Origin of the sequence: Arthrobacter sp. MYb229, assembly GCF_002975405.1 — a bacterium.
In the GTDB taxonomy this organism is placed as follows: Bacteria; Actinomycetota; Actinomycetes; order Actinomycetales; family Micrococcaceae; genus Glutamicibacter.
This window is the reverse complement of record NZ_PCPS01000010.1, coordinates 1-90,068: the sequence shown is the minus strand read 5'-3', so window position 1 is coordinate 90,068 and position 90,068 is coordinate 1. Positions and strand designations below refer to the sequence as shown.

Genomic DNA, 90,068 nt, shown 5'->3' with positions numbered 1-90,068 from the left:
GCTGATGGTAATGCTGGTGTGTTGCCGGAGTTGAAGCAGCGTGTGCTGGATCTGGCGCAGGCTCACCCGCTCTACCCAAACCTGCAGAAGATTGGAGCATAATCATGGCTGACCTGCTTCCCGAGCACCCAGAATTTCTCTGGAATAACCCGGACCCGAAAAAGTCCTACGATGCGGTGATCGTCGGCGGCGGCGGGCACGGACTGGCGACCGCCTACTACCTGGCCAAGAACCACGGCATGACAAATATCGCCGTCCTTGAAAAGGGCTGGCTGGCCGGCGGAAATATGGCCCGCAACACCACCATCATCCGTTCGAACTACCTGTGGGACGAATCCGCAGGCATCTACGAGCACTCCCTGAAGCTCTGGGAGCAGCTGCCCGAGGAACTGGAATACGACTTCCTCTTCTCCCAGCGCGGAGTGATGAACCTGGCCCACACCCTGGGAGATGTGCGCGAATCGGTACGCCGCGTGGAGGCGAATAAGCTCAACGGAGTGGACGCCGAATGGCTGAGCCCGGAACAGGTCAAGGAAGCCTGCCCGATCATCAACATTTCCGACGACATCCGCTACCCGATCATGGGCGCCACCTACCAGCCCCGTGCCGGCATCGCCAAGCATGACCACGTTGCCTGGGCCTTCGCCCGCAAGTGCAACGAGCTGGGCGTGGACCTGATCCAGAACTGCGAAGTCACCGGAATCCTCAAGGACGGCAACAAGGTCACCGGAGTGAAGACCAACCGCGGCACCATTCTCGCCGGCAAGGTCGCCCTCGCGGGCGCCGGCCACTCCTCGGTGCTGGCCGAAATGGCCGGCGTCGACCTGCCGATCCAGTCCCACCCGCTGCAGGCACTGGTCTCCGAACTCTTCGAACCGGTGCACCCGACGGTGGTCATGTCCAACCACATCCACGTCTACGTCTCGCAGGCGCATAAGGGCGAACTGGTGATGGGCGCGGGCATCGACTCCTACAACGGCTACGGCCAGCGCGGTGCCTTCCACGTGATCCAGGAGCAGATGGCGGCCTCCGTGGAGCTCTTCCCGATCTTCGCCCGAGCCCACGTGCTGCGCACCTGGGGCGGCATTGTGGACACCACCATGGATGCCTCGCCGATCATCTCCAAGACCCAGGTCGAGAACCTCTACGTCAACTGCGGCTGGGGAACCGGCGGCTTCAAGGGCACCCCGGGTGCCGGCTGGACCTTCGCGCACACCATCGCCAACGACGAGCCGCACAAGCTGAACAAGCCGTTCGCGCTGGAACGCTTCGAAACCGGCTACCTCATCGACGAACACGGCGCCGCAGCCGTGGCCCACTAAGAAAGGGAACCAACTCATGATGCTGATTGACTGCCCGAACTGCGGGCCACGCAACGAAACCGAATTCAAATTCGGCGGCCAGGCGCACGTCGCCTACCCGGACGACCCGCAGGCGCTGAGCGATAAGGAATGGGCGCAGTACCTGTTCTACCGCAAGAATCCCCGAGGCATCAACGCCGAACGCTGGGTGCACGCCGCCGGGTGCCGCAAATGGTTCAACGCCCTGCGCGACACCGTCACATACGAATTCAAGGCAATCTACGGCGCCGGCGAAGCCCGCCCGGAACTGCAAAACACCGAGGGAGGCACCCGATGAGCACCACCGATTCATACCGTCTGGACGCTGCGCAGGCAGTCGACGCCCGGGTGGACTACGCGCAGCCGCTCGACGTGAAGCTGAACGGCCAGCCGCTGTCCGCGTTGCGCGGGGATACCCTGGCCAGCGCGATGCTGGCCTCCGGCATCCGCCGGGTGGGCGACTCGCTGTACCTGAATCGCCCGCGCGGCATCTTCGCCGCCGGGGTGGAGGAGCCCAACGCGCTGGTCCACATCCACGCGCGGCACAGCGACGACGTGGACGAGTCGATGCTCGCCGCCCCGGTGGTTCCCGCCGCCCAGGGGCTGTCCGCCCGCACCCTGTCGGGCCTGGGCACCATGGACCCGCGCAAGGACGAGGCCTACTACGACCACGCGCATGTGCACACCGACGTGCTGGTGGTCGGCTCCGGTCCGGCAGGCCTGGCCGCCGCCCGCGAGGCCGCCCGCAGCGGGGCGCGGGTGATGCTGCTCGATGAGCGCGCCGAAGCCGGCGGACGGCTGCTCGACGCGCCGGACGAACAGATCGACGGGATCGACTCCTGCCAGTGGATCGCCCAGGTCACCGCCGAGCTTGAGGCCGCAGAGGAGACCACCCACCTGCAGCACACCACGGCGCTGGGCAGCTACGACTCGAACTACGTGATCGCCGTGCAGCGCCGCACCGCGCATCTGGACGATGCGCCGGCTCCGGGGGTTTCGCGCGAACGCGTCTGGCATATCCGTGCCGGGCAGGTGGTGCTCGCCACCGGCGCCCACGAGCGTCCGCTGGTCTTCGAGAACAACGACCGCCCGGGCATTATGCTCGCCGGCGCCGTGCGCTCCTACCTGAACCGCTACGGGGTGCGCGCCGGCGCGCAGATCCTCGTGGCCACCACCAACGACTCGGTCTACCCGCTGGTCACCGAGCTGGCCGCCAGCGGCGGGGTCGTCGCGGTCGTCGACGCCCGCGAAAACGTCTCGGTGGCTGCCGCCGAGGCGGTCGGCGCCGGGGTGCACGTGATCACCGGCTCGGTGGTCGTGGATACCGAGGCGGGCGCCAACGGCGAGCTGTCGGCCGTCTGGGTCGCCAGCCTGGATGCGCAGAACAACATCGGCGCCGCGCAGCGCCTGGCCGCGGACACGCTGGCCATCTCCGGCGGCTTCAACCCGGTGGTGCACCTGCACTCCCAGCGCCAGGGCAAGCTCGCCTGGGATTCCACCGTGCACGCGTTCCTGCCCGCGGCACCCGTCGCCAACCAGCACCTCGCCGGTTCGCTCACCGGCCGCTTCGACACCGCCGGCGCGCTGGCCGGGGGCGCCGCCGCAGGTGCCGCGGCGGCCACCGCCGCCGGCTTCGCGACGATCGCCCGCGTGCCCGAAGCCATCGAGGTGGCCCTGGGCGAAACCCGCCCGGTCTGGCTGATCCCCTCGCGCCAGGGCGAGGACGCGGTGCACTACAAGCACCACTTCGTGGACCTGCAGCGCGACCAGACCGTGGCCGAGGTGCTGCGCTCCACCGGAGCGGGCATGCGCTCGGTGGAACATGTGAAGCGCTACACCTCGATCTCCACCGCCAACGACCAGGGCAAGACCTCCGGGGTGGCAGCCATCGGCGTGATCGCCGCGGTGCTGGGCATCGAAAACCCGGCCGAGATCGGCACCACCACCTTCCGCGCCCCCTACACCCCGGTCTCCTTTGTCGCCCTCGCCGGGCGGAACCGCGGCCAGCTGCTGGACCCGGCCCGCATCACCGCCATGCACCCCTGGCACCTGGCCCAAGGCGCCGCGTTCGAGGACGTCGGGCAGTGGAAGCGCCCCTGGTACTACCCGCAGGCGGGCGAGGACATGGACGCGGCGGTCTACCGCGAATGCGCCGCGGTGCGCGACTCGGTGGGCATGCTGGACGCCAGCACGCTGGGCAAGATCGAGATCCGCGGGGCGGACGCGGCCGAATTCCTGAACCGCATCTACACCAACGGCTACACCAAGCTGAAGGTCGGCATGGGCCGCTACGGGGTCATGTGCCACGCGGACGGGATGATCTTCGACGACGGGGTGACCCTGCGCCTGGCCGAGGACCGCTTCCTGATGCACACCACCACCGGCGGCGCCGCGGAGGTGCTGGACTGGCTGGAGGAGTGGCTGCAGACCGAATGGCCGGAGCTGGATGTCGTGTGCACCTCGGTCACCGAGCAGCTGGCCACCGTCGCGGTGGTCGGGCCGAAGTCCCGCGCGGTGATCTCCAAGCTCGCCCCGGAACTGGACGTGTCCAACGAGGCGTTCAAGTTCATGGCCTTCGTGGACACCACGCTGGAAAACGGCACCCCGGCACGGATCAGCAGGATCTCCTTCTCCGGGGAACTCGCCTTCGAGATCGCGGTGCCGAGCTGGTACGGGCTGGGCACCTGGGAGGCCGTCTACGCGGCCGGCGAGGAATACAACATCACCCCGTACGGCACCGAAACCATGCACGTGCTGCGCGCCGAAAAGGGCTTCATCATCGTCGGGCAGGACACCGACGGCACGGTGACCCCGCAGGATGCGGCCATGGGCTGGGTGGTCTCGAAGCTGAAGGATTTCGTGGGAAACCGCTCCTTCAACCGCGATGACAACCAGCGCGCGGACCGCAAGCAGCTGGTCTCCGTGCTGCCGGTGGACAAGACCCTGCGCCTGCCCGAAGGCACCGCGCTGGTCGGAGCCGGAACCCCGGTCACCCCGGCCGACGGCCCGGTCCCGATGGAAGGCTGGGTCACCAGCTCCTACAACTCGCCCGCGCTGGGCCGAACCTTCGGCCTGGCCCTGATCAAGAACGGCTTCAACCGCATCGGTGAAGTCCTCAAGGCCCCCGTCGGCGACCAGCTGGTCGACGTCGAGGTCTGCGAAACCGTACTCTACGACCCGGAAGGCAGCCGCCGAGATGGCTAAGCACAGCGTGATCGAACCAACCACCGACCTGCGCCGCTCCCCGGCCGCGCACCTGGCCGAGGCGATGGCCCAGGCCTCCGTCGCCGGGACGCGCGCCGTCGCATTGCGCGAGATTGCGCTGGCCAGCGCGGTGTCGCTGCGCGCGGTTCCCGGCAGCGCCGGGCATCAGGCGCTCGCCGAGGCCACCGGCGTGGGCTTGCCGACCGGCGTCGGCGAGGTCGCCGGGAGCGTAGCCGGCACCGCGGTGCTCTGGCTCGGGCCGGACGAATTCATGGCCTTCAACGCCGCCGGACAGGAGCTCACCGAGCCGCTGGACTCCGCCCTGGGTCAGGCGCCGGGCCAGGTGATCGACCTTTCGGCGAACCGTGCGGTGCTGGAGCTGCGCGGTGCCGGGGCCACCTTGGTGCTGCGCAAGAGCTGCCCGGCCGATCTGCATCCGCGGGCCTTCGCGGTCAACCAGGCGATCACCACCACGGTAGCGAATGTGCCGATCCTGCTCTGGCGCACCGCGGAGAACAGCTGGTATGTCATGCCGCGCGCCTCGTTCACCGAACATGTGGTGCACTGGATGATCGACGCGATGGCCGAGTTCGCCGCGGACCCGGTCAGCTAGGCACAGCACGTTCGACAGCAGCAGGGCACCTGGCGGGCCGGTCCATTTTCGGGCCGGCCCGCCGGTGTCCGGCGGCAAAAATTTGCGGACAAGACTCCGGCGCGCTGGCATACTGGGATTAGCGACGCAATCTCGTTGCGGCGGATGGGAATCCGCACTCGGCACGATCCGTGGGAGTCATGATGACCGAGCGTATTTTGTTAGTTGGGGTTGAACCGGGACAGTCGCCGACGGTCCTCGAAGCCGTCATCGAGCTGGCCGAGGCCACGGGCGCGAAGATCATGTGCCTCTATGCGGACTCCGGTCGTTTTGTCACCGAACGCCTGCCCACCGGGGAAATTGTCGAAGACACCACCTTCGATGGGGATGAGCAGTTCCAGCAGGATTTCTCCGCGGCGCTCGCCGAACAGCTTTCGCAGGCCTTCGCCGGGACGAAGGTCAGCTGGGCGGCGCGCACCGTCGCCGGCGATCCGGCCAAGGCGTTGATGCGGGTGGCCGATGAGCTCAACGCGCAGCTGATCGCCATCGGCACCCGGCGTCCGGGGCTGCGCAGCCGGATGGAAGAACTCATGGACGGATCGATCGCCGTCGCGCTGGCCCATCGCCAGTCCCGTCCGGTGCTCGTCGTCCCGCAGGTTCCCGGATTCTTCGAGGCGCAGTCCGCGAGGTCATGAAGCTTCGCCCGGAGGCGAAAATAGCTCTGCGGAACCGCCGCTGGCCTACGATGAAGCCATGACTCGGCGCAACGTAGATCTCGCAATCATTGGCTCAGGTTCCGGCAACTCGCTGATTACCGACTACTGGGACGACAAGCAGGTAGCCATCGCCGAGGGGTCGACCTTCGGCGGCACCTGCCTGAACGTGGGCTGCATCCCGACGAAGATGTTCGTCCGCCCCGCCCATCTGGCCCGCGGCATCGAAGAGGCGGCCCGGCTCGGGATGCAGCTGGCCGTGGAGAAGATCGACTGGCTCGCCATCCGCGATCGGATCTTCGGGCGCATCGACCCGATCTCCGCCGGCGGGGAGGACTACCGCAAGCGGCTGGAGCACGTCGAGCTCATCTCCCAGTTCGTCACGCTGCGCGAGGGCAAGACCCTGCGGGCCGAAGACGGCACCGAGATCACCGCCGAGCAGCTAGTCATCGCCGCCGGATCCCGCCCCACCCTGCCCGCGCTGGAAGGCATCAACCTGGACGGGGTGCACACCTCGGACACCATCATGCGCCTGGCGCAGCTTCCCGAACGGCTGGTGATCATCGGCGGCGGCTACATCGCCTGCGAGTTCGCCGCCATCTTCTCCGCCCTGGGCTCCGAGGTCATCCAGCTGGTGCGCTCCGGGGCGCTGATGCGCCACCTGGATGCCGAGATCAGCGAGGCCTACAACGCGGAGGCGACCGCGCACTGGCAGGTGCGCTATCACACCGAAGCCCGCGCGCTGCGCCCGGCCGACTCCGGGCTGGACGTGGAGCTCGGGGGAGAAACGCTGCGTGCCGATGCGGTGCTCGTGGCCATCGGCCGCACCCCGAATACGGATCTGATCGGCGCGCGGGAAGCCGGCCTGGATCTGCACGAGGACGGCCGGCTGCAGGTGGATGAATACCAGCGGGTGCTGCGCGGCGGGCAGCCGGTGGTTGGCACCTACGCGCTGGGGGACATCAGCTCCGAAACGCAGCTGAAGCATGTGGCGAACTACGAGGCGCGGCTCGTCGCCCACAACCTGGAGCATCCCGGAGAGCTGCGCAAGAACTCCGACCGCGCGGTCCCGGCGGCGGTGTTCACCCACCCGGAACTTGCCACCATCGGGCTCACCGAGCAAGAAGCGCGCGCGCAGCTCGGCGCGGAGCACCTCACCGTGAAGACGCAGAAATTCGGGGACACCGCCTATGGCTGGGCGATGGAGGACCGCACCGGACTATTCAAGGTGCTCGCCGACAAGCGCACCGGCAAGCTGGTCGGTGCCCACGCCATGGGGCCGGAGGCCTCGAACCTCATCCAGCCGGTGATTATGGCGATGAACCTGGGCATCGATGCGCACACCGCGGCCACCGGCCAGTACTGGATCCATCCGGCGCTGATGGAGGTCGTGGAAAATGCCCTGCTCGGATTGGACGTCCCGGACTCGGGGCTGCTCTAGACCTCGAAATACAGTTCCAGGTGCAGCTTGCACCCGGGGTTGAAGAGCGCGGCGCAGGCGGGGCAGGTACTCGCGCCCAAATATTGCGTGATGCTCAGCTGGGCCTTGCAGACCCCGCAGAGCACCGCCGGTTCGCCGAAGCGCTCGGCCGGCCAGAGCCGTACCTGGTGCCCGGCAACTTCCGCGTGGCACAGGTGGCACGGATAGTACTGTCCGCAGCAGAAGTGCTTGATGGCGATGACATCGAAGTCCTGATGGTAGTGGGCGCAGCGCGTTTGCGGGTCGACCTCGACCCCGAGGACTGCGGGTGTATCGCTCATTTGTGCTCCTTATCCATCACGTAGCCTACTCATCGACGAACACCGTGACCCAAATTTTGGAGTCCTTCTCGGCGGTAATTTCTATTCGTTGCTCCGTGGGCCGGGCGCCTACCGGTGCGCTCATGCTGCTTGCGCCCTGGGTGGTGCACCCTCCGGTGGCCGAGCTACTGCCGTGGTTCGTGAGCTGCAACTCCCAATCACCGCTTCCGGTGCAGAGCACCGCAGCGCCTAGCTGCGTGTGCTCATCGGGAAGAGAAGCAACGTCGACAGTGATGCTTCCGCTGCCGGTGGCTTGGGCAATGATCGCTGCCTTCGGATTGGTTGAGGATAACGCAGCTTGCTGTTGGCCGAACATTGCGCCATCGCTCTCATCGCTGCCTACGGGCTGGTCAGCGGAAGCTTCTGGTGTCGGGTCGATCTCTGATGCATCCCCGGTGCAACTAGCCAATGAGAAAGCCAGTGCCGCTAGCAGGGTGACGACAGGCAAAGTTTTTATCATCCTCATGGGAAAATCATAGGTCTCTTCGACTGTCTGCGCTACAGCGGCGCTGGAACTGCTCGGCGCGGCAAACAGCCGGCGCTCGCCGGCAGATCGCGGCACCGCATCCCCGCCCGACCCGAAGCCGTTGTGCATTGATGCACGCTCAATGTGCGAAAGAGGAGCCCGTATTGGCGTGCTGACACCTACCTTCCAAGTGTGATCTAGGACATACTCGTGATTGATCATCACAGGTGGGGTTCGAAATCGAATCTCTTGGCTGGAAGGAAAACCATTGGTATCCGAAACCTCAACCAAGGCCGAACGCAAGGGGCTGCGCCGCGTCGTCTCCGCTTCCATGGCCGGCACCGTCGTGGAATGGTACGAATTCTTCCTTTATGCCACCGCCGCGACGCTGGTCTTCAACAAGGTCTTTTTCCCCGAATCGGCCAACGAGCTGGATAACATCATCAAGGCGTTTCTGACCTACGCGGTCGGTTTTGTCGCCCGCCCGATCGGCGGCATCGTCTTCGGCCACTTCGGCGACAAGTACGGACGAAAGCACCTCTTGCAGATCGCGATTGTGCTGGTCGGCGCGACTACCTTCCTCATGGGTTGCCTGCCGACCTTCGACGCGATCGGCTACGCGGCACCGATCCTGCTGATCGTGCTGCGCTTCCTGCAGGGCTTCGCCGTCGGCGGCGAGTGGGGCGGCGCGGTCTTGCTGGTGGCCGAACATGCGCCGAACAAGGAGCGCGGCTTCTGGTCCTCATGGCCGCAGGCGGCGGTGCCGATCGGCAACCTGCTGGCCACCATCGTGCTGCTGGTGCTCTCCTCCACACTCAGTGAGGAAGCCTTCCTCGCCTGGGGTTGGCGTGTGGGCTTCTGGCTTTCGGTAGTGATCGTGGTCGTCGGCTACTACATCCGCACCCGTGTCTCGGACGCCCCGATCTTCCAGGAGGCCAAGGCCGAGCTGGAACAGAACGCGGCAGCCGGATACGGCGTCAAAGAGGTCTTCCGCCGCTACCCGCGTGGGGTGTTCACGGCCATGGGCCTGCGCTTCGGGGAGAACATCATGTACTACATGGTGGTGACCTTCTCCATCACCTACATGGCCACCCAACTGAAGATGGATACCTCCACGATTCTCGGGTTGATGCTGCTCGCGCACATCTTCCATGCGGTCCTAGTGCCGCTGGTCGGCAGGATGACCGACACCCGTGGGCGCCGACCGGTCTATGCCACCGGGGTGATCCTGATGGCCTTCTGGGGCGTGATCGCCTTCCCGCTGTTCAATACCGCAAACGACTTCGTGATCCTGTTGACCATCACCGGTGGCTTGGCCGTGCACGCATTGATGTATGCCGGTCAGCCGGCGATCATGGCAGAAATGTTCCCCACCCGCATGCGCTACTCCGGTGTCTCGCTGGGCTATCAGGTCACCTCGATCGTCGCCGGGTCGATGGCGCCGATTATCGCCACCTTCCTGCTGAAGGTCTATGGTTCTTGGGTGCCGGTGGCCGGTTACATCGTCTTCGCCGCGCTTGTCACCATGGTGGCCGTCTACTTCATGAAGGAGACGAAGGGGATTAGCCTGGCCGCTATCGACGAGCAGGACCGCATCGACACCGGGCTGCTCAACGAGGCGGTAAAGGTCAAAAAATAGGCAGAAGAACGCGGCCGGCTCCGCGCAGGGGCCGGCCGTTGCCATGCCACGATGAGGTTCTAGCAATCGTTGCCGCATCGCAGAGCAGCATCGGAAGTGAACCTGATTCGCCACTCAATACTTTTCCACATTGGGCTAAAACCCCGCTCAAACAGTCCGTAGCCCGCGAGATCATTGAACATGGGACTACAAGAGATATTTCAGAGCGACGATGATACCCATCGTCTCCCGCTGAACCCGCCAGGACACCGGGTTGCTTCCCATCCTGACGGGTTGTTGACCTCCTTGGTTGAGCATGAGAAGTATTTCAGCCAGATCGCGGCGCTGGCCGCCGAACTCTACAACCTGCCGCCGTTGCAGGATCCGGGCTCAGGGCTGGTGCGGCTGCAGAAGCTCGCGAGGCTGCGGCGCATGCTCGACGCGGCCGAGGCGGTGACTCTTTCGGACTCGGTGGAACTGGTCGCCCAGGTCGTGGCCGAAAACAGCAGTGCGGATCCGAAGACGGAAACCGAGCAGCAACGCCGTGAGCGGATCAGCGCGAACTACTACGGCGTGGACCCGGCCGCCGAGCAGATCATCCGTTCGAACTTCATCGCCGAAGCCGCCGTGGCGTTGCGTGAGTCCGAGGAGAAGGTCCGCGGGAAGCTGTTCATTGCCGACGGGCTGCGCCATTTGTGCACGGACACGCTGGATGCTTTGGCTGCCGGGGAGATCACCACGAAGGCGGCGGGGGATATCGTGAAGCAGGCTCAGGATTTGGGGTCCGCCGATATCCGGCGGATGGAGCATGTGCTGTTGCCGATGGCGAAAACCGCGTCGGATGCGGCCGTGAGCCAGCGTGCTCGGCGGATGCATGACCGGATGAACCCCGAATCGGCGCAGGAGCGCCATGAGGCGGCGAAGGAGTCCCGGGCGTTGACGCATTGGAGTGAAGCGGACGGGATGGCGGCGTTGAAGTTGCGTGCTCCGGCGGCGGATATTATTTCCATGGTCAACACGGTGAAGTATTTCGCGAGGCATGATGTGGATCCTGACGATTCCCGTACCCAGGGGCAGCGGGAGGCTGATATTTTCCGTGATGCCCTGCTCGATGGGTGGCCGGCAACGGGTGGGACGCCGTTGAAAACGCGGGTGGCGTTGACTATCCCGGCGGTGGAGACCTTGGCGGATCCCAAGCGGGCGTTGGCGGATTTGGAAGGGTATGGGCCGATCCCGGTGGGCACGGCCTTGGCGTTGGCGAAGGACGCTCCGTCGATGCTGCGGGTGCTGACCGATCCGTGGACCGGGGCCGCGATCGATGTGGGGCGGCAGAAGTATCGTCCTTCGCAGGCGTTGAAGGATTTGTTGCGGGTGCGGGAGGTGCATTGCTGCTTCCCGGGGTGCCGGCGTACCGCGGAGACTTCGGAGATTGATCATGTGGAGGATTGGGCCAAGGGCGGGCACACGGATCGGAGTAATACGAAGTTGCTCTGCAAGCGGCATCAGATGTTGAAACACGCGTTGGGGTGGCAGTCGATTTACCGCCCTGATGGGTCGGTGGGTTGGCGGACTCCTCATGGGTTGGTCTGTCTGGAGTTGCCGGGCAGCGTTCAGGTGGTGCAGAACTTCGATCACGTTCATGACCGGACTCCGGTGCGGGAGGTGGGGCTGACTGATCGGGTGCGTCGGGTGTTGGGTTGGGTTGATCCGCCGGATCGGATTGCTAGCTAGTTGCGTTGCTGGGTTGTTGGGTGAGTGATTTTTTCATTCACCGCCGCTAGATCACATTACCTATCTGATACTTGTTTACCGGTTGCCGGGGGCGCGGTGTTCTTGGTGCCGGCTACTGGTCTGCGTGGCGTGTGTCTTGGTGGCTGGTTGGTGGTCGGGTTTGGTGGCTGAGTGAAGAATATTCTCAGTCAGTCGGTGCCCTGGTTCGTGCGGCGCGAGGCAGATTTGCTGATCGAGTGGGCTGGCCGTGCGTGGGTGACTGAAAAATTTATTCATCTGTGTTCGGGCGCCAAGTTCGTGGATGGTGGTCCGGTTGCCGCGAAACGGCAGCCCGGTCTGCGGGTGCTCGGACCGCTGTTCGGCAGAGGAGAGAAACCGTCAGTTGCTCCTCTGCCTCACATTGCTCGATGCCCGATCTGGCAGGGGGCGCAGCTCGGCGCTCAGCGGCGTTGGTACGAGGTTCGTTTGGTTCTGGATGTCGACTCGCCGCACTCCACATTCAATGCAACGCACGTAGATGACATAGCCGATCGAAGTAGGGTGCTTGGACTCGCTGATCCAGCTGTGCTCGTGGGTGCCGACGAGCGACGTGTTTTGCTGAGTTTTGATGTTCTGTTCAATGTGCATACTACTACCATGATGTAATGGTCTTATGCATCTCAACCCTTACGGAGAATATGCGGTTCTGCTAGCTGCCTCGCTCGCCTCGTCCTGGCCGGAAGACCGTGCCGGAATCGTCTCTCGCGCACGGGAATTCGGAATGACAGTTCCCTTTCCCGAGGAAAGGGGGGACTACAATGCGGTTCGCCGTGTCATCGACGACTGGCTGACCGTGGTGGATGCACCAGACCCGCAAGAGCGTGCGCGCATCCTCAATGAGCACATGGCCACCGCCTCTGCGTATCCGCGGCTTACCGACCACGATGATGAAGGGTGGCATCTGCACTATCGGGATGCCGACGCGCGCGCCTTGCCCCACGTGCTCTCGGCTGTTTTCAGCGTGGGCACCGCCTTGCATCTCACGACCCGTGGGATGCATCGCCTGCACCGCTGCGCTGCGGGATCGACGCCGGGGGATCCCTGCACGGCGGTAGTGGCCGATGTGACGCGCAACGGCAGGCAGCAGTATTGCTCGGTGCGCTGCGCGAACCGGGCGGCTGTCCGCAGACACCGTGCCCGAGCAACGGCGGGCAGCGACTAGTGCGGACTGGCAGCAAGCGAGGGGCGACGGGTTCGCGGCCGCCCTCCGCCTAGGCAGTGCACCGGTTCAGCAGGGGAAGGGCGGGATGAACCAGGTGCCATGTGCGGCGGCATCGTTCAGCGCACGCACCGTCGCCTGAACCGCCTTGTTGCGCAGCGCCTCCTCGCGGCCCACCAGCCAGTATTCCGAGGTGTAGGAGAACCGATCGTGCAGCACCGGCACCAGGTTCGGGTACTGCTCGGAGAGGAAGACCGGCAGCAGGCCGAGTCCGGCGTGGTTCATCGTCGCGGCGAATTGCACGGCGATGCTGGTGGAGGACACCGAACGGCGCATCGGGGGAAATAGGCTGGTCGCGTCGTCGAGCTTGTCCACGGTCAGCGCGGTGTCGATGTAGTAGTTCAGGTAGTGCTCGCGCAGATCTTCCAATGCGGTGGGGGTGCCGCGGCGCTCCAGATATTCGGCGGTGGCGTAGAGCCGCAGTTCATAGTCCATCAGCTTCGAGGACACCGCGCGGCGCACATGCGGTTCGCCGATGACGATCTCCAGGTCCATGCCGGTGCGTGTCTGCCGCGCCCGGGTGGTTTCCGAAACGATCTCGAATACCAGCTGCGGGTGCTCTTCGTGGAGCCTGGCCAGCGCCGGGGCGGCCAGGTGGGCGCTGAACGCGTCGGGCGCGGCGACCCGCACATGCCCGGTGAGCTGTCCGGTGTCCTCCTCGGTGCCAATCGCCGCCACCGCCTGTTCGATGGCCTCGGCGGAAATCATTGCGCGCCGGCCCAGATCGGTCAGCTCCCAGCCGTTCGGCGTGCGGGTGAGCAGCTGTCCGCCCATGGCTTTCTGCAGCGCGGCGATGCGCCGGGAGATCGTCGAATGGTTGACCCCGAGCACGCTCGCGGCAGCGGTGTAGCGGCCCAGGCGCGCCACCGTCAAGAAGGCGATCAGGGATTCGAGGTGGCGGTAATCGATCTGGCGGTCCATCCATACAGTGTGCACCAGCGCACAGCAGTGTTGCAATAATGACCTTTCCTTGTGCGTTGAGGTTGTGATCCGCCGCATCTACGCTGGGAATTAGTTAGGTCAACAAGGCTACGGAGGGTACGGCAATGAGCGTTTACGCATGGATCGGCTTGGGCAATATGGGTGCTCCGATGAGCGGGAACCTGGTGCGTGCAGGGCATACGGTGCGCGGTTATGACCTGAACGCCGAGGCCTGTGCCGCGGCCGAGGCGGCCGGCGTGCAGATCGCGGCCAGCATCGCTGAGGCGATGACCGGCGCCGACGCGGTATTCACCATGCTGCCCAAGGGCGAGCATGTCCGTGCGGTGTACGAGGCGCCCGAGGGGGTGTGGGCCAACGCCACGAGCGATATGCTGCTGCTCGATTCCTCCACCGTGGATATCGAATCCTCCCGAGCGCTGCACGAGGGCAGCGCGCAACGCGGCCTGGACTTCGTCGATGCGCCGGTCTCCGGCGGGATCTCCGGGGCGGCGGCCGGCACGCTCGCCTTCATGCTCGGCGGCCGGGCCGAACTGATGGACCGGGCGGTGCAGCTGATCTCCCCGATGTCGGCCAAGACCATCGTCGCCGGCGGACCGACCTCCGGGATCGCGGCGAAAATCTGCAATAACATGATGCTGTTCATCGACCTGATGGCCAGCGCCGAAGGCTCCCAGCTGGCCGAGCGCCTGGGGCTTGATGCGAAGGTGTTCTGGGAGATTGCCTCGGTCTCCTCGGGGCGTTCCTGGGCGCAGCAGACCTGGTACCCGGTGCCCGAAGTGATCGACACGGCGGCGGCGAACAACAATTTCGAGGCGACGTTCCGCGTGGATCTGGCCCGCAAGGACGTGGGCCTGGCGCTGGACGCCGGGGCGCTGACCGGGATCGACCTGCCGGCCGCCACACTGGCCCGGGAGCACTTCGACAGGCTCATCGCCGAAGGCCTGGCGGACAAGGACTGCTCGCTGATCGTGAAGAATCTGGTGCCCGACGGAGTGGTGCGCGGCTACACCCCGCAGGTCAGCGTGGGGCGGTAACGCAATGCGCAGCATCCGGGCCGCCGTCCTTCAGCAGTCGGGGGCCGCACGCCCCTACGCGCAGAGCAAGCCGCTGCGGGTTACCGAGGTGCAGCTGGCCGAGCCCGGGCCCGGCGAGGTGCTGGTGCGCATCGAGGCTGCCGGGTTATGCCATTCGGACCTGTCGGTGATCGACGGCAACCGGCCCCGCCCGCTGCCGATGGTGCTCGGCCATGAGAGCGCCGGACTGATCGAGGCGCTCGGCGCGGGAGTCAGCGACCTGCACGTAGGCCAGCGGGTGGTCTCGGTCTTCCTGCCGCGCTGCGAAAACTGCGCCGCCTGCGCCACCGGCGGCAAGCTGCCCTGCACGGCCGGCAGTGCGAGCAATGCCTCCGGCACCTTGCTCAGCGGTGCGCGCAGGCTCGCGGCCGAGGGCCAACCGCTGCACCATCACCTGGGCGTTTCGGCCTTCGCCAGCCACGCGGTGCTGGACCGCCGCTCGGTGGTGCCGGTCGGCGCAGACGTGCCGCCGGCGGTGGCGGCGGTGCTCGGCTGCGCGGTGCTCACCGGGGGAGGCGCGGTACTCAACGCGGGCCGGCCGGTGCAGGGCCAATCCCTGATGGTGCTGGGCCTGGGCGGAGTGGGCATGGCGGCGCTGCTGGTAGCCATCGCCCATACCGCCGGCTGGACCCGCCCGGCCCGGCTGATCGCGGTGGACATGAACCGCGATAAGCTCCAGCGCGCCCTGGAGCTCGGGGCCACCGAGGCGCTCACCCCGGATCAGGCCGCGGATAGGGGGATCACCGCAGACGTGGTGATCGAGGCCGCTGGCCACCCAAAGGCGTTTGAATCCGCGGTACGCGCCACGTCAATCGGCGGCACGCTGGTGACCGTGGGGCTCCCGGCTCCCGGAGCGCTTGCCGAAATCGAACCGCTCGCGCTGACCAGCGGCGCGCGCACCCTCATCGGTTCCTACCTCGGCTCGGCCATCCCCGCCCGGGATATTCCCTACTATGAACAGCTCTGGCGCGACGGGCTGCTGCCGGTCGAGGAACTGCTCACCGGCCAGCGCCCGCTGAGCGAAATCAATTTGGCCTTCGACGAGCTCGCCGATGGGAGCACCATCCGCCAGCTGATCGCCTTCGACTGACCGCGTCGGACGAGGTCGCCAGCCGTGATAGTTTAGCGATTATGTCCGTGAAGAATGACCCGCCCGCCTTGCCGAACCTGCGTGAGGCCGGTGGGATTCCCGCCGCCGGGGGAAGCATCCGGTCCGGGCTGCTTTTCCGCCGCGCCGCCTCCCTCGGCGATTACCTGCTCGCCCACGGCTTGAGCGTCCGGCAATTTGAACGGCTCGGGGCTCGGCTGGTGGGCAGCCGGTGAGCACCTCCGCGCCAAGCACCGGACCGCGCGCCCTGGCCACGCTGACCGATAGGCAGATCTTCGATTATCTGTGCCTGCACCAGCCCGCCACGCGCACCGACATGTCCGATTCCTTGGGCCTGTCCAAACCCACCGCTTCCCAGGGGATCTTGCGCCTCCAGGAGAACGGCCTGGTCAGCTCCGTAGCGGCCGAATACGATCCGAAGGCCGCGGTCCGGCGCGGACGCGCCCCGGAGAGCTACGGAATCAACCAGGATTTTGGCCATCTGCTCGGGCTGAGTCTGGAAGCCGGCACGCTGCTGGGCCGCACCACCGATCTGTCCGGCCGGACCGTGGCCGACGCACACCTTGCGGTACCCATCGAGGCCAGCGCCGAGGCGGTGCAGCAGCTGGCCGCGGGCATGGTGCACGAACTATGCGACGCCAGCCCCGGGAAAACCCTTCGCGCGGCACTGTCGCAAAGTTCGCCGGTGCAGCGCGCCGGAGAGCGGAGCACGGCGCTGCCCACCCCGGTTTTCGCCGGTTCCTCGGCCTCTTTGGCGCCGGTGGTGCACGAGCTGACCGGGGCCCCGACCAGCTTGGACAATGACGTGAACTGGATGGCGCAGGCGCAGATCGCACTCGATGCGGGCCGTGCTGCCCAATCCTTCGTGCTGCTCTACGTGGGTCCCGGTATCGGCACGGCCTTGGTGATCGACTCCAAGGTGCATCGCGGCGCCAGCGGCACCGCCGGCGAGCTGAGCGGGCAGCGCTTCGCGGAACACACGTTCCTGGAGCGCTTGAGCCATGCCGGGCTGACCGAGGCGGACAGCTCCCGGGTGGATTGCGCCCGGCTGCTGCGGGCGCTGCGTGGGGAAGAGCCGGCCGATGATCTGGTCGCCGGGCTCACCGAGCTGCTGGCCGAGGTGCTGGGCAATCTGCTGGCATTTTTCGATCCGCACCGCTTTGTGCTCTGCGGTCCGCTGGCCCCCTTCGAGTCCTTCACCTTTGCGCTGCAAAGCGCATTGGCGCGTAGGATGGGGCCGGGGAGAACCGTGTTTGAGATCAGCACGCTGGGCGAGGATGCGGCACTGCACGGGGCTTTGCATGGGGCGAGGTCCAGGTATCTGGCGCAGCTTTGGTCAAGTTACCGGGCAGAAGGCGTCTAGGCGTTGACTGCGAAGCTCGCCGCTAGCTATTGTAAAGAGTCCTTAATATAGTTTCTGGTTTGCTTGCCGTGCGATACCCCACGGCCTGAACCTCTTGCAGGGGAGTACCTGATGGCAACATCTGACGCATCGGCAGCTGAGTCGCAGTACGCTGCCATCGGCCTTGACATGGGCGGCTCATCGATCAAATACGCCTTGGTCGACGCCGCCGGAAAGCTCGTGGAGAGCACCTTCGGCCAGGCCACCACGCCGGACGGCGCCCACCCGGACGCCGTGGCCCAGGTGATGTCGGAGATTATCGGCGAGCTGCAGCGGCTCACCGGCGAAGAGCTGGACGGTATTCCCGCCGGCGTCACCGTGCCCGGCGTGGTGATCGACGGGGTAGTGCATACCGCCGCGAATATCGACGAGGCCTGGATCGGGCTGGACGCCACGTCGATGCTGAGCCAGGTGCTGGGCCGCGAAGTTTCCGTGCTCAACGACGCGGACGCGGCGGGCATGGCCGAGGTGTACGCCGGCGCCGGCTCCCAGGACGGCCGGCCGATCAAGGGCAGCACCCTATTGCTGACCTTGGGCACCGGCATCGGATCGGCGTTCTTCCGCGACGGGGTGCTCTTCCCGAACGTGGAGTTCGGGCACCTGGAGATCGACGGATTCAACGCGGAGAGCAAGGCCGCCGCCCGGGTGATGCGCGAAGAGAACCTCAATTGGGAGCAGTACATCGCGCGCCTGCAGCGCTACCTGTCCCACGTCGAATTCCTCTGCAGCCCGGATTTGATCGTCATCGGCGGCGCGATCTCCGAAGACCATGAGCAGTTCTTGCCGCAACTGAAGCTGCGGGCCAAACTCGTGCCGGCAGAATACAACAACGCCGCCGGGGTGCTGGGCGCCGCGCATCGCGCTTTGCACTCGGGCACTTAGGAACCTATGCATACCATTGACCCGAACGCCCAAATCAAGCTCGTCGCCGTTGACATGGACGGCACCTTCTTGGACGGTGAGGGGCAAATCCCCGAGGCGGCCTGGGCCGTGATCGACGAACTGCAGGTGCAGGGCATCAGCTTTGTCCCGGCCTCCGGGCGGCAGTTCGCCACGCTGCGCGAACAGTTCGCGCAATTGGGCGAAATCGCCATCATCGCCGAGAACGGCACCGTGGTGATGCACGGCGAGAACGAGATCTACTCGAACATCATCGCCGGAACATCGGTCGCCGCGGTGATCGCCGCGGTCCGCGCCCAGGAACAGCTGGATGCCGGACTGGTGCTCTGCGGCCGGCGCACCGCCTATGTGGAACGCAGCGACGCGGCCTTCACCGCCGCGATCGCCCCGTACTACCGTGCGGTGCAGGTCGTCGAGGACCTGACTCAGGTGCAGGACGAGATCATCAAGATGGCGGTGAACGTGGGCACCGGTGCGGTGCAGGAGATGGCCGCGGCCCTGGAAGTTCCGCTGCAGGTGGTGATCTCCGGAAGCCATTGGGTCGATGCCATGAACCATGGGGTGCACAAGGGCCTTGCGCTCAATGCGCTGCAGGAAAAACTCGGCGTCGGGGCCGATGAAACGGCCGTCTTCGGCGACTACCCGAACGATCTGGAAATGATCAAGGCCGCCACCTATTCCTTCGCCATGGCCAACGCCCACCCGGTGGTGGCCGCCGCGGCGAACTTCACCGCCCCGGCGAATACCGAGCACGGGGTGCTGCAGGTTCTGCGCGCCTACCTGCAAGGGCGCAGCGAGCTCTGAAACGCTAGGGCGTGTCTTATAAAGGTTGAGCGGTCTGGCTGAGACTCTGGAGGGGTGTCGCGCTTCCAGCTCCTCTCCGATGATCAGTGGGCGTTGATCGCGCCGGTCCTTCCGTCCCGAACGGGCCGCCAGGGCCGCCCGTTCTCGGACGCGCGGGCGATCGTGGAGGGCATCATCTACCGATACCGGTGCGGGATTGCGTGGCGCGACCTGCCGCGAGAGTTCGGCCCATGGCAGACCGTGTGGCGGTGGCACCGCAACCTCGCCGGCGACGGCACCTGGGACCAGATCCATCAGGGGCTGCTGGCCGCCGCTGATCGGGACGGGAAGATCGGCTGGACGGTGTCGGTGGACTCGTCGATTGCCCGTGCGCATCAGCACGCGACCAATGTCACGCGCCCCACAGGGGCTGGATTGAATTACACGGATCCGGCCGTCGAGCAGCCTGATCACGCGGTCGGACGCTCCCGCGGCGGGCTGTCGACGAAGATCCACCAGCTTGTCGACGACCATGGGCTCCCGATGGTGGTCGCCGTTGCGCCCGGCCAGTCCGGCGATGCGCCCGCGTTACTGCCACTGCTATCCAGGCTCCGTGTCGCGCGCCCACTCGGGCGTCCCCGCACGCGTCCCGACGCGGTCCGTGGAGACAAGGCGTACTCCTCCCGCGCAATCCGCGCCCACCTGCGCGATCGCGGGATCCGCGCCGTGATCCCGCAACCGCGCGATCAGCAGGCTCACCGCAAACGACGCGGGTCGCGCGGCGGGCGCCCTCTTGGCTTCGACGCAGTCGAATACAAGGGGCGCAACGTCGTGGAGCGGCGCTTCAGTGATGTGAAGCAGTGGCGTGGGCTCGCGACGCGCTACGACAAGCTCGCGATCGTGTTCCGCGCCGCCGTGGTGCTCAACGCGGTGATCGCCTGGACCCAGCGATGTTTACAAGCCATGTCCTAGAGAGCGCGATCGACCACTGAGCTTCACATTGGAACGACGACCCCCAACCGTTCATGTGGACTGAGACCGTCGAGGACATCATGATCAAGATCACACGAGCACGAGCCACCCCCCAGCGATGCATCACACCACTTGAATGCTTCATGCGCGTGAACTACTATGGAGACAACTACTCGGGAGGATGACGGAAATGGATACACCTGAAGCATGCTTGGACCGCATCCGCGATGCATGGAACAACGCAGATGCCGAGGCGTACGGTGCCGAGTTCGAAGAGGATGCGACTTACGTGGCCTGGTCCGGCGAGCTGCAGCACGGCCGCCAGCGAATCGTCGAGGGCCACGCGGAGATTTTCTCGAAGTGGCTCGATGGAAAGAAGATGCGGGTGACGCCGATCCGGAAGGTGCAGCTTTCGGAGACCTCGGCAGTGTTCACCACCGTCGGCGGCTTAGGTGCCGAGGATACGCCTCACGACAAGTTTCAGACGTTCACGTTCGTACGTCGTGGACAGCGGTGGTTCTGTACCGCCTACCAGAACACCAAGATGGATGAGTCGGCAAAGGTAATGTTCAACGCTCCGCACCTATGACCGACGACGCAAATCTCGCTGCGCTGTTCGTGCAAGTCTCGGACCGGGTGCGCAGCGTTCGCCGCGGTGATCTGGCGGTCCTCGACGCAGCGTCGGTGACGGCAACCCAGGCGATCCTGCTTGATCGAGTGGCGCGCGGCGCGGCATCGACTCCCTCGACGATCGCTTTCTCGCTCGGGCTGTCACAACCTTCTGCGACGCAGATGATCGATCGTCTGGAAACTGCGGGCTACCTACGCCGTACTAAGAGTCCCGTCGACCGGCGGAGCAAGACGATCACTGTCACTGCGAAGACCAGAGCCCTGTTGGAGCGGCTCGCGCGCGCGCGCTACAACGATGCCGAGGCTGAGATGACCGCACTGTCGCCGGCGACCCGCCAGGCGTTGGCTCATGCGCTCAGCGCGGCACTCGATGAGCTCGCCTTGCGGTGAGAACCGAGAACCAGCCTTCGAACATGTTCAGTCACGACGCGAACTGAATCGCTCTGAGTTTCGTCCCTATCGGGTTCCCTATCCAGCGAGCGTTCGCTGGGCTGATTCGGTCGCGGCGCTCATACCGAGCAGGCCGAGGCGGCATGCCGCACCGCGGACATCAGGTTCGGTCGACCGCCGCTCGCGCGCGCTTCATCGAGCATCCGGAGGGCGCGCTCGCGCATCTCGGGAGAGCATCTCTGGTTCGGTTCCATCCTTGCATGAAGAACGGAACGAAACCCAGGGCGGTTCACTCCGACAAGCTCGCGATCGTGTTCCGCGCCGCGGTGGTGCTCAACGCGGTCATCGCCTGGTCCCAGCAATGTTTGTGAGACACGCCCTAGCTGCCTGAGTAGCGGGAATCCCCCGGGGGCGAAGCCTGAACTAACAGTCCCCGGGGGATTCCGGACGATCCCTATCTGGCCAGGTAATGACCAATCCCAGCCGTTGCCGCACGTACGCCGGTTGCCAGCGTTGGTTCGTAGTCCGGTAGGAAATACGGCGAGTGGTTGACTGGAAAATCGCCTGTGCGCGGCAAAAATCCGCCGAAAAACCAATATACGTACGGAACGGCTATTTCATCCCCTAGCGCGCCGAAATCTTCCGATCCCATAGCCGGGGGCAGCTCTGCTACTTGGTCGGCACCCAACTCTGCAGTCAGTGCCTGCTTGATTCGTTCGGTGTGTTCCGGATCGTTGTGAAGTTTCGGGAATGAATTGAGCTTCACGATTTCAGGAATTGGTGCATTGGAAGCGGCGGCTTCGGACTCGACTATTCGTTTTACTCCGCTGAGGATCTTGGAGCGTGCGCTGTCGTCGAGGGTGCGGATATTCAGCGTGAATTCGGCGTGATCGGGAATGATATTTTCCTTCAGACCCGCGTGGAAGGTGCCGCAGGTAACTACGGCGGGCGTTTGTGGATGCAGCTCTCGGGATACTAGACCCTGCAAGCGCGTGATCGTATGCGCTCCAAGCAGGATCGGATCAATAGAGTCCTGCGGCATAGAACCGTGTGACTGCTTACCGCGCAAGGTAACTTTTAGCGAATCAGCCATGGCCATGGCCGGTCCGCTAGTGATTCCAATGGAACCGGCGGCAAACGGAAAGACGTGCTGGCCCAGTATTACGTCTGGTCGCGGTGCCTTGTCCCAAAGTCCGTCGTCCAGCATGGCTCGGGCTCCGGCGCTTGTTTCCTCACCGGGCTGGAAGATCCAGACGATGGTACCGCTCCAAGCGTCGGTCTGTTCGGACAACAGAGCAGCTGACGTCAGAGCGGCAGTCACATGCGTGTCATGTCCGCAGCCATGCATAACAGGGACTTCGGTGCCGTCTGCCAACGTGCCGCGAACACCGGAAGCGTAGTCGGCGCCGGTATCCTCCGCGATAGGAAGGCCGTCGGTATCGGCCCGGAACCCGATGACAGGCCCCTCGCCATTGCGCTGGATCCCGACTACACCGGTTCCACCGCACGCGAAGTTCTCGATACCTAGTGCATCGAGCTGTTGCGAGATGTAGGCTGCCGTCCGATGTTCCTGCATGGAGAGTTCCGGGTTGGCATGCAGATGACGATACATCTCGTGCATGGCCGAGGTTTGCTCGCTATCTAGAGTTGTGCTGAGCGAGGCGGTAATTTCGTGGTTCATGGGGGATCCTTTTAGTCTTCGGGGCTTGCATGGACAGTCCGGCGATTCCGGAAAATCCAGGAAAATATGATGGAAGATACTACAACCAGAGCGGTAGCGAACAGCGCCAGCGAAGGCACCAGAGGAATGACAGCGAAATACATGATTAGTGAAAGCAGGATTGCGATCAGGGTTGGTCGTGGTTGCTTCATTGCAACTATCGCTTGAACTAGGACTGCACCCATCAGCGACGGCAGGATGTAGATGCGGGCAACTTCGATCATTTCGGTTGGAATGACCGAAATCATCCAAGAACCGAAGAAGCCGACAAAGACCAGCAAGCTGGTCAGATGGACAGTGGCAGCCCCGCAAATCGCCATGACGGCGGCCAAATCCCCACGCCGTGTTCCTGGCTTGGCATCGATTGAGGATTGGGCCACAATGGCCGCCGGCAGCAGCTTGTTGGAGATGTTGCCAATCATGAAAGCTTGATACATAGCAGCTGAGCCGAGGATGGGGAAGTAGGTCAGCGGCTCCACAAACCAGAAGACCCCGAAGGTGGCGGCCACAGCCGCGAATGCCACCCAGATCATTGCTGGGCTGATCTCAAGATCGGTGAACAGCACGAGATAGGCCGGGCCCAGCAGCGAGAAGAGCAATCCAGCCGTCATGGTGATAGAGCCATAACGTGTGGTTTGCTTCTCGAAACGGGCCATCGAGGCATCAGCGTTAGTTAAAGTCGGTGTGCTCATCACTTAATTCCTTTCACATTTCCTATGCGGTGTGCATCAGGTAGCCGGCGGTGATCGAGATGAGGATCGCAAAACCCAAAGACCATTCCTTGAGCCACTTGGCATTCAGTGTTTTGGCGAGGAAGAGGAATAGGGCCATTGATGTCGCGGAGATTAGGACCAGCATCATATGGATATTGGATTTGGGGATTTCGGCGATGGTAAGCATGCTGAAGGCGCCGAGTAGTGCGGCGCTGGGAATCAACGCCATGGCAGCGGGATTGCGTTTTGCCAGGGACTTTCCACCACGCTTCAGTATCGGGGTGAGCAGCAGAGTGCATAGCATCCACATGCCACCAGACAAGCTCATGGCTATAAAGGCGACGGCAAAAACCTGTTGGGTATACGTATCGCCGCCCAGCATCGACCCCATGGACTGCGCAGCGAGGTTGGCGCTCGCCGTTTCAGTTGATGCCGAACCGATTAGCCCAATGCGTACCAGTACGGCAGGCGTTCCGAACAGGGCTAGTAGAGCGATGGCGACCAGCACAACCGAAAGCGATGGGCCTATGGATGCGACAGCGCCAGCGCGGAAGGCCTCTTTAACTTCGCGCAGCGGCATGTCGACATGTGGAGCAGCCGCTTTGGTGGCTTTGACGTAGAGAATCGTCTGAATAAAGATAACGGCGAAGACACCCAGAGCGCATATCCATAGAAAAGGGATATTGGCTATGGCCCAGATGTCGGTCGAACCTGGATTTCCTGCTGAAAGTGGTAGGCCCATGGGACTCTCCTAAATTTCGCATCAACTTTGTGATGTGGATCTCATGAAATAAATAGTGCCCTGCGCGTCTGGTTGCGGCAAGGAACTGGAGAAATCGCCAAATAAGTGGCCGGATCCTGCAAAACTCACTATTTTGAGCACCCCTATTCCCCATGTCGCCACTAGCGAGTGAGGATTGTGGCATACGTCGCACGACTGTTGATGTCTGAAAGGTTTGTCATGAATGAGATCCAGCGGCTCAGCGCTGTAGAGCTGACCAATAAAATTCGAAGCCGAGAATTATCTGCCCGCGAGGCCCTTCAAAGCCATATCCAGGCAATCGAAGCTGTCAACGCACAGGTCAATGCCGTTGTCACCACTGACTTCGATCGCGCGTCGACCTTGGCTGCTACCGCCGACGAGATTACCGCTCGCAATGGGGAAGTTGGTGTGCTGCATGGCTTGCCGATGACGCATAAGGATACGTTCAATACGGCAGGATTGGTCTCCACTCAGGGTTCATTGGCACTGCAGCACTACGTTCCAGAACATGATGACTTGCAGATCGCCAGGCTGGCTGGGGCCGGAGCCATCCGAACTGGCAAAACCAATGTTCCAGAATTTGGAGCCGGTTCGCACACTTTTAATGAAGTTTTCGGTACGACCACTAATCCGTTTGCCCCGGATCGATCCGCTGGCGGTTCATCCGGCGGCGTGGCAGCAGCGGTTGCGGCTCGCATCCAGCCACTTGGCGACGGATCCGACATGGGCGGTTCACTGCGCATTCCAGCTAGCTTCTGCAATGTTGTTGGGTTCCGGCCCTCGTACGGTGTGATTCCAATGGAATCGCCGTCCAACGCATACTCGTGGCTAGCTCGCTCAGGACCGATCGCGCGCACTGTGGAAGATATCGCGCTATTTATGCGCGCTAGCGCGGGGGACACCGCACTTCCTACGCCAAATACGCTCAAGGCAGAGGATTTTGTTGCCCCAACGCCAAATTTGCGTGGGGTGCGCATTGGATACAGCTTCGATTTTGGTATCGGAGTGCCAGTTGAGCCAGAAATCATCGAAGTCCTTAGATCCCAGTTATCCGTATTCGAAGCCGCTGGTGCCATCGTGGAACAAGGGTGCATAGATTTCACGGATGCCGATGAGGTCTTCGGAAATACCCGAGCGTTTGATTTCGCGACGAACCTAGGTGAACTCGTACGCAGCAAGGAATCACTTATCAAGCCAGAAGTGATCTGGAATGTGCGAAAAGGGTGGGCGCTGGACGGCGAATCAATGATTTCCACGGTTGCTGCGCGTACGCGGCTGGAACAAGCCGTCCAGGCTTATTTCTCCAGATATGACCTGTTCCTTTCACCTGCCGCGCAGGTCCTGCCGTTTGATGCCGCTATCCGCTGGCCTGAACAAATTGCGGGAACTCAGGCTGAAACTTATCTTGATTGGATGCGCTCCGCCTGCTTGCTCTCGGCCACCGGGCTTCCGGTGATTTCGATGCCTGGAGGATTCACTAAATCCGGGCTTCCAGTCGGCTGGCAACTGGCTGCCAATCACTATCAAGACGTCAACTTGCTTAATTGGGCCGCCGGATATGAAGAACAAGCGCCCTTCGCAGCAACGGCGCCCCTGCTTGCGACCAACCCGCAATCTGTGTTGGCCAATCCGGTCCGAACGATCAGCGCATAGTTGGAAAGGTAGCGAAAACAATGAGCTTCGATGCTAATGCCCAAGAAAACGGCCCCTTGGCCGGGTACACGGTAATAGACCTGTCTCGTGCTCTGGCGGGGCCGCACGCGACAATGATGTTAGGGGATCTGGGTGCCCAAATCATCAAAGTCGAGAGCACCAACGGCGGGGATGACACTCGGGGGTGGGGTCCACCTTTTGTTGGACCGGAGGAGGACCGGCAATCCACCTACTTCCTGTCCTGCAATCGCAATAAGCGTTCTATTGTTTTGAATCTGAAGAGCGCCGATGGCTTCGAGACGCTGCGTTCAATGATCAAAAAGGCCGATGTCCTCGTGGAGAACTTCCGTCCCGGTGTCATGGACCGGTTGGGACTCACCACGCAATTGCTGCATGAGATCAACCCGAAACTGGTGATGCTCTCGATTTCAGGTTTCGGGCATGACGGTCCGGAAGCGGCGCGTAGCGGCTATGACCAAATACTTCAGGGTGAAGCTGGACTCATGTCCTTGACTGGCCCCTCTGCCGATGACCCGCAAAAAGTTGGGGTGCCCATAGGTGACCTGCTGGCGGGCATGTACGGAGCCTATGGTGTCTTGGCCGCTCTGCTGGAACGTGAGCGTACCGGACTCGGTCAGCAGGTCCGTACCTCGTTGCTGGCCGCAATTGTCGGCGTTCATGCGTTTCAGGGAACTCGCAATACCGTTGCGGGGCAGGTTCCCAAAGCCCAGGGAAACCATCACCCTTCCATTGCACCATACGGTTTATTCCGTTCCGCCGACGGTTTCGTGCAGATCAGCGTCGGCAGCCCAAAGCTGTGGCAAGCGCTGGTTGAGAAATTCCAGTTGCCCACAGCCGGCTTCGAATCGAATGCGCAAAGAGTTGAACGCCGTGAGGAGCTAATTGCGATCATTGAAAAGGTATTCATGCAGATCCCCACCCAGCCATTGCTCAAGCAGCTAGGGGAAGCCGGAATTCCAGCGGGTATCGTTCGTACCCTCGATGAGGTATATGAGTGGGACCAGGTTCGTTCGCAAGGCCTCGTGCTACAGGTCCAGCACCCTGTGCTGGGCCAGGTGGAGCTCCCTGGCGCACCTTTGAGGTTCTTTGACGGCAAGCACGAAGTAACTCGAAAAGAACATACTGCACCCCCGTTGCTTAACCAGCACGAGCAGGAAATCCGCGAATGGCTTGGGCAAGACGCAGCGCAGGTAGCAACATGAGCAGTGATCCGGCGCGCGTCGAACGAATCACTACCAGAGCAATCATCGAGCAGGTACTGGACCCCGGAAGCTTCACCAGCTGGGATGAGCCGGTAGACTATTCCTTCGCTGCGGACGCCTACCGAGAACAACTCGAGCAGGCAGCACTCCGTTCCGGATCGGATGAAGCAGTAATTACGGGGTTCGGCACGGTTAAGGGTCAAGAAGTTGCTGTGGTGCTTTCCGAATTCGATTTTCTGGCCGGGTCGATTGGGCGCAATGCTGCGCAACGAATCGTCGCGGCCTTCGAACGAGCAACTGCACGGGGCTTGCCGGTGCTCGCCTCTCCAGCTTCCGGCGGAACCAGAATGCAGGAAGGTACTCCGGCATTTGTGTCGATGGTGCATATCACTGCAGCGGTGCGTGCCCACAGGGAGGCCTCTCTTCCATATCTGGTGTATCTGCGTCACCCAACGACAGGCGGAGTGATGGCTTCATGGGGGTCAGCGGGCCATATAACCATTTCGCAGCCGGGAGCTCTTCTGGGATTTCTCGGACCCCGGGTATATGAAACTATCTACCAGCATCCTTTCCCGGAAGGAGTCCAAGTTGCTGAGAACCTCAAGCGACATGGACTTATCGACGCGGTGGTCCCTCTGGAAGAACTCGCAAGCATCGTCAACCGGGCCTTGAGAATTCTTCGTCCCAGTGATGGCCTTTCAGTTGCGGCTGAGTTCCCAACAGTGGCAGATCGTCGGTTGGGCGAGCACCAGGTCTGGCAGGCAATCCTGGCAACTCGAAAAGCGCGCCGTCCATCGGTGCGCCATGTAGTTAAATATGCGTCGAGCGATGCAATGCAACTTTCGGGGAGCAACGAGGGCGATAGGGATCCCAGAATGTATCTGGCTATCGCCCGAATTGGTGGACATCCAGTCGTGCTCGTTGGCCAAGACCGCTCTGGCCTGAATGGTTCGGGGTCCACTGAGCCAATGGGGCCAGCGTTCCTTCGCGAGGCGCGCCGGGGCGCGCAGCTAGCGGAGAACCTGGGAATCTCGTTGGTTACGGTGATTGATACAGAAGGCGCAGCGTTGAGCCAAAGCGCGGAAGAAGGCGGCATGGCCGGACAAATTTCCCGGTCGTTGAGTGCTTTGGTTGGACTTAACGTGCCAAGCGTATCGCTGCTACTCGGCCAAGGGACTGGGGGAGGAGCTTTGGCGCTGCTGCCTGCTGACATTTCCATTGCAGCCGCAAATTCCTGGCTCTCCCCGCTGCCTCCCGAAGGGGCGAGCGCCATTATCTATCGAGACACCGAGCATGCGTCTACGCTGGCGCATGCCCAGCAAACTGATGCTTTCTCTCTGAAACGTGCGGGGATTGTGCAAGCGATTGTGCCCGAGGAGTACGATGTGTGCAAAGCGCCTAGGCGCTTTGCACAAGAAATCGGACAGATAATATCTATTGCACTGACCAAGCTGGCGAAAGAGGACATTGCCGGATTGAGAAGACAACGCGCATTGAAATATGCATCGATTGGTAAGCAAGCACTACTGGGCTAAGCGGTGAGGTTCGACCTTGCACGACCGAGAAACAGGAAGATATGACAGAGCTCAGTACCACGCAACGGCGAATAATTGCGGCGCTTCAAGTTGATGGCCGGGCTACTTGGCGCAAGATTGCCACGGTACTAGACATACCGGAACGCTCGGTTGCGCGCCACGGCGCGTGGCTATTGGAGAGCGGAGTTGTCACAGTGGCTGCAGTCAGGCACCGAGAGCACTCGCTGCTGATAGCTTGCACCTGTGCTCCGGGAACCGGCCGGCTCGCAAGCGAAGCGCTGTCTTCCCGTTCAGACACCAGCTTTTCGTATCAGGTCACAGGGCGTGAGGATCTCGTCGTGGAAATGCACTACGACGGGGACCTCACCGATGTTCTCTCATTGGAGCTTCCAGCCACGCCCGGAGTCTCATCTGTCGTGGCCTATCCTGTGCTCAAGTATTTCAAGACGGTTCGCGGCTGGCGGCTTGGCTCGCTAAATGCGGCCGAAGAAAATTCTCTGCGCAAGCACCCCGATGTCACCAGTTGGAAGGCCAAACCCGATTTGGTCCCTAAAGATCAACTGATCATCAGCTCCTTGCGCGAAGATGGCCGGGCCAGTATCGAGTCAATCGCACGACGTGTGGCGATGAGCGAGACTTCTGTTGCACGCCGAATCGACTGGCTGCTGGCCAGCGGGCAGATAGCCATTCGGGCACTGGTCGAACCGTCTGCTGTGGGACTTCCTACCGAAGCATTGCTGTGGGTGTCAACTTCTCCCATTCAAGTTGAGCAATTAGGCCAACGGTTGGCGAGGCGCCCCGAGGTGCGCTACGCAGCGGCCGTGGCGGGAGACTGCCAGCTCGTCGTTAACGTGACAGTGGCTAGCCAAACGGAACTCTATGATTTCATCTCGAATAGCGCTTGGGGAGATTCAATGCTTCAAGTCAAAACCTCGTTTGTCGTCAAGGCGCGCAAACGCGGCGGAAGGCTGATCAGTATCTAGCGCGGACTCATGAAGGTTTTCCCGGCATAGCGATACCGGCTAGGCAGCTTTCGGAGCGGCAACGGCAATACCGCGCACAGCAGCTTGTCTGCCTCTGGAGAAACGTCGAAGCGCGAGCCGCTCATTTTCGGTTTCTTGCGGCTGCCGCCTGTTATCAGCCGTGCTGTGCCCGGGGTATTGATCTCGGCGCCAGTATTTGAAGCCCGAGGCAGTCCAGCCAGGTCAACCGCTCCCGCTGTACTTCGGTTCGGCTGATCGGCCGGTCGTCCGGCACCAGCGGATCGTCGCTGCCGCACCGGGACGAGGCGCTGGCAGCGGATGCCAACACGTGACCTGCCGGTCTTATTGAACGGTCCCGGCCCCGGCACGCGGTCCCGAAGCCGCGGCGCGGTCAGTGGATGGCCGCGAGGCCGAAAGCCTAGAGGCTGTCCTGTTCGGCCAAATGATTGGCGATCGCATCGAAGGCGCGGATTGTCGGGAAGAGCTTGGAGGCATCCTGCGGCAGCGGCCAGCTGGAGAGCTTCACGCAGACCATCTTCGTGGCGGGATTCATGTAGATCATCTGCCCGTGGATGCCCAGCGCCAGGGCGACATTCGACTTGGGGTAGGGGAACCAGATCTGGTTGCGGTAGTGCCCGCCGGGCATCATATTGTCGCCCGGTGAGTCGGCGAAGGCCTTGAGCTGGTCCTCGGTGGCGGTGAAGGTGTCCCGAATCCAGTCCGGATCGAAAACCTTCTGCCCGGTCAGCGCCACCCCGTCGTTGACGTACAGGTGGCCGAGGCGCGCCAGGTCGCGCAGCGTCGCATTAAAACCGCCGTCGTACATGCCGGTGCCGAACTGGTCGGTGCCCATCACCAGATCCTGCTGCGCGCCGATCTTCGCCCAGACATATTCGGAGAGCAGCTGCGCCATGCGCGCGCCGCCGGCGGCCTCCAGCACCCAGCCGAGCACGTCGGTCTCGCAGGAACGGTACTCGAACGGACCGCCGTGCTCGCCCTTGGACTTCAGCGTCAGCAGGTAGTCGTACATTCCGATCGGGCCGATCGCGCCGCTGGGTTCGGTCCAGCCGATGGCCTCCTCCAGCAGGCGCACCTCGGCCTTCGGGTCCAGGTACTCCTCGGAGAACTGGATGCCCGAACGCATGTCCAGGAGGTGGCGGACCGTCGCCCCGGCATAGCCCGAGCGTTCCAGAGCCGGCACGTAGTCGGTGACCAGCGCGTCCACGTCCAACTTTCCCGCGCCTGCCAGCGCGCCTGCCACGGTGCCCACGACGGTCTTGCTCATCGACATCAACAGGTGGTCGGTCAGCGAGGTCATGGTGTTGTAGTACTTCTCCACCAGCACCCGGCCATTGCGCATCACCAGCAGGCCATCGGTGTTCGTCGAGTTAATGACCCCGCGCACGGTCATCGACGGGTCGGACGCGGAGACCTTGGCTACCTCAAGCTCGCCGATCTCCATTTCGGTGAACGGCAGTTTCGCGATCGCGTCATCGCCGCGGGAGACCTTGGTGGTAGGCAAGAACTCGGCGAGGTTCTGGAAGGATACCTGGATGTTTTCCGGATACTGCCAGTTGGCGATCGTTAACTCGGATATCGCTAGGCCGCTGGTCATCTGCTGGTCCGTCTTCTCTTGGGAACGCTGTTGTGCTCTGTGTTTCGGAGCCTACCACCAGCGGTTGAACGGGAGAGTGATGCTGGGTTAGCGGTTTTCGGACGGCGGAACGTCGATGCCCTTGTACTGTGCGCGGATCGAGGAGATGAAGTGCTTCGCGTCGATGGTCAACTTCGTCTTCTTCTTCCCCTCATACTGCAGCTTCGCCTTGGTCACCAATACGCCCAAGTCAGCGCCTTTCCAGCGGTAATCTTCGGCACCGTAGATGCGCAGGAAGAACGCTTCCTTGTGGTTCTGCAGCTGGTGCCAGTCCAGCGCGCTGCGCGAGAACTGCAGCTTGCCCTTGGAGTCCAGGAAGTACTTGCCGGTGCGCGGGGCATGGGTGATGTACTGCACGATGTCATCGGTTTCCTTGATGATCATGTGGCTCCACACGTCCGCCCCGGAGAGCTCCTCCCAGCGCGCGTTGATCTCATCGACGTCCAGTTCGAAGTCCACGTCGAGGTATTCGAGCAAGTGGAAGAGGAACAGCGGGACATCCGCGTAGGCGCCGGCGGTCACGTTGGTGATCGCGCTCGCCCCGGAGATGCGTGGGTTCAATTCGCCCAGATATACCTCGTCGGTGTCGGTATCGACCAGCACATCGACCTCGAAGAAGCCGCGGTACCCGGTGGATTCAAGCCCCGCCCCGACCTTGCGGACCAGTTCGATGGCGCGGGCGCGCTGCCCGTCGGTGACCACATCGGGGTGCATCTCGTTGCCGCACCAGCCGCCCTTGTACGGGGTCAGCTCCTTGTATCCGGCCAGCTCGGTGAGGATCGGGCCGACGACGGTGCCGCAGCGGGTGAGCACCGCTTCCACGGCTACCGGCTGGTTGTTGATCCGCTTCATGACCTTGAGCTGCTCGCCGATGATGTGCTTGGAGTACTGGTTCCAATCATCCTCGCTGGTGATGAAGAACGTGGTCTTGCCCGAATCGCCGTATGGGGTCTGCACGACCAGGTCATCGCCGAGCTTCGCCCCGCGGGAAAGCTTCTGCAGCTGCGCATAGGAGTCGGCGGTGCCCAGCACATTCGGCACCGAGTGGGCGCCGGCGGCGTTGCCCAGTTCGGTGGTGACGATCTTCGAATCCAGATGGGTGCGCAGCTCGTGCGAAGGCAGGATCAGGTCGTAGCCCAGCTCCTCGCAGATCGCCTCGGTCTCCTCGTCGAAGAACACCATCGCGATCTTCGGGCGCTGGCCACCGGCTGCGCGGTGGGTATCGATGTATTCGCGCACCTCGGGGTTTTCCAGCAGCCAGTTGTTGATCTCTTCGGAGCTCTGAAAGTCCACATGCGGCTTCTCGCTCGGGGTAAAGACCCGCGGGTGGTGCCCGTCCCAGCCGTCGTAGTAGGTGATGTAGCTGAATTTGCGCACCCAGCGGTCTAGGCCCAGCAGGTTCACCGGGGTGGCGCCGATGAAATAGATCGGAGTCTGGTTGGTGCGGAAGAAATGGCGCACCTCGCTCATATTCTTCAGCGTGCGGCCAAAATTCACGACGCGTGGAGCCTCCACGATGCTCTCGTCGTCGTTATAGGCGGCATCCACGGCAACATTGGCAGTCATCTCGTCCAAAACGCTTTCCTGCGACTGCGCTTTGCCGACCTGCTTGCGTAAATTGGCCAGATCGCTTGGTTTGGGCATCTGCGGTCGTGCAGAGCCTTCGCTCGCCTCAAGAAAATTTGCCATGGGATGTCGTTCCTTCGAAGTGGTAGACCTAGTAATTCTTCACGTGCCCGACGCTGGACACGCTGTGGACCGGTTGCTCTATCCATGTTTGGGGGTGCGAGTAAGGCGAGAGCAACGGTGAGGTAAAGCTGCGGTGAATAGTGAGTTTTGGGGCGCTTTGGCGTTGAGCAATAGCCTAGACGCGCGAAAGTCCTAACGTGAATTTAATGACACGTTAGGACTTTCTCTGTCATGTGACGATGTCAGCTAGCCGAGCCGACGTAATACCCGATGGCTGCCAGGGCTGCCCGTACCCCGGTATCCAGGGCTGGCACATAGTCGGGCAGGAAATGCGGGGAGTGGTTTACCGGGGCGGGACCAGCAGTGGTGTCGAAGCCGCCGAACATCCAGAACACATTCGGTACGCCCAGCGCATCGGCCAACGCCCCGAAGTCCTCCGAGCCCATCGCCGGGGGCACGAAGCGCACCTGCTCGGCACCGAATTCGGTGCCGAAGGCCGAAGCCACGGACTGGGTCTGCTGCGGGTCGTTGTAGAGCCGCGGGAAGTTGTAGAGCGGCTCGATCAGCGGCGCCGGCGCATTGCCGGCCACTGCTTCGGCCTCGATGATGCGGGTGACCGCGCTGAGCACCTGCGCGCGAACCTCTTCGGTGAGCGTGCGGATATTCAGCGTGAACTCCGCGCGATCCGGAATGATGTTCTCCTTCAACCCCGCATGGAAGGTGCCGCAGGTGATCACCGCCGGGCTCAGCGGATGCAGCTCGCGCGAAACGATGCTCTGCAAGCGGGTGATGATATGCGCGCCGAGCACGATCGGGTCGATGGAATCCTGGGGTTGCGAGCCGTGGGACTGCTTGCCGAAGAGCGTCACCTTCAGCGAGTCGGCCAGCGCCATCGCGCTGCCCTCGGTGACCGCGATGGACCCGGTCTGGAAGGGGAAGACATGCTGGCCGAGCACCACCTGCGGGTGCGGGACCTTGTCCCACAGGCCGTCCGCAAGCATCGCCTGCGCGCCGGCCGCGGTTTCCTCGCCCGGCTGGAAGATCCACAGCACCGTGCCGGACCAGCTGTCGGTGCTTCGGGCCAGCACCTGCGCCGCGGCCAGCGCGGAGGCCACATGGGTGTCGTGGCCGCAACCGTGCATTACCGGCACCTCGGTGCCGTCGGCCAGTACCCCGGTGGCCACCGAGGCGTAGTCCGCGCCGGTGTCTTCCTTGATCGGCAGCCCGTCGGAATCCGCGCGGAAGGCGATCACCGGGCCGGGGCCATTGGCATGGATCCCGACCACCCCGGTGCCTCCGCAGCGGAAGTTCTCGATGCCCAGATCGCTCAGCCGGCCCTGGATATAGTCCGCGGTGGCGTGCTCTTGCATCGATAGTTCGGGGTGTGCGTGCAGGTGCAGGTAGCTTTCGTGCAGCGCACGGGTCTCCTGGAGGTTCAACGCGATCTCGTTCATGGTCTTCCTTTGCTTGGTGGTGCTTAGTCTTCGGTGGTCGCCGAGAACTGGGTGCGGTCCCGGACCAGCCAGGAAACGAGGATGGAGGCGATGACCACCAGCGCGGTGGCGAACATCGCCAGCGCGGGAGCCGCCGGCAGGATCACGAAGTTCATCAGCAGCGCGAGCGTGATGGCCACCAGCGTGGGGCGCAGCGACTTCATCGCGACGATGGACTGCACAAGCACCGCACCCATCAGCGAGGGCAGGATGTAGAGGCGGGCAACCTCGATCACCTCGGCGGGAACCATGGACACCAGCCAGGTGCCCAGCAGCCCGACGAAAAGCAGCAGGCTGGTCAGGTGGACCGTGGCCGCGCCGCAGATGGCCATCACCGCGGCCAGGTCTCCGCGTTTGCTGCCCGGCTTCGCGCCGATGGAGGCCTGGGCGACGATCGCGGCCGGAAGCAGCTTATTGGAGATGTTGCCGATCATGAACGCCTGGTACATGGCGGCCGAGCCGAGGATCGGGAAGTAGGTGGCCGGTTCGACGATCCACAGCACCCCGAAGGTCGCCGCGACCGCGAGGAAAGCCACCCAGATCATCGACGGGGCGATGTCCAGGTCGCTGAAGAAGACCAGGTAGATCGGGCCGAGCAGGGAGAAGATCAGGCCGGCGGACATGGTCAGCGAGCCGTAGCGGGTGGTTTGCTTTTCGAAGCGCGCCATCGAGGCGTCGGCGCCGGTCAGTTGTGCTGCTGAGGTGCTCATGTGGTGCTCCTGGTCTTAGGCTGCGGTGTGCAGGAAGTAGCCGGCGGTGATGGCAACGACGATGGAGATGCCCAACGCCCATTCCTTCAACCATTTCGCGTTCAGCGCCTTGGCCAGGAAGAGGCACAGCGCCATGGTGGTCGCGGACACCGCGACCAGGATCAGGTGGACGTTCGACTTCGGCAGTTCGGCGATGGTCAGCGCGGAGAACGCGCCGAGCAGGGCCGCGGTGGGGATCAGCGCCATCACCGCGGGATTGCGCTTGGCCAGCGATTTGCCGCCCTTTTTCATGATCGGGGTGAGGATCAGCGTGGCGAGCATCCACATGGCCCCGGACAGGCTCATCGCCATGAACGCGACCGCGAAGACCTGCTGGGTGTAGTCCGCCCCGCCCAGCGAGGCGCCCATGGTGACCGCGGAGATGGTCGCCGAACCGGTTTCCGCCGAGACCGAACCGATCAGTCCGATGCGCACCAGCACCGCGGGGGTGCCGAACAGGGCCAGCAGCGCGATGGCGACGAAGACGACCGCCAGCGAGGGGCCGACGGAGGCGACCGCACCGGCGCGGAAGGACTCCTTCAGCTCGCGCGCCGGCATGTCCACATGCGGCGCGGCGACCTTGGCCGCCCGCGAGTAGAGGACCGTCTGGATGAAGATGACTGCGAATACGCCCAGGGCGCAGAACCACAGGAAGGGGGTGTTGGCGATGGCCCAGATGTTCGTTGAACTCGGGTCGCCAGCGGCCAGAACGAGCTGTGGCTGCATGGTGGGCTCCTGATAAGGGTAGGTAACTAAGCGTGATGTGATGTGGATCGCATCTAGTTATAACCTTGCTAGCTTCCGTCAATAACGGCAATAATTGGCACGTATTGCCAAGTTTTTGTCGTTTTCCGCCAAATCTGTGATGGACTTGCCCGGTAGATGCAGGATTTAGTCACCGAGGGGAAGCCGCATGGCGCAGCACGAAGTTTTCAACGAACTGGAACGCCGCATCGTCATCGCGATGCAGATCGATGGGCGGGCCACCTGGCGGAAGATCGCCAGGGTGCTGCACGAGCCGGAACGGACCGTCGCGCGCTATGGCCAGGCGCTGCTGGAGAGTGGGAGAGTTTCGGTGGCGGCGATCGCGCACCGTTCCGGGTCGCTGGTCGCCTCCTTCACCTGTGCGCCGGGGACCGTGCGGGTGGCCTGCGAGGCGCTGGCCCAACGTCCGGATACCAGCTTCAGCTATATGGTCACCGGGCAGAGCGACGTGGTCACCGAGCTGCATTACGACGGGGACCTGGCCGAAATCCTCACCATGCAGCTGCCGGCCACCCCCGGGGTGAATGCGCTGGCCGTCTATCCGATCCTGAAGTACTTCAAGACCATTCGCGCCTGGCGCGCCGAACCGGTCAGCGAGGCCCAGGAGCGTGCGCTGACCCCGGCCACCGGCGGGGAGCTGACCGAATGGAATCCGGCCCCCGGGCTCACCGAAAACGATTCGATGATCATCGAGGTATTGCGCAAAGACGGCCGGGCGAGCATCGATGCGATCTCCCGGCAGGTGAAAATGAGCGAATCCTCGGTCTCCCGCCGGGTGGACTGGCTGCTGCGCGGCGAGCAGATCAGCATCCGCACGCTGGTGGAACCGGCGCTGCTCGGCTTCCCCGTGGAGGCGCTGCTGTGGGTGCAGACCTCCCCGCACAGCGTCGAGGCCCTCGGCCAGCGCCTGCGGCTGCTGCCCGAGGTGCGCTACGCGGCGGCCGTTGCCGGGGACGCCCAGCTGATCGTCGACGTCACCGTGCGCACGCAGAAGGACCTGTACCGGTTCATCTCGGACACCGAATGGGGCGAGATGGTGCAGATCAAGACCGCGATGGTGCTTTCGGCACGCAAGCGCGGAGGGCGGCTATTCGCCGTGTAGCGTGGCGGCGAAGTCGTTCTGCGCGAAGTCGAATCCAGCGTCGGCCAGCACCCGGCTGGTGACCTTGCGCCCGGTCAGCGCTACCCGGGCGTTGGAACCCAGCGCCGCGGCGCCCAGCTTGGGCAGCAGCGAACCGGTGGGCAGCCCGGGCAGCCCGGCGATCGAGCGCAGCGCGGCCATCACCTCGTGGTTGCGCAGCGGGTGCGGGTTCGCCGCGTGCACAACGCCCGCGGGGATCGGCGGAGTTTCCAGGCCCAGCAGATTGCGCACCAGGCGCAGCCAGTCCTCCATCCCGATCCAGCTGAACCACTGCTTGCCGCTGCCCAGCGGACCGCCCATGCCGGTGTGCACCAGCAGGCTCAGCGGCTTGAGCAGCGGGGCATCGGGATGCATCACCAACGAGGTGCGCAGCACGTAGCTGCGCGCCGCGTTGACCTGCGCGTCGTTGAAGGCCTGCTCCCAGGCCGAGGCCACGCCGGTCATTTCCGGCAGCGCCCGTGCGCCTTCGGGCAGCGGGCTGTCCTCGGTGAATTCGGTTTCCCCGCCATCGCCGAAGATCGCCGTGGTGCTGGACTGGATCCAGCTGGCCAGCGGGGTCTCCAGCGCCGCCGCGGCCTCGGCCAGGGTCGCGGTGCTCTGCACGCGCGAGGCGGTCAGCTTGGCGATGTTCTCGGCCGTATTGCGCTTGTCCACGCGCTCGCCGGCCAAGTTGATCAGGTGCACCGGATACTTTTCGTGAGTCAGCGCGCTGGCCCAGGCCCCCTGATGGCGCCCGTCCCAGGGGTATTGCTCGGCCGGGAAGTCCGGTTCCGCGTTCCGGGTGAGCACCGCGACCGAGGCGCCGCGGCAGACCAGCTCGGCGACCAGATTGCGGCCCAGGAAGCCGCGGCCCCCGGAGATGACCACATGGGCCGGTACGGTGCGGTGCGCGGCCGGTGGAATGACCTTGAACAGGCGGGCGGCCGCCAGCGCGAAGTCGGCGCACAGCGCATTGGCGACGCTGAATTTGAAGGCGGCGGTGCCGATCCCGCGCAGCGCAACCGTGAAGCGCAGCAGCGCGCCGCTGCCCGCGGAGTCGACCTGCCAGCGCAAGACCATGTCCCCGCCGGGCTGCGGCTGGGTGAACTCCACCATGCGCTGGGCCGGATTGCGGCGGGTGATCGAACCGGATGGGGCGGTGGCGCGGTGCAGCGGGCCGAACAGCTTGCCCGGCGGGCGCAGGTCAACCTTGGTGCCTACCCCGCGCTGGTCATCGTGCACCACGAAGCCGTCGAAGCTTTTCATCCAGCTGCCGGTCTGCGCCAGGTTGCCGACGATGGAATACACGGCCTCGGGGTCCGCGGCGAGGTACTGCGATTCGCTGCGCTGCCAGCGGGTGAACTTATTGAGCATCTGCGCCATTCTCGGATCATCCTTCGAGTTGATCAGAAACTTCGGACTTCTCCAAGGCTACTTCGGTTTGCTGTGCCGGGGCGTGATGCGCGCCCGGAGCTGCCCTGCAGTGTCGCGCCGGCCCCGGAGGCGACGCGGTGATTAAAGGAGAAAACCGGCGCCCGCCGAGTGCCGTTGGGCAGTCGGCGGGCGCCGGTTTCGTGAAGAAGAGCGAGGTGCGCGCTAGGCGGTAACCTTCGCGCCGAGTTCTTCTTCCATGGCGGTGAATTCCGCGTCGATCTCCGCGTTCGGCTTGAAGGTCGCCCGCGAAACAAGCCACGCGACAACCAGCGAGACGATGAAGCCCGGCACGATCTCGTACATGTTGCTGGCAAGCACGTCGATGTTGCCCCAGATGTAGACGACCGCGGCACCGGAAACCATACCCGCGAAGCCGCCCAAAGCGGTCAGCTTGCGCCAGTACAGGGCCAGCAGCACGATCGGGCCGAAGGAGCCGCCGAAACCGGCCCAGGCGAAGGAGACCAGGTCCAGGATCGAGGAACTCGGGCTCAGCGCCAGCAGCGTGGCGATCACCGCCACGATCAGCACGCCGGTGCGTCCGAGCATCACCAGTGCCTTAGGCGAGGCCTTGCGTCCGGTGATGTTGTAGAGATCTTCGACCAACGCCGAGGAGCAGACGATCAGCTGCGAGGACATCGTCGACATGATGGCTGCCAGTACGGCCGCCAGCACCAAGCCGGCGATCAGCGGGTGGAAGAAGATCTGGCTGAGCAGCAGGAACACGGTCTCGCTGCTGGCATCGGTCAACGGTTCGTCGGCGAAGTAGGCGACGCCCACCAGTGCGGTGGCGATGGCGCCTGCCGAAGCCAGGAACATCCAGCCGATGCCGATGCGGCGTGCCGTCTTGGCCTCGCCCGGGCTGCGCAGCGCCATGAAGCGCACGATGATGTGCGGCTGGCCGAAGTAGCCCAGTCCCCAGGCGGCGGTGGAGAAAATCGCCACGACCGCGAGGAACCAGTTGCTGCCCGAGAAGGAGGAGAACAGGTTGAAGGCTTCCGGGTTCACCTCGGTGATCTTCGAGGCCAGCGAGCCGAAGTCGCCCATCTGGATGACGGCGACGATCGGCACCGCGATCAGCGCGGTGAACATCAGCAGGCCCTGGGCCACGTCGGTGAGCGAGGCTCCGAGGAAGCCGCCGAACAGCGTGTAGAGCAAGGTGATGACGGCAACGAAGATCATGCCGTTCAAATAAGGCCAGCCGAAGGAAGCTTCGAAGAACTTGCCGGCGGCGACCATGCCCGAGGACACGTAGAAGGTGAAGAACACGAGAATGATGACCGCCGAGGCGATGCGCAGCAGGTGCTTGCGATCCTTCAGGCGCTTCTCGAAGAAGCTCGGAATGGTGATCGCGTTCTGTGAGATGGCGGTGTAGGAACGCAGACGCGGGGCGACGAACTTCCAGTTCGCCCAGGCACCGATCAGCAGGCCGATGGCGATCCAGGCTTCGTGCAGGCCGCCAAGGTAGATGGCGCCGGGCAGGCCCATCAACAGCCAGCCCGACATGTCACTTGCACCTGCGGATAGCGCTGCCACCCACGGCTTCAGGCCACGGCCTGCGAGCATGTAATCGTCGATATTCGATGTTCGCCTGAAAGCTACATAGCCGATGCCAAGCATCACGGCCATGTAAAAAGCGATTGCGATGATCTGATAAGTCTGGTCAGACATTTTTCCTCATTGCCGTTTTTTGTTCACCGGCGCGTGTTATCGCCCGGCGAACCGCGGATCTAGTGGTGCGAGTCACCACTATTGCACTTATTTTTCTATTTGTCTTGGCTACCTTCCCTGCTCGTTATGGATTTGTAACTTAAAAGACCGTATCGAACTAGTGCGCAGAATCAGAATCGAGTTCCGCGGTTTCGTGTTGAATTGCCAGCTGTTCGTGCACCAGCGTGCGCACCGCCTGGATCGCCGGGGACCGGGCCGAAGAGTGCCGCATCGCGGTGAAAATGGTGCGCACCGGGGCGTTGTGCAGGTCCACGAAACGCAGTTGCCGCTCGAACTGGGTCCACACCAGATCCGGCAGCAGTGCCACCGCGGTGCCGGTCTCGACCAGGGTGACATGTGCCTGAAGATCGGCCGTTTCGTAACGTACGTCCGGCTCGAATCCGGCCATGCGGCATGACTGCTCCGCCCAGTGCCGGCTTGCCGCGCCCGGCGGTTCCATCACCCACGGCAGGGAGGCGGCATCGGCCAGCGAAGTGGTCCGGTCGAATTCGGCGTTGCCCTCGCCGCCGGGCAGCGGAAGCGCCAGGCGGATCGGGTCGTGCGCGAGGTGGCGGCGATCGAGGGTTTCGAAGATCGGTGCCGCGTGCCCCTGATACTGTTCGGCGATCACCAGATCGAAGTTGCGGGCGCTGGTTTCGTGCAGCGCTTCCTCGGGTTCGTGCTGGGTCATCTCCACGCGCAGATGCGGATGCATGGAGTGCAGCTTGCGCAAGACCGACGGCATGATGGCGAGCATCGCGGTCTGGAAAACCGCCAGGCGCACGGTGCCCGAGACGTTGGACATGGTCGCCGCCAGGTCCGCTTCGGCGCGTTCCATGGAGCCGAGCAATTCCTCGGTATGGGCGACGAGAACCTGGGCCTGCGGAGTCAGCTGGAGCTTGCGTCCATTGCGTCGCAAAAGCTCGACGCCGGCTTCGTCTTCGAGCTGGCTGAGCTGCTGCGAAACCGAGGACGGGGAGTAGCGGAGCACATCCGCAACCTCGGCGATCGTTCCCCGGATGCTTAGTTCTCTTAAAAGACGTAATCGTCGCAGTTCAAGCACTGATTCATATCCTATTCACGCGGATGTTAAGTGAAGTTATGCCCGGGCGTTTCGTGCACCCATTTATACATTAGCAAACCCGAACGAAGCTCTTCGGGTTTGTTCACTTTTGCTTAATCAAAGTTGGGGTCATACTCGATCTTGCACACAGCATTTTCGCGGCCAACTATCCGGTGATTCCGTAAGCTCGTCAGCCACAACGAAATTCGCGATCGGTGTATCAATATAAGGACGAACTGCATCGAAGGGAACGGCAAATATGTCATCCTCTATCACCTCACAGCGAACCGTCGCTCCGGCGGTTGACGCAACAGGCAAGCCACTGACCCACCCCACAGAACTTGCCGATGAGACCATCGCCTTGGTCCGCCACTGGCTGACCGAAGCCGCCACATTCCCGGTCGACGCCTCTGCGGCGCGCCTCGCGGGAGTACTGAAAGATCCCAAGGGCCTGGACTTCACCGTGGGATTCGTCGACGGCGTGATCCGCCCCGAGGATCCAAAGGTCGCGGCCAGCAACCTGAAGCGGCTGGCCCCGATGGTGCCGGCCTTCCTGCCGTGGTATCTGCGCAAGGCCGTCGCCCTGGGCGGCACCATGGCTCCGCTGCTGCCGGGAATCGTCGTGCCCGTGGCCCGCAAGGTGCTGCGTGAAATGGTCGGCCACCTGATCATCGACGCCTCGGATAGCAAGCTGGGCGGCGCGATCTCCAAGATCAAGCGCGAAGGCGTGAACCTGAACGTGAACCTGCTCGGCGAGGCGATCCTCGGCGAGGGCGAAGCGAACCGCCGGCTGGAGGGCACCTCCAAGCTGTTGGCCCGCGACGACGTGAACTACGTCTCGATCAAGGTGTCCTCCACCGTGGCCCCGCATAACCACTGGGCCTTCGACGAGGCCGTGGAGCACATCGTGGCCAAGCTGCGCCCGCTCTACGAGCTGGCCAACAACGCGAGCGCGAAGAAGTTCATCAACCTGGACATGGAAGAGTTCAAGGACCTGGAACTGACCATCGCGGTCTTCACCAAGCTCCTGTCGCTGCCGGAGTTCAAGGACCTCTCGGCCGGAATCGTGCTGCAGGCCTACCTGCCCGACGCCCTGGGCGCGATGATCGAGCTGCAGGAATTCTCCGCCGCGCGCGTGGCCGCCGGCGGCGCGCCGATCAAGGTGCGCGTGGTCAAGGGCGCGAACCTGCCGATGGAAATCATGGAAGCCGATATCCACGGTTGGCCGCTGGCCACCTGCCACTCCAAGCAGGACACCGACACCAGCTACAAGTCGGTGCTCGAATACGCGCTGCGCCCGGAACATGTGCAGAACGTGCGCATCGGCATCGCCGGGCACAACCTCTTCGACGTGGCGCTGGGCTGGCTGCTGGCCAAGGCCCGCGGCGTGCAGCACGGCATCGAGTTCGAGATGCTGCTGGGCATGGCTACCGGCCAGGCCGAAGCGGTGCGCCGCGACGTGGGCGAGCTATTGCTCTACACCCCGGTGGTGCACCCGGCCGAATTCGACGTGGCCATCGCCTACCTGATCCGCCGCCTCGAAGAAGGCGCCAGCCAGGAAAACTTCATGTCCGCGGTCTTCGAACTGGAGCAGAACGAGGAATTGTTCGAGCGTGAGACCAACCGCTTCCTCGCCTCGCTGGAAAACCTGACCGACGTGGTGCCCGCAACGTACCGCGTGCAGAACCGCCAGCTGCCCGACGCCTCGCTGACCGAGGTGGTGGCCGGATTCGCCGATGGAACCACCGAATTCTTCAACACCCCGGACACCGACCCGAACCTGGGCGCCAACCGCGCCTGGGGCCGGGAGATCCTGTCCAAAATGCGCGATTCGAACCTCGGCAAGGACCTGGTCGCCGCCCATACCCTGTCCTCGACCGCGCAAATGGATGAGGCCATCGCCATGGGCGTGGGCGCCTCGGCCAGCTGGCAGGCGCTCGGCGCGGCCGGCCGCGCGGAGATCCTGCACCGTGCCGGGCTGCTCTTCGAAGAGCGCCGCGCGATGCTGCTGGAGGTGCTCGGCTCCGAATGCGGGAAGAACATCGACCAGGGCGACGTGGAGATCTCCGAGGCGATCGACTTCGCCCACTACTACGCGCAGCGCGGCCTGGATCTGGAAAACGTCGACGGGGCAAGCTTTGTGCCCTCGAAGCTGACCGTGGTCACCCCGCCGTGGAACTTCCCGATGGCGATCCCCGCCGGGTCTACCATGTCGGCGCTGGCCGCCGGGTCCGCGGTGATCATCAAGCCGGCCACGCTGGCCGCACGCATCGGCTCGGTGATGGTGCAGACCCTGTGGGATGCGGGAGTGCCCCAGGACGTCTTGCAGCTGGTCTTCGCCGGCGAGCGGAAGCTCGGCACGCAGCTGGTTTCCGACGAGCGCGTTGACCGCCTGATCCTCACCGGCGGCTACGAGACCGCGCAGCTGTTCCGCTCCTTCCGCAAGGATCTGCCCTTGCTGGCCGAAACCTCGGGGAAGAACGCGGTCATCGTCACCCCGCATGCGGACCTGGACTTGGCCGCCCGCGATGTGGTGGCCTCGGCCTTCGGGCACGCCGGGCAGAAGTGCTCGGCCGCCTCGCTGGTGGTGCTGGTCGGCTCGGTGGCCGAATCGCGCCGCTTCAACAGCCAGCTGATCGACGCGGTGAAATCGCTGACCGTCGGCTACCCGTGGAACCCGGAATCCCAGATGGGACCGCTGATCGACGTGCCGGGGGAGAAGCTCGCGCGCGGCTTGACCACCCTGGGCGAAGGGGAGCGCTGGGCCATCGAGCCGAAGCAGCTCGACGAGTCGGGCAAGCTCTACTCCCCGGGCGTGCGCTACGGGGTGCAGCGCGGCAGCGAATACCACCAGACCGAGTACTTCGGTCCGATCCTGGGCGTGATGACCGCGCAGAGCCTTGAAGAAGCGGTCGAAATAGTCAACGACATCGACTTCGGGCTCACCTCCGGGCTGCACTCGCTGGATTCGGAGGAGATGGCCTACTGGCTGGAGAACATCCAGGCCGGCAACATCTACGTGAACCGCGGCATCACCGGTGCCATCGTGCAGCGCCAGCCCTTCGGCGGCTGGAAGCGCTCGGCGATCGGCGCGGGCACCAAGGCCGGCGGCCCGAACTACCTGGTCGGCATGGGCAGCTGGCGCGATGCACCGGTGACCGAAACGGCCACCTTGTCGGCCTTCGACGAGCGGCTGCTGAACGCCGCGGAGCTATCGGGCGAAGACGCCGACTGGTTGCGCGGTGCGCTGGGCAGCGACAAGCTGTGGTGGCACCAGGAGTTCAACGCGGCCAAGGACCGTTCGGGACTGGCCGCCGAGCGCAATATCTTCCGCTACAAGCCGGTGGATGTCACCGTGCGCTTCGAAGCCGCCTCCAGCGGGCACGGCATCACCGAGGCCTTGCGCGTGGTGGCCGCCGGGGTGACCGCCGGTTCCCGGGTGATCTTCTCCGCGGATGCGGACCTGCCACGCGGGGTGCGCAACCTGTTCGCCGAGCACTCGGTGACGGTGGTCCGCGAAGATGCAGAGGCGTTCGCCGCCCGGGCCGCGCGCCTGGCCGCGAAAGAGGGGCCGACCGCGGCCTCGCGCATCCGCTTGATCGGCGGTTCGGCCAAGGCCGTTGCCGAGGCCACCGACGGCAAGCCCGATGTGGCGATCTACGCCTCGCCGGTCACCGGTGCCGGACGAGTGGAGTTGCTGCCGTTCCTGCACGAGCAGGCGGTATCGATCACCGCGCACCGGTTCGGTACGCCGAACCACCTCAGCGACGGGCTGATCTAGTCCGCTAGAGCTCGGCGCGCAGCACTCAGGCCGGTCCGCTTTCCTTCCGGGGAGCGGGCCGGCCTGTGCCGTTGGCGCACGAAGTGCGGCGCGGCAGAATATCAGGGCTCGACCAAACCGGTCCGGTACGCCAGCACGGTGACCTGGGTCCGATCGCGTGAGCCGGTCTTGGCCAGCAGCGAGGAAACATGGGACCGCACCGTTTCAATTCCGAGCACCAAATCCGCTGCGATCTCCGCGTTGGTCATGCCCCGGGCGATGCGGGCAAGCATCTGGCTCTCACGCGTGGTGAGCGGGGGCCCGGTGTAGTCCGTGCTCCGGGCCCGGGGCCGGAGCAATTCGCGGACGGCCTCGGGAAAAAGCAGGCTGGATCCGTGGGCGACGGTGCGCACCGCCTGCACCAGCTCTTCGGCGGTGGCGCGCTTGAGCAGGAATCCCGAAGCCCCGGCCGCCAGTGCCCCGCGCACGTAGTCGTCGTGCTCGAAGGTGGTCACCACCAGCACCTTCGGCGGATCGGGCAACGCCAGGATCAGCTCGGTGGCGCGAATGCCATCAACATCGGGCATCCGCACGTCCAGGCACACCACATCGGGATTCGAGCGCCGCACCAGATCCACGGCCTGCGCGCCGTCCGAGGCCTCCCCGACGATCTCCAGGTCCTCCTCGGACTCCATGATCAGCCGGAACCCCTGGCGCACCAGAGGTTCGTCGTCAACGAGCAGTACGCGCACGCCGTGCGCGCCGGGCGGGGTCGCGCCAGCGTTCATGAACCGTGTCCTTTCCTCAGCAGCGGCAACTCGATGCGTGCCGTCCAGCGATTCTCGTGCAGCCCGATGTCCGCGGTGCCGCCGCAGATCGCCACCCGTTCGCGCACCCCGAGCAGACCCCGCCCACCGCCGGGGCGGCCGCCTCCGGCTCCCGGTGCGTTCTCGACACGCAGCTCCAGGGATTTGCCGGTATGCCGAACCAGCAGCCGAACCTCCCCGCCGGCGCCGTGGCGCCGCGCGTTGCTCAGCAGCTCGGCCACGATGCCGGCCAGCTGCTGGCCGAGCATCTCGGGGAGATCCTCGGGCAGCTCGATGGCCGCCCGGAGCTCCATGCCGTTGCGCCGGTGAGTCTCGACCAGGCTTCCGAGGTCGGTGTGGGAGGGCGCCGCGGCACCGCCCCGAAGCACGGCCAGCATCGCATCGAGCTCGGCCATGGCCGAACGGGCCGTGGATTCGATGGTGTCGAATCGCTCCGCCGCCATCTCCGGGTCGCGCCGTGCCAGCCGGCGGCCGGCGGCCGCTTGAATGCCGACGATGCTCAGCGCATGCCCGATGCCATCGTGCAGCTCTCGGGCGATGCGGTTGTGCTCGGCCTCCCTATCGGCCCGGACCAGGGCCAGCTGGAGGCGGTCATGGGTGGTGGGTCCGAGGAATCTGCCGACCAGCCGGGCGGCGAGCAGCCCGAGCGGCCACCAGGACAGCAGCGCGGCCAACGCGATCAGCGCCGCCAGCATGGCTCCGAGCCATCGGCCGGGTCCGGCCGACGGAGCAGCGAGCCCCAGCGGCAGGGGGCGAGCGGTCAACAGGTCGAAGGCCGCCGAGCCGGCCAGCGGCAGAACGATCAACAGGCAGCTGGCCACGAAGAGGCCGCCCGCCAGGTGGAACAAGACCCAGAGGACCGTCTGGATCCGGTGTGCGGGGCGCACTGTCAGCGGCGCGACCAGCTCCTGGCGGCTGGAGAGCATGGTTCGCGCTGCGCTGACCTCCACCTCGCGAACACCGGGCACCAAGCCCAGGGCCGCGCCGAGCAGAATCGACCCGGCGGCGATCGCACCGAGCAGCCGCGGCTGCATTGCCCCCTGGCTGGCCGGTGCTTCGGCGACCGTGTACACCAGGACCATGACCACCATGATCGTTGCCGTGGCGATTGCGGCGCCGGACATCAACCAGGCGAACTGCCGGAGCAATCGGGATACGGTGGTCATGGCTCTATCCTTGCCTATGAGCCGCTGTGCGGGCTAGGGGCCGGAGTCCGGATAATCCCCGAGGGGCCGGTGATCCGGCGGTGCCCGACGTAGCCCCAGGCGGCCAGCGCCAGCGCCGGTCCCCAGAGCCAGCAGGGGAACACCAGAGCCATGAGAAAGCTTCTCTCGGACGCTGCCGCCTGCACCAGCAGCGGAACCGCGGTGAAGCAGAGCATCGCGGCAACCGCCCCGGCCGGCAGTGCCGCGGCCATGACGGGTACGGGACGTCCGGCCAGCCAGGGCACCCAGCGCGGGAAGTTCTCGCCCCAGGGGCGGAGCAAACCCACGGTCAGCACCGCGCCGAGCCACGCGCCGGAGGATAGCGTGATGCCCCAGATGCGGGTCGCGGGGTCGGCCGCCGCGTCCCCGCCGAATATCGGCCAGGGGGTGAACCAGGTCAGCCGGGCCAATGCGTAGGGCAGCGGCCCGCAGGCGGCGATGATGGTGAACACGCGCCGGTGCCGGGTGACCCAGCTGGTGGCCCGGGCGACGAATTCGGTGCCCCGGGCACAGCGGATGGTCACTGCGGCCCATAGGAGCGCGAGCAGCAGCAGCAGCAACGGTCCGAACAAGTTCGCGCCCTGGCCGGCCAGCTGCGCCACGAAGGTGGTGGCCAGGTTGCCCAGCGCCTCGCGGCCCAGCACCGCCGCACCGGCCAGGAGCACAAGCGCCGGCACGCCAAACGTCCAGCGGGCCGCGGGGTAGCGGCGAATCACCTGGACAAGCAGCCCGACGAGCAGCAACGGCATGCACAGCGCGAGCAGGTAACCGGCACTGGTCAGCGTCGCGCTGCTGCCGAAACCCGCACCCAGCACCAGGGTCAGCAGCGCCGCGCAGGCCATCGTGCCCCGACGGCCCAGTGCGCCGCAGAGTGACGCGGCACCGGCGGCCAGCGCGCCCAGGGCGGTGATCAGGAAGACCCGCGTAGCGGTGTCGCCGGAGGTCAGCGCCGCGATGAGGGTGGCGGTCTGCTTCGCATGAAAAAATGAGTCGGCCGGGTGCAGCAGCCAGGCCGCGCCGAGGACCGAGGCGAAAAACGATGCGGCGGTGGCCGCCAGCAGCAATCGGGGGAGTGTGTATGTGCTCATAGTCCGATTCTTCTCCGAGCCGCTGCCGAGCGCTTCACCCGCGCGGGGGAACTGCATCCCCCGCGCGAGCGATTTTGATGCTGGCCGCGGGCAACTGCCGCAGGCTTGTACGCGGCCCCCGGTGCGCAGCACGAGGGGGCTGCCGGTCCCATTCGAACTTGCCGTGCCGATGGCGGTGAGAAAGGCAGCGACCCCGAACTCCGCGGTATTTCAATCTATCGAATTGTGCAGAGCTTGGAATATCGGGCTACTTCTTCCGGAACTTCCTCCCGACGCAAAGGGCTGCGACCCGATTGCTATGACGCGAACAACTGGTCGATGAGCTTGGTAATTGCTCCTCGCTAGCTAGGTAATCTGGCGCTATTCGGACTGAAATTGATGCCGCCACTGGCCAGCAGGCAGTCTCAAGCCAAAATGCTGAGCCGCGGATGTCGGGAACTCAAGGTCCGTTGCTGGCTGCGCTAGGTGCCGGGTGGGTCATGGGCCTTTTTGTAGACTCTGCCAATAAGCCACTGGCACTACGAGGTCGAGGACCTTATACGTGCAAGTAACAAGCAACTAATTAAAATGCGGCATTCATCGAGCCCTTCTACATCTCATCCGTCGAATCATTCGGACTCAGGAGCCTTGCGAACCAGTTGAAGCCGGACCGCGTGCGTCATGTACGTTGCGATACTCGACTCTCATGCGTACTGATCTTCTCGGCGGTGAAGTCTTAATGAAGACGACAAGCGTCCGGGGCTCTGGGCAGGGATAAGATTTCACCCATGGCGCGTACTTTTACACTCATCCAATTGCGGTACTTCATGGAAATCGCGCGATTGGAAAATATGCGTGCGGCAGCCGCGGAGCTTAATGTTACCCAATCAACTTTGTCGGCTTCCTTGAGCCAACTTGAACGCGACCTTGGAGTCCAACTCTTTCAACGGCTACCGAACCGTGCTCTGCGTTTAACCCAGGACGGCAAGCGGATGGTCGCCGGGTCGCGCATGCTACTCGAAGATGCCGATGGCCTTTATGCCTCCATTAGTGGAGAAAGCCAGCGTTTATCCGGAATCTTGCGCGTTGGGCTCTTTGCGCCGTTGGCACCATTCATTGCACCAAAACTGCTAAAGGAATTCAGTTTGATGCACCCTGGAATCACCATATATTTCGTCGAAGGTGACCAGCAAAGAATTCTTGATGCCCTACGCCATGGTGAGTGCGAGATTGCATTAATGTATGACTTAGGTGTCGGGACAGAGTTCTCAATGGAACCGGTTGATCAGCTCGGCGCGCACTTGATCGTCAGTGAAGAGCACCATCTGGCGGTTGAACGACAACCGGTGCATCTGGCGCAAGTCGTCGAAGAGCCGATGGTACTACTCGATCAAGAACACTCTCGCGAGTATTTCCTTCGACTATTTTCGAGCCTGGGTCTTGAACCCAATATTGGCCATTGGGTTTCGGGCTATGAAACTGTGCGTTCGTATGTGGCCATGGGTCTTGGATACTCGATATTGAATCGGAAATTGTCCCACGATAAGACATACACCGGTCGGTCGGTAGTTCCGATCGAAATCGCCGACCCAGTATTGCCCATCGCAATGGTGGTTGTTTACCCCAAGGATTTGCCGGTCAGCCGCAAAGCTCGGGCCTTCGCCGACTTTAGTGCACGAAATATGAGCGCGTAACCTCACTTCTGATCAATTTTTCCGATCAGGGTAACTAATCTTTTGCGTTGGATAATGTCGCTCACGTCACACATTCTTGATAACTAAGAGACCGAGCATCGAAGCTCGCTCCTTCCCAAACACCACCAGCAATATTCACCGCTGGTCCCTGTAACGAAAGAAGGCAGCATCGTGACAGTGAGTAGCAGCACCCCGACAACTACGGATGCCATAGATCAACGGCAACAACAAAAGATGAAGAGGCGTGTGCTCGCCGGAGGAAGCATTGGCCAATTCATCGAATTCTACGATTTCACGCTGTATGGGCTGTCCGCGGTCACCTTGTCTGCTTTGTTCTTCCCATCCCAGAGCCCACTCGCAGGGCTGTTGGCCACCTTCGCAACATTCGGAGTCGCCTTCTTCGTTCGACCGCTGGGTGGATTGTTCTTCGGAGCATTAGGTGACAAGATCGGTCGGCGCAAAGTCTTGTTCGTGACTCTGATGACTATCGGATTGGCCACCTTCGGGATTGGCTTGTTGCCTACTTACGCGCAGATCGGCGCGCTAGCTCCAGCGCTGCTGGTGTTGTGTCGGTTGGTTCAAGGATTTTCCGCTGGCGGCGAGTCCGTAGGCGCTCCTGCCTTCGTCTTCGAACACGCTCCGATCAACCGGCGCGGGTTTTGGCTAAACATCACCCTCGCCGCCACAGCGCTTCCCTCCGTTATAGGCGGCACGTTGATACTCGTGTTATCAACGACGATGGATCCAGCGAACTTCCAATCTTATGGTTGGCGAATTCCTTTCTTGCTCGCACTGCCGTTGGCGCTCTTTGGGCTTTGGATTCGCGCAAAGACGGAGGAATCGGAAGAATTTAAAGCCGTTCTGGCGAAGAATGAGCACAAGGAATATAGTCCGCTGCGCCAAACGTTCGCCGAGAACAAACTACGCATGCTGCAGGTAGTCTTCGTGATGGCGCTGACCGCGATGGGCTTCTACTTCCTCTCCGGGTATTTCGTATCCTATGTGCAAGTTTCTGGAAACCTCAGTCTGGAAATGTCGTTGCTTGCCAACGCCGTCGCGATGGCTTGTTATGCCCTGTTGCTACCTCTCGGTGGCATGTTGGGCGACAAATTTGGCCGAAAACCGATGCTCATTGTCGGCTCTGCTTCTTTGCTGCTTCTTAGCGTTCCCTGCTTCTGGCTCGTCACGAGTGGATCTTTGTCCTTGGCGATAGCTGGCCAACTGCTCTTTGTGATCCCAATGTGCATCTACGGAGGCGGCTGCTACACGTTCTTCGTTGAAATTTTCACCACCAAAACTAGATTTACCTCCTCTGCAATCAGCTACAACGTCGCGTATGCGCTATTCGGCGGGACGGCCCCCTTCATCGGAACGTGGCTTGTTTCGATGACTGGAGTCTCAATGATGCCAGGTGTCTATATGGCCGCAGGGGCACTGATAGTGCTTTGCCTGTTGCTGTTTACCCCGGTACCGGAAACACACCCACTGTTCAGCAAACCGGAAACGCCCCTAACCAACTAGCTAGACGAATGCCGATTCAATTTTGAAAGGTACGAATAATGCATCACGAGTTCCTGACCGATTTTCACCATGTCGCTACATTCGGCGCTACTGCTAGCTTAGGCGTTGACCGTCAAGCTGCAACGCCGGAGGACAAATTGAGCCGAGACTGGTTTGCCGCGTTCACCGCCGAAAAGGGGTGGGAATTGCGCGTAGATGGGATCGGGAACATGTTCGCGCTGATCGAATTCAACCCAGGTGCGCCCTACATTCTGCTGGGCTCACATCTGGATTCCCAACCTTTGGGTGGACGCTTTGACGGCGCCTATGGCGTCATTGCCGGGTTGCACGCCGCCCAACAGATTGTGGAGCGGCAACGAATAGAGGGCGAATTGCCGCAGTTCAATTTAGGCGTTGTGAACTGGTTCAATGAAGAAGGTGGTCGTTTTGCACCATCTATCATGGGTTCTTCGGTATTTGTGGGGTCCATGGACGAGGAAGAAATGCTGAAGGTTACCGATTTGCAAGGCATCAGCGTTGCCCGGGCTCTCGAAGCAATTGGATATCTGGGCAAGGACCCTCGCCCCAACGTCGCGGGATACGCGGAAATCCATATCGAGCAGGGTCGGGTTCTGGAACGGGAATCAGTATCCATCGGTGCCGTGGACTATTCGTGGCATACGCAAAAACTGGATGTCGAAGTGCTAGGCGAACAGTCCCACACCGGGGCTACCGCCATGGCTGATCGCCATGACGCATTGGTTGCCGCAAGCAAAGTGATCTTGAAGGTGCATGACGTCGTCGAGCGCTTTAGCGAGGGGAATATCGTCTCCTCAGTGGGTCGTATGACGCTCGAGCCCAATTCGCCCATCGTGGTCGCTCGACGTGTGCATTTGGTCGCCGATTTGCGCGCGGTGGATAAAGACTTAGTTCTCGAAGCACGGCGTCTCCTTGTCGGAGAAATCGCGGAGATCGCTAGGGAGCATGACATCAAGATTAACGTCAACGATTTCGACGTGCGCGGAATCCAGTATTATCCAGAATCCGGTTTGCAATTGGTGGAAAAGGTTTCGGCAAATCTTGGCCAGAGCGTTCGCCGGATCCGTACCATGGCAGGGCATGATTCAGTTGCGATGAACAAGATCGTGCCGACGGTGATGATGTTCATTCCTTCCATCGATGGCGTCAGCCATTGCGAACGAGAATTTTCTACAGACGAAGACATGTCCACCGGCTTGAACGTCCTCGCCGAGACTGCCTGGCAGATGATATTCGGAGCGTTGGATCCAGATTGCCAGCACTCGGATCTCGTTTCTGACTCGGTGGGGCGGATTTCGTGAATTACGCAGATTTGGCATTTCTGTCAGCGGTCGAACAGAAGCAGGCATTTGTCGAGGGGCATACCTCGCCAAGCGAAGTCCTAGAAGCGCAACTTAGTAGGGTTGATTCCTTCAACTACGGTGAAGAGATAGGAGTCAATGCCTTCACCGAAGTCATGCAGAATGAAGCACGAGAATCCGCACGAGCGGCCAGCGATAGGTATGCAAGGAATCGACACAGCAGTAAGCGTAGTCTTCCTACTCTCCTTGGCATCACGGTAGCGACCAAAGAAAAACACGCCTTGGCAGGGAAAGCACATACTCAGGGGCTGATGGCCCAGCGCGGCACTTCGGCTGGGGTGGATCATCCCGTTGTCGCACGACTGCGTGCCGCGGGAGCGATCATTCATGCGCGTACGACGAGCCCAGAATTCAGTTGTGCAACTGTCACACATTCGCCGATGTGGGGAACGACGCGAAATCCTTGGAACTTGCGGATGTCGCCCGGTGGATCCTCCGGCGGTGCAGGCGCAGCCTTGGCAGCGGGGTTCACGACGTTGGCGACGGCTTCTGATATCGCAGGATCTACGCGCATACCCGCTGCCTTTACCGGAACTGTGGGTTACAAGGCGCCATACGGTCGAGTACCGGGGGCTGGGTTCTTAGCCGTCGATTGGTACCGTGGCGATGGTCCGATGGGACGCACCGTCGAGGATGTCGCGCTCATGTCATCTGTTATAAGTGGCAAACATTCGTCGGATGCGAATTCGTGGGGTGCTCCAGGAAAGGAATTGCTTGGCGAGAGAAAGCCACTCGATCAAGTGCATATCGGGGTAAGTCTTGATCTGGGGGATTACCCTGTATCAGCGGACGTAGCACGATGCTTCACAGATGCAGTCAACCTATTTCGTGCGTCCGGTGCCAAAATTTCAGAAATTAAGATTCCTTGGTCGACGGAGCAAATCAGAAAGACAATCTTTGCTCATTTTGGACAGATTCTCGCCCCGGCAATGGCTGAAATAATTGGAAACTCCACCGAACCAAGGGCGGCATACACCGACCAGTTCATCAGGGATTCTCTGGAGCAGGCAAGAACGGTTTCACTGATCGAATCATTACAGATGGATGTGCTAGTGAACGCCCAATTGGCAGCTGCGACTGCGGAGGTAGATGTATTGATATGTCCAACTAACGCGATGGACTGGCTGCTTGCTGATGGCAACTATCTCGATGGGTTACAAATTGGCGATCGGTCTCTGGCTCACTATTGGGAAGGGCATATGACTAGCCCTTTCAATGTCGCTAATCAGCGCCCAGTTCTTAGCATTCCGTGCGGAATCGGCGCCAACAACGTTCCCGTGGGCTTGCAGGTAGTGGGGCAAACCTGGGACGAATCATCGACCTTTGGAATTGCCGCCGAACTCGAACGGGTCCTTGAATTCAGCAATCGAGCCGAGTTGAATGATTCGCCCGTATTTGTAGAAGGTTAAATTTCAGGTGGAGGCCAAAGGGCTCCAGCTGCAGTTACTCCGCGGTACTTGACCCGGATCCAGACAGTGGGGCAGGACCGTCCAGAGCAGCCCGTCCTGGACGGTCGCTTCGATCCGGCCAAGCTCGATCGTCGGGTGACGGTTGAGGCAGGATAATGCCAGAATTGCCAGTCTCGTTTCGCCGCCGTCCAGCCAGACGCGGGCGCAAACCGGCAGTTCTCCGCTGCCGCCGGAATTGGCCGAGAGTTCAAACAGCGGGTGCAGCGCGTTGAGCTTGTCGGCCGGGGCGGGTGCTCAGGATTTTGCGGATAACTGGCCCCGGTAGCGCGCGGCCAGCGCATCGGCGGCCACGGAGAGCAGCGCGGGAAGGATATAGCGGGCGAGCGTGGCCAGCACGAAGAGGGGCAGCGATCCCTCGGGGGCCTGCGCGGCGGCCAGCGCCAGGAAGCCAAAGCCGAGCCCGCTGGCCAGGCCCACGATCCAGCCGGCGGCACCGCGCGGGCGCAGGATGAACCAGCCGGTGAGGGCCACCAGCGGAAGGATCAGGCCCAAGGTGTGGAAGTAGCCGGTGTAGGCGCCGGTCAGATCGAGCGCGGAGACGAAGAACCAGTCGCCGTATTCCACGCTGCCCAGCACCGGGAGCTTGAGCAGCAGATCGAGCAGGAAGCTAAGCATGATGATTCCGATGCCGAAGATTTTTGCCGCACGGGTGATTGGCAACAACCAAAAAGTGGCTAGTACCAGGCAGCGCAGCACCCAGAGGCTGACTACTACCAAGGCGTTCGAACCTAAGACCAGATGGGTCATGGCTAGCGCGGTGTTGCCGGCCAGTCCGAGGATCACCGCGAACCAGATGAAGATGGACAGGGCTGAAAGCTGCATGCGGGGTTTGTTCTCGGTCACCGAATCAAGTGTAGTCAGCGCGGCTGTGTACTGGCTATATTGGCGGTTTAGAGTTCCAGTTTGAGCGCCTTGCGCAGGGTCAGCGCCCCGCCGGTGTGCATCACCGCACGGCGGTAGATCCGTTCGGCGAACAAGATAGTGAACCAGCAGGTAGCCAGCGTAAGGGCCAGTGAGATGAGCGGTTCAACCAGTGAGACTTCACCGCCGAGCAGGCGGATTGGCATCGCGACGGAGGAAACAATTGGCACATAGGAGGCGATGACCAAAAATCCGTCCTTGGCGTAGATTCCGATGAACAGCACCGCCATCAACACACCGACTACCGGCCCAGAGGATTGTTGGAGGTCTTCGGTACGGCTGGCTAGTGCTCCCAGCGTCGCCCAGATTCCGGCGAGGACCAGGAACCCGACGAGGAAGAAGGCCACAAACCAGCCGGCTACTTGCGAGACGACTCCAAGGAACGGGATCTGAACTGGTGATAGATAGGCGGCGAACAGGCCCACGGAGAGGAAGAGCAGCAGCTGGGCCAGCGCGAGAATCACGTTACCCAAGATTTTGCCCGCAAGCAGCTGACGCAGATTGATCGCGCCGGCGAGGATCTCCACTACCCGGTTTTGTTTTTCTTCGATCACCGAGTTGGCTATCGGCATGCCGAAGATGAGTGCTGACATATAGAACAAGAAGGAGAAGAGGAACGCCATAGCCTTGATCATGGAGGCACGTTCGGCGTCCCCATGCATTTGGGTGACCGTTAGTGCACCGTCGCCCGGTAGCTGATCTGCGTTCAGCCCGGCCGAAGTGAGCAGTCGCGCGGTCAACACCTTCTCGGTGGCTTCGCGCAGCGCCCCATGGAGTTTGTCCGGGACTTCATCGGATCCGGTGAGCGTAAATTTATTTGCTGGGCCCTGGCTCAGCGTGGCATCAAGCTCCCCAACATCAAGTTGCGCGGTGGCATCATCGGCCGGTAGCTGTTCGACGTTGATTTTCAGCTGGTCTTCGGCGTCCGAGGCCGCTTGGTTGAGGACGGTGAGACTGGCCTGATCGGTGGCCGCCACCGAAAACTGCGTGGTGCGTGTGGCGAGAAATCCGGTAACGGCGATCGAACCGATGATCAGCAACAGCGTGACCAGGGTGGAGATGATGAAGGCCTTGTCGCGCAGCTTCGTTTCGACTTCGCGCAGGGTGACGATCAGCCAGGCGGGGGTGGCAAGGGTGTTCATGCGATGATCTCCCGGTAGATATCCGCCAGCGCGGGGCGGTGCAGGGCGAATTGTGTGACCGTGCCGCGGGAGAGCGCGTGGGCCAGCACGCGTTGCCCGTCCGCTGGCGTCCCGAAGCTGACCAGCGCGTGCTCCCCGGAGAGGTCGATCACCTCGACCCCCGGCTCGGTGCGCAGCCAGCCGGCATCGGCGCCCAGGGCCAGGCGGTGCCTGCTGGCTTGGGCGGTGCGCAGCTCGCTGGCCGGGGCGTTGGCCAGGATCTTGCCCTCCTGGATGATGACCAGGTGGTCAACCAGGGTATCGAGCAGATCCAACTGGTGCGAGGAGAAGAGCACCGGGACGCCGCGGGCCGCGTAGTCGCGCAGGATGGAGCTCATCGCGTCCACCGCCAACGGGTCCAGCCCGCTGAAGGGTTCGTCGAGCACCAGCACGTCGGGTTCGTGCAGCAGCGCGGCGGCCACCTGCACGCGCTGCTGGTTGCCCAGCGAAAGGGCCTCCAGCCTGGATTTGGCCCGGTCCGCCAGGCCGAAGCGGGCCAGCAGGTCCATCGCGCGGGTGCGTGCGGTGCCGCGGGCCAGCCCGTGGAGCTGACCGAGGTAGATCAGCTGGTCGATCACCGGCTGCTTGGGATACAGCCCGCGTTCCTCCGGCATGTAGCCGAAGTTGGGGCGGGTGGGCGCGTCCAGGGCGGCCCCGTCCAGGGTGAGCCGGCCGCCGTGGGCGTTGAGCAGTCCCATGATGATGCGCATGGTGGTGGTCTTCCCGGCGCCGTTGGCGCCGACGAAGCCGGTCAGCGCCCCGCGCGGCACGGTGAAGCTCACCTCGTCCAGGACCTTGGTTCCGGCAAAGGACCGGGTGATCTGCTGAAGTTCGAGCATGCTCGGTCTTTCTGGCTTGGGAATCTCTTCGCTTGCCTTCCAGCTTAGGAAGGCCGGGGCGGATCCGCCTGATGCTTGGGGATGAAACTATTGGATGAGCCCGGCGCGGTGGGCGTAGAGGGCCGCCTGGACGCGGTCGCGCAGGTGGAGCTTAGCCAAGAGATTCGACAGGTGGGTTTTCACTGTCGCCTCGGACAGGGCCAGCAGGGCGGCGATCTCCTGGTTGTTCTTGCCGCTGGCCAGCGCGGTGAGCACCTGGCGTTCGCGGGCGGTCAGCGCGTGCAGCGCCGCGCTCTCTGCGCCCGGTGCCGAGGTGCCGGGGCGCGCGCTGGTCTTGCGGGCGATGAGCTTGAGCGTGGCCTCCGGGGAGAGCAGCGCGTATCCGGCGTGGATCTGGTGGACCGCGTTGAGCAACAATTCCGGTTCGGCGTTTTTCAGCAGGAAGCCGCTGGCCCCGGCATCGAGCGCGTCGAAGAGGTAGTCCTCGCGGTCGAAGGTGGTCAGCACGATGATCTTGGTGTCCACGGTGCCCGCGAGCCGCGCGGTGGCCGCGATGCCGTCCAATGCGGGCATCTGGATGTCCATCAGCGCGACATCCGGGGTGCGGGTGCTGATCAGCTCCACGGCTTCGGCGCCGTTGGCGGCGGTGCCGATGACCAGCAGCTGCGGATCGGTTTCCAGGATGAGCTTCAGCGAGGAGCGGATCAGTGGCTGGTCATCGCAGATCACGACGGTAATTTGGCTCATGGGCTTAGCCTAGTTCCCTTCGGGGGATCCGGGCAGGCGCAGCCGGGCGCGGGTGCGCCAGCCGCGCGGGGTGCGCGGGCCGATCTCCACCAGCCCGTGATGCAGCGCGGCGCGTTCGCGGATGCCGCGCAGCCCGAAGCCGCTGCCGGCGCTGTCCGGGCGGGGGGCTCCCTCGTCGGTGACTTCCACCTCCACCCAGGATCCCTGCGCGTCGGTTCCGGAGCGCAGCGCGAGCGTGGCGGCGCGGGCGGTGGAGTGGCGCCGCACATTGGCCAGCGCCTCCCCGCAGATGCGGTAGAGGGCCAGCGAGAGGCCGGGGGCCAAGGAGGCGAAGAAGCCCGGGGCGTGCTCGTCCTCGGAGAGCTGCACGTGCAGCCCGTGCGCGGCGTTCTGCTCTAGCAGCCCGGGCAGCGCCGCCAGCGAGGGCTCCGGGGCGCGGGCGGCGGAATTGCCGGTCTCGGGATCCTGCGGGGACTGCTCGCGCAGCACGCCGAGTAGCGAACGAGTTTCGGCCACCGCGCTGCGTGCTGAGGACTCGATGCCGCGCATCAGTTCGATGGCCTGGGCCGGATCGCGGTCCTGGACCAGCCGGGCGGCGGAGGCCTGGACTCCGACGGAGGCGATGTGGTGGGCGATGACGTCGTGCAGCTCGCGGGCAATGCGCAGGCGTTCGGCGTTGACCGCGCGCGCCGCGAGCTCTTCGGCCTGCGCGGCGATGCGCGCGGCCTGGACGAGCACCAGGGATTTGGCGTAGGAATTCGACCAGCTGGTCAGCCCCAGGAAGATCGCCCCGCCGAAGAAGAGCACGTTGATCAGGAAGCTGTACAGCGGCAAGGCCAGCTCTTCGGGGATCGAGCCCATCGGGTTTTCGACCAGCAGCTGGTTCGCGGCCGAATACAGGTCGCTGGTGAAGAAGGAGAGGACCAGCCACACCGCCATGCTCAGCAGCACCAGGGCCATCGCGGTCCACAGCCCGCGGCGGTTGCGGGCCCAAGCCACGGCCGTGTACAGGCCCAGGAAGTAGGCCAGCTGGGCGCAGAACTGCATGACGACGGTGGCCGTGGCGGGGGAGCTGCCGATCAGGAAGGCGGCCGAAGAGATGAGCATCATCGTGATCGGCCAGCGGCGGCGGAACATCAGCGGCAGGATCAGGGCCGCAAGCAAGGCGAAGGCCAGCGGGCGCTCGGCGCTCTTGCCCGTCTCGGTCAGCGAGAGCACCAGTTCCAGCATGAGCAGCGCCAGCAGGTAGAAGCCCAGCGCCACCGCGATGTCGCGGCGCAACGCGGTTGCCGACGGTGCCGCGCGTTCCCAGTCGGCCGGCGGCAGCGAGGGGACCTGGCGGTGCAGCAGCTGCGAAAGGCGGTGCATAGTTCTTCCTGTTCGGTGCATTCGTTGCGGATGCGAGGGCTCTTCCGCACTGGACTTTACCCGCCGACCGGGCCCGGGTGAATGCGCCTTGGGGATTACGCCATTTGTCGCGGTGGGCGGCGGCGGGCTTGGCCACATAAGTTACTAAGCGGTAATGTGATCTCATGCACATGATTTTTCGCATCCTGCTGATGCTGCTCCAAGGCAAAAAAGCCCCGAGGCTGTCCATGCTCGACTCCGGAACCCTGTCCATGCGCGCGACGCTGACCGATATCGACTTCGCCGGGCATATCAACAACGGCATGTACTTCTCGATCTTCGATCTGGGCCGCTTCGATCTGATGTTCCGCTCCGGGGCCTGGGCGGTGCTGCGCAAGAACAAGTGGAGCCCGGTGGTACAGGCCGAAACCATGACCTTCAGGAAGTCGGTGAAGCTCGGGGTGAAGTTCACCCAGGAGACCCGGGTGCTGGGCATGGATGAGCGCTGCATCTACTTCGAGCAGCGCATCGTGGTGGCCGGCGAAATCTATGCCCGCGGCTATATCGCCACGCGCATGACCTCGAAAACCGGGCCGGTGCCCAACGAGCGGATCCTTGCCGCGCTCGGGCTGAGCATGCCCGAAGACCGCGTGCTCCCCGAATGGGTCGCCCGCTGGCGTGCCGAAAGCGCCCTGCCCGGCGCGCGCAAGCCCGCTCCGCACTCCTGGATCGGCTAGGCGCCGCGGCGCGCGGCGTCCAGGAACCGGGCGATCAGCTCCGGGTCCTTGACTCCGCGAGCGGACTCGACCCCGGAGGAGACATCCGCGCCGCTGGCCGCGGACTCGGCGAGTGCCGCGGCCACATTCTCCGCGGACAAGCCGCCGGCCACCAGCCAGTTGCGCCCGGCCGCGAGGGTGCGCACCTTTGCGTAGTCCCAGCTTTCCCCGCTGCCGGGGACCGCGGCGTCGATCAGCAAGAAGTCCTCTCCCCAGTCCTCGAATGCCTCGGGCTGCGCGTCCATGCGCACCGCGCGGATCACCCGGAATCCGGCCGCGCGCACCGCTTGCACCTCTGCGCGGCGCCGTTCCCCGTGCAGCTGGATCCAGCCGAGCCCGGCGGCGGAGGTGCGCGCGATGGCCGTTGCGGTGTCCTCATCGCGGAACACCGCCACGGTGGCCACCTTGCTGGGGACTTGCGCGGCGAGTGCTGCCGCCAGTTCCGGGGAGACCTGACGCGGCGAGGCGGTCAGCACGAAGCCCAGCGCGTCCGCCCCGTGCTCCAGCGCGATCGCCACGTCATGCTCCGTGGCCAGGCCGCAGATCTTCACAAACGGGCGGGCGCTCATCGAGTGGCCTCCGCGCTGGCCTGCGGGTCGCTCAGATGCGTGGGGGTGTAGCCGCCGGGCGCGTTGGCGCGGATCTCAAGCAGTTCGCGGGCGTGCTCCCAGAGCCGGGAGTCCTCCGCGCTGACCGGCACCCAGGTTGGCACCGGCACCGCCGTGCCGGTGTCGTCGCGGGCGACCAGCACGGTCAGGCAGTAGGTGGTCAGCTCCATCTGGTTGGTTTTCGGATCCCCGGAGCGCACGTGCACCGCGATGTGCATGCCCTTGGAGCCGGTATAGACCAGCCGGGCCTCGACCTCGACCAGATGGCCGATGAGTAGCGGGCGGTAGAAGCGCACGCCGCCGGAGAACACCGCGACGGTGTCCCGCCCGGCGTAGCGGCTGGCGCACAGGGCGGCCGCCTCGTCGATCCACTTCATCACGATGCCGCCGTGCACCTTGCCGCCCCAGTTCACGTCGGTGGGCGCGGCGAGGAAGCGCAGGGTCACCCGCGGCGCGGTGCCGGCGTCGGTATAGGACTGGTCGTTCATCGACTCGACGATGCGTTCGCGGATCTCGATGCGCGCCAACGCATTCTGCCGCAGCTGCAGCTCGCGCGGGGTGCCCGGGGTGAAGGAGGGCACTTCGGTCGGTTTGCCCCGCTCATCCACCGCCACGAAGATCACCAGGCAGGTGGAGGAGGTGACCGGGCGCAGCTCGCGCGGATCGGAGAAGGACACCTCGGTGCGGATATGCATGGAGCTGGTGCCGGTGTAGACCACCGAGGCGGTGACCTCCACCAGGTCCCCGGAATGGATCGGGTCCGCGAAGTGGATATTTCCCACGTAGGCGGTCACGCAGTAGCTGGCGGACCAGCCCACCGCCGCGGCGTAGGCGGCCTTGTCCACCCATTCGAGCACGGTGCCGGCGGCCACCGTTCCGGTGATCCCCACATCCGTGGGCGCTGCGAGGAAGCGAAGGGTCACCGAATGCGGCCGGCTGGCCGTTTGCAGAGCAGTCATTTGTCTAGTTTCCCCCGCGCGGGCGCCGGTTGCCAACCTATGACGCCGGGCTTTCGACTTAGGATGGAGGGGTGCGTAGGGTCTTTGGAATTTTTTCGGCATCCACCGCGGCGGTGGTCTGCCTCGGGTTGCTCTCGGCCATCGGTGCCATCGGGCTGGCGGTGCTCATCGGGCGCGCCATCGATTCGCTGCGCGCGGATCAGCCCTTGGACGTCGGCTGGTATGTGGCGGTGGGGTACGAACTGCTGCTGGTGGCCGCCGCGGCGCTGCTTACCCCGGTGCTCATCGCCCGCTCCGGGCGCAAGCTCGGAGCGCTGCAGCGCCACCAGCTGGTACGCCACTATTTGGCCATCGGCCCGTTGGCGGTGCGCCGGCTCGGCGAGGGCGAACTGGTCGATGCCGCCATGGACGCGGTCGATCGCTCGGTGCGCTTCCGCACCAGCTTCATGGGTCCGGCCATCTGCGCGGTGGCCACCCCGGTGCTGGTGCTGCTCGGCATCGTGTTTTTCATCGATCCGCTCAGCGCCCTGATGCTGCTGCTGCCCACCATGCTGGTCCCGGTGCTGGTCATCGGCTTCCAAAGGCTCTTCCGCGGCTCATCGGGGGAATACCGCCGGGCCCAAGGGCTGCTCTCGGCCACCTTCCTCGACGGGTTGCGGGCGCTGACCATGCTCAAGCTCAACGGCGGGGCATCCTGGATGGGGCAGCGCATCGCGGTGGCCAGCGAAAGGGTGCGCCAGCAGGTGATGAAGCTGCTGGCGCGGAACCAGCTGGTGCTGCTGGTGATCGACGCGAGCTTCGCGGTGCTGCTGCTGGCCACCGCCGCGCTGCTTGCCTGGTGGCGGGTGGGCAGCCTGGCGATCACCCCCGGGGAGGGGGCCGCCCTGGTGCTGCTCAGCTTCCTGATGCTCGCCCCGGTGAACTACGTGGGCAGCTTCTTCTACATCGGGATGACCGGCAAGGCGGCCGAGCAGAAAATTGAGAGCTTCATGGACACCGAGCGGCACCGTGCGGCGGCGAATCCGCTGCGCGTCGACCTGCGCGCCGACGCCTTGCAGCTGCTGGACCTCGGGGCCGGATACGAGGGGCACCCCGCGGCGCTGGAGCAGCTGAACTTCAGTTTCCCCGCCGGCTCGAAGACCGCGGTGATCGGGGCCTCGGGCAGCGGCAAAACCACCTTGCTGCGCGTGCTGCAGGGGCAGCTGGAGACCACCGCCGGAATCATCCACGACGGGCACCAGGCTTTGGGCCCGGCCACGCTGCGCTCGAATACGGCGGTGGTGGAACAGGGCACAACGCTCTTCGGGATCAGCCTGCGCGAGAACCTGCTGCTTGCCGCGCCGCAGGCCAGCGACGAAAAGCTGCGCGCGATGCTGCGCCGCGCCGGGTTGGCGCCGTGGTTCGCGCAGCAGGAAGCGGGGCTGGACACGGTGCTTGGCGAGGGCGGCGCAACGCTCTCCGGGGGCCAGGCCCAACGCCTGGCCATCGCCCGCGCGCTGCTGGCCGAGCGGCCCATCCTGCTGCTCGACGAGCCGACCAGCTCGCTGGATGTGCAGACCGAAGCCGAGGTGCTGGACACCCTGCGCGAGGTGGCGGCGGGGCTCACGGTCATCACCGTGACCCACCGCTTGGGGCTGCTCGCCGACTACGACCAGGTGCTGGTCCTGGATCGGGGGCGGATCGTGCAAGCCGGGTCCCGGGAGGAACTGCTGGGCACCGAGGGGTACCTGAGAACGGCGATGGAGAATTTCGGCCAGCGCGTCGCAGCGCTGGGCAGCCAACGCGGGAACGGGGCGAAATGATGAAACCGCACGGCCAGCAGCCAAGCAGCCTCGCCAGCGCCCGGTGGCTGATCGCCCAAACCCGGGACCTGCTGCCGCCGGTGCTGCTTGCCTGCCTGCTCGCCTGCCTCACCCGACTGGTCGCCTTGGCCATCTATCTCTTTGCCGGGCTGGGGCTGGTGGCGGCCATCGGCCTTCAGCTGCCCGCCGGGCTGCCGCGGCTTCCCTTCGGCCTGCTGGTGGCGGCGATTATCCTCGCCGGCCTGTGCAAGGGAGGGCTGCGCTATGCCGAACAGTATGTGGGCCACAAGGTCGCCTTCCTGGCCCTGGCCAGGCTGCGTTCAACCATGTACGAGGCCTACCAGCGGCAGGCGCCCTTCGCGGCGGCCAGCAAGAATTCCGGATCCATGCTGGCCAAGGCCACCCGCGATATCGACAAGGTGGAGGTATTCTTCGCGCATACCCTGCCGCCGGCCGCGGCAGCGCTGCTGGTCAGCGGCGCGGTGCTGGGCTGCGTCTACCAGGTCTTTGGCGGCACCGCGACGCTGATCCTCGCCGGCGGCTATCTGCTGGTCGGACTGCTGCTGCCGCTGCTCGGGGTCGGCGCGCTGCGCCAGGCGGCTGGCAGCGCCGCACAGGTGCGCGGCAGCCAGAACCGGATCATCATCGAATCCCTGGCGGGCATCGAAGTGCTCCACGCCTTCGGCGCCGGTGGGCGCATGCTCAAGCGCATGGATGAGGCCGGAGCGGCGGATACCCGGGAAGCCCACCGGGCCAGCTGGGTGACCGGGCTGCGCGCGGCGCTGAGCCAGATCGTCATCTGGGGCAGCGCGTTGGCCCTGCTGCTCACCGATTCCGCCCAAGGCACGGCGGCCACGATCATCCTGGTGGTGATCGCGGTCCCTTCCTTCGAGCCGGTGCGCGCCGTGGACGGGTTCGTGCTGGGGCTGCAGGACTCCCTGGCGAGCGCTCGCCGATTGTTCGCCACCGCCAGCGCGCCACCGGCCGTGGCCGAGCCGAGCGAGGCGGGGGACCTGCCGGATACCGGGACGCTGAACGTCCAAGACCTCACCGTGCGGCACGGGCAGCGCGAAGTGGTGCAGCAGGTGGACTTCACGGTGGAGCCCGGGGAACTGGTGGCGCTGGTGGGCGCCTCGGGCTCCGGGAAATCCTCCATCGCCGCCGCGCTGGTCCGGGCGCTGCCGGCCGGCGGAAGGCTCAGCTTTGGCGGGGCGGCCCTGGATGCGCTACCGCTCCAGGCGCTGCGTTCGCGCATCGTGGTGGTCTCCCAGGAGGCGGTGATGGTCCGCGGCACGGTCCGCGAAAATCTGCTCTTGGGCACCACCGGAACTAGCGACGAGGAGCTCCGCGCGGTGCTTGAGGAGCTGGGCCTGGGCGAATGGCTGGAGCAGCAGCCGCAGGGCCTGGACACCCGGCTGGCGGATCGTTCCACCAGGCTTTCCGGCGGCCAGCGCCAGCGCTTGGCCCTGGCGCGCGCCCTGCTGCGGCACCCGGCGCTGCTGGTTATGGACGAATCGACCAGCGCACTGGATGCCGCGAGCGAAGCACTGGTGCTGAAGGCGATAAATGAGCGCCGCGGATACGGGATGGGGGTGCTGATGATCAGCCACCGCCTTTCCATCGTGCAAGAGGCCAGCGAGGTGCTGGTGCTGCGCGAGGGGCGGGTGGTCGAAACCGGTTCCCCCCAACAGCTGCTGGCCGATGGCACCAGCGAGTTCTACCAGATGGTGCTGCGCGAAAACGATCGGATCAATACCGGGGCCTAATCCCTGACAAGTCCCGGTGCAGGCAGTAGGGTCGAAAACATGATGCGAATAGTAGTGATTCTGTTCCTGTTCGTGCTCGCCGCCGGGTTTGTGCTCACGGCGCTGCTGGCGGGAACTTCCGGCAACTGGGTGTGGTGGATCCTGGTGGCGCTCACCGCGGTGCTGGTGGCCGTGGGGATCCGGGATATGACACAGAAACGGCATGCGATCCTGCGCAACTTCCCCATTCTGGGACATGCCCGCTACCTGTTCGAATTCATCCGCCCGGAGATCCAGCAGTACTTCATCGAGCGGAACACCGACGGCACGCCCTTTGACCGCGACACCCGCTCGATGATCTACGCCCGGGCCAAAGGCGCCGACAGCCACAAGGCTTTCGGCACCGAGCTGAAAGTGAACGAGGTCGGCCACGAATACCTGCTGCATTCAAGCGCGCCGGTGGCTCCGAGCAAGGAGCAGCACCGGGTGGAAATCGGTTCGAGCCAGTGCGCTCAGCCCTATGAGATGTCGCTGCTGAACATCTCCTCGATGAGCTTCGGGTCGCTCTCGGCCAACGCGGTGCTGGCGATGAACAAGGGCGCGGCCATGGGGGATTTTGTCCACGAGACCGGCGAGGGCGGGCTGACCAAATACCATCTGGAGCACGGTGCGGACCTCTTCTGGGAGATCGGTTCGGGCTACTTCGGCTGCCGCACCCCCGAAGGCCGGTTCAACCCCGAGACCTTTGCGCAGAAGGCCAACCTCCCGCAGGTCAAGGGCATCACCATCAAGATGTCGCAGGGTGCAAAGCCCGGACTCGGCGGGGTGCTTCCGGCGGCGAAGGTGACCGCGGAAATCTCCGAGGCCCGCGAGGTGCCGATGGGCCAGGACTGCATTTCCCCGGCGAGCCACGCCGAATTCTCTACCCCGCGCGAACTGCTGGCCTTCGTTTCAAAGCTGCGCAAGCTCTCCGGCGGCAAACCGGTGGGAATCAAATTCTGCGTCGGTTCACGCACCGATGTGATGGCGATCTGCAAGGCCATGATCGAAACCGGGGTGCTGGTTGACTTCATCACCGTGGACGGTGCCGAAGGCGGCACCGGCGCCGCACCGCTGGAGTACGAAGACCATGTGGGGACACCCCTGACCGAGGGGCTGATGCTGGTCCACAACGTGTTGATGGGCGCCGGGCTGCGCCACGAAATCCGCCTGGCGGCGGCAGGGAAGATCGCCAACGGCTCGGATATCGTCAAGCGCCTGATCCAGGGCGCGGACTTCGCCTTTTCCGCCCGGCCGATGATGATGGCCACCGGCTGCATCCAGGCGCAGAAGTGCCATACGAACCACTGCCCGGTTGGCGTAGCGACGCAGAACAAGCGGCTCATGCGCGCCTTGGACGTCGAGGACAAGGGCCACCGGGTGTACAACTACCACCGGCTGACGGTCACCGAGGCGGGACAGATCATGGCGTCCATGGGCCTGCACGGTCCGGACCAGCTGAACACCCGGATGCTGCGGCGCCGGGTGAATCTCCAGTCGACCCGCTCCTACGCCTCGCTGTTCCACTGGCTGCAGCCCGGCGAGCTGCTGGAGAATCCTCCGGCCTCGTGGCGGGATGACTGGCAGGAGGCGGACGCGGATCACTTCGGCGAACACGCCCCGGTGCATTTCGGCCTCCCGAGCAGTGTGGCGCTGGCCCCGGCCCGCCGGCTCAGTGAACCCGGCGAAGCGGTGAAGGCCACGCGCGTGGAGCCGCGCGATTCGCAGAAGGTCCATCCGGTGCCCAGCGATGTCACCCGGCCCGAAGGCCAGCCAGGGTCCTGAACCGAAGCTACTCGCCCATGAGCGCCAGCAGCGCCGCGGCGTTGACCTCGCCCGGCGCTGCGGGTTGCCAGCTGGGATTCCGGTCCTTGTCGATGACCTGGGCGCGGATGCCTTCGGCCAGGTCGGGCTGGTGCATCAGGTGCGCCGCCAGGCGCAGCTCCCGGTCCAGGGCGCCGCGCAGGTTCTGCTCGGCGCGGGCCGCACGCACCGCATGGAACGCCGCGGCCACGCTCGTCGGGGAGTTCGCAGATATCATCTCGGCCGCGCGCCGCGCGCCGGGGTGGACCATGGACTGCAAACGCTCCAGGACCGCGTCCGGGCTCTCGGCGCCGAAGGCGTAATCGATCCAGCCCTGTTCGATTTCCAGCCGGCGGGATTCGGGAACCGCGTGGAGCACCTCGAAGGCCGCGGCGATCTCTGCGGCGCCCAGGCCGATCAGGTCATCGAGCTCATCAACTATGGACGCGGCGAGGGATTCGCTAATGACCGCGTCGGCGAAACCCAGGAAGACCGCGTCCGCGCCGCTGAAGGAAGTGGCCGTCATGGCGAAGTATTCGCCGAAGTGCCCCGGCGCGTTGGCCAGCAGGTGGCTTCCGCCAACATCCGGGGTGTAGCCGATGCGCGCTTCGGGCATGGCCAGCTTCGCGTCGGCGGTGACCAGACGCACCGGTGCGTGGCTGGCCAGGCCGATGCCGCCGCCCATGGTGATCCCGTGGGCCAGCGTAATCAGCGGCTTGGGGTAGACCGAAATCAAGTGGTCGGTGCGGAACTCCAGGGCGAGCAGTTCCAGGAAGTCCGCGTGCCGGCCACCGGTGATCGCGGCATGGAAGTCGGCGATATCTCCTCCGGCGCAGAACCCCCGCTCGCCGCGTCCGGTGAGCAAAACGAGCCCGATCTTCGGGTCCTCGGCCCACAGGTGCAGGACCCGGTGCAGCTCCTGGAGCATGGGCAAGGTCAAGGCGTTGAGTTTGCCCGGACGGTTCAGTTCAAGATGACCTACCGGTCCGTGCACGGACGCTACGACAAGTTCTTCCACGATCGCCCTTTCCGAGGCTGCCTACCGATGACCGCTTTCCAGCCTAGTCGGAAAGGATCTGCGTGAGCCGGTCCAAAACGAGGGCAACCTTGGGCTTCTTCGAATTCTCTGGCTTCAAGGCGAAAATCGAGCGGGCGAGCCGGATTTCCGGTGCGTCGACAATACGCAGGCCCGCGGGGGCCTGGGTCATGGCCAGATCCGGCACCAAGGCGGCGCCGAGGCCCGAGGAGACCAGATTCAGCGAAGCGTTAAAATCGTCGCAGTAGGCCGCAACCTGCGGGTGGATGTTGTACGAGGCGAAGAGCCGGGAGATCAAGGTGGCATCCGAGGTGCCCGGGTGGTGGAAGATCCACGGCCATTCGGCGAGCTGGTCCACGGTCAGTTGGGCGTCGTCTGCGATCGGCCACGAGGCGGGGATGACGACGCGGAACTGGTCATCGCCCAGCCAGGCGCGCTCCAGCGAGGCGGGCCAGCTCAGTCCGCCGGGTCCCACCTGGAAGATGAGCGCGAGGTCCAGGTCCCCGCCGTTGCCCAGGCCGGCGACGGTTTGCTGGGGTTCGCCGATCCACAGGCGCAGATTGATGCCCAGGGAGTTCCAGTCTTCGCTGGTCAATAGCTTGGGAAGTGCGTAGGTGGCCAGGGACGGGAAGATGCCGAGCTTGATCTCTTCACGGTCTGTGGAATCCGTGGAGATGGTTGCTACGTCGGCCATCAGGGCGTCGAGGTCGGTGAGCACGCGCTTGGCGTGGCGCACCATGCGCAGCGCCCCGGGCGTGGGGGTGATGGAGCGGGCACCACGCAGGAACAACGTGGTTCCGGTGCTGCGTTCTAAGGCGGTCATCTGTTGGGAGACGGCGCTGGCAGTGTAGCCCAGCCGGGTTGCGGCTGTGGCAAAGGAACGATGCGCCACCACTTCGAGCAGGGTGCGCAGATGAACTGGATTGATCACTTCTAAAGTCTAAACGCTGAAGCCTAAGGGATGCTTAGTCAGTGAGCTAGTCCTCATCTTCGTCGGCATTGGACTCTTCGGTGAATTCGTTATCCAGTTGCGCCTCGGTTTCCAGATCGTCATCGAGCAGGTAGGCGCGTGTAGCCAACGGGTCGATGTTCCGCATCGTTTCGGGCGAATCGCTGGAGCCCTCATAGGCTTGCGAATCGCGGCCGTCGTCGGGCTCGTAGATGTCGTTCCCGTATTCGGGTGCGAAGTCGGTTGGTTCAAAATCCTTGGTCATCACGTACTCCTCCACAGAATGCGAGGGACCCGACGAGAGCCGGGGTTATCCCTCATGACTTCTCGTAATCACAGCCTAGGCCGGGAAGGCGCACAAGGAAAGACTTGTATTTTCGCGCTTCTCAGTGATTGTGTTCGGCGTAGTGCTCCAGCAGCGGAGCGGCCCGGTAGGCCAGGTGGGTGTGGAGCGCGAAGGTGGTTTCGGATCGGGTGACACCCTTGATCCGCAGGATCTGCCGCAGCCCCGACTGCAACTGGTGGGTATCGGTGGCGATCAGCCGCACCCAGACATCTCCACGGCCGGAGGTTTCGTGGATTTCCAGCACGTTGGGAATCTGCCGCAGCGAGGTCACCACGGTATCGAGGTCGCGGTGCAGCACTTCCAAGGTGACGAAGGCCAGCACGTCGTAGCCGAGTTTTGCCAGGTCGAGGTCGCGGCCGCCTTCGCGCAGCACATCCGCGCGCTGCAGGCGGCGAAGACGTGACTGAGCGGTGTTGCGGGCCACGCCAACTTCGTCGGCGAGATCGGAGATTTGGATCCGCGGATCCCGGATCAACGCCAAGAGAATTTTCAGATCGACGTCATCCAAACGCACCATTTGCTCACTCCTAGGACCCGCGGGGGCCAAGTTTTTGACTATTTTGCTCAAACTCTAACAAGTTAAGAACCGAAGTGTCCTTGTTTGGCGGATATTTATGAGTGAACGATCTAGATCAGTAGACATTTTCTTACAGATCGCTCAACTAGCCGGTGGGGTAGCGAGCAACCCCACCGCTAAAAACTTTCTAGTGCAACAACCTGGCGACATCCTTTGGACCACCCGCCTTTTGGGAGACCCCATGTCGGTAATCAGCGAACTGCGCATGCAGCCGGCTCGAACCAGGCCACTGACCTGGAACCCGGGCACCACCACGCGGCTGAGCATCACCGTGCTGGTGAGCTTCACCTTGCTGGTGGGCGCGAATTTGGCAACGCCGCTCTACCCGCAGCTGCAGGCCGAACTCTCCCTGGGCGCCATGGGGACCACCATCGCCTTCGCCAGCTACGTCTGTTCGCTGATGTTCTTCCTGTCCATCGTGGGCCACTGGTCCGATCACATCGGCCGCCGTGCCGCGCTGGTGCTCGCCATCATCATCTCGCTGGTGGGCACGCTGAGCTTCGGTGCGGCCTCAACCCTGTGGGAACTGTGCCTCGGGCGCGGCCTGCAGGGGGCCGGGGTGGCCCTGGCCACCGGAGCCAGCGCCGCGGCGCTGCGCGAGCTGCTGCCGCATAAGCCCGAATGGGCCTCGCGCTTCACCCTGCTGGCCTCCTCCGGGGGCGTGGCCTTCGGCCCCTTGCTCGGCGGCGTGCTGGCTTTGCTGCCCGGCGGACGGACCACGGTGTTCACCGTGCAAGCGGTGCTGCTGCTCGCGACACTCATTCCATTGGTCGCGCTGCAGGCGCGCCCGGCCATTGCCATGGCCGAGCGCGGGCAACGGCACCGCGCGCTGGCCCCGCGCCGGCTGGGGATCCCGCGCGAGGCGCGAGCCAAATTCTGGATGGGTGCGCTGGTTGGATTCTTGAGCTTTGCCGTGTTCGGTTTCGCCTTGTCGTTGGCTCCGGGCTATTTCGCGCAGGTTTTCGAGCTGACCTCGCTGCCGATGATCGGACTGGTCGCGGGTCTTCCCTTGGGGATCTCGGCGCTGTCCCAGGTAGTGGTCCGCGGCGGCCAGCGCCTGCTGCCGCTTGGCTTGCTGCTGCTGGCCGCCAGCACCATTGGCCTCGTGGTGGCCGCCGAGTTCGGTTCGCTCTGGTTGGCCATGCTGGCGCTGGCGCTGATCGGCCTGGGGCAGGGAATCGCGTTCCGAACCGCGTTCAGCGGCGCGGTTAATGCCGTGTCGGCTTCCCTGCACGCCCAGACCGTGTCGACCATCTACCTGGTGACCTACCTTGGCAGCGCGCTGCCGGTGATCGTCTTGGGTTGGGCGGTAGGGGTCTATGGCCAGGAACTGAGCATTCTGGTCTTCGGCGTGCTCTGCGCGCTGCTGGCGCTGCTCCTCACCGGGTGGTCCGTGGCCTCATTGGCGAAGGACCGCACCGCTCGGGCATAGCCCAGAATCGCTGAGTGCTTCCGTCTCTCCGCCCGGCCGCGTGGACCGCGCCGCTACCACGTGGGCGTTAAAGCACAAGAGATCCACCCCGGCGTCCGGCCACGCACCGCTATGGTGCGTGGCCGGTTCCTTTCGGGGCGGATCGCTGTGGCTCTAGGCCGACGACGAGATCGCCGGCCCGGTGCGCATCAGCCCGCGGTAACCAACCGGCAGGCCTGTGAGGTGAGGTTGACCGAATTCAACCGGTCCTCCTCGAGCAATGGGTGGTGCACGGTGATCAGCTCGTCCGCTTGGGCGGTTTCGGCGAAATCGGCAAGGTATTCGGCCACGTTATCCCCGGTTCCGATGGCGGTGAAGCGCATCATGTCCAGGATCTGTTCGGCCTGCGGGGTATCCATCACCATGTCGAGTTCGGCTTCGGTGAATTCCTTCTTTGCGTTGCGGCCCAAGAAGGACGCGACGCGGTGGCGTTCGGAGGCCACCTTGAGTTCGTGGGCGTGCTGCACGCTTTCGGCGGCAATCACCCCGACGCCGGCGATGACATATGGTTCGGCCAGCTGGGCCGAAGGCTTGAACTGCTCGCGATAAGTCTTGACCGCTTGCTGCAAGGCCGCCGGGGCGAAATGCGAGGCGAAGGAGTAGGGAAGGCCGAGCTGTGCGGCAAGCTGCGCGCCGAAGAGCGAGGAGCCCAGAATGTAGAGCGGAACGTTGGTGCCCGCCCCCGGGATGGCTTGCACACCCGGGATGCGTGACTCGCCGGCGAGATAGGCCTGGAGCTCCAGCACATCGTGCGGGAAGGAGTCGGCGGACGAGGCGTCGCGCCGCAGTGCGCGCAAGGTGGTCATATCGGTGCCCGGGGCGCGTCCCATTCCCAGGTCGATACGATCGCCGAAGATCTCGGCCAGGGTGCCGAATTGCTCGGCAATCACCAGCGGCGAATGGTTGGGGAGCATGATGCCGCCAGAACCCAAACGGATGCGTTCGGTGTGGTGGGCCACGTGGCTGATCAACAGGGAGGTCGCGCTGGAGGCGATGGTCGGCATGTTGTGGTGCTCGGCGTACCAAACACGTTCATAGCCGGTGCGCTCAGCAAGCTGAGCGAGGCGTACAGATGACTTGAAAGAGTCGGAAATGGTGCTATTAGGTGCAACCGGGGCAAGGTCCAGAATCGAAAGCTTCACGGTTAGTACAACCCACCGAGGTGCGGGACTATTCCGTGAAGCCCGATAAACGTGAAAACGGCGTCTTCCCGGATAATTCCGGGAAGACGCCGTTGACGCTAATGTCTAGGGGCTATTCGCCTAAGACGCTTTAGAGTCCGCGGATGTCCGCTGCCTGAAGACCCTTAGGGCCCTCAACTACTTCGAACTCAACCTTCTGGCCTTCTTCCAGGGTACGGAAGCCCTGGGTCTGGATGGCGGAGAAGTGAGCAAAGACGTCAGGATCTCCGCTGTCTGGAGCGATGAAGCCGAAGCCTTTTTCAGCATTAAACCACTTGACGATACCGGTTGCCATTATACTATTTGGTCCTTTCAGACGTTCCTCACCGATTTTTTGGTGAGCTTGGTTGTAATCCACGAGAGACGTTGAAACCGAAGTTCCCTCGTCCTACGAAGCAGCCAAGTCATTCACTTCACGTCTAGAAGGGGTTCGCGCCAACCATGCGGATCGACATTCACAAACTTCTAAAGGGTTCTTCGCGAATTACTTTGGAACTACACTGCCTAGCCTACGTCGAGATTCGCAACTTTTGAATAACTTTGACCTAATTAATCTAGATTTTCGGAAAGTGTCCCAAATCGTTTACCGAGTAGCGGGTTTGATGATTCGAGCCACTACGATTGCGGCGACCAGGGCCAGCACCGCCGCGATGCTCGAGGTGATGAGCACCCCGTGGTCAAAAGCGTGGGCCGCGGAGGCCAAAAGCGCCTGCGCCTGATCGGCGGGCAGCCCCTGCGCAATCTGGTGCGCGCCGCTCAGGGTTTCCACGGCCGCTTGGGTCGCCGCGGCGTCGAGCGCCTCCGGAACCTTGAGCTGCGCGGCATAGACGGTATTCAAAATGGTGCCGAGCACGGCCACCCCGAGCACCGCTCCGACCTCATAGGCGGTTTCCGAGATTGCCGAGGCCGCCCCCGACTTCGAGGCGGGCACCGCGGTGAGCACCATGTCATTGGACAGGGTCTCGGACATGCCCACCCCGATTCCCAGGACGCAGAAGGCCGCCATGAGCCAGAAGACATCTCCGGAAGAGCCGGCGAAAACGACCACCGCGTAGGCCACGGCCGAAAGCATCAGGCCGCCGACCATGATGGCCGGTGCGCCGAAGCGCGCGGCCAGCGGGACCGAGACGAGGCCGAAGACCATCGTCAAGACCAGGCCCGGGGTCATCAGCAGGCCGGCATCGAGCGGGCTGTACCCGGCGATGAGCTGCAGATGCTGGGAAACGAAGTAGATGAAGCCCACCAGCGAGAAGACGCCGATCAGGTTCACCGTCAGCGCTCCGGAGAACGCGGCATTGGAAAACAGGCGCACGTCGATCATCGGGTTGGCGGCGGCCAGCTGCCGGCGCACGAAGCCCACCCCGCTGGCAACGGAGAGCGCTACGGCGCCAATGACCACGTACAGCGGCTCGGTGGTGAAGGACTTGATCGCGTAGACGAAGGGCAGCAAGGTGAAGATGACCAAAACGATGGACAGCGGATCGACTCGCCCGGGATTCGGGTCCTTGGATTCGGGCAGGAGCAGCAGGCCGCCGATGAGCAGCGGCAGCAGCATCGGAACTGCCAGCAGGAAGACCGAACCCCACCAGAAGTGCTCCAGAAGGAGTCCGCCGATGATGGGGCCGAGGACCGCTCCGCCGGAGAACGCACTGGCCCAGATGGCAACCGCGGTCCGGCGTTCTTTGGCGTCCGGGAAGATATTGCGGATCAAGGAGAGCGTGGCCGGCATCAGCATGGCACCGAAAATACCGAGCAGGGCGCGGGCGAGCACCAGCTGGAAAGCGTCGGTGGCGAAGGCCGCCAACGCGGAGATCAGCGCGAATCCCGTGGCACCGATCAGCAGCACCTTGCGTCGGCCAATCCGGTCACCCAGGAAGCCCATGGGGACCAGCAGTCCCGCGAGGATCAGTGGGTAGATGTCGATGATCCATAACAGTTGCGTACCGCTAGGCGATAGCGCACCCGAGATGGCGGGAACCGCGAATGACAGCACCGTATTGTCCACGGAGACGAGTAGTACCGGGAAAAGCAGTACGGTCAGAGCGGCCCAGCGGCGCGAACGACTCAGCGTGGAGGCGCGTTCGGTGATCTGTGAGCTCATGGGATTGGCCTTTGAAATTAGTGCGTAGGAAATTGGGGTGTGGTTTCACCCTCAAGAGTAACTATACCGTCCGGTTGGTATAGTTACCATCGAATGTAAGGTTAAATCCGTCACCGTCTAAAATCCTAAGGAGATTCATGGCCCGTCCACCTGCGGCACGCACGAAGGTACTGGATGCTTATATCTCGCTGCTCTGCGAAGAAGGGGAACGCGCGGCAACCCTCGAAGCCGCCGCGACACGAGCAGGAGTTTCAAAAGGCGGACTGCTTTACCACTTTGCCTCGAAGGAAGCGCTCGCCGCCGGGGTGATCGAGTCCACCGAGGAGCACGTCCAACTGGATCTCGATCGGATGCACGAGGCCGCAGAGGGCGCCTCGGTTTATTACGTGCAGACCTCGGCGGAAGTCGACACCGAATTGGACCGCCATCTGGTCGCGGTGCAGCGCCTGGCGCAGGCCGGAGTCGGCAGCGCCGCGGCGATGCTCGAGGACGTGCACGCCCGGTGGCTGCAGCTAATCCTCGACGAAGTGGGGGACCCGGCGATCGCGCATCTGGTCATCCTGATTGGCGAGGGGCTCTATGCGCATCTGGCCATGCCCGGCTCCTGGTATCAAAGCAATTTTGAGGGTCGGCTCAAAGAATTACTAGAATTGGTCCCGCAACTCAAAAAGTTGAAAGAACTCAACGAATAATTCTGCAGGGATGTGTCACATGGCCGAAGACGGCACAAGGAACCGGCTCAAAGGCCGTATCGGGGCGCTGCTTGGCATCTTGCTGATGGCCCTGTCGCTGCGCGCGGCGGTAGTGTCCGTGCCGCCGCTGCTGGCCCGCATCCAAGAAGATATCGAGTTCACCGAATTCACCACCGGGCTGCTGGCCATGCTGGCACCGATCTCATTCGCCGTCTTCGGGCTGTTGACCCCGCGGCTGATTCGGCTCTGGGGCCTGGAGCGTACGCTGGTCATCGCGGTCGCGCTGGCCGTGGCCGGACAGCTGGCACGGCCATTGATGCCCAATGTCTATCCCTTCCTGGCCTTGTCCATTGTCACCCTGGCCGGTTACGGCATGGGCAACGTGGTGCTGCCGCCGTTGGTGAAAAAATACTTCCCGGACCGCATCGGCGTTGTCACCAGCGGATACGTCACGATGATCGCCATCGGCACCTGGCTGGCGCCGCAATTCTCGGTTCCCTTCGCCAATGTCGGCAGCTGGCAGACCTCGATCGGCTCGTGGGCCCTGTTGTCCGGGATCGTGCTGATCCCCTGGATGATGCAGCTGTTTGCGGACCGCCGCGTGGAGCGCCCGGAGGCGGCATTGCCGGCGGCCGGGGGACACGAGATCGCGCGGATCAACCCGTGGAAGTCCAAGGTCGCCTGGGGGCTGGCCATCTTCCTTGCCGGCAACTCAGCGCAGACCTATGTGTACTTCACCTGGCTGCCGCCGTACCTGTACGCCCAGGGCCTGGACGAGGCGGCCAGCGGAAATATGCTCGCGCTCTTCGCGATCCTCGGATTGCCGGTGGCACTGTTGGTCCCGCTGTGGGTTCCGCGCTTGAAGAACCCGATCATCGCGGTGGGCGTGTTCACCGCCTGCTGGATTACCGGCCACCTCGGAATCTATCTTTCCCCGACCCAGGGAACCTGGTTCTGGGTGTCGATGGCGGGCCTGGGCCAGGGCACCTTCGCCATTGCGCTGTTGATGATGAACCTGCGCTCGCGCACCACCTACGGTTCGGGCGTGCTTTCGGGCTTCGCCCAGGGCCTGGGCTATGCCGGCGCCGCCATCGTTCCGATGCTCTTTGGCGTCGTGCAGCAGGCCAGCGGATCCTGGGGCGTGGCCTTCTCGATGCTCGGGGTGTGCATCGTGGTGATGCTGCTCGGAGCGGTGATCATCAATCCATCGCGCACCATCGAGGACAGCGCGCCGGGTGCCGAAAACGAGGGCAAGCTCGAACGCGTGGACTAGGCGGAACTAGAAATGCCGTTGCGGTCCGTTCTCCGGTGGGGATCCCGGGGTAGGCCGGTGCCAGTGTCCGGCCGCCAGCGGGATGCGCCAGCCGAACTTCAGCGAGGCCAGCCGCGTGGCAAAGGTCAGCGCCGCGATGCCCACGCCGACCATGGGGTTGAAGAGCTCAAAGCTCCAGCACACCGCGGTGAGGATGCCGCCGATCATCGCCGGGATCGCATAGATGTCCCGCGGGTTGAACAAATCAGGGGTGACATTGGAAATGACATCACGCATCAGCCCGCCGCCCACCCCGGTAATCATCCCTAGCAGCACCGCGGTGACCGGATTAAAATCGTGCTGCAGGGCCTTGAGTGTGCCGGTCATGCAGAACAAGCCCAGTCCCGCGGCATCGAAGACCAGCACCAGGCGGTGAAGTTTTTGGATGGCGGGAGTAAAGCCATAAACGAGCAACGCGGCCAGCACCGGCGGCAGGAAATAAATGGGATGCCCGAAGGTGGCCGGGGACTCGTTCAGGATCAGGTCGCGCACCACGCCGCCGCCCAGGCCGGTGACGCCGCCGAGGAATACCGAACCGAGCATGTCAAAACCGCGGCGCGCGGCCATCAACGAGCCGGCGACGGCGAAAAAGAAAATGCCAACGAGTTCGATGACAATGAGCATGTAGTGGCCCTCAGCGAGTTGGAGTGGAAGCAGATGCAGAGCTTATTATTCTCCGAGTTCCTGCGCGCGAATAATCGTGGAAAGTTTTACTAAGGTATTCAGGTTGCGCGTGGTGATAATCCGCTGGCGCGCCTGCGCGGTGACAAGTTTCGAAACCGGGGTTTCAAGGCTTTGGCCCTTTGGGCTGATCCAGCACAAGCTCCTGGCGCGCACCGCCACCACCGTAGCATCGGCGAGTTGGGCCGCCGCGGCATATAGTTCCTGGGCATCGCGCTCACTGGCGCACAGGGTCAGGTAGCGGTGGAACTCGGCAGCTGCCGCGGGCACCGGCACCGGGAAGTCGGCGGCGAGTTCATGGACTTCGGCGGCGCTGAAAGCCAGCGCCGGAATGGGGCGGCCGTAGTAGTCGGCCAGCAATTGCTCGCAGTGCGCACGCAGCTCGGGCGCCGCGCCGTGCGGCGCGTCGAGGATTGCATTGCCGCTGGCGAGCACGGTTTTAACCGGGCCGTAGCCGGCCTCGCCGAGCAGTGTCGCGAGATCTTTCATCAAAACTTTGACGCCGCCGACGTTAACCCCGCGCAAGAACAATACGAACTTTGCCATGGCTCCATCCAAGCGCACCGAGTTAGCGCTTGTCGAGGGTCGTTCCTGGCCCGAAATATGACTAGGATCGAACACATGCTTCAGCACATGCCCTTTGGTTCCTGGCCCTCGACCATCTCAGCTGCGCAAGTAGCGGCTGGCACTAAACCGCTCGGCGGAGCCTGCTTCTTCGGAGACAAGCTGATCGTGCAGGAAGGCCTGCCTGCCGAGGGCGGACGGGTGACCCTTGTCGAGTATGGGCGCAGCGCTGCCGCGGCGGGACGTCAGCTGATCGCGGCACCGTATAACGTGCGCTCGCGGGTGCATGAGTACGGGGGTGCCAGCTGGCTGCTGCTCGAAGGGGCGGTCCCCGCGGTGGTCTTTGCAAACTTCGAAGACCAGCGCGTCTACTTGAAGGTGCTGGCCAATGAAGAGCCGGTGGCGCTGACCCCGCCAAGCATGATCGACGGCGATCCGGCACTGCGCTTCGCAGAATTCGTGCCGGGGCCGGCGGGCCAGGTGCTGGCAATTATGGAAGACCTGCGGGCCGAACCGGTGCGCCATATCGTGGAAATTCCGCTGGACGGCAGCGCCAGCGAAGATCTGGCGGCCATTCGACTGCTCAGCACTCCGGCGCGGTTTGTCGCCGGGCCGCGGCTGAGCCCGGATGCCACGCATCTGACGTGGATCAGCTGGGAACACCCGGATATGCCCTGGGATGCGACCGAACTCCACCTCGCCGAATACACCGAGCAGGGAACCTTGCGGGGCTCGGTGATCGCCGGAGGCCCGGAGGTCTCGGTCATGCAGCCCGAATGGACCGACGATGACCGGCTGACCTTCATCTCGGATGCCTCGGGATGGTGGAATCCCTACACCTACCAGCTCAGTTCCGGGCGCACCGTGCGTCTGGTTGACCGTGCCGCAGAGTTCGCAGGTCCGCTGTGGCAGGTAGGCACCGGATGGTATCTGAACGAAAATCAGCAGACCCTGTTGTGTTCCTACGGAACGGGCACGACCAAGCTGGCACGGGTGCATACGATTACCGGGGGACTGGAAGACCTCGCCTTGCCCTTCACCCGGGTGCGTCCGCTGGCGTTGCAAGATGGGTGGCTGTTGGCTGGCACCTCTTCGCTGACCCAAGGCGAAGAGATCTCCTTGATCAACGTGGAGACCCTGGAGCACCGGTCGGTGACCCGGTCGATCGCCGAGCTGCCAGAGCCCGCCATGCTTCCGGAAGTCGAAGAATTTGAATGCGCCAACGCGGCCGGCCAGGCGGTCCACGCGCTGCTCTACAAGCCCCGCCAAGAAGGCTTTGCGGGAGCAGAAGGGGAACTGCCCCCGTATGTCACCTTCGTGCACGGCGGGCCAACCAGCCAAGCGGTCGCAACGCTGAGCGCCACCGTTGCCTACTACACCTCGCGGGGCATCGGTGTGGTGGACGTGAACTATGGTGGCTCCACCGGTTATGGCCGGGATTATCGAAACCGGCTCCGTGGCGCGTGGGGTGTAGTCGACGTGGCGGACACCGTAGCGGTGATCAAGGCGCTCATCGCCCGGGGACTTGCCGATCCGGCAAGGATCGGCATCGAAGGCGGCAGCGCCGGCGGCTGGACGGTGCTGTGCGCGCTGACCTTCTCCGAGGTCTTCACCGCCGGCATCAGCCGGTACGGCGTCTCGGACCTGGTGGGATTGGTGGAGGATACCCACGACTTCGAATCCCAGTACATGTTCTCCTTGGTCGGTCCTTACCCGGAAGCGGCAGAGCTGTACGAAAAGCGGGCGCCTATCAACCATGTGGAGAAGATTTCCTGCCCGGTGCTGCTTCTCCAGGGCGATGAGGACAAGGTGGTCCCGCCGGCTCAATCACAGGTGGTGGCCGACGCGTTGGCCAAGCGGGGGATTCCGCATGCCTACATCCTGTTTGCCGGAGAACAGCATGGCTTCCGCAAGTCGGCAAATATCATCAAGGCGCTAGAAAGCTCGCTGTCGTTCTATGCACAGATCTTCGACTTCGCGGTGGACGTGCCAGCGATCGAGCTGACTTAGTCTTCGGGTCCCTGCCAGGAGGTGCGCAAGCGATCAATTTCGCGGCGGTCCTTCTTGGTGGGGCGCCCGGTACCCCGGTCGCGGATCGGGACCTGCGGGATGACGACCTTCTCGCGGGGCGGGGTGTGGTCCAGATAGCATTTGACGGCTACCGGCGCACCGACGCGCTTAGAAATGAGCCCGGTGACCTCAAGGTCCCGGTCCCAGCCGTCCTTACGGACCCGGATGCGGTCCCCGGGAACGACGATCTGCGATGCCTTGACCGGATCCCCATTGAGCCGAACATGACCGGCGCGGCAGGAGGTGGTTGCCGCCGAGCGAGTCTTATACATGCGCACCGCCCAGAGCCAGGCGTCAAGACGGACCTTACCGCCGGTGGGAATTTCGACCATAGGTCAAAAGTCTAGATCACCGTGGGATTAGTTGTTGTTTGCGTTGGCATCATCGCAGGCCTGCACCAGGCGATCTTGCAGTGCTTGCGGCGCCTGGTCTCCCGAACTTGCCAGTTCCTTGAGCACATCGACTATTGGCTGCGGCAAACCGCCGCCTTCAACCGAACCGATGATGGAACTGAGTACGCGCAGCTCTCCGGCATCTATGCTGCCATCCTGGACCGGCGCACAGGCCTGGCGGACCATCTCCGTGGCGGCAGCGTCAGTGAGCTGCGTGGCAGCCGACGTGGCGGTGTCTTCCAGCACGGAACAACCAGCGGTCACCATGATGAGCGACGATACGGCGAGTATCGCGGCTGACTTTCGAATTGCTACATTCCCCATAGCTAGCAAGTCTAGCGTCCAAGTTTTAGGATCTGCTGGGTGTGAACCGAGTTGATCATCTGAAGATTAAGCTCTTTGGGGCACAATGGTTCGGTGAGTAGCACAGAGCAGAAGATCATTGAACAGCTGGCGGCCGAACTATCTGGAGACTCCAAAGTCGCGGTCTGGCAGGTCAAAGCGGCCGTGGAACTTTTGGACTCGGGGTCAACGGTTCCCTTTATCGCAAGGTACCGAAAAGAAGTCACCGGGATGCTCTCGGACACGCAGCTGCGTTTGCTCGAAGAACGCTTGCGGTACTTGCGAGAACTCGAAGAACGCCGTGTCACGGTCCGCGAAGCCATCAGCGAAGCCGGAAAACTAACCGATCAGCTTGACGCCGCGATTTCGGCAGCTGCCACCAAGGCCGAGCTGGAAGACATCTACCTTCCGTTCAAGTCCAAGCGGCGGACCAAGGCGCAGATAGCTCGTGAAGCTGGGCTGGAACCGTTGGCGGATTTGCTGCTTGGCGATCCGAGCACCGATCCGCAGGTGGCCGCGGCCGCTTACCTCAACGTCGAAGCCGGCTTCGGCACCGAGCTGGATGTGCTTTCCGGTGCCCGTTCGATCGTGACCGAGCGGGTTTCCCAGGATGTCGCCTTGGCTTCCGAGCTTCGCGAGCTGCTGTGGAAGTCGGGCAAGATCGGGGCCAGCGCCGCGGCCGCCGCTACTGCTGAGGCGCAAGGTAAATACAAGGACTACCTCGACTATGTGGCGACCCTGGATTCGCTGCCTTCGCACCGGGTGCTGGCCTTGCTGCGCGGCGAACGCGACGGAGCGCTGAAACTGCAGTTCGCCGAGGCGGATCCGCGCGATGAGCAAGCGCTCGCCGCGGCCCGTACCGGCTACGAAAACGCCATCGCTTCCTCCCTCGGAATTTCCGCCAGCCCCGATGCCCCGGCCGCGAGCTGGCTGGCGCAGACCGTTCGCCTGGCATGGAAGGCCCGGCTGCTCACGCGATTTGAATCCGATCTGCGCGCTCGCCTCTTCGAAGCGGCAGAGGATGAATCGGTGAAGATTTTCGCGGCCAACCTGCGCGATGTGCTGCTGGCCGCGCCGGCGGGAAGCAAGGCGGTGCTCGGCCTCGACCCGGGTCTGCGCACCGGGGTGAAGGTCGCGGTAGTCGATCTCACCGGCAAGGTCGTAGATATAGCCACCATCTACCCGCATGCCCCGGCTAATCGGTGGGACGAGTCGGTGAAGACGCTGACCAGATTGGCGCAGAAGCACGGTACCTCGCTGATTGCCGTGGGCAACGGCACCGCGGGACGCGAAACCGATCGCCTGGCCGCAGAGGTCATCAAGGCACTGGGCGGCAAGGACCTGTCCAAGGTCATCGTGTCCGAGGCCGGAGCGTCCGTCTACTCTGCCTCCGAACTTGCCAGTCAAGAACTACCGGACCTGGACGTGTCGATCCGCGGCGCGGTGTCCATTGCCCGGCGCCTGCAGGATCCCTTAGCCGAGCTGGTCAAGATCGATCCGAAGTCCATCGGAGTGGGCCAGTACCAGCACGATGTGGGGGCCACGAAACTGGACCGTGCCTTGGACGCTGTCGTGGAGGACTGCGTGAATGCGGTCGGCGTGGACGTAAATACCGCGTCCCCGGCGCTGCTTTCCCGCGTGGCGGGCGTAGGCCCCCTGCTCAGCCGGAACATCGTCGATCACCGCAACGCCAACGGGGCTTTTGCCACGCGCAAGGAGCTGCTGAAGGTGCCGCGCCTGGGCGCCAAGGCCTTCGAGCAGTGCGCCGGCTTCTTGCGTATCACCGGTGGCAAGGAACGCCTGGATGCCTCCTCGGTACATCCCGAAGCGTACGCGCTGGCCAATAAGCTGCAGCAGGCTGCCGAAAGCCAGGGACGCCGTTTAGAAGAGCTGAACCCCGCCGACTTCACCACCGAGCAGTTCGGCGAGCCGACGATACGGGACGTCATTGCAGAACTTCGCCGTCCGGCGCGTGACCCCCGCGGCGAATTCGTTACGGCCGCATTGCGTGAAGGCGTGGAAACACTTTCCGACGTCAAGCCGGGGATGATCATGGAGGGCACCGTGTCCAACGTGGCTGCCTTCGGCGCGTTCGTAGATTTGGGCGTGCACCAAGACGGACTGATCCATGTCTCGGCGATGAGCAACAAGTACATCTCCGATCCGCGCGAAGTAGTCAGCTCGGGACAAATCGTCAAGGTGAAGGTCCTCGAAGTCGATGCGGCGCGCAAGCGCATTTCGCTCACCTTGCGTTTGGACGACGAGCTGCCGGGCGAGAAAACGACGCCAGAACAGACAAAACCGCGCGGTCAGGGTGGGCCACGGTCCAACGGCGGACCAAGCAAGCGGGGCGAGCGTGGCCAGGAGGGGAATCGGAAGGCCGCACCGGCAGCCAGCGCCAATACGGCCATGGCCGAAGCTCTGCGCCGCGCAGGGCTGGGGAAATAGGTAGCACCCAGGTGGTTGTTGCCCTTGCCTTTGTTAGCATCGGCTCAATTAACTACTGGTCAACGCTAAAGTATGCGCTAATTACCCTCGTGATAAGTGTGTCCGAACTTCGGTGACAAGCAAGAAAATGAGTCGTAGTCTGTAGACATGGAACTTACAGGAAAACTGGCAGAGGCCTTCAACACTCAGTTAACTCTCGAATTGACAGCTGCGACCGTTTACCGTCAGCTGGCAGTGGAAATGGACGTTATGAGCCTTTCCGGCATTGCCGGTTGGTTCCGTGCGCAGGCGGCCGAAGAAGTAGTGCATGCGGAGAAGTTCATGACTCACATGACCGACCGTGATGCCCGCCCTAAGATCGGCGAACAGCCGGCACCGGTGATGAACGTCAAGACCGTTGTCGACGCTTTCACCGTTTCCCTGTCCCACGAGCGCAAGGTTTCCGAAGCAATCCGGGAACTCTACCGACTGGCACAGACCGAGGGCGACATCGATTCGATCCCGATGCTGAACTGGTTCATCGAGGAACAGGTCGAAGAAGAGGCCACCGTTTCCGAGATTCTGGACCGGCTCAAGCTCGTCGGAGACGACGGCAGCGGCATTCTGCGACTGGACCGCGAGCTCGGGGCACGTACGTCGGCAGGCGAATAAAACTTCAGGAAGATAAAAACTCTTCAAACATGAAATAAACTTAGGGAATCAGCTAATTGCTGGTTCTCTAAGTTTTTCTATATCGAGGTGGTTGTGAACCAATTGGGTTATCCGCATCCTTCGGCTCGGACGTCGTCACCGACGCATACGCACCGCACGACGGCAGAGCTGAAACTACGTAAGGGTGCCGGGCGACACTACCTTGTGCAGAGCAATCTGAGCTCGGGAACGGAACTTGCGCTCGTTGAAGTGCGCGGCTCCTGGGCGCACGTTTACGTTCACCGAATCTATGGGTGGCTGCCGAATATCTATCTTGAACCGATTCCGGCGGCCTTTGAAGAAAACGTTGAAGGCAATCCTGAAGTAGCTAGCGGTTCGCGGGTGCTTTCGCGCTATTCGCTGATCGAGGCAACTCATCTCACCACCGCGACTCTCAATCTGCGCCAGGGCAGCGGCACGGGATATCCGGTACTCAAAGTCGTCGAACAGGCGAGCAAGGTGCGGATGGTGCTGCAACAGGGACTGTGGTCGCAAATCCAGTTTGGCCAACTGCTGGGCTGGGTCCCGAGCATGTATCTGCAGACCTTGCCGTCGCGTCCGGCCAAGGGCGGGCTCATCGCGGTTCCCAACCAACGGGCTCTGACGACCATTCAACTCAATGCCCGACGCGGACCTGGAGACCACCACTCTTTGGCGCGCATTTTGCAGGCCGACACCGCCGTGGTGATCGTGGCCCGCCAGGGTGCCTGGCGGCAGATCGACCGCGACGGTGAAGAAATGTGGATTCCAGCCAGCCAACTGCGGACCGTCTACTAAGCGGTCAGCAGATCCGCTGAGGTAATGAGCCCTGTCTCTGCTGCGATGACTGCCAGCTGAACTCGGTTCGAAACGCCGAACTCGTCCATGATCCGGGCCAAATGCAATTTCACCGACCCTTCGCTGATGTGCGTTGATCGCGAAATCTGGATGTTCGTCATACCTGACGCGACACCACGCACGAGTTGCCTGTCGCGATCACTCATTTTGTCAATGATTGCTTGATTCTGGGATCGCCTGGCGAATCGCAGCGGCTTCTCCCAACCTTCGGAGGGCTGGGCAAATAGTTGATAGCCGGCGGCGACCATGCGAAGCGCGCTGGGCAGCTCGGCGCTAATCGAATTCTTCGAAATCAGTCCGGAACTACCCGACTCGTAGGCCTTCGCGAGTTCCGCGCGCCCGTATGAATTGGCGAGCAGCACGACCTTCGTCGATGGTGCTTGGGACGTAATATCCTGGATGGCGAGATGGATATCGGCGCCACTAAGTGAGTACTCAAGAATCACGATGTGCGGGGTAAAGCTCACGGCATTTTGCACTGCTTCATGCATCGAGTCCGAGATTTTCTCGATCGTAATGTCATTGGCCGATGCTAAAACAGCGGAAATCCCTGCGCGCGAAAAATGATCGCTATCGGCCAAATGGACTCGAATAGGGGGCAAGGGGCATCATCCTTATTCAGAAAATACTCAGGTTGAGGTGCAACAGATCGCCCCTTCATGTCCCCACATGAGTTCATCCATTGCTTGTAGTGTAATCCTATAGCCATGTGGCTAAAAAAACACTCCGACAGTCGGCTGTTAAGTCTCAAATCAGACACGGTTTTCACAATGGACCTCCACCTAAGCGGTGTCAATACCTAATTTTGATGAATTTCAATTGAAGTGTATATGTCAGCTACCGACGGGTAACCCATATCAGCTAGATTTTTTAGCCAAGTGGCCAAGATTAATAACCTGAATTAGCAAAGAATTAGCTGAAAGAAACCTGAGAGTGTGGGGTTGCTCGGCATAGGGTCAAAGTTGGGTTTCATTTTGATGACCCAAAGATCACAACATCTAACTTGGAGGACAGCGGTGCAAGCTACTAATTTGCCGCCAAAGAAGAAGGGAACGAAGGCCAAGGGTGCTCGTCGGGTTCTAGCCGGCGCTGTAGTCACCAGCCTTTTCGTTGCCCCGACCGTTACCGCCGCACTTGCTGCGCCAGCGGATCACTCGGAAGCCTTTGGCCAAGTCATTAATGTCGACGGATTGGGCCTGGACCTAGCGGAAGCTGGTTACTCCTACTCAGCAAACCCAAGTTCGTCAACCGCGCAGGCGAATCCACTGAATGTTTCCGCCTTGAATGGCGCAGTGGATCTAACCCTGCCGACCATCAATCTTCCAGTAATCAGCGACGACGGCAGCGGATTGCTTGACCTTGGTCAAGCAGGCGCACTGTCCTCTTACGCGATTGCCGATACTGCGACTCATGCCAAGGGATCCGCCGGCGTATTGGGCGCAGATGGCGCCCTTGCCGTTGACACCAGCTCCGGTGACTTAGCAACGGTCGACTTGACGAAGCTGTTCGGTCAGCTGGGCATCGATGGAGTAACCACCGATGTATTAGACGTTGCAGAACTGCAACTGGGCGCACTTGGTTCGACTACCGAGCGTACCGATGGCGCGGATCCGACGCACGAGTACCAGATCGCCTCGGCTACCGTAGACCTGCACAGCCCGCTTTTGTCGGACCTCAGCGATACCTTGACTGCCACCACCACTGGCGCAGGCGAGGCGCTCAATGGGCTGGTAGGCGCAGAAGGTCTTGTTCCGCAGATTGTAGACGCACTGAATGCAGCAAATGTTAACTTGGGCTTGGCTGAACTTGGCCTGTCTAACGTTGCACTTTCTATTGATGGTCTTCCTGACGTCGTAGCGACTCTCAACGGTGTGTTGACAGAAGAGCTGATTTCGGAGTCCGGCCTGGTTTCGCTGAACCTTGGCGAAGGTACTGTCCAGCTTGACCTGTCAAAGGCAATTACCGGCGGGCTCAACGATCAGCCAGCCAACACGAAATTGCTTGACGACGCCGTAGCGCTGCAGGTGAGTGAAGAGCTGACTGGTCTTCTCGAAGGTGTCACCACCAAACTTACTACTGCCCTGAATGAAGTACTCGATCAGGCTTCCTTCACCTTGACCGCAGATGTGAACGCCGAAGTCGCAATACTTGGTGACCTCGTCGACGGCGGCATCAACCTCAGTGGTTCACTGGGTGATTTCCTGAATGGAAATACCGAGAATTTCACTGTCAACAATACGCTGGTCCTGCTACCGGGCCTGGGTGGCGGAATTGATCTAGGCGGAGTCCTTGACTCTGTAGTTGGACTGGTCATGGATACGACTGCTCCACTATTGTCGACAGTAACCGGTCTAGTGAATGCTCTTCCGGGCACCGTTGACGGACTGGTCACCGATGTAGTCGCACCAGTTATTGATGGAGCAATCGAGCCACTTTTGGCCGGCGTTCTTGAAATTACGATTAATGAGCAGGGCACGATCGCGAGCTCGGAAATCAGCAATCCTGCAGCTTCACCTGCCGCCGCCCAGATTGTGGCTCCGGCACCAGAGGGCGAGCTTAACTACGTTACTGCCTTGGCAATTGACGTCTTGCCTGATGTGGCCGGCGTCGGCGTTGATTTGGGAACCTCAGCGGTTCGAGCAGCAGCCGAAGCTACGGATACCGAAGCAACTGATGCTGTAGACGCTGACACCGAAGCAACTGACGCTGTCGATACCGAGGCAACTGATGCTGTCGATACCGAGGCAACTGATGCTGTCGATACCGAGGCAACTGATGCTGTCGATACCGAGGCAACTGATGCTGTCGATACCGAGGCAACTGATGCTGTCGATACCGAGGCAACTGATGCTGTCGATACCGAGGCAACTGATGCTGTCGATACCGAGGCAACTGACGCTGTAGACGCTGACACCGAAGCAACTGACGCTGTAGACGCTGACACCGAAGCAACTGACGCTGTAGACGCTGACACCGAAGCAACTGATGCTGACGCTACCGATGCTGATGCAACTGATGCTGACGCTACCGATGCTGATGCAACTGATGCTGACGCTACCGATGCTGATGCAACTGATGATGCAACTGATGCTGACGCTACCGATGCTGATGCAACTGATGCTGACGCTACCGATGCTGATGCAACTGATGCTGATGCTGACGCTACCGATGCTGATGGCACCGATGGCACCGACGCTGATGGTTCGGATAACTCCAAGGACAACAATGACAAGAAGAACAATGACAAGAAGGATGGCCTGGCTAACACCGGCGCCAGCGCCCCACTGGTCATTGGTGGACTTGCACTGTTGCTCGTAATTGCAGGTGGAGCTATTACAGTAATCCGCCGCAAGAAGGCCTAATTGGCCATAAAGTAACACCGTAGTCTTGAGCTGGGCAACAGATACTTGTTGCCCAGCTCAAGACTTTTTATTTTCACGAGATTTGAATTCCACGAACTCCGTTAAGTTCAATTAACATAAAATAAGTACATAAAAGTAAGAGAAATGCTGCTGGCTGCGCAGAAGACTAAAATCCATTTTCGTGGACAGGAGCAGCAATCTCGACAGAGATACGATGTCGACATTTTTGCAGTCATGACCGGTGAGATTCCCGGCTGGGCCCGTACTCGGTCAGGGAATGATCGGGCGTTCGAGAGGTAATGATGGCCAAACAAGGTCAGAAGAAACGATTTATAGCAGTTCTCACGGCGTTGGTGATGGTGCTTGGTTACACAACCGTCGCACTATCGATGTCTGTCGAAGCGTCGAGCCCGATCAAAAGCACACTTTCGCCGTACTTCAGTCAGAAATGGAACGTCTTCGCACCTAATATTCAGAAAAAGGATTACTTTCTCGAGGTAAGAAGTCGAACTGTTAATGACGACGGGAAGACTATCGAGACCGACTGGATTCCAGTGACTGCCATTGAACGCAGAGGAAACAAGGGACAGCTGGCACCCTCACGTATTCAGAAACTCAGCCAGAACGTTTCGACTTCATACTTATCCAGGTATCACAAGCTGACATCTGATCAACGTGAGCAGGCACGAGAAGATTTCGTAACCAGATCAAATGGCAAGCGGAACGTCATGGATGACTCTGAAATCGTCAGTTCAATTAAAGGAAAACAAAAAAACTCGTCTTCCGTCGTACGCTTCGTGCGTATGGACTACATGCTAGTTAGATACGCAACTGTGTTTGCCGAAGCGCATTCAGGTAATCCAGCAAGCGAAGTCCAATGGCGTGTGGTCCGCAAACAGAACAATGACTTCGAGCATCGGTTCATGGAATCGGACCAGTTTAAAGACCGCATCACAACCTTCGGGTGGAGGGCCTCCGATGCCGGAGCCTATGAACCAGCAGTTGAGCACCTTGAACAAATGATTGATCGTCAGGAAGGTCACTAAACTATGATTTCAGTGACGAATAAGTTTGGAAGTTGGCTTCTTGAGTCCAAGCATTCTCTGATCAGCTTCTCCCTGTTGCGTATCATTTACGGCATCGGGATGCTGACGGTCCTAGTCCCGAGCTTCACTGATCGTTCACTTCTCTGGGGACCTGCTTCTTGGTGGGTAGATCCTGAGGCGAAGCGTCGCGGCTACTGGACTTTCGATACGGTTTTGAGCAAAAGTAATGAACTGTTTTTTGATATTGGATACGTTGCATTCATCGTGCTTGTCCTCATCTTCATTGCGGGTTGGAAGACTCGGTACATTACGCCGCTCATTCTCCTGATGCTAGTAGCGCTCCAATCCAACAACTCGTACCTCACCAACGGTGGGGATACATTGGGACGAATCACGTTGCTGTTCCTGATATTCGCGAATCTCAGCGAGTATTTCTCGGTGGATTCATGGCTCAGGCGACGTAAGACAACGATCCGCAGTAAGCCGAAGAGCAATGAGCTTTGGAACTTGTTGCACAACATTGCCCTTTTGCTATGCATGACGCAGATCGTAATCGTTTATTTGATCTCCAGTTATCTGAAGCTGATCGGAGAAAACTGGATTGACGGTACGGGCTTCTTCTACGCCATGAACCTACAGGCGTATCAGATCTACCCAATGATCAACGAGCTACTTTGGCAGTCGAGCCTATTTATCAAGATCTCCTCCTGGCTAACGCTCATTGCTCAGGGTGGTTTCGTATTCTTCGTTATCTGGCGCAAAACGCGGCCATGGGCTGTCGCAGTGCTGTTCACCATGCACGTAGGAATTGCGGCGCTTCTCGCCGGGCTATGGCAGTTCTCTTTGGTAATGATCGCACTCGACCTGCTGTTTATTTCAAACCGCGAGTGGGTGTCAATCAGGGGCTTCATCAATACGAAAGTCCTTCGTAAAGAAGCAATCGAACCCGAGGTAACTGTTCCTGACAAGGAGCTCACCAACGCTTGAGTGTCATTGCACTCAACATGATTAAACGCTAACCCGGGTATTTCATGAAGGCCGGTAGTCATTAACTGACTTAAAAGATGAAAAGGTGACCTGAACTGGGAAAATGGGA

At 62.8% G+C, this 90,068-nt stretch carries 80 protein-coding genes and 1 pseudogene; 44 read left to right on the top strand and 37 right to left on the bottom strand.

The genetic code is table 11. The features are described 5' to 3' along the window. The first annotated feature begins 104 nt into the window (after positions 1–104). The 6 genes from CQ019_RS17705 (at position 105) to CQ019_RS17680 (ending at position 7,290) form a co-directional block, all read left to right on the top strand. Positions 105–1,322, top strand: a complete 1,218-nt coding sequence (locus tag CQ019_RS17705) for a sarcosine oxidase subunit beta family protein (RefSeq protein WP_096286670.1) — start codon at positions 105–107, stop codon at positions 1,320–1,322. A gap of 16 nt (positions 1,323–1,338) precedes the next feature. Then, on the top strand, positions 1,339–1,638 hold the full coding sequence (locus CQ019_RS17700; RefSeq protein ID WP_105554468.1) for a sarcosine oxidase subunit delta: 300 nt from the start codon (positions 1,339–1,341) through the stop codon (positions 1,636–1,638). Beyond that, a complete protein-coding gene (locus CQ019_RS17695) occupies positions 1,635–4,544 on the top strand; it encodes a sarcosine oxidase subunit alpha family protein (protein ID WP_105570279.1) in 2,910 nt (969 codons plus the stop codon). Before CQ019_RS17700 ends, CQ019_RS17695 begins: the two co-directional genes overlap by 4 nt. Further along, positions 4,537–5,157, top strand: coding sequence for a sarcosine oxidase subunit gamma family protein (soxG, locus tag CQ019_RS17690; RefSeq protein WP_105554470.1), 621 nt, complete (start codon positions 4,537–4,539; stop codon positions 5,155–5,157). The genes CQ019_RS17695 and soxG overlap by 8 nt, the downstream gene beginning before the upstream one ends. 182 nt (positions 5,158–5,339) lie before the next feature. Then, positions 5,340–5,831 carry a universal stress protein gene (locus CQ019_RS17685; protein ID WP_181148614.1) on the top strand — a complete coding sequence of 164 codons (492 nt, stop codon included), beginning with the start codon at positions 5,340–5,342 and terminating at the stop codon, positions 5,829–5,831. A 58-nt stretch (positions 5,832–5,889) separates the two neighbouring features. After that, on the top strand, positions 5,890–7,290 hold the full coding sequence (locus CQ019_RS17680; protein ID WP_105570278.1) for a mycothione reductase: 1,401 nt from the start codon (positions 5,890–5,892) through the stop codon (positions 7,288–7,290). On the opposite strand, the gene CQ019_RS17675 is transcribed toward CQ019_RS17680, so the two are convergent. Beyond that, positions 7,287–7,610, bottom strand: coding sequence for a CHY zinc finger protein (locus tag CQ019_RS17675; RefSeq protein WP_181148613.1), 324 nt, complete (start codon positions 7,608–7,610; stop codon positions 7,287–7,289). The two genes, CQ019_RS17680 and CQ019_RS17675, sit on opposite strands and share 4 nt — an antisense overlap. Before the next feature lie 25 nt (positions 7,611–7,635). Next, a complete protein-coding gene (locus CQ019_RS17670) occupies positions 7,636–8,115 on the bottom strand; it encodes a hypothetical protein (RefSeq protein WP_146112510.1) in 480 nt (159 codons plus the stop codon). Between the two features lie 268 nt (positions 8,116–8,383). Here CQ019_RS17670 and CQ019_RS17665 point away from each other — a divergent pair, with 268 nt between their 5' ends. The 4 genes from CQ019_RS17665 (at position 8,384) to CQ019_RS17650 (ending at position 12,665) form a co-directional block, all read left to right on the top strand. Continuing rightward, the gene (locus CQ019_RS17665; RefSeq protein ID WP_308727267.1) at positions 8,384–9,754 is read left to right on the top strand and encodes an MFS transporter; all 1,371 of its coding nucleotides are present in this window, start codon (positions 8,384–8,386) and stop codon (positions 9,752–9,754) included. Positions 9,755–10,027: 273 nt separating this feature from the next. Beyond that, complete coding sequence (locus CQ019_RS17660; protein ID WP_181148612.1) at positions 10,028–11,464, top strand: HNH endonuclease signature motif containing protein; 1,437 nt, start codon at positions 10,028–10,030, stop codon at positions 11,462–11,464. A 171-nt stretch (positions 11,465–11,635) separates the two neighbouring features. Then, positions 11,636–12,109 carry a hypothetical protein gene (locus CQ019_RS18615; RefSeq protein WP_181148611.1) on the top strand — a complete coding sequence of 158 codons (474 nt, stop codon included), beginning with the start codon at positions 11,636–11,638 and terminating at the stop codon, positions 12,107–12,109. A 7-nt stretch (positions 12,110–12,116) separates the two neighbouring features. Continuing rightward, positions 12,117–12,665: a CGNR zinc finger domain-containing protein gene (locus CQ019_RS17650; RefSeq protein ID WP_105570276.1), complete on the top strand. Its 549-nt coding sequence runs from the start codon at positions 12,117–12,119 to the stop codon at positions 12,663–12,665. 66 nt (positions 12,666–12,731) lie between these two features. On the opposite strand, the gene CQ019_RS17645 is transcribed toward CQ019_RS17650, so the two are convergent. Next, a complete protein-coding gene (locus CQ019_RS17645; RefSeq protein WP_258134089.1) occupies positions 12,732–13,643 on the bottom strand; it encodes a LysR family transcriptional regulator in 912 nt (303 codons plus the stop codon). A gap of 125 nt (positions 13,644–13,768) precedes the next feature. Between CQ019_RS17645 and mmsB the strand changes: the two genes are divergently transcribed. From mmsB to CQ019_RS17600, 9 genes are all read left to right on the top strand, one after another. After that, positions 13,769–14,698 (top strand): 3-hydroxyisobutyrate dehydrogenase, encoded by a 930-nt coding sequence (gene mmsB / locus CQ019_RS17640; protein WP_105570275.1) that lies wholly within the window; start codon positions 13,769–13,771, stop codon positions 14,696–14,698. Positions 14,699–14,702: 4 nt separating this feature from the next. Next, on the top strand, positions 14,703–15,827 hold the full coding sequence (locus CQ019_RS17635) for an alcohol dehydrogenase catalytic domain-containing protein (protein WP_105554479.1): 1,125 nt from the start codon (positions 14,703–14,705) through the stop codon (positions 15,825–15,827). A 41-nt stretch (positions 15,828–15,868) separates the two neighbouring features. Next, a complete protein-coding gene (locus tag CQ019_RS17630; RefSeq protein ID WP_105570274.1) occupies positions 15,869–16,060 on the top strand; it encodes a hypothetical protein in 192 nt (63 codons plus the stop codon). Beyond that, positions 16,057–17,208, top strand: coding sequence for an ROK family transcriptional regulator (locus CQ019_RS17625; RefSeq protein WP_105570273.1), 1,152 nt, complete (start codon positions 16,057–16,059; stop codon positions 17,206–17,208). Before CQ019_RS17630 ends, CQ019_RS17625 begins: the two co-directional genes overlap by 4 nt. Before the next feature lie 111 nt (positions 17,209–17,319). Beyond that, entirely contained in the window at positions 17,320–18,129 is an 810-nt protein-coding gene (gene ppgK / locus CQ019_RS17620; protein WP_105570272.1) for a polyphosphate--glucose phosphotransferase, read from the top strand. 6 nt (positions 18,130–18,135) lie between these two features. After that, positions 18,136–18,951 (top strand): Cof-type HAD-IIB family hydrolase, encoded by an 816-nt coding sequence (locus tag CQ019_RS17615; RefSeq protein ID WP_105570271.1) that lies wholly within the window; start codon positions 18,136–18,138, stop codon positions 18,949–18,951. Positions 18,952–19,005: 54 nt separating this feature from the next. Next, positions 19,006–19,902: an IS5 family transposase gene (locus tag CQ019_RS17610; protein ID WP_105554484.1), complete on the top strand. Its 897-nt coding sequence runs from the start codon at positions 19,006–19,008 to the stop codon at positions 19,900–19,902. Positions 19,903–20,092: 190 nt separating this feature from the next. Continuing rightward, positions 20,093–20,491, top strand: coding sequence for an SgcJ/EcaC family oxidoreductase (locus CQ019_RS17605; protein WP_181148610.1), 399 nt, complete (start codon positions 20,093–20,095; stop codon positions 20,489–20,491). Then, positions 20,488–20,922: a MarR family transcriptional regulator gene (locus CQ019_RS17600; protein ID WP_105554486.1), complete on the top strand. Its 435-nt coding sequence runs from the start codon at positions 20,488–20,490 to the stop codon at positions 20,920–20,922. Before CQ019_RS17605 ends, CQ019_RS17600 begins: the two co-directional genes overlap by 4 nt. Before the next feature lie 454 nt (positions 20,923–21,376). Here the strand turns inward: CQ019_RS17600 and CQ019_RS17595 are convergent, their stop codons facing one another. The 3 genes from CQ019_RS17595 to CQ019_RS17585 are packed head-to-tail and all read right to left on the bottom strand — an operon-like array spanning position 21,377 to position 24,097. After that, the gene (locus CQ019_RS17595; protein ID WP_181148609.1) at positions 21,377–22,603 is read right to left on the bottom strand and encodes an amidohydrolase; all 1,227 of its coding nucleotides are present in this window, start codon (positions 22,601–22,603) and stop codon (positions 21,377–21,379) included. Between the two features lie 11 nt (positions 22,604–22,614). Then, a complete protein-coding gene (locus CQ019_RS17590) occupies positions 22,615–23,334 on the bottom strand; it encodes a hypothetical protein (RefSeq protein WP_105570270.1) in 720 nt (239 codons plus the stop codon). A 22-nt stretch (positions 23,335–23,356) separates the two neighbouring features. Next, positions 23,357–24,097, bottom strand: a complete 741-nt coding sequence (locus tag CQ019_RS17585; protein ID WP_105554488.1) for a DUF5058 family protein — start codon at positions 24,095–24,097, stop codon at positions 23,357–23,359. Positions 24,098–24,274: 177 nt separating this feature from the next. On the opposite strand from CQ019_RS17585, the gene CQ019_RS17580 reads away from it, so the two are divergent. The 5 genes and pseudogenes from CQ019_RS17580 (at position 24,275) to CQ019_RS17565 (ending at position 29,512) form a co-directional block, all read left to right on the top strand. Beyond that, on the top strand, positions 24,275–25,771 hold the full coding sequence (locus tag CQ019_RS17580; RefSeq protein ID WP_308727266.1) for an amidase family protein: 1,497 nt from the start codon (positions 24,275–24,277) through the stop codon (positions 25,769–25,771). A gap of 20 nt (positions 25,772–25,791) precedes the next feature. Then, positions 25,792–26,994 carry a CaiB/BaiF CoA-transferase family protein gene (locus CQ019_RS17575; RefSeq protein WP_105570268.1) on the top strand — a complete coding sequence of 401 codons (1,203 nt, stop codon included), beginning with the start codon at positions 25,792–25,794 and terminating at the stop codon, positions 26,992–26,994. Next, a complete protein-coding gene (locus CQ019_RS17570) occupies positions 26,991–28,529 on the top strand; it encodes a carboxyl transferase domain-containing protein (RefSeq protein ID WP_105570281.1) in 1,539 nt (512 codons plus the stop codon). The genes CQ019_RS17575 and CQ019_RS17570 overlap by 4 nt, the downstream gene beginning before the upstream one ends. A gap of 41 nt (positions 28,530–28,570) precedes the next feature. Further along, positions 28,571–28,711, top strand: a pseudogene (locus tag CQ019_RS18965) (AsnC family protein); the annotation flags it as partial. Between the two features lie 162 nt (positions 28,712–28,873). Further along, positions 28,874–29,512: an Lrp/AsnC family transcriptional regulator gene (locus tag CQ019_RS17565; protein ID WP_258133764.1), complete on the top strand. Its 639-nt coding sequence runs from the start codon at positions 28,874–28,876 to the stop codon at positions 29,510–29,512. On the opposite strand, the gene CQ019_RS18830 is transcribed toward CQ019_RS17565, so the two are convergent. The 6 genes from CQ019_RS18830 to CQ019_RS17540 form a co-directional block, all read right to left on the bottom strand. Then, on the bottom strand, positions 29,509–29,637 hold the full coding sequence (locus tag CQ019_RS18830; RefSeq protein ID WP_258134087.1) for a hypothetical protein: 129 nt from the start codon (positions 29,635–29,637) through the stop codon (positions 29,509–29,511). The two genes, CQ019_RS17565 and CQ019_RS18830, sit on opposite strands and share 4 nt — an antisense overlap. A gap of 293 nt (positions 29,638–29,930) precedes the next feature. After that, a complete protein-coding gene (locus CQ019_RS17560; protein ID WP_105554492.1) occupies positions 29,931–31,127 on the bottom strand; it encodes a serine hydrolase in 1,197 nt (398 codons plus the stop codon). 87 nt (positions 31,128–31,214) lie between these two features. Next, the gene (locus CQ019_RS17555) at positions 31,215–32,855 is read right to left on the bottom strand and encodes a biotin carboxylase (protein ID WP_219843957.1); all 1,641 of its coding nucleotides are present in this window, start codon (positions 32,853–32,855) and stop codon (positions 31,215–31,217) included. Positions 32,856–33,097: 242 nt separating this feature from the next. Next, on the bottom strand, positions 33,098–34,309 hold the full coding sequence (locus CQ019_RS17550; protein ID WP_105570267.1) for an amidohydrolase: 1,212 nt from the start codon (positions 34,307–34,309) through the stop codon (positions 33,098–33,100). A gap of 23 nt (positions 34,310–34,332) precedes the next feature. Beyond that, positions 34,333–35,058, bottom strand: a complete 726-nt coding sequence (locus CQ019_RS17545) for a hypothetical protein (protein WP_105570266.1) — start codon at positions 35,056–35,058, stop codon at positions 34,333–34,335. Between the two features lie 15 nt (positions 35,059–35,073). Continuing rightward, positions 35,074–35,823, bottom strand: coding sequence for a DUF5058 family protein (locus CQ019_RS17540; protein ID WP_105554495.1), 750 nt, complete (start codon positions 35,821–35,823; stop codon positions 35,074–35,076). A gap of 187 nt (positions 35,824–36,010) precedes the next feature. Between CQ019_RS17540 and CQ019_RS17535 the strand changes: the two genes are divergently transcribed. After that, complete coding sequence (locus tag CQ019_RS17535; protein ID WP_105554496.1) at positions 36,011–36,964, top strand: Lrp/AsnC family transcriptional regulator; 954 nt, start codon at positions 36,011–36,013, stop codon at positions 36,962–36,964. Here the strand turns inward: CQ019_RS17535 and CQ019_RS17530 are convergent. The 3 genes from CQ019_RS17530 to CQ019_RS17520 form a co-directional block, all read right to left on the bottom strand. Next, positions 36,950–38,365 (bottom strand): NAD-dependent epimerase/dehydratase family protein, encoded by a 1,416-nt coding sequence (locus tag CQ019_RS17530; RefSeq protein WP_105570265.1) that lies wholly within the window; start codon positions 38,363–38,365, stop codon positions 36,950–36,952. The genes CQ019_RS17535 and CQ019_RS17530 overlap by 15 nt on opposite strands. A gap of 213 nt (positions 38,366–38,578) precedes the next feature. Further along, the gene (gene putP / locus CQ019_RS17525; RefSeq protein ID WP_105554498.1) at positions 38,579–40,084 is read right to left on the bottom strand and encodes a sodium/proline symporter PutP; all 1,506 of its coding nucleotides are present in this window, start codon (positions 40,082–40,084) and stop codon (positions 38,579–38,581) included. 157 nt (positions 40,085–40,241) lie between these two features. After that, positions 40,242–41,186 carry a LysR substrate-binding domain-containing protein gene (locus CQ019_RS17520; protein WP_105554499.1) on the bottom strand — a complete coding sequence of 315 codons (945 nt, stop codon included), beginning with the start codon at positions 41,184–41,186 and terminating at the stop codon, positions 40,242–40,244. 259 nt (positions 41,187–41,445) lie between these two features. Between CQ019_RS17520 and CQ019_RS17515 the strand changes: the two genes are divergently transcribed. After that, a complete protein-coding gene (locus CQ019_RS17515; protein ID WP_105570264.1) occupies positions 41,446–44,967 on the top strand; it encodes a bifunctional proline dehydrogenase/L-glutamate gamma-semialdehyde dehydrogenase in 3,522 nt (1,173 codons plus the stop codon). 101 nt (positions 44,968–45,068) lie between these two features. Here the strand turns inward: CQ019_RS17515 and CQ019_RS17510 are convergent, their stop codons facing one another. From CQ019_RS17510 to CQ019_RS17500, 3 genes are read right to left on the bottom strand one after another with little or no spacing between them, the layout of a single operon-like run. Continuing rightward, positions 45,069–45,734 carry a response regulator transcription factor gene (locus tag CQ019_RS17510; protein WP_105554501.1) on the bottom strand — a complete coding sequence of 222 codons (666 nt, stop codon included), beginning with the start codon at positions 45,732–45,734 and terminating at the stop codon, positions 45,069–45,071. Continuing rightward, entirely contained in the window at positions 45,731–46,939 is a 1,209-nt protein-coding gene (locus CQ019_RS17505) for a sensor histidine kinase (RefSeq protein ID WP_105570263.1), read from the bottom strand. The genes CQ019_RS17510 and CQ019_RS17505 overlap by 4 nt, the downstream gene beginning before the upstream one ends. A gap of 14 nt (positions 46,940–46,953) precedes the next feature. After that, positions 46,954–48,066 carry a hypothetical protein gene (locus tag CQ019_RS17500; protein WP_146112512.1) on the bottom strand — a complete coding sequence of 371 codons (1,113 nt, stop codon included), beginning with the start codon at positions 48,064–48,066 and terminating at the stop codon, positions 46,954–46,956. A gap of 767 nt (positions 48,067–48,833) precedes the next feature. Between CQ019_RS17500 and CQ019_RS17495 the strand changes: the two genes are divergently transcribed. The 4 genes from CQ019_RS17495 (at position 48,834) to CQ019_RS17480 (ending at position 54,048) form a co-directional block, all read left to right on the top strand. Then, positions 48,834–49,739 (top strand): LysR family transcriptional regulator, encoded by a 906-nt coding sequence (locus CQ019_RS17495; RefSeq protein WP_105554504.1) that lies wholly within the window; start codon positions 48,834–48,836, stop codon positions 49,737–49,739. Positions 49,740–49,916: 177 nt separating this feature from the next. Beyond that, positions 49,917–51,260, top strand: coding sequence for an MFS transporter (locus CQ019_RS17490; protein ID WP_258133755.1), 1,344 nt, complete (start codon positions 49,917–49,919; stop codon positions 51,258–51,260). A 38-nt stretch (positions 51,261–51,298) separates the two neighbouring features. Continuing rightward, entirely contained in the window at positions 51,299–52,579 is a 1,281-nt protein-coding gene (locus CQ019_RS17485) for a M20 family metallo-hydrolase (protein ID WP_105570262.1), read from the top strand. Then, on the top strand, positions 52,576–54,048 hold the full coding sequence (locus CQ019_RS17480; protein ID WP_105554506.1) for an amidase: 1,473 nt from the start codon (positions 52,576–52,578) through the stop codon (positions 54,046–54,048). Before CQ019_RS17485 ends, CQ019_RS17480 begins: the two co-directional genes overlap by 4 nt. A 294-nt stretch (positions 54,049–54,342) precedes the next feature. Here CQ019_RS17480 and CQ019_RS17475 read toward each other — a convergent pair whose 3' ends face one another. From CQ019_RS17475 to CQ019_RS17455, 5 genes are all read right to left on the bottom strand, one after another. Then, positions 54,343–54,951 carry a hypothetical protein gene (locus tag CQ019_RS17475; RefSeq protein WP_105570261.1) on the bottom strand — a complete coding sequence of 203 codons (609 nt, stop codon included), beginning with the start codon at positions 54,949–54,951 and terminating at the stop codon, positions 54,343–54,345. A gap of 47 nt (positions 54,952–54,998) precedes the next feature. Continuing rightward, on the bottom strand, positions 54,999–56,171 hold the full coding sequence (locus tag CQ019_RS17470) for an ABC transporter permease (RefSeq protein ID WP_096286726.1): 1,173 nt from the start codon (positions 56,169–56,171) through the stop codon (positions 54,999–55,001). After that, a complete protein-coding gene (locus CQ019_RS17465) occupies positions 56,168–57,049 on the bottom strand; it encodes an ABC transporter ATP-binding protein (protein ID WP_105570260.1) in 882 nt (293 codons plus the stop codon). Before CQ019_RS17465 ends, CQ019_RS17470 begins: the two co-directional genes overlap by 4 nt. Positions 57,050–57,136: 87 nt before the next feature. Next, positions 57,137–57,796: a response regulator transcription factor gene (locus CQ019_RS17460; RefSeq protein WP_096286730.1), complete on the bottom strand. Its 660-nt coding sequence runs from the start codon at positions 57,794–57,796 to the stop codon at positions 57,137–57,139. 9 nt (positions 57,797–57,805) lie between these two features. Next, positions 57,806–59,164, bottom strand: coding sequence for a histidine kinase (locus CQ019_RS17455; RefSeq protein ID WP_181148608.1), 1,359 nt, complete (start codon positions 59,162–59,164; stop codon positions 57,806–57,808). A gap of 164 nt (positions 59,165–59,328) precedes the next feature. On the opposite strand from CQ019_RS17455, the gene CQ019_RS17450 reads away from it, so the two are divergent. Continuing rightward, complete coding sequence (locus tag CQ019_RS17450) at positions 59,329–59,880, top strand: acyl-CoA thioesterase (RefSeq protein ID WP_105554510.1); 552 nt, start codon at positions 59,329–59,331, stop codon at positions 59,878–59,880. Here the strand turns inward: CQ019_RS17450 and CQ019_RS17445 are convergent. After that, positions 59,877–60,488: a phosphoribosylanthranilate isomerase gene (locus CQ019_RS17445; protein ID WP_105554511.1), complete on the bottom strand. Its 612-nt coding sequence runs from the start codon at positions 60,486–60,488 to the stop codon at positions 59,877–59,879. The genes CQ019_RS17450 and CQ019_RS17445 overlap by 4 nt on opposite strands. After that, the gene (locus CQ019_RS17440; protein ID WP_105554512.1) at positions 60,485–61,486 is read right to left on the bottom strand and encodes an acyl-CoA thioesterase; all 1,002 of its coding nucleotides are present in this window, start codon (positions 61,484–61,486) and stop codon (positions 60,485–60,487) included. Before CQ019_RS17440 ends, CQ019_RS17445 begins: the two co-directional genes overlap by 4 nt. Before the next feature lie 71 nt (positions 61,487–61,557). On the opposite strand from CQ019_RS17440, the gene CQ019_RS17435 reads away from it, so the two are divergent. Genes CQ019_RS17435 through CQ019_RS17425 form a run of 3 tightly spaced genes read left to right on the top strand, consistent with a single transcriptional unit; the run spans position 61,558 to position 66,857 of the window. Beyond that, positions 61,558–63,288, top strand: coding sequence for an ABC transporter ATP-binding protein/permease (locus CQ019_RS17435; RefSeq protein WP_105554513.1), 1,731 nt, complete (start codon positions 61,558–61,560; stop codon positions 63,286–63,288). Continuing rightward, on the top strand, positions 63,285–65,054 hold the full coding sequence (locus tag CQ019_RS17430; protein ID WP_105554514.1) for an amino acid ABC transporter ATP-binding/permease protein: 1,770 nt from the start codon (positions 63,285–63,287) through the stop codon (positions 65,052–65,054). Before CQ019_RS17435 ends, CQ019_RS17430 begins: the two co-directional genes overlap by 4 nt. Before the next feature lie 39 nt (positions 65,055–65,093). Continuing rightward, entirely contained in the window at positions 65,094–66,857 is a 1,764-nt protein-coding gene (locus tag CQ019_RS17425) for an FMN-binding glutamate synthase family protein (RefSeq protein WP_105554515.1), read from the top strand. Between the two features lie 7 nt (positions 66,858–66,864). Here CQ019_RS17425 and CQ019_RS17420 read toward each other — a convergent pair whose 3' ends face one another. From CQ019_RS17420 to CQ019_RS17405, 4 genes are all read right to left on the bottom strand, one after another. Further along, a complete protein-coding gene (locus CQ019_RS17420; protein ID WP_258133761.1) occupies positions 66,865–67,893 on the bottom strand; it encodes an enoyl-CoA hydratase/isomerase family protein in 1,029 nt (342 codons plus the stop codon). Between the two features lie 43 nt (positions 67,894–67,936). Beyond that, entirely contained in the window at positions 67,937–68,842 is a 906-nt protein-coding gene (locus tag CQ019_RS17415) for a LysR family transcriptional regulator (RefSeq protein WP_096286746.1), read from the bottom strand. A gap of 46 nt (positions 68,843–68,888) precedes the next feature. After that, positions 68,889–69,125 carry a hypothetical protein gene (locus CQ019_RS17410; protein WP_096286748.1) on the bottom strand — a complete coding sequence of 79 codons (237 nt, stop codon included), beginning with the start codon at positions 69,123–69,125 and terminating at the stop codon, positions 68,889–68,891. A gap of 121 nt (positions 69,126–69,246) precedes the next feature. Further along, positions 69,247–69,723, bottom strand: a complete 477-nt coding sequence (locus tag CQ019_RS17405; RefSeq protein WP_096286750.1) for an Lrp/AsnC family transcriptional regulator — start codon at positions 69,721–69,723, stop codon at positions 69,247–69,249. Positions 69,724–69,964: 241 nt separating this feature from the next. On the opposite strand from CQ019_RS17405, the gene CQ019_RS17400 reads away from it, so the two are divergent. Beyond that, on the top strand, positions 69,965–71,215 hold the full coding sequence (locus CQ019_RS17400) for an MFS transporter (RefSeq protein ID WP_105570259.1): 1,251 nt from the start codon (positions 69,965–69,967) through the stop codon (positions 71,213–71,215). 188 nt (positions 71,216–71,403) lie between these two features. Here CQ019_RS17400 and CQ019_RS17395 read toward each other — a convergent pair whose 3' ends face one another. The 3 genes from CQ019_RS17395 to CQ019_RS17385 all read right to left on the bottom strand — a co-directional run bounded on the left by CQ019_RS17395 (position 71,404) and on the right by CQ019_RS17385 (position 74,536). Further along, a complete protein-coding gene (locus CQ019_RS17395) occupies positions 71,404–72,396 on the bottom strand; it encodes an LLM class flavin-dependent oxidoreductase (protein ID WP_105570258.1) in 993 nt (330 codons plus the stop codon). Positions 72,397–72,526: 130 nt separating this feature from the next. After that, on the bottom strand, positions 72,527–72,730 hold the full coding sequence (locus CQ019_RS17390) for a cold-shock protein (protein WP_096286756.1): 204 nt from the start codon (positions 72,728–72,730) through the stop codon (positions 72,527–72,529). Positions 72,731–73,018: 288 nt separating this feature from the next. Next, positions 73,019–74,536, bottom strand: coding sequence for an MFS transporter (locus CQ019_RS17385; protein WP_105570257.1), 1,518 nt, complete (start codon positions 74,534–74,536; stop codon positions 73,019–73,021). A gap of 137 nt (positions 74,537–74,673) precedes the next feature. Here CQ019_RS17385 and CQ019_RS17380 point away from each other — a divergent pair, with 137 nt between their 5' ends. Both CQ019_RS17380 and CQ019_RS17375 read left to right on the top strand, forming a co-directional pair. Further along, positions 74,674–75,228, top strand: a complete 555-nt coding sequence (locus tag CQ019_RS17380) for a TetR/AcrR family transcriptional regulator (protein WP_096286760.1) — start codon at positions 74,674–74,676, stop codon at positions 75,226–75,228. 19 nt (positions 75,229–75,247) lie between these two features. Next, positions 75,248–76,501: a CynX/NimT family MFS transporter gene (locus tag CQ019_RS17375; RefSeq protein WP_096286762.1), complete on the top strand. Its 1,254-nt coding sequence runs from the start codon at positions 75,248–75,250 to the stop codon at positions 76,499–76,501. 6 nt (positions 76,502–76,507) lie between these two features. Here CQ019_RS17375 and CQ019_RS17370 read toward each other — a convergent pair whose 3' ends face one another. Both CQ019_RS17370 and CQ019_RS17365 read right to left on the bottom strand, forming a co-directional pair. Beyond that, positions 76,508–77,164, bottom strand: a complete 657-nt coding sequence (locus tag CQ019_RS17370; RefSeq protein WP_096286765.1) for a trimeric intracellular cation channel family protein — start codon at positions 77,162–77,164, stop codon at positions 76,508–76,510. Positions 77,165–77,209: 45 nt separating this feature from the next. Beyond that, the gene (locus CQ019_RS17365) at positions 77,210–77,767 is read right to left on the bottom strand and encodes a DUF1697 domain-containing protein (RefSeq protein WP_096286767.1); all 558 of its coding nucleotides are present in this window, start codon (positions 77,765–77,767) and stop codon (positions 77,210–77,212) included. 75 nt (positions 77,768–77,842) lie between these two features. Between CQ019_RS17365 and CQ019_RS17360 the strand changes: the two genes are divergently transcribed. Continuing rightward, the gene (locus CQ019_RS17360) at positions 77,843–79,795 is read left to right on the top strand and encodes a prolyl oligopeptidase family serine peptidase (RefSeq protein WP_105554520.1); all 1,953 of its coding nucleotides are present in this window, start codon (positions 77,843–77,845) and stop codon (positions 79,793–79,795) included. Here the strand turns inward: CQ019_RS17360 and CQ019_RS17355 are convergent. After that, complete coding sequence (locus tag CQ019_RS17355) at positions 79,792–80,187, bottom strand: RNA-binding S4 domain-containing protein (protein WP_105554521.1); 396 nt, start codon at positions 80,185–80,187, stop codon at positions 79,792–79,794. The two genes, CQ019_RS17360 and CQ019_RS17355, sit on opposite strands and share 4 nt — an antisense overlap. 27 nt (positions 80,188–80,214) lie before the next feature. Further along, positions 80,215–80,571, bottom strand: coding sequence for a hypothetical protein (locus tag CQ019_RS17350; RefSeq protein ID WP_096286773.1), 357 nt, complete (start codon positions 80,569–80,571; stop codon positions 80,215–80,217). A 93-nt stretch (positions 80,572–80,664) separates the two neighbouring features. Between CQ019_RS17350 and CQ019_RS17345 the strand changes: the two genes are divergently transcribed. The 3 genes from CQ019_RS17345 (at position 80,665) to CQ019_RS17335 (ending at position 84,504) form a co-directional block, all read left to right on the top strand. Next, positions 80,665–83,037 (top strand): Tex family protein, encoded by a 2,373-nt coding sequence (locus CQ019_RS17345; RefSeq protein ID WP_105570280.1) that lies wholly within the window; start codon positions 80,665–80,667, stop codon positions 83,035–83,037. Between the two features lie 147 nt (positions 83,038–83,184). After that, complete coding sequence (locus CQ019_RS17340) at positions 83,185–83,688, top strand: ferritin (protein ID WP_096286777.1); 504 nt, start codon at positions 83,185–83,187, stop codon at positions 83,686–83,688. A 204-nt stretch (positions 83,689–83,892) separates the two neighbouring features. Then, complete coding sequence (locus CQ019_RS17335) at positions 83,893–84,504, top strand: SH3 domain-containing protein (RefSeq protein WP_096286779.1); 612 nt, start codon at positions 83,893–83,895, stop codon at positions 84,502–84,504. On the opposite strand, the gene CQ019_RS17330 is transcribed toward CQ019_RS17335, so the two are convergent. Continuing rightward, on the bottom strand, positions 84,501–85,145 hold the full coding sequence (locus CQ019_RS17330; RefSeq protein WP_181148607.1) for a response regulator transcription factor: 645 nt from the start codon (positions 85,143–85,145) through the stop codon (positions 84,501–84,503). The two genes, CQ019_RS17335 and CQ019_RS17330, sit on opposite strands and share 4 nt — an antisense overlap. A gap of 381 nt (positions 85,146–85,526) precedes the next feature. On the opposite strand from CQ019_RS17330, the gene CQ019_RS18355 reads away from it, so the two are divergent. The 3 genes from CQ019_RS18355 to CQ019_RS17315 all read left to right on the top strand — a co-directional run bounded on the left by CQ019_RS18355 (position 85,527) and on the right by CQ019_RS17315 (position 89,959). Continuing rightward, positions 85,527–87,926 carry a choice-of-anchor G family protein gene (locus CQ019_RS18355; RefSeq protein ID WP_146113394.1) on the top strand — a complete coding sequence of 800 codons (2,400 nt, stop codon included), beginning with the start codon at positions 85,527–85,529 and terminating at the stop codon, positions 87,924–87,926. Between the two features lie 299 nt (positions 87,927–88,225). Beyond that, on the top strand, positions 88,226–88,972 hold the full coding sequence (locus CQ019_RS17320; protein ID WP_105554523.1) for a DUF5819 family protein: 747 nt from the start codon (positions 88,226–88,228) through the stop codon (positions 88,970–88,972). A gap of 3 nt (positions 88,973–88,975) precedes the next feature. After that, the gene (locus tag CQ019_RS17315) at positions 88,976–89,959 is read left to right on the top strand and encodes an HTTM domain-containing protein (protein ID WP_105554524.1); all 984 of its coding nucleotides are present in this window, start codon (positions 88,976–88,978) and stop codon (positions 89,957–89,959) included. The last annotated feature ends 109 nt before the right edge of the window (positions 89,960–90,068 follow it).

Coding starts and splice junctions, on each gene's coding strand:
- CQ019_RS17410 (WP_096286748.1), bottom strand. CDS start 69,125: ATGACCAAGGATTTTGAACCAACCGACTTCGCACCCGAATACGGGAAC.
- CQ019_RS17440 (WP_105554512.1), bottom strand. CDS start 61,486: ATGACTGCTCTGCAAACGGCCAGCCGGCCGCATTCGGTGACCCTTCGC.
- CQ019_RS17545 (WP_105570266.1), bottom strand. CDS start 35,058: ATGAGCACCTCAGCAGCACAACTGACCGGCGCCGACGCCTCGATGGCG.
- CQ019_RS17510 (WP_105554501.1), bottom strand. CDS start 45,734: ATGAACGCTGGCGCGACCCCGCCCGGCGCGCACGGCGTGCGCGTACTG.
- ppgK (WP_105570272.1), top strand. CDS start 17,320: ATGGCAACATCTGACGCATCGGCAGCTGAGTCGCAGTACGCTGCCATC.
- CQ019_RS17360 (WP_105554520.1), top strand. CDS start 77,843: ATGCTTCAGCACATGCCCTTTGGTTCCTGGCCCTCGACCATCTCAGCT.
- CQ019_RS17375 (WP_096286762.1), top strand. CDS start 75,248: ATGGCCGAAGACGGCACAAGGAACCGGCTCAAAGGCCGTATCGGGGCG.
- CQ019_RS17445 (WP_105554511.1), bottom strand. CDS start 60,488: ATGAGCGCCCGCCCGTTTGTGAAGATCTGCGGCCTGGCCACGGAGCAT.
- CQ019_RS17485 (WP_105570262.1), top strand. CDS start 51,299: ATGCATCACGAGTTCCTGACCGATTTTCACCATGTCGCTACATTCGGC.
- CQ019_RS17590 (WP_105570270.1), bottom strand. CDS start 23,334: ATGAGCACACCGACTTTAACTAACGCTGATGCCTCGATGGCCCGTTTC.
- putP (WP_105554498.1), bottom strand. CDS start 40,084: ATGTCTGACCAGACTTATCAGATCATCGCAATCGCTTTTTACATGGCC.
- CQ019_RS17565 (WP_258133764.1), top strand. CDS start 28,874: ATGCACTACGACGGGGACCTCACCGATGTTCTCTCATTGGAGCTTCCA.
- CQ019_RS17505 (WP_105570263.1), bottom strand. CDS start 46,939: ATGACCACCGTATCCCGATTGCTCCGGCAGTTCGCCTGGTTGATGTCC.
- CQ019_RS17400 (WP_105570259.1), top strand. CDS start 69,965: ATGTCGGTAATCAGCGAACTGCGCATGCAGCCGGCTCGAACCAGGCCA.
- CQ019_RS17500 (WP_146112512.1), bottom strand. CDS start 48,066: ATGAGCACATACACACTCCCCCGATTGCTGCTGGCGGCCACCGCCGCA.
- CQ019_RS17585 (WP_105554488.1), bottom strand. CDS start 24,097: ATGGGCCTACCACTTTCAGCAGGAAATCCAGGTTCGACCGACATCTGG.
- CQ019_RS17460 (WP_096286730.1), bottom strand. CDS start 57,796: ATGAGCCAAATTACCGTCGTGATCTGCGATGACCAGCCACTGATCCGC.
- CQ019_RS17550 (WP_105570267.1), bottom strand. CDS start 34,309: ATGAACGAGATCGCGTTGAACCTCCAGGAGACCCGTGCGCTGCACGAA.
- CQ019_RS18830 (WP_258134087.1), bottom strand. CDS start 29,637: ATGAGCGGCTCGCGCTTCGACGTTTCTCCAGAGGCAGACAAGCTGCTG.
- CQ019_RS17670 (WP_146112510.1), bottom strand. CDS start 8,115: ATGAGGATGATAAAAACTTTGCCTGTCGTCACCCTGCTAGCGGCACTG.
- CQ019_RS17425 (WP_105554515.1), top strand. CDS start 65,094: ATGATGCGAATAGTAGTGATTCTGTTCCTGTTCGTGCTCGCCGCCGGG.
- CQ019_RS17705 (WP_096286670.1), top strand. CDS start 105: ATGGCTGACCTGCTTCCCGAGCACCCAGAATTTCTCTGGAATAACCCG.
- CQ019_RS17570 (WP_105570281.1), top strand. CDS start 26,991: ATGAGCAGTGATCCGGCGCGCGTCGAACGAATCACTACCAGAGCAATC.
- CQ019_RS17390 (WP_096286756.1), bottom strand. CDS start 72,730: ATGGCAACCGGTATCGTCAAGTGGTTTAATGCTGAAAAAGGCTTCGGC.
- CQ019_RS17365 (WP_096286767.1), bottom strand. CDS start 77,767: ATGGCAAAGTTCGTATTGTTCTTGCGCGGGGTTAACGTCGGCGGCGTC.
- CQ019_RS17355 (WP_105554521.1), bottom strand. CDS start 80,187: ATGGTCGAAATTCCCACCGGCGGTAAGGTCCGTCTTGACGCCTGGCTC.
- mmsB (WP_105570275.1), top strand. CDS start 13,769: ATGAGCGTTTACGCATGGATCGGCTTGGGCAATATGGGTGCTCCGATG.
- CQ019_RS17695 (WP_105570279.1), top strand. CDS start 1,635: ATGAGCACCACCGATTCATACCGTCTGGACGCTGCGCAGGCAGTCGAC.
- CQ019_RS17575 (WP_105570268.1), top strand. CDS start 25,792: ATGAGCTTCGATGCTAATGCCCAAGAAAACGGCCCCTTGGCCGGGTAC.
- CQ019_RS17600 (WP_105554486.1), top strand. CDS start 20,488: ATGACCGACGACGCAAATCTCGCTGCGCTGTTCGTGCAAGTCTCGGAC.
- CQ019_RS17675 (WP_181148613.1), bottom strand. CDS start 7,610: ATGAGCGATACACCCGCAGTCCTCGGGGTCGAGGTCGACCCGCAAACG.
- CQ019_RS17455 (WP_181148608.1), bottom strand. CDS start 59,164: ATGCACCGCCTTTCGCAGCTGCTGCACCGCCAGGTCCCCTCGCTGCCG.
- CQ019_RS17495 (WP_105554504.1), top strand. CDS start 48,834: ATGGCGCGTACTTTTACACTCATCCAATTGCGGTACTTCATGGAAATC.
- CQ019_RS17605 (WP_181148610.1), top strand. CDS start 20,093: ATGGATACACCTGAAGCATGCTTGGACCGCATCCGCGATGCATGGAAC.
- CQ019_RS17650 (WP_105570276.1), top strand. CDS start 12,117: ATGCATCTCAACCCTTACGGAGAATATGCGGTTCTGCTAGCTGCCTCG.
- CQ019_RS17555 (WP_219843957.1), bottom strand. CDS start 32,855: ATGGCAAATTTTCTTGAGGCGAGCGAAGGCTCTGCACGACCGCAGATG.
- CQ019_RS17405 (WP_096286750.1), bottom strand. CDS start 69,723: ATGGTGCGTTTGGATGACGTCGATCTGAAAATTCTCTTGGCGTTGATC.
- CQ019_RS17615 (WP_105570271.1), top strand. CDS start 18,136: ATGCATACCATTGACCCGAACGCCCAAATCAAGCTCGTCGCCGTTGAC.
- CQ019_RS17630 (WP_105570274.1), top strand. CDS start 15,869: ATGTCCGTGAAGAATGACCCGCCCGCCTTGCCGAACCTGCGTGAGGCC.
- CQ019_RS17685 (WP_181148614.1), top strand. CDS start 5,340: ATGACCGAGCGTATTTTGTTAGTTGGGGTTGAACCGGGACAGTCGCCG.
- CQ019_RS17320 (WP_105554523.1), top strand. CDS start 88,226: ATGATGGCCAAACAAGGTCAGAAGAAACGATTTATAGCAGTTCTCACG.
- CQ019_RS17540 (WP_105554495.1), bottom strand. CDS start 35,823: ATGCAGCCACAGCTCGTTCTGGCCGCTGGCGACCCGAGTTCAACGAAC.
- CQ019_RS17430 (WP_105554514.1), top strand. CDS start 63,285: ATGATGAAACCGCACGGCCAGCAGCCAAGCAGCCTCGCCAGCGCCCGG.
- CQ019_RS17595 (WP_181148609.1), bottom strand. CDS start 22,603: ATGAACCACGAAATTACCGCCTCGCTCAGCACAACTCTAGATAGCGAG.
- CQ019_RS17700 (WP_105554468.1), top strand. CDS start 1,339: ATGATGCTGATTGACTGCCCGAACTGCGGGCCACGCAACGAAACCGAA.
- CQ019_RS17680 (WP_105570278.1), top strand. CDS start 5,890: ATGACTCGGCGCAACGTAGATCTCGCAATCATTGGCTCAGGTTCCGGC.
- CQ019_RS17535 (WP_105554496.1), top strand. CDS start 36,011: ATGGCGCAGCACGAAGTTTTCAACGAACTGGAACGCCGCATCGTCATC.
- CQ019_RS17645 (WP_258134089.1), bottom strand. CDS start 13,643: ATGGACCGCCAGATCGATTACCGCCACCTCGAATCCCTGATCGCCTTC.
- CQ019_RS17380 (WP_096286760.1), top strand. CDS start 74,674: ATGGCCCGTCCACCTGCGGCACGCACGAAGGTACTGGATGCTTATATC.
- CQ019_RS17315 (WP_105554524.1), top strand. CDS start 88,976: ATGATTTCAGTGACGAATAAGTTTGGAAGTTGGCTTCTTGAGTCCAAG.
- CQ019_RS17385 (WP_105570257.1), bottom strand. CDS start 74,536: ATGAGCTCACAGATCACCGAACGCGCCTCCACGCTGAGTCGTTCGCGC.
- soxG (WP_105554470.1), top strand. CDS start 4,537: ATGGCTAAGCACAGCGTGATCGAACCAACCACCGACCTGCGCCGCTCC.
- CQ019_RS17340 (WP_096286777.1), top strand. CDS start 83,185: ATGGAACTTACAGGAAAACTGGCAGAGGCCTTCAACACTCAGTTAACT.
- CQ019_RS17560 (WP_105554492.1), bottom strand. CDS start 31,127: ATGACCAGCGGCCTAGCGATATCCGAGTTAACGATCGCCAACTGGCAG.
- CQ019_RS17450 (WP_105554510.1), top strand. CDS start 59,329: ATGCACATGATTTTTCGCATCCTGCTGATGCTGCTCCAAGGCAAAAAA.
- CQ019_RS17635 (WP_105554479.1), top strand. CDS start 14,703: ATGCGCAGCATCCGGGCCGCCGTCCTTCAGCAGTCGGGGGCCGCACGC.
- CQ019_RS17530 (WP_105570265.1), bottom strand. CDS start 38,365: ATGGCGCAGATGCTCAATAAGTTCACCCGCTGGCAGCGCAGCGAATCG.
- CQ019_RS17470 (WP_096286726.1), bottom strand. CDS start 56,171: ATGAACACCCTTGCCACCCCCGCCTGGCTGATCGTCACCCTGCGCGAA.
- CQ019_RS17465 (WP_105570260.1), bottom strand. CDS start 57,049: ATGCTCGAACTTCAGCAGATCACCCGGTCCTTTGCCGGAACCAAGGTC.
- CQ019_RS17350 (WP_096286773.1), bottom strand. CDS start 80,571: ATGGGGAATGTAGCAATTCGAAAGTCAGCCGCGATACTCGCCGTATCG.
- CQ019_RS17515 (WP_105570264.1), top strand. CDS start 41,446: ATGTCATCCTCTATCACCTCACAGCGAACCGTCGCTCCGGCGGTTGAC.
- CQ019_RS17370 (WP_096286765.1), bottom strand. CDS start 77,164: ATGCTCATTGTCATCGAACTCGTTGGCATTTTCTTTTTCGCCGTCGCC.